The sequence below is a fragment of the Sorangium sp. So ce124 genome, assembly GCF_051525235.1.
Taxonomy (GTDB): domain Bacteria; phylum Myxococcota_A; class Polyangia; order Polyangiales; family Polyangiaceae; genus Sorangium; species Sorangium atrum.
The window spans coordinates 3,221,117-3,336,459 of sequence record NZ_CP150312.1 but is presented as its reverse complement, the minus strand read 5'-3'; the positions used below and the strand labels follow the sequence as shown (position 1 = coordinate 3,336,459).

General features: G+C 70.1%; 86 protein-coding genes and 1 pseudogene (1 of these 87 cut by a window edge). 36 read left to right on the top strand and 51 right to left on the bottom strand.

Annotated features, from left to right (window positions below):
* Nucleotides 1–8, top strand: the 3' end of a protein-coding gene (locus WMF19_RS12745) for an RNA polymerase sigma factor (RefSeq protein WP_437899334.1). 1,024 nt of this gene lie to the left of the window's left edge; only the last 8 of its 1,032 coding nucleotides appear in the window; its start codon lies beyond the left edge, outside the window; the stop codon is at nucleotides 6–8.
* Nucleotides 9–143: 135 nt separating this feature from the next.
* Here the strand turns inward: WMF19_RS12745 and WMF19_RS12740 are convergent, their stop codons facing one another.
* The 5 genes from WMF19_RS12740 to WMF19_RS12720 form a co-directional block, all read right to left on the bottom strand.
* Nucleotides 144–1,007, bottom strand: a complete 864-nt coding sequence (locus WMF19_RS12740; protein ID WP_437899333.1) for a hypothetical protein — start codon at nucleotides 1,005–1,007, stop codon at nucleotides 144–146.
* A 122-nt stretch (nucleotides 1,008–1,129) separates the two neighbouring features.
* On the bottom strand, nucleotides 1,130–1,702 hold the full coding sequence (locus WMF19_RS12735; protein ID WP_437899332.1) for a hypothetical protein: 573 nt from the start codon (nucleotides 1,700–1,702) through the stop codon (nucleotides 1,130–1,132).
* A gap of 94 nt (nucleotides 1,703–1,796) precedes the next feature.
* Complete coding sequence (locus WMF19_RS12730) at nucleotides 1,797–2,672, bottom strand: hypothetical protein (RefSeq protein ID WP_437899331.1); 876 nt, start codon at nucleotides 2,670–2,672, stop codon at nucleotides 1,797–1,799.
* Nucleotides 2,673–2,693: 21 nt separating this feature from the next.
* Nucleotides 2,694–4,169: a protein kinase domain-containing protein gene (locus WMF19_RS12725; RefSeq protein WP_437899330.1), complete on the bottom strand. Its 1,476-nt coding sequence runs from the start codon at nucleotides 4,167–4,169 to the stop codon at nucleotides 2,694–2,696.
* Nucleotides 4,163–5,263 (bottom strand): hypothetical protein, encoded by a 1,101-nt coding sequence (locus tag WMF19_RS12720; protein WP_437899329.1) that lies wholly within the window; start codon nucleotides 5,261–5,263, stop codon nucleotides 4,163–4,165. Before WMF19_RS12720 ends, WMF19_RS12725 begins: the two co-directional genes overlap by 7 nt.
* A 369-nt stretch (nucleotides 5,264–5,632) precedes the next feature.
* Between WMF19_RS12720 and WMF19_RS12715 the strand changes: the two genes are divergently transcribed.
* Together WMF19_RS12715 and WMF19_RS12710 are read left to right on the top strand one after the other, a co-directional pair.
* Entirely contained in the window at nucleotides 5,633–6,166 is a 534-nt protein-coding gene (locus tag WMF19_RS12715; RefSeq protein ID WP_437899328.1) for a hypothetical protein, read from the top strand.
* 547 nt (nucleotides 6,167–6,713) lie between these two features.
* Nucleotides 6,714–6,992, top strand: coding sequence for a hypothetical protein (locus WMF19_RS12710; RefSeq protein ID WP_437899327.1), 279 nt, complete (start codon nucleotides 6,714–6,716; stop codon nucleotides 6,990–6,992).
* Nucleotides 6,993–7,262: 270 nt separating this feature from the next.
* Here WMF19_RS12710 and WMF19_RS12705 read toward each other — a convergent pair whose 3' ends face one another.
* From WMF19_RS12705 to WMF19_RS12695, 3 genes are all read right to left on the bottom strand, one after another.
* A complete protein-coding gene (locus WMF19_RS12705) occupies nucleotides 7,263–8,399 on the bottom strand; it encodes a hypothetical protein (protein ID WP_437899326.1) in 1,137 nt (378 codons plus the stop codon).
* The gene (locus WMF19_RS12700) at nucleotides 8,399–9,070 is read right to left on the bottom strand and encodes a hypothetical protein (protein ID WP_437899325.1); all 672 of its coding nucleotides are present in this window, start codon (nucleotides 9,068–9,070) and stop codon (nucleotides 8,399–8,401) included. The genes WMF19_RS12705 and WMF19_RS12700 overlap by 1 nt, the downstream gene beginning before the upstream one ends.
* Before the next feature lie 427 nt (nucleotides 9,071–9,497).
* Entirely contained in the window at nucleotides 9,498–10,331 is an 834-nt protein-coding gene (locus WMF19_RS12695) for a thioredoxin family protein (protein WP_437899324.1), read from the bottom strand.
* A 362-nt stretch (nucleotides 10,332–10,693) separates the two neighbouring features.
* Between WMF19_RS12695 and WMF19_RS12690 the strand changes: the two genes are divergently transcribed.
* From WMF19_RS12690 to WMF19_RS12680, 3 genes are all read left to right on the top strand, one after another.
* Nucleotides 10,694–11,314 carry a glutathione S-transferase family protein gene (locus tag WMF19_RS12690; protein ID WP_437899323.1) on the top strand — a complete coding sequence of 207 codons (621 nt, stop codon included), beginning with the start codon at nucleotides 10,694–10,696 and terminating at the stop codon, nucleotides 11,312–11,314.
* A gap of 65 nt (nucleotides 11,315–11,379) precedes the next feature.
* On the top strand, nucleotides 11,380–14,634 hold the full coding sequence (locus tag WMF19_RS12685; protein ID WP_437899322.1) for a DNA methyltransferase: 3,255 nt from the start codon (nucleotides 11,380–11,382) through the stop codon (nucleotides 14,632–14,634).
* A gap of 649 nt (nucleotides 14,635–15,283) precedes the next feature.
* Entirely contained in the window at nucleotides 15,284–16,417 is a 1,134-nt protein-coding gene (locus WMF19_RS12680; RefSeq protein ID WP_437328898.1) for a hypothetical protein, read from the top strand.
* Between the two features lie 74 nt (nucleotides 16,418–16,491).
* On the opposite strand, the gene WMF19_RS12675 is transcribed toward WMF19_RS12680, so the two are convergent.
* Nucleotides 16,492–17,880 carry a cytochrome P450 gene (locus WMF19_RS12675; RefSeq protein WP_437899320.1) on the bottom strand — a complete coding sequence of 463 codons (1,389 nt, stop codon included), beginning with the start codon at nucleotides 17,878–17,880 and terminating at the stop codon, nucleotides 16,492–16,494.
* A 296-nt stretch (nucleotides 17,881–18,176) separates the two neighbouring features.
* Nucleotides 18,177–18,875 carry an alpha/beta hydrolase family protein gene (locus WMF19_RS12670; RefSeq protein WP_437899319.1) on the bottom strand — a complete coding sequence of 233 codons (699 nt, stop codon included), beginning with the start codon at nucleotides 18,873–18,875 and terminating at the stop codon, nucleotides 18,177–18,179.
* A gap of 403 nt (nucleotides 18,876–19,278) precedes the next feature.
* On the opposite strand from WMF19_RS12670, the gene WMF19_RS12665 reads away from it, so the two are divergent.
* Nucleotides 19,279–20,265 (top strand): L-type lectin-domain containing protein, encoded by a 987-nt coding sequence (locus WMF19_RS12665; RefSeq protein ID WP_437899318.1) that lies wholly within the window; start codon nucleotides 19,279–19,281, stop codon nucleotides 20,263–20,265.
* 378 nt (nucleotides 20,266–20,643) lie between these two features.
* On the top strand, nucleotides 20,644–21,987 hold the full coding sequence (locus WMF19_RS12660; protein ID WP_437899317.1) for an endo-1,4-beta-xylanase: 1,344 nt from the start codon (nucleotides 20,644–20,646) through the stop codon (nucleotides 21,985–21,987).
* A gap of 572 nt (nucleotides 21,988–22,559) precedes the next feature.
* Here the strand turns inward: WMF19_RS12660 and WMF19_RS12655 are convergent.
* The 3 genes from WMF19_RS12655 to WMF19_RS12645 form a co-directional block, all read right to left on the bottom strand.
* Nucleotides 22,560–23,729: a hypothetical protein gene (locus WMF19_RS12655; protein ID WP_437899316.1), complete on the bottom strand. Its 1,170-nt coding sequence runs from the start codon at nucleotides 23,727–23,729 to the stop codon at nucleotides 22,560–22,562.
* Between the two features lie 158 nt (nucleotides 23,730–23,887).
* A complete protein-coding gene (locus WMF19_RS12650; protein ID WP_437899315.1) occupies nucleotides 23,888–25,126 on the bottom strand; it encodes a FecR domain-containing protein in 1,239 nt (412 codons plus the stop codon).
* Nucleotides 25,123–25,830: an RNA polymerase sigma factor gene (locus WMF19_RS12645; protein ID WP_437899314.1), complete on the bottom strand. Its 708-nt coding sequence runs from the start codon at nucleotides 25,828–25,830 to the stop codon at nucleotides 25,123–25,125. The genes WMF19_RS12650 and WMF19_RS12645 overlap by 4 nt, the downstream gene beginning before the upstream one ends.
* A gap of 1,179 nt (nucleotides 25,831–27,009) precedes the next feature.
* On the opposite strand from WMF19_RS12645, the gene WMF19_RS12640 reads away from it, so the two are divergent.
* On the top strand, nucleotides 27,010–28,293 hold the full coding sequence (locus WMF19_RS12640) for a glucuronyl esterase domain-containing protein (RefSeq protein WP_437899313.1): 1,284 nt from the start codon (nucleotides 27,010–27,012) through the stop codon (nucleotides 28,291–28,293).
* Between the two features lie 19 nt (nucleotides 28,294–28,312).
* Nucleotides 28,313–29,392, top strand: a complete 1,080-nt coding sequence (locus WMF19_RS12635) for a hypothetical protein (protein WP_437899312.1) — start codon at nucleotides 28,313–28,315, stop codon at nucleotides 29,390–29,392.
* A gap of 367 nt (nucleotides 29,393–29,759) precedes the next feature.
* Here the strand turns inward: WMF19_RS12635 and WMF19_RS12630 are convergent, their stop codons facing one another.
* Complete coding sequence (locus WMF19_RS12630; RefSeq protein ID WP_437899311.1) at nucleotides 29,760–30,713, bottom strand: hypothetical protein; 954 nt, start codon at nucleotides 30,711–30,713, stop codon at nucleotides 29,760–29,762.
* A 1,122-nt stretch (nucleotides 30,714–31,835) separates the two neighbouring features.
* Here WMF19_RS12630 and WMF19_RS12625 point away from each other — a divergent pair.
* From WMF19_RS12625 to WMF19_RS12610, 4 genes and pseudogenes are all read left to right on the top strand, one after another.
* Nucleotides 31,836–32,798, top strand: a pseudogene (locus WMF19_RS12625) (arabinofuranosidase catalytic domain-containing protein); the annotation flags it as partial.
* A gap of 250 nt (nucleotides 32,799–33,048) precedes the next feature.
* Nucleotides 33,049–33,543, top strand: a complete 495-nt coding sequence (locus WMF19_RS12620; protein WP_437899310.1) for a DUF6194 family protein — start codon at nucleotides 33,049–33,051, stop codon at nucleotides 33,541–33,543.
* Between the two features lie 592 nt (nucleotides 33,544–34,135).
* Nucleotides 34,136–35,362, top strand: coding sequence for an IS701 family transposase (locus tag WMF19_RS12615; RefSeq protein ID WP_437901621.1), 1,227 nt, complete (start codon nucleotides 34,136–34,138; stop codon nucleotides 35,360–35,362).
* Complete coding sequence (locus WMF19_RS12610) at nucleotides 35,359–35,775, top strand: Uma2 family endonuclease (RefSeq protein WP_437899309.1); 417 nt, start codon at nucleotides 35,359–35,361, stop codon at nucleotides 35,773–35,775. The genes WMF19_RS12615 and WMF19_RS12610 overlap by 4 nt, the downstream gene beginning before the upstream one ends.
* 133 nt (nucleotides 35,776–35,908) lie before the next feature.
* Here the strand turns inward: WMF19_RS12610 and WMF19_RS12605 are convergent, their stop codons facing one another.
* The 10 genes from WMF19_RS12605 to WMF19_RS12560 form a co-directional block, all read right to left on the bottom strand.
* The gene (locus WMF19_RS12605) at nucleotides 35,909–37,756 is read right to left on the bottom strand and encodes a cytochrome c/ABC transporter substrate-binding protein (RefSeq protein WP_437899308.1); all 1,848 of its coding nucleotides are present in this window, start codon (nucleotides 37,754–37,756) and stop codon (nucleotides 35,909–35,911) included.
* Nucleotides 37,749–38,465, bottom strand: coding sequence for an SCO family protein (locus WMF19_RS12600; RefSeq protein WP_437899307.1), 717 nt, complete (start codon nucleotides 38,463–38,465; stop codon nucleotides 37,749–37,751). The genes WMF19_RS12605 and WMF19_RS12600 overlap by 8 nt, the downstream gene beginning before the upstream one ends.
* A gap of 7 nt (nucleotides 38,466–38,472) precedes the next feature.
* Complete coding sequence (locus tag WMF19_RS12595) at nucleotides 38,473–39,090, bottom strand: SCO family protein (protein WP_437899306.1); 618 nt, start codon at nucleotides 39,088–39,090, stop codon at nucleotides 38,473–38,475.
* A complete protein-coding gene (locus tag WMF19_RS12590) occupies nucleotides 39,087–41,348 on the bottom strand; it encodes a YncE family protein (RefSeq protein WP_437899305.1) in 2,262 nt (753 codons plus the stop codon). Before WMF19_RS12590 ends, WMF19_RS12595 begins: the two co-directional genes overlap by 4 nt.
* Before the next feature lie 20 nt (nucleotides 41,349–41,368).
* A complete protein-coding gene (locus tag WMF19_RS12585; RefSeq protein ID WP_437899304.1) occupies nucleotides 41,369–46,015 on the bottom strand; it encodes a copper oxidase in 4,647 nt (1,548 codons plus the stop codon).
* 399 nt (nucleotides 46,016–46,414) lie between these two features.
* Complete coding sequence (locus tag WMF19_RS12580) at nucleotides 46,415–46,870, bottom strand: DUF3574 domain-containing protein (protein WP_437328841.1); 456 nt, start codon at nucleotides 46,868–46,870, stop codon at nucleotides 46,415–46,417.
* Between the two features lie 133 nt (nucleotides 46,871–47,003).
* Complete coding sequence (locus tag WMF19_RS12575) at nucleotides 47,004–47,375, bottom strand: DMT family transporter (protein WP_272102931.1); 372 nt, start codon at nucleotides 47,373–47,375, stop codon at nucleotides 47,004–47,006.
* Nucleotides 47,376–47,543: 168 nt separating this feature from the next.
* Nucleotides 47,544–47,978, bottom strand: coding sequence for a nuclear transport factor 2 family protein (locus WMF19_RS12570; RefSeq protein WP_272102930.1), 435 nt, complete (start codon nucleotides 47,976–47,978; stop codon nucleotides 47,544–47,546).
* Entirely contained in the window at nucleotides 47,975–48,937 is a 963-nt protein-coding gene (locus WMF19_RS12565) for an aldo/keto reductase (protein ID WP_437899303.1), read from the bottom strand. Before WMF19_RS12565 ends, WMF19_RS12570 begins: the two co-directional genes overlap by 4 nt.
* 56 nt (nucleotides 48,938–48,993) lie before the next feature.
* Nucleotides 48,994–50,085: a type III polyketide synthase gene (locus WMF19_RS12560; protein WP_437899302.1), complete on the bottom strand. Its 1,092-nt coding sequence runs from the start codon at nucleotides 50,083–50,085 to the stop codon at nucleotides 48,994–48,996.
* A 971-nt stretch (nucleotides 50,086–51,056) separates the two neighbouring features.
* Between WMF19_RS12560 and WMF19_RS12555 the strand changes: the two genes are divergently transcribed.
* Both WMF19_RS12555 and WMF19_RS12550 read left to right on the top strand, forming a co-directional pair.
* Nucleotides 51,057–51,467 carry a hypothetical protein gene (locus WMF19_RS12555; RefSeq protein ID WP_437899301.1) on the top strand — a complete coding sequence of 137 codons (411 nt, stop codon included), beginning with the start codon at nucleotides 51,057–51,059 and terminating at the stop codon, nucleotides 51,465–51,467.
* Nucleotides 51,468–51,819: 352 nt separating this feature from the next.
* Nucleotides 51,820–52,833 carry an OmpA/MotB family protein gene (locus WMF19_RS12550; protein ID WP_437899300.1) on the top strand — a complete coding sequence of 338 codons (1,014 nt, stop codon included), beginning with the start codon at nucleotides 51,820–51,822 and terminating at the stop codon, nucleotides 52,831–52,833.
* A 45-nt stretch (nucleotides 52,834–52,878) separates the two neighbouring features.
* Here the strand turns inward: WMF19_RS12550 and WMF19_RS12545 are convergent, their stop codons facing one another.
* The 4 genes from WMF19_RS12545 to WMF19_RS12530 form a co-directional block, all read right to left on the bottom strand.
* The gene (locus WMF19_RS12545) at nucleotides 52,879–55,545 is read right to left on the bottom strand and encodes a VIT domain-containing protein (protein ID WP_437899299.1); all 2,667 of its coding nucleotides are present in this window, start codon (nucleotides 55,543–55,545) and stop codon (nucleotides 52,879–52,881) included.
* On the bottom strand, nucleotides 55,542–56,009 hold the full coding sequence (locus WMF19_RS12540; RefSeq protein ID WP_437901620.1) for a helix-turn-helix domain-containing protein: 468 nt from the start codon (nucleotides 56,007–56,009) through the stop codon (nucleotides 55,542–55,544). The genes WMF19_RS12545 and WMF19_RS12540 overlap by 4 nt, the downstream gene beginning before the upstream one ends.
* Before the next feature lie 180 nt (nucleotides 56,010–56,189).
* Complete coding sequence (locus WMF19_RS12535) at nucleotides 56,190–58,172, bottom strand: hypothetical protein (RefSeq protein WP_437899298.1); 1,983 nt, start codon at nucleotides 58,170–58,172, stop codon at nucleotides 56,190–56,192.
* 120 nt (nucleotides 58,173–58,292) lie between these two features.
* On the bottom strand, nucleotides 58,293–59,126 hold the full coding sequence (locus WMF19_RS12530; protein ID WP_437899297.1) for a class I SAM-dependent methyltransferase: 834 nt from the start codon (nucleotides 59,124–59,126) through the stop codon (nucleotides 58,293–58,295).
* A gap of 200 nt (nucleotides 59,127–59,326) precedes the next feature.
* Here WMF19_RS12530 and WMF19_RS12525 point away from each other — a divergent pair, with 200 nt between their 5' ends.
* Nucleotides 59,327–63,292: a serine/threonine-protein kinase gene (locus WMF19_RS12525; RefSeq protein WP_437899296.1), complete on the top strand. Its 3,966-nt coding sequence runs from the start codon at nucleotides 59,327–59,329 to the stop codon at nucleotides 63,290–63,292.
* A gap of 11 nt (nucleotides 63,293–63,303) precedes the next feature.
* Here the strand turns inward: WMF19_RS12525 and WMF19_RS12520 are convergent, their stop codons facing one another.
* From WMF19_RS12520 to WMF19_RS12485, 8 genes are all read right to left on the bottom strand, one after another.
* On the bottom strand, nucleotides 63,304–67,185 hold the full coding sequence (locus tag WMF19_RS12520) for an FAD-dependent oxidoreductase (RefSeq protein WP_437899295.1): 3,882 nt from the start codon (nucleotides 67,183–67,185) through the stop codon (nucleotides 63,304–63,306).
* Between the two features lie 22 nt (nucleotides 67,186–67,207).
* Nucleotides 67,208–70,723: a hypothetical protein gene (locus WMF19_RS12515; protein WP_437899294.1), complete on the bottom strand. Its 3,516-nt coding sequence runs from the start codon at nucleotides 70,721–70,723 to the stop codon at nucleotides 67,208–67,210.
* Between the two features lie 24 nt (nucleotides 70,724–70,747).
* On the bottom strand, nucleotides 70,748–71,167 hold the full coding sequence (locus WMF19_RS12510) for a sterol-binding-like protein (protein ID WP_437899293.1): 420 nt from the start codon (nucleotides 71,165–71,167) through the stop codon (nucleotides 70,748–70,750).
* Between the two features lie 7 nt (nucleotides 71,168–71,174).
* The gene (locus WMF19_RS12505; protein ID WP_437899292.1) at nucleotides 71,175–72,245 is read right to left on the bottom strand and encodes a hypothetical protein; all 1,071 of its coding nucleotides are present in this window, start codon (nucleotides 72,243–72,245) and stop codon (nucleotides 71,175–71,177) included.
* Nucleotides 72,242–72,751 (bottom strand): hypothetical protein, encoded by a 510-nt coding sequence (locus WMF19_RS12500; protein WP_437899291.1) that lies wholly within the window; start codon nucleotides 72,749–72,751, stop codon nucleotides 72,242–72,244. Before WMF19_RS12500 ends, WMF19_RS12505 begins: the two co-directional genes overlap by 4 nt.
* On the bottom strand, nucleotides 72,735–73,349 hold the full coding sequence (locus WMF19_RS12495; protein ID WP_437899290.1) for a hypothetical protein: 615 nt from the start codon (nucleotides 73,347–73,349) through the stop codon (nucleotides 72,735–72,737). Before WMF19_RS12495 ends, WMF19_RS12500 begins: the two co-directional genes overlap by 17 nt.
* Nucleotides 73,350–73,631: 282 nt before the next feature.
* Nucleotides 73,632–74,804, bottom strand: coding sequence for a polyprenyl synthetase family protein (locus WMF19_RS12490; RefSeq protein ID WP_437899289.1), 1,173 nt, complete (start codon nucleotides 74,802–74,804; stop codon nucleotides 73,632–73,634).
* Nucleotides 74,805–74,952: 148 nt separating this feature from the next.
* On the bottom strand, nucleotides 74,953–76,827 hold the full coding sequence (locus WMF19_RS12485) for a sigma 54-interacting transcriptional regulator (protein ID WP_437899288.1): 1,875 nt from the start codon (nucleotides 76,825–76,827) through the stop codon (nucleotides 74,953–74,955).
* Nucleotides 76,828–77,383: 556 nt separating this feature from the next.
* Here WMF19_RS12485 and WMF19_RS12480 point away from each other — a divergent pair.
* The 7 genes from WMF19_RS12480 (at nucleotide 77,384) to WMF19_RS12450 (ending at nucleotide 83,862) form a co-directional block, all read left to right on the top strand.
* The gene (locus WMF19_RS12480; RefSeq protein WP_437899287.1) at nucleotides 77,384–78,271 is read left to right on the top strand and encodes a hypothetical protein; all 888 of its coding nucleotides are present in this window, start codon (nucleotides 77,384–77,386) and stop codon (nucleotides 78,269–78,271) included.
* A gap of 17 nt (nucleotides 78,272–78,288) precedes the next feature.
* Nucleotides 78,289–78,861, top strand: a complete 573-nt coding sequence (locus tag WMF19_RS12475) for a hypothetical protein (protein ID WP_437899286.1) — start codon at nucleotides 78,289–78,291, stop codon at nucleotides 78,859–78,861.
* 142 nt (nucleotides 78,862–79,003) lie between these two features.
* Nucleotides 79,004–79,663, top strand: coding sequence for an RNA polymerase sigma factor (locus WMF19_RS12470; protein WP_437899285.1), 660 nt, complete (start codon nucleotides 79,004–79,006; stop codon nucleotides 79,661–79,663).
* 331 nt (nucleotides 79,664–79,994) lie between these two features.
* Nucleotides 79,995–80,762 carry a peptidase c1a, papain gene (locus WMF19_RS12465; RefSeq protein ID WP_437899284.1) on the top strand — a complete coding sequence of 256 codons (768 nt, stop codon included), beginning with the start codon at nucleotides 79,995–79,997 and terminating at the stop codon, nucleotides 80,760–80,762.
* 27 nt (nucleotides 80,763–80,789) lie between these two features.
* Nucleotides 80,790–82,316 carry a DUF4831 family protein gene (locus tag WMF19_RS12460; RefSeq protein ID WP_437899283.1) on the top strand — a complete coding sequence of 509 codons (1,527 nt, stop codon included), beginning with the start codon at nucleotides 80,790–80,792 and terminating at the stop codon, nucleotides 82,314–82,316.
* Between the two features lie 197 nt (nucleotides 82,317–82,513).
* A complete protein-coding gene (locus WMF19_RS12455) occupies nucleotides 82,514–83,389 on the top strand; it encodes a hypothetical protein (RefSeq protein ID WP_437899282.1) in 876 nt (291 codons plus the stop codon).
* An 11-nt stretch (nucleotides 83,390–83,400) separates the two neighbouring features.
* Nucleotides 83,401–83,862 carry a hypothetical protein gene (locus WMF19_RS12450; RefSeq protein WP_437899281.1) on the top strand — a complete coding sequence of 154 codons (462 nt, stop codon included), beginning with the start codon at nucleotides 83,401–83,403 and terminating at the stop codon, nucleotides 83,860–83,862.
* 90 nt (nucleotides 83,863–83,952) lie between these two features.
* Here WMF19_RS12450 and WMF19_RS12445 read toward each other — a convergent pair whose 3' ends face one another.
* Nucleotides 83,953–84,837, bottom strand: coding sequence for a LysR family transcriptional regulator (locus WMF19_RS12445; protein ID WP_437801001.1), 885 nt, complete (start codon nucleotides 84,835–84,837; stop codon nucleotides 83,953–83,955).
* 98 nt (nucleotides 84,838–84,935) lie between these two features.
* Between WMF19_RS12445 and WMF19_RS12440 the strand changes: the two genes are divergently transcribed.
* From WMF19_RS12440 to WMF19_RS12420, 5 genes are all read left to right on the top strand, one after another.
* Nucleotides 84,936–86,900, top strand: a complete 1,965-nt coding sequence (locus WMF19_RS12440; protein WP_437899280.1) for a multicopper oxidase family protein — start codon at nucleotides 84,936–84,938, stop codon at nucleotides 86,898–86,900.
* 78 nt (nucleotides 86,901–86,978) lie between these two features.
* Nucleotides 86,979–88,016: an SDR family oxidoreductase gene (locus WMF19_RS12435; protein WP_437331103.1), complete on the top strand. Its 1,038-nt coding sequence runs from the start codon at nucleotides 86,979–86,981 to the stop codon at nucleotides 88,014–88,016.
* Nucleotides 88,017–88,189: 173 nt separating this feature from the next.
* Nucleotides 88,190–89,977 (top strand): thiamine pyrophosphate-requiring protein, encoded by a 1,788-nt coding sequence (locus WMF19_RS12430; protein WP_437899279.1) that lies wholly within the window; start codon nucleotides 88,190–88,192, stop codon nucleotides 89,975–89,977.
* 2 nt (nucleotides 89,978–89,979) lie between these two features.
* On the top strand, nucleotides 89,980–91,086 hold the full coding sequence (locus WMF19_RS12425) for an enolase C-terminal domain-like protein (protein WP_437899278.1): 1,107 nt from the start codon (nucleotides 89,980–89,982) through the stop codon (nucleotides 91,084–91,086).
* Nucleotides 91,087–91,095: 9 nt separating this feature from the next.
* Nucleotides 91,096–94,413, top strand: a complete 3,318-nt coding sequence (locus WMF19_RS12420; RefSeq protein ID WP_437899277.1) for an FAD-binding and (Fe-S)-binding domain-containing protein — start codon at nucleotides 91,096–91,098, stop codon at nucleotides 94,411–94,413.
* Between the two features lie 92 nt (nucleotides 94,414–94,505).
* On the opposite strand, the gene WMF19_RS12415 is transcribed toward WMF19_RS12420, so the two are convergent.
* On the bottom strand, nucleotides 94,506–95,072 hold the full coding sequence (locus WMF19_RS12415) for a vitamin K epoxide reductase family protein (RefSeq protein ID WP_437899276.1): 567 nt from the start codon (nucleotides 95,070–95,072) through the stop codon (nucleotides 94,506–94,508).
* A gap of 277 nt (nucleotides 95,073–95,349) precedes the next feature.
* Here WMF19_RS12415 and WMF19_RS12410 point away from each other — a divergent pair, with 277 nt between their 5' ends.
* A complete protein-coding gene (locus tag WMF19_RS12410) occupies nucleotides 95,350–97,536 on the top strand; it encodes an amylo-alpha-1,6-glucosidase (protein ID WP_437899275.1) in 2,187 nt (728 codons plus the stop codon).
* 207 nt (nucleotides 97,537–97,743) lie between these two features.
* Here the strand turns inward: WMF19_RS12410 and WMF19_RS12405 are convergent, their stop codons facing one another.
* From WMF19_RS12405 to WMF19_RS12390, 4 genes are all read right to left on the bottom strand, one after another.
* Entirely contained in the window at nucleotides 97,744–100,272 is a 2,529-nt protein-coding gene (locus WMF19_RS12405) for a catalase (RefSeq protein ID WP_437899274.1), read from the bottom strand.
* A 1,044-nt stretch (nucleotides 100,273–101,316) separates the two neighbouring features.
* On the bottom strand, nucleotides 101,317–102,441 hold the full coding sequence (locus WMF19_RS12400; protein ID WP_437894791.1) for an IS3 family transposase: 1,125 nt from the start codon (nucleotides 102,439–102,441) through the stop codon (nucleotides 101,317–101,319).
* On the bottom strand, nucleotides 102,441–102,800 hold the full coding sequence (locus tag WMF19_RS12395; protein WP_437894792.1) for a transposase: 360 nt from the start codon (nucleotides 102,798–102,800) through the stop codon (nucleotides 102,441–102,443). Before WMF19_RS12395 ends, WMF19_RS12400 begins: the two co-directional genes overlap by 1 nt.
* A 149-nt stretch (nucleotides 102,801–102,949) precedes the next feature.
* Nucleotides 102,950–103,096 (bottom strand): hypothetical protein, encoded by a 147-nt coding sequence (locus WMF19_RS12390; RefSeq protein WP_437899273.1) that lies wholly within the window; start codon nucleotides 103,094–103,096, stop codon nucleotides 102,950–102,952.
* Between the two features lie 790 nt (nucleotides 103,097–103,886).
* Here WMF19_RS12390 and WMF19_RS12385 point away from each other — a divergent pair.
* A complete protein-coding gene (locus tag WMF19_RS12385; RefSeq protein ID WP_437899272.1) occupies nucleotides 103,887–104,297 on the top strand; it encodes a DUF6968 family protein in 411 nt (136 codons plus the stop codon).
* Between the two features lie 493 nt (nucleotides 104,298–104,790).
* Here WMF19_RS12385 and WMF19_RS12380 read toward each other — a convergent pair whose 3' ends face one another.
* From WMF19_RS12380 to WMF19_RS12360, 5 genes are all read right to left on the bottom strand, one after another.
* A complete protein-coding gene (locus WMF19_RS12380) occupies nucleotides 104,791–105,051 on the bottom strand; it encodes a hypothetical protein (RefSeq protein WP_437899271.1) in 261 nt (86 codons plus the stop codon).
* A gap of 325 nt (nucleotides 105,052–105,376) precedes the next feature.
* Nucleotides 105,377–106,966, bottom strand: a complete 1,590-nt coding sequence (locus WMF19_RS12375; protein ID WP_437894432.1) for an IS1182 family transposase — start codon at nucleotides 106,964–106,966, stop codon at nucleotides 105,377–105,379.
* A gap of 100 nt (nucleotides 106,967–107,066) precedes the next feature.
* A complete protein-coding gene (locus WMF19_RS12370) occupies nucleotides 107,067–107,690 on the bottom strand; it encodes a transposase (RefSeq protein ID WP_437899270.1) in 624 nt (207 codons plus the stop codon).
* Nucleotides 107,691–107,885: 195 nt separating this feature from the next.
* Nucleotides 107,886–108,221 carry a hypothetical protein gene (locus WMF19_RS12365; protein ID WP_437899269.1) on the bottom strand — a complete coding sequence of 112 codons (336 nt, stop codon included), beginning with the start codon at nucleotides 108,219–108,221 and terminating at the stop codon, nucleotides 107,886–107,888.
* Nucleotides 108,222–108,316: 95 nt separating this feature from the next.
* On the bottom strand, nucleotides 108,317–108,514 hold the full coding sequence (locus WMF19_RS12360; protein ID WP_437899268.1) for a hypothetical protein: 198 nt from the start codon (nucleotides 108,512–108,514) through the stop codon (nucleotides 108,317–108,319).
* A gap of 133 nt (nucleotides 108,515–108,647) precedes the next feature.
* Here WMF19_RS12360 and WMF19_RS12355 point away from each other — a divergent pair, with 133 nt between their 5' ends.
* The 5 genes from WMF19_RS12355 (at nucleotide 108,648) to WMF19_RS12335 (ending at nucleotide 113,217) form a co-directional block, all read left to right on the top strand.
* The gene (locus WMF19_RS12355; RefSeq protein WP_437899267.1) at nucleotides 108,648–108,800 is read left to right on the top strand and encodes a hypothetical protein; all 153 of its coding nucleotides are present in this window, start codon (nucleotides 108,648–108,650) and stop codon (nucleotides 108,798–108,800) included.
* 665 nt (nucleotides 108,801–109,465) lie between these two features.
* Nucleotides 109,466–112,132 (top strand): hypothetical protein, encoded by a 2,667-nt coding sequence (locus tag WMF19_RS12350; RefSeq protein WP_437899266.1) that lies wholly within the window; start codon nucleotides 109,466–109,468, stop codon nucleotides 112,130–112,132.
* Nucleotides 112,133–112,510: 378 nt separating this feature from the next.
* Entirely contained in the window at nucleotides 112,511–112,657 is a 147-nt protein-coding gene (locus tag WMF19_RS12345; protein ID WP_437899265.1) for a hypothetical protein, read from the top strand.
* Nucleotides 112,658–112,663: 6 nt separating this feature from the next.
* Entirely contained in the window at nucleotides 112,664–112,999 is a 336-nt protein-coding gene (locus WMF19_RS12340) for a GH25 family lysozyme (protein WP_437899264.1), read from the top strand.
* Nucleotides 112,996–113,217, top strand: a complete 222-nt coding sequence (locus tag WMF19_RS12335) for a hypothetical protein (RefSeq protein ID WP_437899263.1) — start codon at nucleotides 112,996–112,998, stop codon at nucleotides 113,215–113,217. Before WMF19_RS12340 ends, WMF19_RS12335 begins: the two co-directional genes overlap by 4 nt.
* 78 nt (nucleotides 113,218–113,295) lie before the next feature.
* On the opposite strand, the gene WMF19_RS12330 is transcribed toward WMF19_RS12335, so the two are convergent.
* Genes WMF19_RS12330 through WMF19_RS12315 form a run of 4 tightly spaced genes read right to left on the bottom strand, consistent with a single transcriptional unit; the run spans nucleotide 113,296 to nucleotide 115,220 of the window.
* On the bottom strand, nucleotides 113,296–113,823 hold the full coding sequence (locus WMF19_RS12330; RefSeq protein WP_437899262.1) for an MOSC domain-containing protein: 528 nt from the start codon (nucleotides 113,821–113,823) through the stop codon (nucleotides 113,296–113,298).
* Nucleotides 113,824–113,873: 50 nt separating this feature from the next.
* Nucleotides 113,874–114,389, bottom strand: coding sequence for a hypothetical protein (locus WMF19_RS12325; protein WP_437899261.1), 516 nt, complete (start codon nucleotides 114,387–114,389; stop codon nucleotides 113,874–113,876).
* A gap of 30 nt (nucleotides 114,390–114,419) precedes the next feature.
* Nucleotides 114,420–114,800: a VOC family protein gene (locus WMF19_RS12320; RefSeq protein ID WP_437899260.1), complete on the bottom strand. Its 381-nt coding sequence runs from the start codon at nucleotides 114,798–114,800 to the stop codon at nucleotides 114,420–114,422.
* Nucleotides 114,801–114,809: 9 nt separating this feature from the next.
* Nucleotides 114,810–115,220 (bottom strand): hypothetical protein, encoded by a 411-nt coding sequence (locus tag WMF19_RS12315; RefSeq protein ID WP_437899259.1) that lies wholly within the window; start codon nucleotides 115,218–115,220, stop codon nucleotides 114,810–114,812.
* Nucleotides 115,221–115,343 lie beyond the last annotated feature (123 nt).

Below are 115,343 nucleotides of genomic sequence, written 5' to 3'. Positions count from 1 at the left end.
ATCAATAAACTTCGCTATCATTCGTTATCGATGCGACAGAACGACCTCCACAAGATAAAGAGAGCCACGTGAGCCAGGAGGAGAGGGGTTCGCTCCTCGGCGCTCCGGCAGCCTGGTGTAGCGCGCCGGAGCTGGGTAGGGCCTTATTGCTCGCAGCAGAGGAACTTTGGGGGGCTCCGTACGATCTGGTCGACGACGACGGAGCGGCGCTGCACGGGGGCGCAGGCGCCTGCGATGGGGGCCGCGGGCTCGGCTTGCAGCGCCGTGAAGTTCGGTCGGGACGGCGACGGGAAGTCATGGCACACGGGATCGTCCGTGAACGAGAGCGTTGCGCTGTCGAACGCTTGCTCGCAGGCCCTGTCCGCATAGGCCGTGATGTGCACGGTGCATTCCAGCTCGCTCGGCGGGGCGCACTCGCACGGCGAGCACGTGCGGTAGTCGATGCGGTGCTTGGTGAACACGCGTCGAAGGGGGAGCTCGGCGGGGCAGACGGCATCCACCGTCGAGGTCATGCAGGACACGAAGCCCGAGGGCGGCGCCAGCGCCGCGTCCGCCCGGCAAGCCCTCCCGATCTCGGCGGTGAGCGCCGGCGGCTCGGGGGTGGGCGAGGGCTCGCACGGCACCACGACCGGAGGACGGTAGAGGATCGACGCGTAGGACAGCGTCGGGACGGGGAACGGCGGGGCGAAACACCCACCGTCCCAGCCCTCGGGCAGGTCGACGTGGTTCGTGGGCACCGTCTCCTCGCCGCACGCTGCGCCGAAGGTCTCGTACGCCGTCGAGGGCTTGCACGTGGCCGGGGCGCAGGAGCACTCGCCACAGTCCGGCGACGGGTCCTCGTATTGCCATCCATCCCAGGCCGGCTCGGCGCCATCCGGGCACGGCGGCGCCTCCGTCGGGTCGCCGGTCCAGAGCCACATGGGCTTTGGCTCCTCGATGTAAGGGGTCTCGAGGGCGCACGCTGCGGCGGTGACGCCAGCGAGCGCGAACGGCAGGACGGATCGCATCGTGGTGCTCCTGATCTGTCGGTGGGCCGCTCTCCGGGCGGAGCGGCCGGTGTTCTACTCTCGGTGAGGGGGCGTCCGGTGAGCGCGCAAGCCCGAATCTCCCCGACGCCCGTCGGCGCACTTCACTCGGACGGCTCCGTGTTGCAGTTCTTGACATGAAACTCGGCAAATTCGAGACGGCCCTCGTCCCCGAACTTCGTCGCCACAGCGCAGGCATCTGCCGAGAAGGTGCCTGCGGCGGGGTCGTTGTCCGCCGCCTCGAACGTGACCGGGCACGTGCCCATCACGTAGTAATAATCGTCGAGCATCGCGGCGACGCTACGCTCCGATGACGACTCCGGCCATACCCTGAGAAACATGATGGTGATGGCGTCGGGCTCACGCTGGGCAACCTCCGCATGGTCCTTGCGGGCCACGTACATCGACGGAGAATCAGGAATGCTCACATCGCAGCTCATGTACCATGTGTCGTCGCTCTGGATCGGCTGGGTTCCACCCCTGCCCGTGTCCAGCGTGAACCGATACTCCCCCGCGAACTCGTTGAAGAGGAGGACATGGGATATGCCGGTGACCTCGGGGCCCGGCTCTTCGCTGCATCCGAGCGCGAGCACCGCGAGGCCGAGACATAGCAGCCGGCCGGGGTGCGCTCTCCAGCATCCCGAGACCTTCGATGGGAAAGCGGCTTTGCTGCTCATGGGCTCACTTTCCTGCTGTCGCGCCTCTCGAACGAGGCGCGTGACGATGCGCTGTCATGGTCCTGTTCCGATCGTGTGCCGCCCGGCGCAAGGGTCAGTCGCGGCAGCACGCGACATGGTGCTCGCCTTTCTCGATGGTGCCGGAGGCCATCGACGTGGCGCGCTTCGGAGTGCACGCGCCCTCCTCCCGCCGGATCACGTCGACCCGAAAGGCGGTCAGCTCCGCCGGCGCCGTGAGGTCATGGCACAGCGGGACGTCGGTGTCGGACAGCTCCGCGCTGTCGAGCGGGCGGGAGCAGCGCGTGTCGCCGTACAGCGTGACCGTCATGCGGCAGCTGCCCCCGCTCGGCGGGCCGCACTCGCACGGAGAACAGGTGCGATCATCCGGCCCCAGCGTGCTGAATTCCCGCCGGATCGGGAACTCGATCCGGCAGGTTCCGTCGTCCTCGGGCGGACGGCAGAGCGACCAGCCCGGCGGAGGCGTCTCGTTCGCTTGGCCCGCCCGACACGCCCTCGCGAAGATTCCGTCGATGGGCGGCGGCTCGGGCGTGGGCGACGGCGTACACGGGGCGAGGGTGGGCGGACGGTAGGTTACCGAGGCCAAGGAGCTCGCCGGGATGGAAAGCGCGGGAACGGTACACGCTGCGTCGAGCACATCGTCCGCCTCCAGCGAGCTCGGCAGCCCCTCGCCGGGGCACGCCGCCGCGTGGCTCGTCACGCCCGTGGGCGGGGCACAGCGGGCTGGGCTGCACGCACACGGGCCGCACTCCGGTGGAAAAACCTCGTCCACCCATCCCTCCCACCAGATCTTGCGATCCCCTGGACACGGGGCGGCGTCCTCGTGGTCGCCGGACCAGAGCCACATGGGCTCCTGTTCTTTTTTCGGGGGATAGATATAGAAGTTGTCCAGGTCGAGGCACGCTGTGAGCGTGAACGCGATCAGTGCAGACGGTAGCCCGCATCGCATCATGGGTCCTCTCCGCTCCGTCTCTCAGTAAGCTGTGTTCCCTGCAGACAGATAGAACCGAGCGTGGTCGAGCGGCTCCCGCCTCGATGTCGACGACCCGTGGACCGGTCGTGGCACAGAGACGGTGCGGCGGCGCTCGTCGGACCACTCCGATGGCACTTTCTTGGGCAGCTCGGGCGTCGAGAGCGCCTCGGCGGTGCCGGAGGGAACGGGCGCGGGCGGAGCGGCGGAGGACTGCGCAGTTGCGACGTGGACGACCCGTGGCCGTGGGTCCACGGGCCGAGGCGCGCGCTGCCACAGGACGAAGAACCAAGCGGCTGCCAGCAGGGATGCCAGCGCGAGCGCGTAGCCGAGCAGGGGCCTGCGAAGGCGTCTTCGCTCGCCCGAGCGCGCACCGAGAGACACGACGGGCGGTGGCGGGGGCAAGGCATCGAGCTCCGGCACCTCGACGGCGACGGGCAACCGCGGCGTGGCAGGAGGCGCGTGCGGCGTGCCGACGTCGTTCTGCGGCATCGTCCCGGTCTTGAGCGTGTCCGGTGGCACCGACGGGAGCGACGGCGGCGGCGCACCGATCCCTCCCGCCCGTTCGCCGGAGGCGAGCGGCGCTTCGTCGTCGGTCCCGAGGTCCATCGCCGTCTCGCGCGGCTGGCGCCGGGAGGCGGACACGTCCAGGAAGGGGTTGTCATGGGGAAGCTCGGGCGGTCCCTCCAGCTCTTCCCATTCGCGGGCGAAGGGCATCAAGACCGCGAGGATGTTCTCGAGGCTCGGTTGCCGCCGCTTGGGGTTCTCCGCGAGGGCTCGGCGTATCGTCCACTGGAGCACGGTCGGGATCGCCGCGGCGCCACGGGTCGCCGTGGTTTCCGGCGCGAGAGGGAGAATCTCCTCTTCGACCGAGAACTCGCGCTGACACACGAGCTCGTAGAGGAGGGTGCCAAATCCGTAAATGTCGGTGCGGGGGCTTATGCGACCCCCGGAGAGCAACTCTGGCGCCGCGTAGTTCGCCTCGCGGAGCACGTCGTCGGCGCCGAGATCAAAGAGGCGGACGAAGCCGAAATGGGTGATGGCGTAGCGACCCTCGCCCACGACGAATACACGATCCGGACCCAGCAGGCCATGGATCGCGGAGAGCGCGTGGGCGCGCGCGAGGCAGCTTCCGAGGTCGATGAGCGTCTTGAAGACCGCCGGCCCGAGGTTCACCCCTCGCATCGCGTCGACGAGCCGGACGGCGCCTCCTTGGACGGGCGACACCGCCCAGGCGACGGAGCCGGCGGTTCCCCCGTAGCAGGCGGGGACGATCTCGGGGATCTCGGCTGCCACGCGCTGCAGGCGCTCGAGCTCGGCGGCGAACAGGTCGGGTTGGATCCGCGCGCCCTCCCGGATGTGCAAGCGGACGAGGCCGGTGGTGTCTCCGAGCGGCCGCGCGAGGAACGTGTCCACTGCGCCCCGCTCGATCTCGCTCAGGACCTCGTAGCCTTCCCAGGTGTCGCCGACGGCTACCATACGAAGCGCACCTCCGCGCCGCTGGCGTGGGCCCGGATCTCGGCGTTGCGCGGAAGGACGACGTACACCAGCGCCGCGCCGCTGACCACTGCCCCGGCGATGAGCACGGCGGCGCCCCACGTGTGGAGCCGGTTGGCGCGTTCATAGGCGCCGATCGCCTGCTCGTAGGTGTTGTCGGCGCCGTCGGGTGACGACGGGTCGCGGTCGGGTGGCGATGGGTCGCGCCCACTCGTGTCGATTTCTTGTTTCGGCCGGGTCGCCTCCTGGCTCGCGTCGATCGCGGCCACGTGGAGCCCGATCCCGGTGCCGACCAGGCTCGCGGCGACGAAGGCACCGGTCCCGACGATCCACGGGTTCGCGCCCGCCTGGCGCGCGCTCGGAGGGGGTGGTCCGGGCGCAGGGGGTGGTTTACCGAGCACAGGACCCTTGACGGCTGGGGCGTCGTGCGGTCCGGGCGCAGGGGGGGCTTTCGGCGCCGGTGCTGGTTCCGGGGCCGGCGCCGGGGGTGCTACCTCATAGGTGAGGGGCAGCTTCAGCGCCTCTCCCGCCTCGATCTTCACGCGCGCCCGAGCGAACAATCGTTGGGGGCCCATCGCGGTGATCTCGTGCTCGCCCGGTGCCACGTAGACCTTGTGTCTCACGTCCACGTCCTTCCCTGCGACGAGGACGCGCTCCGCGCCAGGCGGCGGACTCAGCTCGAGTTCGCCGACGTGCTGGCGCACGGCGGCAAAGTCCGCGTGGCGCGCCTCGAAGAGCCCGCGCTCCCTGGCGTCTTGCGGCGCGGGCATCCGCTCGATGCACTTGGAGAGCTCCCCGGCGGCCGTCTCCCAGCGCTCGAGGCGTCGATCGAGCTGTCCGAGCTGGCACAGGGCCGGGTTGGAGGGCTCGAGCAAGTGGATCCGGCCCCAGATCGCGCGAGCGCCGCCCACATCGAGCTGAGCGATCGCCTCGTCGGCCTCGCGGAATAGCGCCAGGAGCTCCGGCGAGCGAGGCGGCGGGCCTTCCGCGTGCACCTGGGACGAGAGGGAGCACAGCGCCAGCGAGATAAGCGTCGCCGCCGGCAGGGAGCGAGCGGCCAGTCCAGAAGCACCCATGGAACTCCTCGGCCCACACGAGGGGACCCGACGCACCGCCGACCCGGGGCAGCGGGGCGTCCCCTTTATACCATCCTGGGGCGGCAGGATACCGACGGGATGGGCGGACTCACGGCCGAGAGCATTGCGGCGGCTCGTGCGGATTTGTCACGGAAAGTGAGGGTAGGGCGTCCGATGCGGCGCGGCGCCGGGACGCCGCCCACGCGCTCCTGGCGCCGGCGAGAGGGGGCCGGTGGTGCCCTGCCGGGGGTGAAGCCCAGCCGCTTTGGACGAACTCCCGCAGGAGTAAGGTTCTTCCAACCGGGGGCAGTTCGCGAAGCTGAAACTTGACGCCTCCGAAGCATTTCGGTTCCCTTCGCCTCCTCCACCATGTCGATGCGCTTCCAGGGCGCGGTCCGCCTACTCTGCGCGTGTGCCCTCGTCGTCGCTCCCGCGCCCGCGCTGGCACTCGAGCTCAGCGGCGGCGTGAGCGTGGGCGGGATCCAGGTCGGGACCGAGCCCAAGCTCGCCGTAAGCCCCTTCGTCGGGTGGCTGTGGCGCAGGACGAGCGATTTCCGGTTCGAAGTCCACAATGCGCTCAGCATCGTTCCAGGGGCAGGCGTCGGGGTCTACGATCGGACGGCGGTTACCTTTGGGTACACCACGAAGACCGGCAATGTGAGCCTCGGGCCGTCTCTGTCGATCTACCTGATGCGGGTGTGCGGCGCGGTGATCTGCGATCGCGTGATGGGGATTGCTCCGGGCGGCCGCGCCCAGTCCGACTGGTACTTCGCCGGGCGTCTGGGGGTGTCCACGAGCGTCAACGTGGACTGGGCCGGCGGGAGTAGCCGTGTCCTTCCCGGCAGCATGGTCCTGATGGTCACGGCCGGGCCCATCTGGCGGTTCGGGGGAGAGTCGAAATGAAGAGGTTGATCGTCTTTCTATTTCTCGGTATTACGGCGTGTAACTTCGACTTGGGAGAGTGCTACGTCCGGGGCGACGGAACGGAAGGCGCCGGCGGGAGCATCATCACCCCCACGGGTGGGGTCGGCGGCTTCGGGTATGTCCCGCTAGAGCCGCAAAACCATACCGGCTACGACGAGGACCCATGCGGCGGCTCACAGGTCGCCGAATGTACGGTCACGTGGAAGTCCGGTTCGGCTCAGTGCAAGAGACAGGGGGAGGCAGGTACCTGCACGACGCTCTACCAGGGCCAACATTCGAGCCTGGACGAAGCCAAGGAACGATGTGAATATGCCAACGGGGTACACCTCGACTCGGGAGTGCAATCGTGCGGCCCGTGCCGGTGGGTGACCGGTGCGCAGAATGACTGCTTGGAGCACTGCAAGGATCTGTGTTACCAGATATGGGTGAATTGTCGCAACAATTGTCCCAGGGGAGATAAGAATTGCCTGTCTGAATGCACGAACGAACTCGCTGTTTGCAACCGCGACTGCGATAGAAAGTGCCGATGATCACGATCGAGTTAAAGTACAAATTCGGTGGAGACGCCCATCAGAACGTCGTCGTGCGATTGTTCGATGTCAAGCAGGTGCGCGGTGCCGACGATCCCGCACCTTGGGATATCAGTGTAACGATCGTGTGGGGAGACGAGGTCGCGTTCGATCGCCAGCTAGCTGGTGCGGATCCACTCCACGCTGTGGAGCTGGCCGCTCAGTTTGCGTCCAAGTACATCCGCGGCCGAGCGGAAGATGAGGGCGGCACCCTTGAACCGCCAATCGTGCCCTGAGGACAGTGGTGAAACCACTGATTGTTTGAGAGATTACGACAGGTAGTCATCATCCACCGTGTCGATGCGCTTCCCGGGCGAAGTCGGCCAGCTCTTCGCTTGTGACCTCGTCGTCACGCCGACGCCGGCGTCGGCATTCGAGTTCAGCGGCGGCATGCCTGGGCCGGACAGCGATCCTACGGCGGAAAATTCACAGAGAATGTCCCATTCGTCGCACCGCCGCCTCGGTCGTGCCGAGCTCGCTCTCGCCTTCGGGCGCGTCATCGACCTTCACCGGAGCCAACGTCGCTCCGGCAGCTCATAGCCGGCCAGCGCCTTGGCGCGGGCCGCGCGGGCCGCCGCGAGCCAGTGCGCCCGGTCCGGGTCGCTGTCCCACGGCGGGGCATTCCGATAGAGGGTATCCCAGTATTCGCGAGCCGCCGCCTCGGCCGTTTCGAGCTCGCTCTCGCCTTCGGGTGCGTCATCGACGCGCTCCGCGAAAGCGCGCCAGGGCTCTAATTCCCGACTGGTGTGATTCGGCCACGTTCGTCCGGGCGCCCCGTTGAACACCCCACCGCTGCTCTGGAGGTAGCTCTCATAGGCACTCCGAGCGATTGCCTCCAGGCGGCGGCGGTTGACGTGCCCGGTGCAGCAATCGCGGTACGCCTGGGCCCACTCGCGGTCCTCGTCCGGGACGTCCTCCCGCCATGCGCTGGCGTAGATGTCGAGCAGCTCCTGTTTGCGTAAGGCCCACTCGTTCCGATCGTTTGCGTCAGGCAGGGCGCGGATCGCTCGCTCTCGGGCGGCGGTCGGTCCGGGGTACTCCGGCAGCCCAGCCCCCCAGTACCACGGCGGCTCCAGCATCGGGGGGATCGGCCTCTGCATCGAACCCGGCTTACCGCCGCGCCCTAGCGCAAACCCCCTCTGGAAGGCGCGGAGCGCCATGCGCCCGTGCTTCTCGGCCGTGTCGCCGGACGAGAGGGCCTGCCACAGATAGGTCCGGTGAAGGCGCGACATCGCCTCGGCCGCAGCATCTTCGCTCTCGCCGGCAGGCGCCGCCTCGAAGCCATCGAGGAACGAGAGGAACGCGCCCTCGACGGCGTCGAGCAACATCGGCCACGGTGGAGTGAACCGTCCGGGGACGGCGCTGTGGTCGCTCTGGAGGGCGCTCGCGGTCGCCTGCGGGCCGATGCCGTTCGGCCCCGGTCCCTCGACCCACTTCCTGAATCGCTCGCGCCGCGCAGCCGCCCATGCACGGTCCTCCTCCGGCAGGTCGTCGCGCCATGCTTCGGCGCACAGCTTGCCGAGGTCCTCGAAATATGGCTTCCATTCTTCGGGATCCCGGGTCGAGAAGAGCCCATATCCAATGGCCACCTCGCGCAGGAAGCGGCGTACGATGGGCGGCGTCGCCCCCGCCGAAGGGTTCATCAATAGTCTCCGGGTTCTCCGCCAGTCGGGTTCGCAGGCTCTTCGCCGTCCGTGTCGGTCGGCCTGGGAGGGCACCCCCAGCCCGGTCCGGCGCCGAGCGGGCAGAGGAGCGGGGCGAGCTGAGGCGCGGCCCATCCAGGAGGCGGCGCGGGCAAGGCGATCATGGCATCGATGATATCATCCGCCGAGATCTCGTTGGGGTCGATCAGCTCAGGAGGCACCTTCTCCGGTTCGTAGCGGAAATCCCACACGTAACGGCAATCGATGCTCGTGCCACCCGGCACCGGCAGACTGTTCATGAGGTCGGTTTTCCTGAGCTGACGCTCCAGCGATTCCCATTCGTCCTTGCACATGATGTAGGTCACGGCAAAAGGTCTTCGAATGAGACACTCGAGCATGTCGGCGACGGTGTGGGTCGGCTCCTGGTCGGTCCATTTGCTCCACTGACCGCCGGCCTGGTAGCGGCACTGGAGCTTGCCCACCTGATCGCCTTCATACTTTCCGTTCAGCCAGTTTATCGCCTTGACGTTCATGATCGTCCTCTTCATGAGCGACATCTCGGCCGGAGGCAGCGCCGCGATCCGGCGTCTCAGCTCGTCGCGGTCGTCGGGATCGAGGATCGAGCAGCTGCAGGTGAGCAAAGCGAGCAAGAGGCCCAGCAGATATCTCATCGGCTTTCTCGCCGAGTCGAGTGGTCCACACACGTTCATACTGTGGCCGAACGTACCAACACCAACCTCTGCCCGTCAAGCAGCGAAGAGGCCACCTGGAGAACCGCCGTTCTGAGGCAGGTTGCTCGACCATTCGGAGCGGACCAAGGCGGTCTCCGACCGCGTGGTGCGGGGATGGCAGGCTCCCACGACCGGTGAACAGGCAGGACCGCAAGGGAGCTGACTGGCTGAACGCCATTGAGGGCGCGGCTGGCTTCATTCGGGCACTGGCCGGGGCAAGGTGAAGGACGACGGGGCACAATCACCCAGCTCCTTCTTCCGCCCTGACGTCTACCGCCATGCTCGAATTAGGAGCGCTTCTCAAAACCTCCCATCGCCAGGCGGCCGAGGGCGGGAGCATCACGTCGCTGCTCCTCGCAGCCCTACTTTACTCGGTGTCGCGATCAGGAGCTTGGCCATCGGGAACCGACTTCGCGCTCATGGGCGAGATCTCCCCAGGTAGCGCGCTCTGCACCCATGACAGCAGCCGTGGATAGTCGCGAACATCATCCAGACGCGCCACCTCCTTTCCATCCTTGAGAAGAAGCAGGGTAGGAAAGGTGGCGATATCGAACCTCTCGTTCAGCTCCGGGTGCCGGTCGACGGTCAACCTCCCGACGCGGAGCTCTCCTCGATGATGACGCGCGAGCTTCTCCAACTCAGGCGCCATGATTTTACAAGGGCCGCACCCGTGGGTCATGAAATCGACCAGGACGATGCCACGGCTGGTTTCGGCTTCGAAATTTGATTGCGTCAGCAGCGAGACGTAACTCTCCTCTCGCGCCTTTCGTGGGCCTGTGCCAGTCAAGCGAAGAACACACTCCAGCAGACCCTCGAAGTAATATCTCCGCAGCTGAATCGCAGGCAAGAGCGCCCCCGGCTTCCCCGTCTGCAGCAGGGTATAGTACTTGATATCTGCGGCCTTCTTCTGCTGCTTTCCCATCAGGAGCTTGAACGCCAGCATCCTGGACATCACCTCGCGATCGTGGTCCGCGCAGCGCTCGATCGGGTTGCCGGGGGCCTCGGAAGGGGAATGCGCGTAGACCTCGGCCTCGAGTAGGTCCAGCTGATGCAACAATTCCTCGAGCTGGAGCTCTCCAACCACCTCGGCGCTGGCTGCGAGATCGGGCTGACCGTGCTGAGCTCGCGCTCCGGCAGAGCCGCAGCCTACCATCGACAGGAGCAAGAGCGCCAATTCCGCCTCTTTCATCACAGTCAGCATACTCCCGGCCGTGGAGGCCGGGGCGAGCTACCGATCGACGCAGCACGTGGCAGTCGCGGCGACCTGCGGCGTCCGCTTCATCCAGACGCTCGCATGGTCTGGCGTCAGCGTGGAGCCGGCAGTGGCGGGTCGGTTCTCCTGGTAGGAGCAGCCCGCCTCTACCGCCTAGGGTCGCGCGCGCTGTGACGGCGTTCGCCATGTGGCCCCCGGGCGATGCCCGGCGCTCCCGCTCGACCGCGGTCGACCAGTTCCGACGCTCCGCCCGGTTCAGCCCTCGCTTGACCTCCGCGGGTCACCCGAGGACCATCCCCGCGGCTACCGGGACGGGTGCCGGGGGCACCGCCGATGGGAGGGAGCACCAGATGATCGACCTGTACACGTGGACCACGCCGAACGGCTACAAGCCCGTCATCCTCCTCGAGGAGCTCGGGCTCGCCTACCAGATCAAGCCCATCGACATCGGATCCGGCGCGCAGAAAACGCCGGAGTACCTGCGCATCAACCCCAACGGGAAGATCCCCGCGCTCCGGGATCACGACCCTCCGAGCGGGCCAGTCACCGTCTTCGAGTCGGGCGCGATCCTCATCTACCTCGCCGAGAAGACGGGCAAGCTCTTGCCCGCGAGCGAGCCGGCCCGGTCGCGCGTCATCGAGTGGCTGATGTTCCAGATGGGCGCGGTGGGGCCGATGCTCGGCCAGCTCGGCCATTTTCGCAGCGCCGCGCCCGAGAAGATCCCCTACGCGATCGAGCGCTATCAGAACGAGCAGGACCGCATCTACAAGGTGCTCGACGGCCGTCTCGCCGAGTCCGAGTACCTCGCCGACGAGTACTCGATCGCGGACATCGCCACGTTTCCGTGGATCTCCGGGGCCGCGCGCATGGGGGTAGCGCTCGAGCCGTACCCGAACCTCGCGCGCTGGGAGCAGGCGGTCAAGGCGAGGCCGGCGGTCACACGGGCGTTCGCGGCCAAGATCAAGCCCTGAAGGCCCCGCGCAGCTAGAACCTGCAGCAGAGCACGCCGCGCTCGCGTACACTCCGGGCGCTCGGCATGGATCAGCCCGTCCCCGGGGACAGCAGGGCGCAGCAGGCAGACGTCGCGGGCGCGCTCGCGGATCGGGCCTTCGACGCGCTCGGCGTCCTGCTCCGCGGCTTCGAGGACGCGGCCGAGCGCGACGGGACGGGCGCGCTCGAGGACGCGCTCGCCCGCGGCCCGGAGCACCTCCACGGCGGCCTGCTCACCGCGATCCTCCGGCTCGTCTTCCTGCTGCACGCGGAGGACCGCGGGCTCCTGCCGGCCTCTGACCCGTACTACGCTGCGCACCTCGGCGTGCGCCCGCTGTTCCAGCAGCTCGCGGCGGAGCGCGGCGCGCGCCCGGGCGCGCTGCGGCGGCGCTTCGGGGCGTGGCCGCGGCTCGTCGCGCTGTTCCGCGCCATGTTCCACGGGCTCCGCCGCCCCGAGCTGACCCTGCCGGCGCGGGGAGGGCCGCTCTTCGACCCCGAACGATACCCGTTCCTGGAACACGCGGGGCCGGCGGAGCGCGCGCAGCTGGCAGACCGCGCAGGGCCGCCAGCGGACCGCGCGAGGCCGACGAAACACGCGGCGCCGGACGCCCCCGCGGCGCCGCGCGCGCCGTCGGTGGACGACGGCACGGTGCACGCGGTTCTCGAGCGGCTCCTCGTGCTCGACGGGCGCCCGCTGTCGTACCGGGCGATCGACGTCGAGCAGCTCGGCGGCCTCTACGAGGCGCTCATGGGCTACCGGGTCGAGCGCGCCGCCGGGCCGACGGTGTGCCTCCGGCCCGACAGGGTCTGGGTGGGCGCGGCCGAGGCCCTCGCGCAGCCGACGGCGCGACGGACCGCATGGCTCGCGGAGCGGGCAGGCATCTCGCGGCGGGAGGCGGGGAGGCTCGGGGAGGCGCTCGTCACAGCGGAGACGACGGCCGGCGTCCTCGAGGCGCTCGGACCGCTCCGCGCGAGAGACACCGACATGCTCGGGGCGGGGCGGCTGTTCCTCCAGCCGATCGCCGAGCGGCGGCGGACGAGCTCGCATTACACCCCGAGGAGCCTGTCCGCGCCGATCGTCGCGAGGACGCTGGAGCCGCTGCTCCGGCAGCTGGGCGAGGAGCCCGCGTCCGAGGCGCTCCTCCGGCTCGCGATCTGCGATCCGGCGATGGGCTCCGGCGCGTTCCTCATGGAGGCGTGCCGGTACCTGGCCGACCAGGTGATGGCCGCCTGGGCGCGGGAGGCCGCGCGCGGCGACGCTGCTGCGGCGGCGCGGCTCGCCCTGCCGGGCGAGGGCGCCTTGAGCCACGCGCGGCGGCTCGTCGCGCGGCGCTGCCTTTACGGCGCCGACAAGAACCCCTTCGCGGTGAGCCTGGCGAGGCTGTCGCTCTGGCTCGTGACGCGCGCGCAGGACGAGCCGTTCACGTTCGTCGATCACGCCCTCCGGCACGGCGACTCGCTCGTCGGGCTCGACCTTGCCCAGCTGCGCGGCTTCCACTGGAAGCCCGCCGCGCCGGCATCACCGTTTTGCGAGGCGATAGACGCCGCGGTAGCGCGGGCGCTCGAGCTCCGGCGGCGGCTCGCCGAGGAGGCGGACGAGGCGCTCGCCCGGGCGCGGCTTCTCGGCGACCTCGTGGTGGGGGCGTTCTTCGCGCACGAGAAGGACCGTGACCGGCTGAAAGAGCGCGACCGGCGGGCCGCGCTTGCGCTCGCGTGGCTCCGAAGCGGCGGCCCGCCTTCGGAAGAGCTCCTGTCGATGCAGCGGGCGCTCCGCGAGGGGACGCCCGGGGGGCCGCCGCCGCTGCCTGCGTTCCACTGGCCGCTGGAGCTGCCGGAGGTGTTCCAGGAGCCGCGCCCGGACGCGCCAGGCGGAGCCCTCGAGCCGCAGCCGGCGCGGCTCTGCGCGTTCGTCGGGAACCCGCCGTTCCTGGGTGGGAAGAGGATCTCGACGGATCACGGCGAGCTCTACGCCGCGTGGCTCGAGCAGCTGCACGGCGCCACGAAGAACACCGATCTGGCCGCCCACTTCTTCCGCCGCGCGGCCGCGCTGCTCGGGCGCCGCGGGACGGTGGGGCTCATCGCCACGAACACGATAGCTCAGGGCGACACCCGGCGGTCGGGCCTCAGGCCGCTCGTGGAGGCGGGGGGCGCGCTCATCTACCACGCCGTGCGCAGCGTCCCGTGGCCAGGAGACGCCGCGGTCCACGTCGCCGTCGTCCACCTCGCGCTGGGCATGTCGCCGGGCGACGGCGTGCCTCCGCCGCGGCTCGACGGCGTGCCTGTGGGCCACATCAACTCGCACCTGCGCGCGATGCCCGAGCGCCCCGACCCGCGCCCGCTCGAGGCCAGCCGGGATCTGTGCTTCATCGGCTGCTTCCTCCGGGGCGACGGCTTCGTCCTGACCGACGGCGAGGCGCGCGCGCTCCTCGCGGGCGATCCTGCGGCCGGCGAGGTGCTCCGCCCGTTCCTCGGCGGCGAGGAGGTCAACTCGTCCCCTTCGCACAGCCCGCACCGCCACGTGATCGACTTCGGCGAGCGCGGGCTCGAGGAGGCCGGCCGGTGGCCCGCGCTGCTCTCGATCGTGCGGAACAGGGTGAAGCCCGCGCGGGATCGCCTGAAGGGCACCGGGATCGACGCGGGCCACCGGGCGCGGTGGTGGCAGTTCGCCAACACGCGGCCGGAGCTCCGGCGCAAAATCGCGCCGCTCGAGCGGTGCCTCGTCGCAGCGCGGGTGACGAAGCACCTCTGCTTCGCCTTCCAGCCCGCGGGCCGGACGTTCTCGGACCAGCTGTGCGTCTTCGCGATCGACGATTATGCGCGCTTCGCGGTGCTCCAGTCGCGCGCGCACGAGTCCTGGGCGCGGCTGCTCTCCTCGACGATGGGAGAGGGCCTCCGGTACGCGCCGTCCGACTGCGTGGAGACGTTCCCCTTCCCTCGCCCGGACCACCTCGCCGAGGGAGGCCGCCTCGAGGCCGCCGGCGAGCGCCTCTACGCGGCCCGCGCGCGGTGGATGCTGGCGTCACGGCTGGGGCTGACGGAGACGTACAACCTCATCAAGGACCCGAGGTGCAAGGAGCCGAGCATCGTCGAGCTGCGCGGCCTCCACGAGGAGATGGACCGGGCCGTCCTGGCGGCCTACAGGTTCGACGGCGTGGAGGTCCCCCCGTACGCGGAGCCAGCGACGCCGGAGGAGCGGCAGGCGCGGAGCGCGTTCGAGGACGCGCTGATCGACCGGCTGTTCGCGCTGAACGAGGCGCGCGCCGCGGAGGAGAAGCAGGCAGGAGCAGAGGGCGAGCGCTAGCCTGAGGAGCCTCGGCAGACGGCGCAGAACATAGTCACAGCCGAATTATCTAGCGCGGTGGATACCCGCAGGTTCCAGGTTGAACTGCAACTCTCCCCGGCAGGTGTCGCCCCCTCCAGATTGAATTTCAATGGTCCCCGGAGGGCGTCGACAGGTAGTGGTTGCGTTTGCCTGAAACGCGATCACTACCTGTCGACACCCTCCAGATTGAATTTCAACACTCCAGCAAGGTGTCGACACCCGTCGTATAGAGTTTCAATTCTCCCGGCAACCCCGGCGCGTCGACGTCTGACGCTGTGTGCCAAACGCAAGCCCTGCGAGAGCTCACGAAACCGCGTAGCACGCTTCCGGCACCCGCACTCCCGAACGTTCCTCCAGCACCGCTTTCTTTCGCCCACACCACACGTACCCGCAGCCACACGTGCGCATAGCGGCGCCCAGACACCGCGCTGGCCGATCGCCACGCTCCTATCATTGCTTGCGCTTGCCCGGCCGGTAGAGCATGGGGCGACGCTCAGGCCGGAGCTGTCGCGCGGGGCCCTCGCGTGGCTGGAGCTGGAAATCAAGCAGCCTGTAGCGCTTCGGATTGAGCGCCTCCGCATGATTTTGGATCTCCGGCAAGGCGCGGGAAGTGATAGTCTCAGGGATCATGACAAGACTTCATTTCGCGACGCGTTGCTGCGCTGTGCTCGCCGCCCTCTGGCTGCCCGTCATCGCCTGTTCATCGGGCGGCAACGGCAACACCACGGGGAACGCCGAGGTCGGCCAGGGCGCCGGCGGCTCCGGCGGCGCCAGCAGCGTCAGCAGCGTCAGCACCACCAGCACCGGCGAGGATCCCGGGGGCGACATCGGGCTGAACAGCACGGGTCCGGGCGGCGACCCGCCGCCCGACGCCGGTCACGAGACGACCTGCGATGACGCGGGCAACTGCACCTGCATCAACATCGCTTCGATCGGCCGCGAAGGAGTCTGGGGCCCGTGCAGCAGCGACAGCACCACGGCGCTCCAGGATTGGCTCAACACGCAGAGCACAGCGCAGGTCGACAACTACAACAGGGAGAAGCCGACGCTCACGGCGGAGTTTCTCGCCAAGTACGACGTGATCCTCCTCCAGTGGATGGTGACGAAGGGCGCGCAGAACGACGACGGGGCGCCGTGGGAGTTCACGCCGGACGAGGTGAACGCGCTCAAGGACTGGGTCAACAACGGCGGCGGACTCATCGCGCTGAGCGGTTATCAGTGCAATGGGCAGGGATGCACCATCCACGACATCACGGCGACCAACCAGCTCCTCTCGTTCACGGACATCCAGTTCAACTCCGATGGCCTGATTGACCCTGCGCGGAACGGCTGCGCGAACTGCAACTGCTGGGGCGGCTCGCTGCCGCTCGGCGGCGACCTCCCCGTGGCCGTGGGCACCTGGAACCAGGACACGCCGATCGGCAGGAACATCCAGAGCGTGGGCGCCTACATCGCGCGCTCGATCAAGTCGACGACCGCGACCGTCGATAGCACCGACGGCAGGAACAATTTCGCGGTGCACGAGGAGATCGGCAAGGGCCATGTCGTCGCCTTCGGCGACGAGTGGGTGACCTACTCGGGTCAGTGGCGCGGGACGGCCGCGTGCCTCAATCCGCAGATGTACACGGACCCGAACAGCCCCTGCTACGAGAGATCCGCGGCGCAGGTCTTCCAGATCTCGCAGTTCTGGTACAACGCGATCAAGTACGCGGCGTCGTCCGTCGAGTGCTTCACGATCGAGGACCCGGCCATCATCAATTGATGCCCCGCGGCGAGCGCGACGACGGCGGCGGCGCATCGGCTCATCGAGCCCGCCGCTCGTCGCGCTCGGCCCGATCACACGGCGTGGAGCGTCATCTTGAGCCCATGGCGCGGCCGGAGGGTGGTCAGCGCCTGCGGCGACACCGGGTGACCGGGCACGAGGCGCATGCGGAGCCGCCTGAGCAGGGCGGCGATCAGGATCTGCGCCTCCATGATCGAGAACAGGTTGCCGATGCACTGACGCGGGCCGCCGCCGAACGGCATGTACGCGTAGCGCGGGCGGGAGGCGGAGCGCTCCGGCGTGAAGCGCTCGGGGTCGAACTCCGCGGGGGCCTCCCAGAACGCCGGGTCGTGGTGCATGACGTACTGGCTGACGATGAGGGTCGCGCCGGCGCGCACGGGATAGCCGCAGATCTGGTCGTCCTCCTTCACCGTGCGCGGCAGGAGCCAGGAAGGCGGATACATGCGCATCGCCTCCTGGATCACCATCTTCGTGTACTCCATCCTCGACAGGTCGGCGGCCGTCGGCCGCCGGTCGCCGACGACCTCCTCGATCTCCGCGCGCAGCTTGCGCTCGACGACGGGGTTCCTGTCGAGCAGGTAGAAGAGCCAGGTCATCGTGATCGCCGTCGTCTCGTTGCCGGCGATGAACATGGTGACGAGCTCGTCCCGGAGCTGGCGGTCGTCCATGCCGGAGCCGGACTCGTCCCGCGCGCGCAGGAGCAGCGAGAGGAGGTCGTCCCGCTCCTCCTTGCTCCTGCGGCGCTCCCGGACGAGGCGCAGGATCGCCTCGTCGATCCTGACGATCGCGTCCCTGAGCGCGCGCTCGCCCGGGAGCAGGCGATCGGGCATGAAGTAAAGGAACATCCTCGCGTTCAGCGCCTGGAACGCGACGAGGATCGCCTCGCCGAGGCTGTCGGCCTCACGGGGGCCGACGCTGACGCCGAACATCGTCGCCAGGATGACGCGCTGGGTGAGCTGCATCATCTCCCTGTCCATGTCGACGACGGCGCCGGCGCGAGCCCGCTCCTCGAGCCGCGGCAGGTCGCTCTCGACGACATCGAACATGAGATCGACCAGGCCCGCGAGCTGCCGCGACGAGAAGAGCGGCTGCATGCGCCGGCGGTTCCGGAGCCACTCGTCGCCCCCGGCCGTCACGAGGCCGTTGCCAAGGAGCCGCCCGATCGGCTTCCACATCCCGCCTTCCTTGGTGAAGTTGCGCCAGTTGTCGTTGAGAACGTACTGGGCCTGCTCGGGGTGCGTCACCAGGTAGGCCCGGGTGAGCCCGAGGTCGAGCTCGATGAGCTCACCCGGGTGCCGCCGCGCGAGCTGACGGAGGAGGCTCGGCGCGTCGCGCGCCAGCGCCGGGAGGAGCCCCACCACCGGATAGCCGCGGGCGCGCGGCGATGGCTTGCGCGCCGAGGGTGGGGCAGCTCGGGACAGAGGGTCGAGTTGTTCGAGCATGGTCGCGCTCTCCTGGCCCGCAGCGGGAGGTCTGCGTTCGGCCGGAGAGCATCGTACGATGGCGCGCGCCGAGCGCTCCAGGCCCGAATCCGATGAGACGATGTCGCAGGATCGGCGGAGATATCGCCATATCACCGTCCGGCCCCTTCGGGCCGGACGCCCCTGGAGCGACAACCTGGTTGACACCAGAGAAGCGCAGAATCTGGGGCCGCCAAGGCGCCGAGGACGCCAAGAGAAGATTCTGTGCCTGGCGCCTTGGCGCCTCCATCATTCCGGCAGGCCGGGGGCGCTCGCCGTCACGGCGCCTTCGGGCGCGGGGCGAGGACCCGCGCCTTCAGCCAACCGTCGATCGCGAGGTCGATCTCCTCGAGAACGCTCTCCCTGGTCCGCCCCGCGGACTTGAGGAGATCGAGCGAGTGGTCGCCGCCCTCGATCACATGCAGGCTGGCCCGCTCCCCGAGGCGCTTCAGGACGGGCCGGAGGAGCGTGAGATCACACAGCGGGTCGCGCGTGCCCTGGAGGAACAGGAGCGGCGCGGGGATCGCGGGCAGGTGCGCGTCCCGGAGCGGCGAGCGCTTGCCCGCGGGGTGGAGCGGATAGCCGAGGAACAGCAGCCCGTCCGCGCGGACGCCGCGGGCCGCGAGGAGCGACGCGATCCGCCCGCCCATCGATTTGCCGCCGATCACGAGGCGCTCCGGCCGGTCCTCGAGCACCCTCCCGATCGCCGCCTCGAACGCCTTCTCGAGGAGCGGCTGCCGATCGGGCGCCTTCCGGCCGAGCTCCTTGTAGACGAAATTGAAGCGGAGAACGGTGTGCCCTCGCGCCGCCAGTCGCCCGGCGACGTCGACGACGAGGGGCGCGTTCATGTCGTTGCCGGCGCCATGGCCGAGGACGACGGCCAGGCCGGAGCGCTTCGCTCGCGTCCTCGGGGCGTGGATCACGCCCGAGACAGGGCTGCTGCCGACGATCGGGATCGAGAGGGAGCGCTCGGCCATGAGGCCCATCCATGCCATGGACCGGCGCCGCTCGTCGAGACGCACGCCGGTCGAACGCCCCGAGAGGGCGCGGCCGCGCCGAGCTCGGCAGGATCCCGACCTTCACCCGCCGGATTCCTGGAGGTGCGCTCGCCTCGATCTGGTACGCTGCGGTGCAGGCGTGCTGGCGCGAGGGTGTTCTGTGTCCTCCGCGCGATCCGTGGTCGCGCCGAGGATCGAGTCCATGCAATCTTCACAGCCACTCCGCTCTTCACACGCGGCGTCAGGCGCAGGCCGCCGAGCGCGCGCAAAGGCCCTCTTCCTGCTCCCGGCGCTCGCCGCCGCCGTATCCGTGTGCGGCGGTCGGAGCGAACTCCTCCTGGAGCCAGGCACCGACGGAGCAGGCCCGGAGGAGCCAGGCCCCGTGGAGCCAGGCCCCGACGAGCCAGGCCCCGACGAGCCAGGCCCCGACGAGCCAGGCCCCGGGTGTGTCCCGGCGCCGGAGGTGTGCGACGGCCTCGACAACGACTGTGATCGGATCGTCGATGAAGGCTGCGTCTGCGCGGAGGGGGAAAAACGGAGCTGTTACTCGGGCCCTCCGGGCACCCAGGGCGTCGGGGCGTGCAAGGCTGGCGTTCAGGTCTGCTCCGGCAATGCCTGGGGTCCGTGCACCGGCGAGGGCGTGCCGGCGCACGAGGACGGGTGCGACCTCGTCGACAACGATTGCGATGGGCAGACCGACGAGGACACATGCCCCGCTGGAACCGCCTGCGGCGTGAGCCTCGCCGCGGACATGGCCTCACCGCCAAAGGGGTGGTCCTTCAATGGAGACGCCTTCTGGGATGCCGACAGGCTGGCTGGCGTGCTCACCGAGGCCAGACACGGGCAGGCTGGCACCATCATCTACCGGAATCCCATCGCCGCCGATGTTTTCACGGCAACGTTCGAGTTCCGCCTCGGCGGCGGCGACGGGATGGGCTTCATGCTCCAGACGACAGGAGAGACGGCCGTGGGCGACGGCGGCGGCGGCCTCGGTATGGCCGGGCTCGCCGGCTTCGGCGTCGAGATCGACACCTACCACAACCTCGGTTGCACAGACTCCAACAAGAACCACGTGGGCGTGGACGATCTCACAAAGCCTTGCGACGGGGGCGTCCTCGGCTCGCTGGGCCAGGGGACAAGCGGCGTCGCGCTCGGCGACGGCGCGTTCCATAAAGCGCAGATCGAGCTCGACAAGGGCAAGGTGAACCTGAACATCGACGGCAAGCTCCAGTTCCAGGGGTTCGCCATCCCCGGCTTCCCCGTCGGGTCGAAGTTCTTTTATGGCTTCGCCGCCGGCACGGGAGACGCCACCGCGCGCCAGGAGATCCGGAATGTGAAGATCACTTTCCCCTCTCCCCGCTGCCTCTGAACGCCGGCGCCAAAGGACGTTTCGTCGCGCGATCGTCGAGGTCTGCGGCGACCTCCTGCTCGTTCCGGGGACCAGGTGCGCCCCAGCAGCAGGTGCACCCCAGGAGCACGGCGAGCCGCGTGTGGGGCGCCCCACCGACTCGGTCTCGGGCGCACATTATCCCCATGTCAAAATTCTCGAACTGCCCTGGAATTCCCTTCCGGAGCCCCTTATCCTTCGGGTCCGCCTCGTGAAGCTGTATGCTTGGGAGACAGCGGCCGATATACTGCCGGTTCGGCACCACCTCGGGTGCCGCCCGCGCGCGACGTGGCCCCGCGGATGATCAAGGCACCAGGTCGCGTGAGTTAGTAAATACATTTTACTTTGGAGCATGCGAGCATGAGATCAGCACCCTTTACACTTCTCCTCTCGGCATTCCTGGTTGCAGCCGGCTGCTCGGACAGCGGTGACGGCAATGGAGACGAGACGACCGGCAGCGGCGGCGCGACGGGCGGCACCGGCGGAGGCACGACAAGCGCCAGCAGCGGCGCGACGAGCGGCAGCGGCGGCGCGACGAGCGCCAGCAGCGGCGCGACGAGCGGCAGCGGCGGCGACGCGACGAGCGCCAGCAGCGGCGCGACGAGCGGCAGCGGCGGCGCGACGAGCGCCAGCAGCGGCGCCGGCGGCGAAGGCGCGGGCGGCAGCGATGGCGCGGGCGGCGGCGCCAGCGCCAGAGTCCCTGCGGCGAGCGCCAGCACGCTGCGGGAGGCCGGTGAGAAGGCGAACCCCCCGATCTTGATCGGAGCGGCCATCTCCGGTGGTGGTCTCGGCAACAACGACTACAAGCGCGTCGCCGCCGCTGAGCACAGCTACGTGACGGCGGAGAACGAGATGAAGTGGGACTCGCTCGAGCCCAGCGCGGGGAACTTCAGCTGGGGCTCCGCGGACAACATCGTGAACTGGGCGCGCCAGAACAACATGAAGGTCAAGGGCCACACCCTGGTGTGGCACAACCAGCTGCCTGGCTGGATGAGCTCCATGACCGGCAAGGACAATGTAACGGCGGCCATGCGAAGGCACATCACCCAGGTCATGGGGCACTTCAAGGACCGGGTCGACACCTGGGACGTCGTCAACGAGGCCGTCCAGACCGACAGCGACACCGGGGTCGGCAATCCCCGCATGAGGCCCTCGGTGTTCCTCAACCAGATCGGGGAGAACTACATCGACCTCGCCTTCCAGATCGCGAGAGAGCAGGATCCGAAGGCCAAGCTCTATTACAACGACTACAGCATCGACGCGCGCAACGCGAAGGTCGACTTCGTCTACAACATGGTCAAGGGGATGGTCGATCGGGGGGTCCCGATCGACGGCGTCGGGTTCCAGATGCACATCGGGCCGCCGAACAACGAGGCCACTGGAGCGGACGTGGCGGCGAACATGAAGCGCTTCACCGACCTGGGCCTGGAGGTGCTGATCTCCGAGATGGACATCAACCGCTGCGGCGGCGTGGTCACGGCGGAGGAGCAGCTCGCGTACTACCACGACATCGTCGAGGCCTGCTTCAAGCTGCCCAAGTGCACGGGCATCACCTTCTGGGGCATCAACGACGGCAGGTCGTGGCTCAACAGCTGGAGCGGGGCGCTGTGCAACGGGCAAAGCTCGCAGTCGCTGCTCTTCAACGACCAGTACGGGAAGAAGGAGACCTACAACCGGGTGATGAACGCCCTGCTGGGCAAGTAGCGCCTTCCGCGATCCGCGGGCGGCGACCCTTTCATCCCCGTCTCCGCCCGGATCCTCGCCTGTCTCTCCGCCCCCCGCCACCGGCGGGCGGGTCCTCGTCCTCCCGCACCAGCCGGTGCGAAGCCCGCCCCCCTCCACCCCCATCGGTCACCTACGTTTACGTTTACGTTTACGTGGTCGTTAAACGTTTAACGTTTAACGTTTACGTGGTCGTGGTCGTGGTCGTTCACGGCCTATCGTTGACGACCACGACCACGACCACGACCACGATTTACGTTTACGTTTACGTTTACGTTCACGTGGTCGTTCACGGCCTATCGTTGACGACCACGACCACGACCACGACCACGATTACGTAAACGTGAACGTTCGGCGGTAGGAGAATGCGGCGCGAGGGGAAGAGATCCGGAATCTGGCCACGGCCGTCGTCGCGACGAAGCCCGACGAGCTGGCCTGCGACGACGCGCCGCGGTACGCCGAGCTCGTCGCGGAGGGGGCGCCAATGCCGGAGGCGCTGCGCGAGGCCGCGCAGCACCTCGAACCGTGCCCCGAGTGCGCCTAGGAGCCGCAGCTCACTGCGGGATCACTATCTGCTGGCACACCCCGCTCAGGCACACGTCGCCGTCCGAGCAGCAGTCCGAGTTCGCCGCGCACTCCCCACCGGACTCCTTGCATTCCACGTCTCCGCCCGGATCCTCGCCTGCATCGCTGCCCCCGCCGCCGGCAGGCGGGTCGTCGCCCTCACACGTCGTCGGGGTGGGGCACGGCCCCGGCGTCACCGTGACCGTGTCCGACGGGTACTTGCTCGGAGAGGCGTGCACGTAGCTGATGGTCGCGTCGCCGAAGCCCGCCGCGCCGAACGCCGAGGCGCTCACCCACACGTCGTACACGACGCGGTAATCCCAGTTCGGCGTCTCCGCATTGGGGGTGTAGCTCTCGTCCGTCTCCGGGGAGTCTTCGAGGTACGCGCCATACCCGCACGCGTTGAGATCGCGGTCGAGCGAGGTGGTCGCCGCGACGACGGCGCCGGCGTCTCCGAGGAGCATCTTGCCCTCTCCGCCGAGCACGCCGAGCGACGCATACCCCGAGGGGCTCGCCTCGTCGACCGAGAGGTAGTCGACGTAGAAGTCGAGCACGAGCTCTCCCTTCCCGTCCGTCAGCTGGAACTGGGCCTTGTCGCTGCCCACGAGATCCTTGAAGGTGTGGCCCCCGTGCCCTTTCGGCTTCGGCCCATCGCCGGGCTTCGGGCCGCCGGGCTGCGGGCCTCCGGGCTGCGGGCCGGCAGGCTCCTCGTCGCCGCCCCACCCGATGGCCGTCTCGCCATACGTGTTGTCGACGAACGCGGGGTTGAGCGTCAGCCGCACGTGCACGAGCTCCTCGCTCTCGGCGATCTCGACGACCCGCTCGACGAAGGCCATCGGGGTCGTCGGGTTGTTGTTCGTGTAATAACAGTCGACCTGGGCGGTGTCGTCCACGGGGACGCCCAGCGCGCTCGCGCCGCACGACAGCGGATCGAGGTCCGCGGTGATGGGCTCGCCGGCGCCCGACGTGCCGGACCCAGGGAAGCTCGGCGCCGGCGCATTCCCCTCATCGCCCGACGGGACGCAGTCTTCGCCGGAGCCTCCCCCGGAGATGATATTGCCATTGGCACTTCCTGTGCCCGATCCGGTGCAGGCCGTGGCGACGGCCGCGAGCGACAACAGCCCACCACAGAACCACCCTGTCAACGCGAATGAACGCATCGGGATCCTCCCAATTCGAAAGCAAGCACGACCTGGAGCGCAGCCGGCGAACCCGATCGCCGGCGCGATGATCTCCTCGATGAAGTGAAAGTCGCCGGAGGCGCCGGGAGCAGGCAGGGTTCGTCAAAAAAAATCGAGACGGCCCCGCGCGCTGGCGCTCAGGGGCGAGCGCCGCCGGGGCGGGAGGCGGACGTGGCCTCCTCGCGCCCGAAGCCCTGCGGGTAGTCCTTGAGGTACCGGCGCGCCTCCGCCGCCGTCCGTTCCTTGTCGCCGAGCATCTCGATGGCGCGCAGGCGCTCCACGCGGGCGATCTCGGCGAGCGGCGAGTCCGGGTAGCGGGCGAGGAGGAGATCGAGCCGCTCGATCGCCCGCCTCGGCTGCCCGCGCCGCCGCGCCGCCATCGCGCCCTGGAGCAGCTCGTTCTCGGCCGTGAGCGAGGTGCGCGCCGGGGCCTCGCGCGCGTCGCGCGGCGCACGCGGCTCCCCGGCGCCGCCCTCGCCGGCCTTGTCGCCCCTGCCGCCCTCGCCGGCGGCGCTGTCCTGCCCATCGGGAGGCGGCGCCGGCGCGTCGCCCGGCTGTCCCTCGGCGGGCCGGTCCGACCGGCGCTCCTCGTCGCGGGACGACCACGTCTCGCCCGGGCTCAGGAAGCGCTCGACCTCGCCGCGGCGCACGGCGACCCGCCCTTCCACGACCGACACGCGCGTCTCGGCCGGCTCTCCCGCCGCGTCGGGCCGCCGCTCGACGGAGAAGCGCGTCCCGTGCACGGTGACCACCGCGTCCGACGTGTGCACCGACAGGCTCATGCCCGCCGGCAGCGGCGGCACCTCGACGGCGATCCTGCCCTGCTCGAGGGCGACGACGTCGCCTGCGCGGTCGCGCCCGGCGCCCACCGGCGCGAACCTCACGCGGGTCGAGGGCCCGACCTCGACGGTGGCGCCCGTCGCGAGCGACGCCTTCGCCCGCGCGCCCTCGCCGGTCCGCAGCTCCTCGTCGCTCGCGAGCGGCACGAGGGAGAGCGACGGCGGCGAGCGGGTGGCGCCCTCGGCCGCGATCTCGACCGAGCCCTCGAGCGCCGTCACCTGCGCCGCGGCGGGCGGGGCCTCGCGCGTCCGGACCACGATGAAGACGCCGGCGGCCGCCGCGGTCAGGGCGGCCGCCAGCGCCGCCGCGGCGAGGGCGGCCCGCTTCTGCCGGGCGCCGCGGGCGCGCCGCTCCGCCGCCTCGGCGGCGAGCTGATCGATGCGGCCGGCGATCCGCTGCTGGAGGTACCGCGCCTGGACCCTGGGCAGCGGCGGCACCGGCTGCTCGACAAGCGCCCGCAGCGAGGCCTCCACGCCGTCCACGCCGGCCGCCGCGGCGCGCTCGTTCGGGGTGGCGTCAACGTCGTCCTGCTTCATCGTGGCTCCTCGGGTCGAGCGGGGTCGCGTCGCGCCGCCGCCTCGGGTTCAAAGCGCGCCTGGAGCTCCCGCCGCCCCCGCGACAGCCGCGACTGGGCCGCGGCCACGGAAACACCTGTCAAATCAGCGATTTCCTTGAGGGAATAGCCCATGGCGTGGAGCAGCAGCGCGGCCGCGCGGTCGCCGTCCATCGCCGCGAGGTGCCGGCGCAGGGCCTCGAGATCGCGCTGCGCGCTCACCTCTCGCTCGGGGTCGGCGCCCTGCGAGGGCGGCTCGGGGTCGGCGCCGGGCTCCGGCGACCCCGGCGTGCGATCGATGACCTTGCGTTCGCGCCGGCGGGCGCGCAGCGCGCTCAGGCCGACATGGCAGGCGATGACCGACGCCCAGCCCGCCAGGCTGCACTCGCCCGCGAACCGGCGTTTGGTAAGTGTGCTCACGATCTGCTCGAACGCGCCCTGCACGAGGTCGGCGTGGTCCTGCTCGCGGCAACCCAGGATGCGGTAGAGGGTCCGGTCGACGACCGGCAGCAGGTGCTCGTAGAGGCGCAGGCCGATCCCTCGTTCGCCCCGCTGGAAGGCGAGCAGGATCTCCTCGTCGCTGGCGGTCGCGGGCGAGGGCTGGCCCCCGGCGCCCTGCCCCCCGGCGCCCTGGGAGGAGACGAGCCTGAGCCGGCGGCTTGGGGGGTGGGGCTCGGCGGTTCCCATGCTCCTTCAGTAGCCGATCCGCCGGAAAGCAGGCTGGCCGGCGAAGGATCGCCCTGGATGCCCGCCGCGGCGCCCCCTCTCCACCCCGATCCCGCCGCACCGCCCCTCTGGTTCCGCCCGGCAGGAGTCCGGCAAGGCTCCGGAGAGAGATGTCGACGCCTCCGTTGCCTCTGCTGGACCGGGTGCGGAGACGGAGCCGCTGCCGTTCGTCGACGTCTTCATGGTGACCGCCACGACGGCGCCGGAGGACCCGCGCCGTGCCGGCAATAGCCACAATGTCTTGTGCACGTAGACGCCGGCGGCCAACCGGCGCATCGAGGCGCTCACGCTCGCGAGCGATCACGAGACCATGCTGTCGTGTGGTTACCGGGAGCCCGGGTGAGCTGGCTCAGATCACGTGCAACGCCGCGCGCCCCCCTCCCTCCTTCGAGAGTCCGCAGCGAGCGTGTCGCGTCGACGAGAATCCGGTCCCTGTTTCCAGCCCTCCCGGAGCAGGGGCCCGTGGCTCAAGGAAGTGTCACCGCAGCTCCCGGTCACGTGTTCGGCCACGGCCCGCTCGGGAGCGAGATGTACCTCAGGGCGCGGAGTTGCCGCTTCGGCGCCCTGGGCGAGCCTCGCCCCCCTGCGAGGTCATTCACACCCCCCTTCTTCCTCCGCGGATCTCGTAAGCGCCCATTCGCCGAACGTCTGCGAGAACTCGTTCGTGCATCTTAATACCTTCGCGTAGAAGTCAAAGTATTCTTTCATCGTGCCCGAGAACAGTCCACCTGAGCGGCACGTGCAGCGCGCGATTGTTACGAAAAGTAGCACAAAATCAGCTTGAAGATGACCGGCAAAGTGGGGAATAACTTCGGCGGCACTCGCGGGTCGGGCCCTCGTCCGCCATCCCATCGCCCGACCCCGGCGGGAGCCTGCTTCACGACCCCCTCACGAGGAGCGCTCAACATGCGTCTACGCACTGCACGTCCCACGATCTCCTTGGCCTTGTTCGCAGCGCTGCCTTGGATGCTTGCCGCCTGCGCCACCGGAGGCGAATCGGATCCTATCGGTCCAGGAGGAAGCTCTGCAGTCGGCACGGGGGGCGGCACCGGCACCGGCACCGGCACCGGAGGGACGCCGACGGGCACTGGTGGACCGTCCTCTTCTTCGGGCGGTACCCCGACCGGGACGGGCGGCGACGTGACGACGGGCGAAGCCAGCACCGGTGGCGGGGGCCCGGCCGGAACGGGCGGAGCGCCGGGAACCGGTGGTGCCGGGGGCAGTGGCGACGGCGGCAACGCCGTGAGCGCCGAGTGGGGCGAGGTGGAAAACCCTGGAGCCGGGTGCACCGTCGGACCGATGCCGAGCGTCGCTTCGCTCACGGCGAACTCGAAGCTGCCGGACCCCTTCAAGAAGATGGACGGCAACCGCATCGCCAGCAAGAGCGAGTGGGCCTGCCGGCGCGAAGAGATCCTCCAGCAAGCCTACAAGTTCATCTACGGCGACAAGCCCGTCCCGGCAAAGGGATCCGTGTCCGGGACCGTGAGCAACAGCAGGATCACGGTCGAGGTCAAGGATGGCAGCGGCAGCGCCTCGTTCAACCTCACCGTGAACATGAACGGGGCGACCGCGCCCGCCCCGGCGATCATCGGCTACGGCGGCCTGAGCGGCATGCCAGTTCCGAGCGGCGTCGCGACGATCACCTTCACCGCGGTCGAGTCGCAAGGCACCAGCGGCGCGAAGAACGGGCCGTTCTACAGCGTGTACGGTTCGGACCATCCCGCGGGTTACCTCACGGCACAGGCCTGGCAGATCAGTCGCGTCCTCGACGTCCTGGAGCAGAACCCCGGCGTCATCGATCCGCGCCGGGTGGGTGTGACGGGTTGCTCACGCTGGGGCAAGGGTGCCTTCGTCGCCGGCGTGCTCGACAACCGCATCGCCTTGACCATCCCGGTGGAGTCGGGTCTCGGGGGCACGATAGGCCTGCGCCTCGTCGAGGTGCTCGATAGCTACAGCGGCTCCGAATGGCCCTATCATGGCATCAGCTACGTCCGCTGGCTCTCGGAGGTGGCGCTCGGTCAGTTCACCACGGGCAACAACGCTGGGGCCGACAACACGAACAAGCTGCCCGTCGACATGCACGAGATGATGGGCCTCGTCGCTCCACGCGGCCTCTACATCGTGGACAATCCGAGCACCATGTACAACGGGCTCGATCGGAACTCGGCGTGGGTCACCGCCAACGTCGGCAAGATGATCTTCGAGGCGCTCGGCGTCGGAGACCACATCGCGTACACGGGCGCAGGTGGGAGCCACTGCAGCTGGCGCTCGCAGTACACTGCATCCCTCAACGCCATGATCGACAAGTTCCTGAAGGGCAACAACGCTGCGGCGACGGGCAATTTCGCCACGGACCTCCCCAACAAGCCCAACCACCTGGACCACATCGACTGGACAGCGCCGACGCTCAGCGGCGAGCTTTGATCCAGCGCAGAGGTATCGCATGAACCCTAGCTCGTTCCTCTCTCTCGGGGTCGCCCTGGCCCTGACGCTGGCCGCTTGCGGCCCTGGCGAAAACGGTGACGCCACGGGCGGCACCGGAGGTGGTGGAGCCTCAGGCGGCACGGTGGGCTCGGGCAGCCAGAGCTCCGCGGGAGGCGCCGGCGGCACGCCGCAAGAGGCCAGCAGCGCCTCATCGAGCGGCGCCAGCGGCGGCGCGACGTCGGCCGGCGGCGCGGGGCCGAGCGGCGGCACCTCCAGCGGCGGTGGCTCCGGAGCAGCCACCGGCGGAGCGACGGGGGCGGGCGGCGCTCCGGGTGGCGCCTGCACGCGCGAGCTCTTGGATGGCCTCCTGGACGACTACTTCGCCGCCCTCGCCGCCGGAGATCCTTCCAGCCTACCCCTGGCAGAAGGCGTGAAGTTCACCGAGAACGGCAAGCAGGCCGAGATCGGCACGACGGACTTCTGGAGGGACGCTGGCGAGGTGAAGTATTCGCAGCGCGCCCTGGACACCGAGGCGTGCAGCGCCGGCGCTCAGGCGGTGATCCCGGAAGGCAGCAGGGATCTTCCCGTCGCCCTCCGCATCAAGGTGGAAGGCTCGGAGCTGACGGAGATCGAGACGATCGTCGTCCGCCCGGGCGACTACACGGCATCGTTCGCGGTCGCCTCGAATCCCGCCGCGATCATCGCCATCTCGGACGAGATCGGTTGGCACGACGAGGTCCCGGAGGCCGAGCGGGCCACCCGGGAGGAGCTGACGAGCTGGATCGACAAGTACTTCCGCGCGTTCCCCTCCGGCGTCTGCGACGTCACGGGAGCCTGCAAGCGCTTGGAGAACGGGGGCGGCAACTTCTCTTGCCGCACCGGAGCATCCTGCAGCGCCGGCGATCCTGGGTCCGGCGGCACCTTCATCCCGCGCGTCATCCTGGCCGACGAGGTGCGCGGCATCGCCATCGGTCTCACCATCTTCGACTTCATGACGGACGGGCATCTGGACATGCATATGATCAAGATGTCCGGCGGTCAGGTGCGCGCCGTCCACGCCATCCTGCGCGACACGAACGGCGTGTCCGGCTGGGAGTGACGGCGACCTCCCTCGCGGCTCGCGTCGAACCGCCGCGCGGTGAACGCTCAGCAGGGTACAGCTCTACGTCAGGACGCCTTCCACTTGGTGCTACGTCGCGGAAATCGAAGGCGTTTCAGGCGTGGAAGGCCTGCCTGGTCGCATGAGGTGTTCTATGTCAACCAGCGCGTGCGGCGTGGCTGTAGGGTGGGACCGGTGATGCCGCGGGCCCTTCACCGCGGGCGACGCGGCGGCTGAGGGCGCCCCGCTCGGCCACACCGGAGCCGTCCTCGGCGGCGAAACAGGCGGAAGCTACGAAAATCGCTGCTGTTCCCGGCCGCCGCTCCTCATCGACCGGTGTTTCTGGCGGTGTTTCTGACACGCGGAGTCAGCGCAGGCGCAGCTGCACCCCCAGCATCCCCGTGACGCCGCCCTTCGGCAGCACGGCCTCGGGCTTCGGGGGGAGGTGGAGGTCGGTCTGGTGGATCCGCACGAACGCCTCGGCGCTCCCGAGGAGGGCCACGCTGCCCTCGGCCGGCCATACGAGGTCGATCGCCGTGCGCGTCCCGAAGGCCCACCCGTGCCCTGTCTCTTCCGGCTTCTTCGGGTCGCGCGGGGAGGCCAACACCCAGTCGGCGGCGGCCTCGATCCTCGCCCGGACGAGCGCGTCGAGCGGCGCGATGGGCGCGGCGATGCCGCCGCCGCCCCCGAGCGTGAGCCACTGGACGGACACACCCGGGGCCGGCTCGCGCAGGGCCGCGGCATAGGAGACCGAGAGGGTCCCGAAGAAGCCCGAGCGCCGGTCGAGCGCCGTGGCCATGACCCAGCCGCCGGCGCGGGCGGGGCCGGCGGCGCGCGCGGGGCCGACATCGAGGCCGTTGCCGACGAGCCCGCCGGCGGCGAGGAACCAGCCAAGCGGGCGCGGCGGCGGTACGTGCGCGGCCGGCTCGGCGGCGGTCGGCTCGGCGGCGGTCGGCTCGGCGGCGGTCGGCTCGGGCGGCGCCGCGGCGCCGGCGCGCTCCGACGCCAGGGCCGCGACGAGGAGCCCCGCGGTGCGGTAGCGGTCGGGCAGCGGATCCTCCTCGCGGAACTCGAGCTCGCGCGACGACAGCGTGCCCTCGGGCGCGCCGAGGGAGGCGACGTCGACCCGCAGGCGGCGGTAGTCCGGGCCGTCCAGCCAGACGACGGCGAGCGCCCGGAGCGGGGTCCCGCCGCGCTTCGGATCGCCGAGCGCGCACCCGCCGCCGCCGGCGGCGCGGGAGCACGCCTCGACGAGGAGCGCCGGGAGCTCGCCTTGTACGGCAGGGCCCGACACGATATCGACGACGATCGGGGCCGGCAAGAGGTCTACCCGGGACCGACGCTACCGAGCGGGAGCGGCGAAGGCAAGCAGGAGACGGCCGCCGGGCGCTCGCGGCGGTGCCTCGTATCCGTCGGCCATGAGCAGATGGTGACCGACCCCATGAGGCCATCGGGGCTGTCGACGTTCCAGTCGACCGCTGGTCGCCCCATGCACGCAGCAGGAGGAACGTTGAGCGCGACGTCCGGACCAAGACCGGAACGGCGTTGTTCGCCTTCATCCTGGAGGACATCGAGCGATTGAATATTTGCAGGACGTGAAGCACGATGGGTATGTCGGAATCTCGACATGGGAAGGTGCGGCCTTCCCGCTTGCCGGGCGGGACCCTGGCCGGGCCAGCACGATGCGCAAGGCAGGCGACACATGGTCGGTCAGCCAGACGCCGTTGGAGGCCTGGTAGACCAGCGGGCCGGCGAAGATCGCGATCCTGTGCCGATCCCTCCTGACGCCGCGCTCCGGACGATCCCTCGCTCGACGCGGTGCTCCGAAGGAGACCCGCCAGCCTCGTCCTCCCCCGGGCTCGACGACAGCGGCAGGCCGGTCGATTGGAATTGACATCCGGAATGTGAACGTTCACATTGACCTGTAGGGGCATCCTTCTGCTTCGGCGATCTCAGTTCCCATCCGGCTCGACCAGCGACCCGAATCGAGGAGAGATGCCACTGGGACTACTGTCTTCGTTCGCTCGAGGCAAACTGGCGTCGCTACGGGCGCCACGGGCCCGTGGCACAGTGGCCAAGTCAGGTGGCCACTTGGCTTTGCGAGCCGCATTCACTCGGCAATAGCGCCCGATCAGGAGAAAAGATGAAAAAGACGCTGATGCTCACGTTCGTATTGGCCGCACAAGGCTTGAGCTGCACCGCTGACAACCCCGGAGCCGAGAAGCCCACGGCGACCGGAGACGCTGGCGGAGCAACTGCTGGAGGAGGCGCTGGTGGTAACGGCGGCGGCGCAGCAACCGGGGGAGCGGGGGATGGCGGCGGCGCAACAAGCGGGGGAGCGGGAGACGGCGGCGGCGCAACAAGCGGGGGAGCGGGTGGTGGGGGCGGCGCGGCAAGCGGGGGAGCTGGTGGCGGGGGCGGTTCCGGTGACGCGAACGCATCGACCGGGCCGTGCGATCTTTACGAGAGCGGCGGCACGCCGTGTGTTGCCGCCCATAGCACGGTGCGCGCCCTGTTCGGCGCCTACGCCGGGAAGCTCTACCAGGTCCGGCGTGCCTCGGACAACACGACCAGGGACATCTCCGTGCTCAAAGCCGGGGGCCCCGCCGATTCCGCACCACAGGACGCGTTCTGCGCCGGGACCTCGTGCGTGATCACGGTGCTCTACGACCAATCCGGACACGGGAACGACCTCTGGTACCAGGGCTCGGACGTGGTGCCCGGCTCACCGAGGAGCAGCCCAGCGAAGGCCACCACGGAGTCGCTGCAGGTGAGCGGGAGCAAGGTCTACTCGCTTTACATCAACCCCGGCAACAGCTACTGGCGCGACGGCCACACCACCGGCGTTCCGACGGGAAGCGCGCCGGAAGGCCTGTACATGGTGACGAGCGGCATCCACGTCAACGGCGGGTGCTGCTTCGACTACGGCAACAGCGAGACCACCCGCAAGGCCGACAGAGCTGGCGCCATGGACGCCATCAACTTCAGCAAGCAGTGTTGGTTCGGAGGCTGCTCCGGCACCGGTCCGTGGGTGCAGGCCGATCTGGAGTGGGGTCTGTTTCCGGGCGGCAGCAGCAGCTGGAACCCGAATCAAAAGGCGCTTCCGCACAAGTACGTCACCGCGATCCTGAAGAACGACGGGACCACGCGCTTCGCGCTGAAGGGCGGCAACGCCCAGTCGGGCGCTCTGACCAAGCTTTACGAGGGCTCGCTGCCGCCCAACTATAGCCCGATGAAGAAGCAAGGCGCCATCGTGCTCGGCAGTGGTGGTGATTGCTGCAAGCCCGACGGCGGCGCGAACGACAGCGCGGGTACGTTCTACGAGGGCGCGATCGCCGCCGGCTACCCGAACGATGCCACGGAGGACGCGCTCCAAAACAATATCATTGCGGCTGGCTATGAGTGAGCGGGCGCGGATGGCGTGTCCAGCGCTGCTGCGGGAGGTTCATGGCGGAGAGAGAGGAACCGCCAAGAACGCCGAGTTCACAGGGAGTGAGCTACGCGCCTGACGCCGGTACGGAGGACGGCCACGTTGAAGTTGAATCAAGGGGTCAAGTCCGCTAGACGAATCCACGACGGGCTTCGCCCGACGCGCGGCGCCTGGCGCGCGGCCTCGACCCACACACCTGCTGGCAGACACTCCCGTGGAGACTCCGATGAACGAAGCCTCGATCACCCGGTACATCACCGACACATTGGATGGCGTCGATGTGGTCGTCGCCTCCCGCGAGGCCGGGTCTCCCGAGCTCGCCTGGGGCGACACCTTCTTCAGCTACGACCCCGGACGCCAGCTCCCGCCTGCTCGCCGGTTCCCGTTCGCGACGATCGTCACCAAAGACTATGGCGATTTCGACTGCGCCTCCCAGCTCAATCGCGCGGGAGTCTTCCGGCTGAACATCGGCGTCAGCAAGGAGACGTACCGCTCCTTGTTTGGCCCCCAACCGTCTCCTCCTCCTGTCGGCAGAGCCGTGGAGACCGGCCACGACTTCGCCGCCCTGGATCGACTGCTGCCGCACCCCGTGTATGCACCGCAGTCCTGGGTCTGCGTGCTCAACCCCAGCGAGGCAACCTTCGAGGCGGTGCGGCCGCTGCTGGCCGAGGCCCATCAGCTGGCTGTCAGCAGGTACGCGAAACGCGAGACCCGCGAATGAGGCTGAACAAGGCGATGCGCTCGATCGGACCGCACGCGAGCTTCCCCGGGCGAGCGCATCGAGGCCGTGCTCCCTCTCCTTCTGGTCGGTCGCGGTGATGGGTCAGCGACGCCGGTGGTGCCCTCGACAGCCGCCGGCGCTATCCTGCGCGCATGTCCGGAGCCGCTTCCGCCCGCCGCCTCGCCACCGCGGACGATCTCCTGGCCATCCCCGAGCGCGAGCGCTTCCACGAGGTCATCGGTGGCGAGCTCGTTCGCAAGGCCATGCCGAGCGGCCCGCACGGGCGCGCCCAGCTACGGATCGGGAGCCGGATCAGCGGACCGTATGATCGACGGCCCGGCGGACGCTGGCCCGGTGGCTGGTGGTTCGCGACCGAGGTCGAGGTCGAGCTGGAAACCCACGAGGTCTACCGTCCCGATGTGACAGGGTGGCTGCGCGAGCGCTTGCCGGAGCTGCCTAGTACTACAGTTGCACTTCGGCGAGGCAGCCGGCCCCGTCCTGGCGCCGCAGGCCTTCGGGTCGGCGGGTCTTGTGCATGGTCACCGCCGCACCACGGACACCTCGACGCCCGGCTCGGTCGGACGGCGCTCTCCTGCACGAACCAGCAGCGCTCAGTGCAGTCTGGGCAGGCGCCTGGACGGGGTTCGTCGAGCGCGTGGGTAACCACTTCGCACGCGCCGAGGTTCGTTCCCACGTCGCTGCCTACCTCAAGGGGCTGCTCAGCCCGATCGAACGGAAGAACAGCTGGCAGCTCGCCGAGGCAGTCGGCGACCCGACCCCGTACGCGCTGCAGCATTTGCTCGGTCGTGCGCGCTGGGATCCGGATGCCGTGCGCGATGATCTCCGCGCCTACGTCGTCGAGCATCTCGGCCATCCAACGGGCGTGCTGGCGATCGACGAGACGGGATTTTTGAAAAAGGGCACGCAGTCCGCCGGAGTGCAGCGGCAGTACAGCGGCACGGCCGGTCGGATCGAGAACTCTCAGGTGGGGGTCTTTCTCTCCTACGCTACGCCACGCGGACGTACCTTCCTCGATCGGGCCCTGTACCTGCCGGCGTCCTGGACCGAGGACCGTGCGCGCTGTAAGCGCGCAGGTGTGCCCGAGGACGTGACGTTTGCGACCAAGCCGCAGCTGGCGTTGCACATGCTGCAGCGGGCCTTGGAAGCAGGCGTGCCTGCCGCCTGGGTTGTGGGCGACGAGGTCTATGGTGATGACAGCAAGGTGCGGCGCTGGCTAGAGGAACGAGAACAGCCGTACGTGCTTGCCGTCTCGAGCCAGCATCGGATCTGGAACGAATGGCGCCAGATCCCCGTGAGCGAGCTTCTGCAGCAGGTGCCTGCGGATGCCTGGCACCGCCTCAGCGCGGGCGACGGGGCCAAGGGACCACGGACCTATGACTGGGCTTTCGCCCGCTTTCCCGAAGCGAAGTCGCGTCGCTGGCAACGCGGCATCCTGTTCCGCCGCAGCCTTGCTGACCCGACTGACGTCGCGTACTACGCGGTCTTCGCCGCGAAAACTACCCCATCAGCTGAAGTGGTCCGTGCCGCGGGAAGCCGCTGGTCGATCGAAGAGTGCTTCGAGAGCGCGAAGGGCGAGGTCGGCCTCGATCACTACGAGGTCCGCAGCTTCACGGGCTGGTACCGTCACATCACCCTCGCGCTCTTTGCGCACGCATTCCTGACGGTCCAGCGGGCTGCTTCCGAGGCGCCCGCGGGGAAAAAAATCGGCCGCGCGGGGCCAGTCTGCCGCGCTCATCCCGCTGACCGTCCCCGAGGTGCGCCGTCTGCTCTGGGCGCTGCAGTGGACCGCGCCGGTTGACCCCGACGCGGTCCTGCGCTGGTCCTGGTGGCGGCGGCATCATCAGGCGCTGGCGCGCCGCTGTCACTACCGGCGCCGTGGCGCTCGGCCGCCGTAAGTACAACTGTAGTACTAGGGAGGTGCCCATCCGGGTGCGGCCGGACTGGGTGTGTGAGGTGCTATCGCCGTCGAACAGCCGCAACGATCTGTTCAAGAAGCTCCGGACCTACCAGCGCTGCAAGGTGCCCCACTACTGGATCGTCGACCCCGAGACGGAGACGCTCATGGTCTACCGGTGGACGACCGAGGGATATCTGCTGGTGCTGGCGGCCGAGCGGGAGGATCGGGTCAGGCCCGAGCCCTTCGATGCGATCGTCCTGAAGGTAGGCGCGCTGTTCGACGACGACGAGGACGAGGAGGAGCGGCAGCGGTGACGGACCGCGGCCCCGCGACCTGGCGACGAGGGCGCCGCGAGGCAGATGGCAGCAGCGGTGGAACCGGTGGATCGCGACGGTTCTCCCCCGGCAATTCGTCCTCGTGGAACACCCAGGTCGAGCTCGATCCGTTCTACGGAACCACCTCGATCCACACCGACGCGCGCACAGGAGCAGGAGCGTCGGACGCCGGATCCATCCGGAAGACGCTCGCTCCGAGCACCCCGGTCCGGCGGTTCCGGGCGAAGGTCACGGGCGGGGCCGGGCCTGCGTCGAAGTCGCGCAGCTGCTCGAGCGCCGCGATCAGCCCCTCCCGCGTCGCATGGGCGCCGGCGCGCTTCAGCGCCTCGATCGCGATCTGCGCCGCGACGTACGCGCTCGCCTGGACCCAGAGCGGCCCCGGCGCGACGCCCGCCCGGCGCAGGAACGCATGCAGCGCGTCCTCCGATGCCCGCTCCCGCTCACCCAGGGAGCCTGGGTACAGGAACAGCACGCGGCCGGCGAGCCCGCGGGACGGCGCCCCGGCGCTCCCTGCGAGTGATCCGAGCGAGGCGTAGATCGGCGCGGCCGATCCGACGTCGTCCAGCGCCGCCCGGGCGCTCGCGAGGTCCGCGCCGGGGCCCCAGAAGAGAACGGCCCGCGCCCCGTGCGCCCGCACCGCGCCGGCCACGTCGCGCGGCGAGAGGCGGCCTGGCTCGAAGGAGAGCGCCGGCGGCGCAGGAAGATCGCGGTGAGCCGCCTCCGCGCGCGCGCCCGACGCCCAGGCCTCGCCGGCGCGGTCGCGCGTGTGCACGACGAGCGCGAGCGACGCCGCGTTCGCAGGAGCGCCGGCGAGGTGCTTGACCGCCACGCGGGCCAGCACGTCGGGCCCCGGCAGCACCTGGAACACGAGGTCGTCGGCCCCGGCCGCGCCCCCTCCGGCGACATCCCGCGCGCGGCGAGGGGCGTCGCCGGCCAACCCGGGTGCGGCCGCCGCCGGGGCGCCGCTGGCCAACCCGGGTGCGGCCGCCGCCGGGGCGCCGTCGGCCAACCCGGGTGCGGCCGCGCCGCCGGGCAACCCGGGTGCGCCCGCCAGCGCCAAGGGCCCCACGAGCGCCGCCCGCTCCTCCGAGAGGCGCGCCCGCAGCGCCGGATCCCCGTCGAAGGCGCTACCCACCAGCGCCAGCACGCCCCGGTCCAGCAGGCGCGCCGTCGCCCCGGCCTCGCCTGACGGCCCGGCGCTGTCCTCCACGCGCAGCTCGATCCGCCGCCGGTAGATGCCGCCCTGCGCGTTCACGTCGGCGAACGCCGCCATCAGCACGTCGCGCGCAGCCGCGCCGACCGGCGCATCCGGCCCGGTCAGCGGCAGCGCGGCGCCCAGCGCCACCGAGCCCGCCGTGACGCCAGGATCCAGATCGCGGCCGACGCAGCCCAGATATTCAACAAGATCCGATAGATCCGCCTCTTCCAGGCGGTACCGCGGCATCACCGGGCTCAGCCACTGCCCCGCGGGCCCTCGCCCCTCCCGGATGGCCGTCACCAGCGCGGCGGCGCTCATCGCGCCCTCGTCTGGCCGCCTCCCCTGCCCAGCTCCCCCACCCCGCTCGCCGCTCGACGCAAGGCGCCGCTCGGCCGCGAGCGGCGGCGCCGTGACGCCGCCCTCGGTCGTCCCCTGCCCGCTGGGGCCGTGGCAGCCCGCGCAGGCGGCCTCGCGGCCGGAGAGCGCCGCGGCGCCGCCGACGATCGCGCCCTCGATGGGCCGGCCGTCCTCGGTCGCGCCGCGCTGGTAGATTTGCTTGCCGCGCCGGGCGGCCGGCGAGAGCTCCTCGCACGACCCCATCTCGCCCGCCGCAGCCGCATGCGCCCGGGGCGCGCCGTCATCCCGGCCGAGCGCCCACGCCGCGACCGCGCAGAGCCCCAGCGCCGGCACCGCTGCCAGGAGGCCGAGCCGCGCCCTGCCAGGACGACGGGCCCTCGGCCGACGGGCCCTCGGCCTATCCACCGCCCGCGCTCCGCGCCACAGGCCCTCGCGGCGACAGGAAGGCCCGGACCTCGTCCGCGAGGCGCCCCGGCGGCGCGATGCCCTCGACCCGCGTCCAGCGGCCCTCCGCCTCGCGCCCGATGAGCGTGATCGGCGCGTGCCGCTCCTTGATCGGCGCCCGCCCCCCGAGCGCGTCCAGCACGCGGTTCACGCGCTCGCGCCGCCCCGTCAGGAAGGACCAACCCTTCCGCCGGCCGAACTTCTCGGCGTAGGCGTTCAGCCGCTCCGGCGTGTCCGTGGCGGGGTCCAGCGAGATCGAGACGAGCCGCACGTCCCGGTCCAGCGCGTCGCCGAGCTGGGCCTGGAGCCGGCCGAAGATGGCCGTCATCGGCGAGCAGATCGTCGTGCAGGTCGTGAAGATGAAATTGACGACGAGCACCCGGTCCTTCGCGAGCTCGCGGAGACGGACGGGCCGGCCGTCCTGATCCACGAGCTCCTCGTCCAGGACCTCGACGCCCGTCGCCGGCGAGGCGCGCACCTCCGACGCGCCGTCCGGGGAGAGCCCAGGCGGCCCCGCGGCCGCAGCGACGTCCGGAGGGAGCCCAGGCGGCCCCGCGGGAGCGGGGGCGGCGTGCTCGCCAGGAGGCGCGCTCCCGCGGCCGCACGAGGCCGCGGCGAGCGCGCCGGCCAGGACCAGCGCTTTCAATGCACCGAGAGACAGGAAACGCATGTTGGCCTCACCGTGGGTCGTTGAGGTGCTGGAGGGCGCGCGCGAGCGCCTCGGGCTCCTCGGTGGCAAACGCCTTCAGCCACATGCCGGTCGACGTGTCGCCGACGAGCAGCGTCATCGTGTGCTCGTCGGGCCGCCGCACCTGGCCGCCGAGGCGCTTCAGCACCGTGGCGACGTTCTCGGGCGTGCCGGTCAGGAAGTACCAGCCCTCGCCCGCCTTGAACTTCGCGGCGTACTCCTTCAGCGCGGCCGGCGTGTCGTTCTCCGGGTCGACCGAGATCGTCAGAATCGTCACCGCCTGCCCGCGCGCCCGCAGCAGCGCCTGCACGCGCGCGAGGTTCGCCGTCATCGTGGGGCAGGCGCCCTTGCACGAGGTGAAGGCGAAGTTGATGAGCACCTTCCGGCCCCGCAGCAGCCCGGCATAGAAGCGGTGCGCGCGGCCGTGCTGGTCGACGAGCTCGGTGTTGGTGAAGTACCGCTCCGCGGCGGCGTCGTCCTCCCTGGAGACGCCGCCGATCTTCATGCGCTCCACGCGCGGCGCCTTGTCCTCCGCGGGCGTGAAGCGCGCGGACGAGGAGATCGCGAGCGCGAGGGCCACCGCGGCGAGGGCCGCCCCGGGCCTCATCGCGCACCTCCGACGTGCGCGCCGGCGCCGCGCGGGGAGACCCGCAGCGGGACGGACGGGAGCGCGCCGACAGGCGCCCCGCGCCCCGGAACGGCGGCGAGGAAGCGGTACTGGCCCGGCGCGGGCGGCGTGAACGCGACGGAGAACGTGCCGTCCCCCTCGGCCTGCGGCGCGCCGCGGAAGCGGTACCCGGTCGGGAACCGGACGACCATCACCTCGATGTCTTCCGCGTCGAGCGGAGGGCCCCCCTCGCCGGCGGTCGCGCGGAAGCGGAGCGTCGCGGGCTCGCCCGCCGCGAGCCGCAGGTCGGGCTCGAAGAGCGGCGCGATCGCGATGTCCTTCACGGGATCGCCCCCGCAGCCGGACCCGTCGGCCTCGCCGTCGCCCGGGGCGCAGCGCGCGGGCGCCACGGTGGCCTCGAGGCACACCCCCGTCCGCGGGCGGTCGAGGAGGAGCTCGACGTCGTAGCGCCCCCCCTCGCCGAGGCGCACCGTGGTCGCGTACACGCCCGGACGCACCTCCTTGAGCGACCTGTCCTCGACGAGGAGCGATCGCGGCTCGCGGCCGTAGCTCGGCAAGGTGCCGATCGGGGCCATCATGCCCTCCACGTAGACGTAGAGCGCCTTGTCGGCCGGGCTCGCGACGAGGGCGCCGTTGCCCTCGGGCAGAGGGGCGATGGGCGTGGCGAGCGCGGCGGGCCCTGGCCGCGCCGGGGCGGCCAGAGGCGGGCCCTGGCCGACCGCGATGTTGACGAGGGGCGGGGCCGCCGCGCCGCCGAGGGCCGCCCGGTCGACGAGCGAGACCCGCGCGGCGCCCCGGTTGCGGATGTAGGCGAAGGCCCCTGTGAAGGTGACCGCGTCCGGCGCGGCCAGCCCGGTGAGCGTGTGCGCCACCGCGCCCGTCGCGCCGTCGAGGACGGCGACCTCGTTCGCTGTCGGGTTCAGCGCGAACGAGAACCGCCCGCGCGGATCGAACTGGAGCGCGCCGAGCCCGGGCTTCAGGGCGACGCGCCCGGCCACGACGCGCCGCGCGGCGTCGAGGACGACGACCTCGCCGCGCGCGGCGTTCGCCGCGTGGACAACGCCCGCTTCATCGCTCGCCGCGATGGAGACGACGCCCTCGCCCACCGCGATCTCGCCGAGCGGCTCGAGCGTCTCGCCGTCCACCACCGCCACCGAATCGCCCTGCTGGCTCGTGATCCACGCGGCGCGGCCGCCGCCGGTGAAGGCGATCTCGTGGTGGCCCGGGCCCACCGGGAGCGTCTTCAGGACGTCCGTCGAGCGGGCGTCGATCACGCTCACCGTCCCGTCGCCGTCGTTGCCCACCCAGACCGTGCGCCCGTCGGGCGCGATCACGACGCGCGACGGATCCTGGCCGACGGGGACGTTCGTCCGGACGAGCCCCCGCCGCGTGTCCACCACGGCGAGGCCCCGCCCGCCCCGGAGCGTGACGTAGAGGCTCTCCCGGTCGGGGTGCAGGACGAACGAGACGCCGGGGCCCGCGAGGCTGACCACGCTCCGGAGCTGCGTCCTGGCCAGGGCGACCTGCGGGTTGATGGCCGAGAGGGTGTTGTCCTGGTTCAGCGTCCAGAGGAGGTAGGCGTTCATGTCGACCTCGGGGCGCACGGACAGGAGGCCCGCCATGAAGCTCCTGATCTTCCCCCGGCACGCCGCCTCGTCCGGCGCGGCGTCGACCGCGCCGCTGGCGAGGCTCGCCGCGGACACGCCGCTGGCGAGGCTCGCCTCGGGCGCGCCGCTGGCGAGGCTCGCCGCTGGCGCGCCGCTGGCGAGGCTCGCCTCGGGCGCCCCGCCGGAGAAGCTCGCCGCGGCGGCGCCGTCCGCCCCGGCGCGGCGCGACATCCAGCCGAGCGGCGTGAGGCCACGGACCGGCGCGCCGGTGGACGCGTCGGTGATGGTGAACTCGGCCACGACGTCGGAGCCCGCCACCGCCGCGGCCGGCGCCGCGCCGAGGCCGCTCTCCCCGCCCTGCTGGTCGCGGTCCAGCGGCCGCAGGGCGAACGCGATGGAGAGCCCATCGCGCTCGACCCGGCTCTCCTGCAGGGGAGCCGCCGGCTCCTCGGGCTGCGCCGGCTGCGCGAGCTGCGCCGGCTGCGCCGGCGGCTCGGCCCCCGGGTCCTGCGAGGCGGGGAGCGCCTCTCTCCTGCCGCAGCCGAGCGCCGTCGAGGCGCCGAGCCAGGCCAGCGAGAGCCAGAGTCCGCGCGAGCCCATCGAGGTCCCGCCCATCGAGATCCTTCGCATCACAGCGCCCCTCCTCCCGCTCACGGCGTGACCCGCCAGATGCCCCAGAGCCCGCCGGTGAGCATGGCGTTCGACTGGTCCAGGTAGAGGCGATCGCCGGGGACCTCGAACATGCCGCCCGACCTGAAGTAGGGAGTCACGTTCCACGCGGTCATGGGGCCGATGCCGCCATGCGCGCTCACGGCGAAGCTCTTGCTGTTCCGGCCCTGGTACCGGGATCCCGAGCCTTGCGCCCACGGGTTGTACGCCCACTCCGTGTTCGAGAGCCCGAACGAGTGCTGGCGCCGGTGCCCCGAGGCCTGCAGCACGCGGAAGCGCACGCGGTCATAGCGCCCCGCCGTGAAGATCGGCGTCGCGGGATCGCCGCGCCCCGCCGAGCTGAAGACGCCGCTGACGTCGAGGCCCGGCATGGTGCCGAGATGCGCGTCGGGCCCCACGCCGAGCCGCGCCCAGATGGGCTCGGCGCGGTAGTTGAACGCCTTGTGGCCAGTGAAGTCGGGATCGGGCGGGCCCAGGACGTTCGCGAGGACATCGCCGCAGGCCAGGGCCGGGTTGAGGCAGCGGAACGCCGCCTGATCCGACTGCAAGGGCACCTCGTCCTGGTAGAGGAGCACGAACTCGCGGAACCAGATCTCGGAGCCGTTCTCGTCCCGGTACTTCACCTGGGCCGCCGCGCGCGAGTCCCGGCTCGGGTACCAGACGGCGCCCTCCGGCTCGACGATCAGCGCGCCGATCCCGCCGTGCATCGGGTGGTTCACCACGTCCGCCATGTCCTTGAGGTTCACGGCGCCGAGCTCGACGGGCTGCCAGCGGACGTCGCCCCGGGTCGTCACGGAGATGTCGCCGGCGTACCAGGTGTACGTCCGCTGCTTCCCGCGCTCGACCGTCTGATCGGGGTTTTCGCCCACGTTCGCGCCGTCGCTCGCCGTGACGTCATACCCCACGAGCTGCGCGTGCAGCGAGACGCGGTTCGACGGCCTCACCTGGTTGACGTTGAACCCGTCGACGATGGGAGCGTTGTAGTTCCACTGAGGCGACTTCGGCAGATCCTCGGGCAGGTCGTTGACGAGCGTGACCTCGACGCACTCGCCGGCCGCCGCGCGCAGGACGAGCGGCTCGGGCGGGCGCGCGCCCGAGCGCAGGGCGGCCAGATCCTCCTCGAGGACGAACAGGATGGCGTCGGGATCGTTGAGCCCGTACGTCGCGTTGTACGTGAGGCGATCGCCCGGCAGGTTGCCCCTCGCGGTGATCGCGTGGACTGTATACGCCCTCTTCTGGGCCTCTGGCGGGCACACCTCGACCTCCCGGCGCCTGCCGCTCGGCAGCGACGCGCCCGAGAGCGGCAAGAGATCCGCCTGCCGCTCGCCGTGGACGCGCAGGATGCCCCACCGCCCCTCCCAGAGATCGTCCGTCGGCGCGCCCGCATAGAGGTAGTCCGCGCCGCCCGCCGCGTTCTTCCGGAAGAGGGGCGCCCCGTCGAGCGCGAGATCCGCCTGCTCCGAGACGCCGATGGGCTGCCCGTTGGCGTAGCCGCTGTCGGGATCGGTCGCCTCGTTCAGCCACTTCTTCCCGTGCACGGTGAACACGTGCTGCTCCGCCTGCGCGCCCTGGGTGAGGCGGATCAGGGTGCGATCGCCCTCGTACGCGCGGAGCAGCGGTGTCGCCGGATCGCCGTGGACACGCGAGCTGAAGACGTTGTGCATGTCGCCGGCGTCGCCGCTCTTCTGGACGACCGCGCGCGTGCTGCAGTTGCGCTCGGCGATCCGGAGCGGGATCGGCTCGTTCCGGTAGTTGATGAGCCCGACGCCCGAGTCACGCCACGAGATCGCGTCGGGGGTGGAGGGCCCATGGGTGATGGCCAGCGGCAGCGGCGCCGGCGCCTGCGACGACGGGTTCACCGGCCGGCCGCACTCGTCGTAGATGGGGCCGTAATCGGCGATGCTCAGGTTGAACTCGCGGAACGGGCTGCGGTGGTCGCCCGGGGGAAACAGGATGTCGGCGCGGTAGCTCGTCGGCCCGCCGTCGCTGCGATCGCCGAAGACCGCTCCGGTCTCCGGATCGCGCCAGATCGAGCCGGCCGGCTCGACGACGAGGCCGCCGTAGAGCCCGTGCTGCTGGTGCGACGAGGCGGCGAAGTGATCGTGCGTGAAGGCCGTGTTCAGCGCGCGGTCCTGGCCGGCCTCGCTCAGGATCGAATCGGCCCACCAGCGCTGTATCGTTGTCTGCGCCCCGAACGACGGGGTGGTCATGCGCGGGTGGAGCGTCGGGTCATCGAGCCGGACGCGCGCCCCGGACTCGCGACCCCTGACGTCGGCGGCGAGGGCCCCGCCGAGCGCGTTGGCCGCCTGGATGCGCGCCGCCACCTCCTCCATCGCCAGGGACCCGTCCTCGTAGTTGAAGCCGTTCGCACCGCCGTCCGAGGCGGTGACGTCGAACTTCACGAGGTGGATGTGCTGGCCGATGACGTCGGTGGGCGTGAAGACCTGGAAGTCGTCCGCCGCGAGCGCCGCCGGGATGAGGTTCGTCGCGTGGAACACGACGCACTCGCCGGATTGCGCGCGGATGAACAGCGGCTCCGGCGCCTTCGTGCCGTCGAGGGTCGCCTCGACGTCCTTCTCGAGGACGATCATGCGCGCCTGCGCGTCGTGCCAGCCGGCCCGGTTCACCGGGGCGTTGGTCTGGACGTAGGCCGCGCGGTAGGTGCGCACCGGCGCGCCTGGCGGGCACGGGTCCGCGAAGGGGGCGCCTGCGGCCGGCGGCTGGCCGTTCACGAGGAAGAGCGCCGGCTCGCCCTCCGCCGTGAAGGCCGGGTAGCCCTTGACGGGGAAGCCGTAGCGCTCCGGCGCGCGCACGGCGCCCGGGAACGCGCCCGCGTGGAAGTTGGCGGCCGCCACCTCCGACGGGGTGCCGTCCTTCGGCAAGAGCTGCACGTCGGCCTTGGAGAGCTGCACGTCGAAGAGGCCGCGGCCGCCGACCGCCGCGCCCCCCGGCGGGACGTTCGCGATGTAGTGGCGCGGGAGCCCGCCGTCGTTCTCCATGTCGCGGGGCGGCTGCGACGGCCGGTGCCCGGCGACCGCGGCGACGTAGAACGGATAACCCGGCATGGGGTCGCGCTCCTCGGTCTTCCCGTCGGCCATCCTGACCGACGTCCGCGCGTAGGTCGGCATCGGCGCCAGCGCGACGCCGGGGATCGGCACGACCGCGGGCGTGGGCGTCCCCGCCGCGAGCTCGCCGTCCGGGAGCGAGCGGTCCGGCGTGCCCGCCTCGAAGACGTCGTGTGTGCGCCAGAGCCCCCACATGCCCTGCGCGAAATGGGCATACAGGTGGCAGTGGTAGATGGCGTCTCCCACGGAGAGGTTGCGGTTGCCGCCTCCGCCATAGGTGATGTCATACGTGTAGGCGGCCCGCGGGCCGATGGTCTGCGAGTCGATGTACGCGCTCTTGTCGTTGCCCGGCGACCGCAGCCACTGGTGGCCGTGGACGTGGAAGACGTGCGTCTCGCTGGGGCCGGCGTGCAGGTTCCGGATGCGGACGGGATCCCCGAGGTAACCGTGCGACACGTTGGAGGGGTCGTCCGGATAGAGGGCCTCTGTCGCGTTGCCGGCGTCGTCCCGATCGATGTTCAGCGCCGGATCCCCGTTGACCCACGAGCTCAGGAAGAACTCCTCGAACTTGCACTCCTCGCAGCGCTTGCTCGGGCCGATCCTCTGCTTGTTGGCGAAGACCGCGCTGCCCAGGCTGGCGGCGCCGTAGTTGATGCCGAAGCCGGTGCGCACGCCGTTGTAGCGCGGGTCCGCCTGGTACTCCGCGATGGGCTGGACGACGCTCAGGATGTCGTGGAAGAGCACCGTGAACTCGCGGAAATAGCCCATGTTCTCGGAGGCCGGGGAGCCGACCTCCGTCTCGTCGAAGCCCGCGATGATGGCGTTGACGTCGCCGTGCACGATCTCGCCGGCGTCGTCGATCATCTTCAGGATCGGCTGACCGGACGCGTCGACCGCGTCGTAGTCGATGCGCGGGGTGCCGTCCGGGTTCGACGGGCGCAGGGAGGCGGCCGAGAGCTCGGCGGCCGTCACCTGCGAGCGGTACGCGATCGCGCCCGGCGGCTCGACCGTGACAGCGCCGTACAGCGTCTGCGAGATCCGCCGCCCCGGCCCGGGCTCCGAGCCGACCGTGGCGCCCCCGCTGTGCATGAGGAACGTGCCCTCGCGGCCGGCGAAGAGCTCGTACGTGCGCGTCTCGCCCGGCGCGGCCAGCGAGCTCTCGTTCTTCCCGACGTCGGCGGCGAGCGCGTCGATGCTCCGGATCTGGAGCCCGACCACCTGGATCGAGGCGTCGCGGGTCGACGTCGAGGTGCTCGGCAGCGCGCCTGTCGCGGGCGTGAGCCAGTTGGTGAACTTGATGGAGAGCCTGTCTCCGGCGTTGACCCGCAGGACGAGGGGCCTCGGGCGCTTGCCGGGCCGCAGCGTCGCGTTGCCCGGCCCGATGGCCTTCGACGGGTCGGCGGCCACCACGTCCCGGCGGAGCGCGTACACCATGCCTCCAGGGTTGAACGCGCCGAGGCGGTCGTAGACGAACATCTGATCGATGGCCACGACGTCCGCGAACACCGTCCTTCCAGACGCGGGTGCATGGAAGTCGGAGCGCACCTCATCTTGGCTCTCCACTACGTTCTCCTCCTCCTGAGGAGGCGCTTCGGAGCCCGAGCACCCAACGACAGCCACCATCGTCATGGCCCATCCGGGCCGCCAGGGAAGCCTCATCAGCACGGGGATCTCCTTGCTCCCGTTGGAGCCGAGCAGGAGCGCTCACGTCGAACGCTTGTCGTTATGAACGCCAGGCACGAGCACGCCGACGGATGCGCGCAACGCAATGCGCGGCCATGCGCCGACCGAAGCCTGGCAGTTGTAATAAAACTTTGTCTCCCAGCCCCCCGCGGGTCAAGAATCTTCGCGATCAGGGGCCCGCCGAGGAGGGAGAACAGGCGCTGTTCCGAACAGACACGCGCGGGACATGCGCAGTCCCCGCGGCGGGCGGAGCTCCACCTTCAGCGGCGGTTACAGGCGTCAGAAGCCGACGCAGACGGGCTCGTCGATACGCAGCACGGACTCCTGGTTGAAGCGAACCTTGTATTCCTTGCGGATCGCGTCGATGGCGTCCGAGGCGACCTGGCCGCCGTCGTGGAGGAGCATGATCAGCCGGCTGTCCTCGCGGATCAGCTTCCCCGTCTTCGCGAGGTACTGGCCGTCGACATCGAACTGGGTCAGCCCGTCCTTGAAGCGCGGGGTGACCGCCGTGTCGACGAACTGCTGCCACTCCGCCTGCGTCACGGGGGGCAGCTCGAACCGATCCAGGCCGAAGAAGAGCTCGGTCCGCGTCATCGGATCGCCGCGCCCGCAGGCGGCGCCGGCCCGGCCGGGCGAGGGGTGCGCGGCGTCCTGGCGGGCGCCGTGGCACGCAGTCGCGAGGGGCGCCGCGAGGAGCACGGCGAGCAAGGCACGCGGGAGCGTTCGGCTGCGCATGGCGGCGGTCTCCGGGATGAGGGCGTTCGGGCGCGAGGCGCGCGCCACCGTACCACGGCCCCACGCCGAGGGAGGGCGGAGAGGCAGGCCGGTCCGGCGGTCCGGCGTCGCGCCGCGGAGGCCGGCCGGAGGCCTAGGCGATGTTGTACGCGAGCAGCGCGATCCCCGCCGCGATCAGGACGATGCCGCCGATCTGCAGCGCCGTCAGCGTCTCGCGCAGGAAGTACACCGAGAAGACCGAGATGAGCAGGAAGCCGCCCGACGACATGATCGGATAGGCGATCGACAGGTTGATGCGCTTGAGCGCCAGGACGTAGAACAGGATGTTCGACGCGAAGAGCACGAGCCCCAGCACGAGGTGGTAGTTCGTGACGAGCGCGAGGGCCTTCTCGACGAGGGACAGCCCCTCCATCGAGGGGACGCGCCGCGACGCCAGCTTCATCAGGATGTTCGCTGTCGCGTTGAAGACGAGGGCGATGATCAGGAAGAGGTAACCTTGAGCCATGGCTGACGTGCGGCGAGCGCGCTCTCGGGGGAGCTCGCCGGTCCCGGGAGGGCACCGGCGCGGCGGGCAGCAGTAGCAGATCCGGGAGGACGGCGGGAGCGACAAAGGAGGGGGCAAGGCCCTCGCGGCGCGGCCCCTCGGCGCCTCAGGCGGGCGGGGCGCCGCGCCTCAGGCGGGCGGGGCGCCGCTCTCGTCGCCGAGGAACGCCATCACGGAGGCCACGTCGTACGCGTTCTCCCAGTGCTCCGTGATCAGGCCCCCGCGGAAGCGCCAGACCCCGCAGAACGGCATCGCGAGGCTCGCGCCGCCGAGGTGAGCCCGCAGCAAGCCGAAGGCGGCGCCGAAGTGATCGTTGGCGAAGATGTGCTGCACATCCATCTGCAGGGTGCCGCCGGTCATGCGGATCAGCTCGCGCTCGTGGGTGGCGGCGGCCGCCCTGCCGACGACGCGGCCGGCGGCCCTGTCGCGGCAGAGCTCCCGGTGCGCGGTGTGCAGGACCATGTCGTCGGCGACGAACTCCCCGATGCGCGACAGATCGGCGTAGAGGGTGCGCAGCTTCTGGACGTTCGGATGGGCGGCGCTCGTTTGCTGCTGGGTGCTCATGGCGTCTCCTCCGTGTGGGCGGACCCCGATTCCGACGTCGATGGACGCCACGTCTTCGCGGCGGCGGCGGCGTCCTCGATGGCGGCCAGCTCGCTCTCGTCGAGCTTCATGTCCGCGGCGCGACAGTTCTCTTCCAGGTGCTTGATGGACGAGGTGCCGGGGATGGCGAGGATGGACGGCGACCTGTGCAGCAGCCAGGCGAGGGCCAGCTGGGCGGGCGTCGCGCCGCGCTCCTTGGCGAGCCCGGAGAGGACGCTGCCGGGCTTGGCGAGGTCGCCGTGCCCCATGGGGAACCACGGGATGAACGCCATGCCGTGCTGCTCGGCGTACCGAAGGGCCTTCTCCCCGGAGCGGTCCGCGACGTTGTACAGGTTCTCCACGGCGGCGATCTCGGTGATCTCGCGCGCCTTGGCGAGCTGCTCCACGGTGACCTCGGGCTGCCCGGAGAGCCCGATATGGTGGATCTTGCCCTGCTCCCGGAGCCGCGCGAGCTCGCCGAGCTGATCGGCCAGCGGTACGGCCGGGTCGATGCGGTGGAGCTGATAGAGCTCGATGCGCTCGAGCCCGAGGTTGCGCAAGCTCATCTCCACCTGCTGGCGGAGGTACGCCGGACGCCCGCACGGGACGATGTACGGGCGCCCCTGCACCGTCCAGTCCTCCGGTCCGGAGCGCAGCAGCCCGCCCTTGGTGGTGATCACGAGCCCCGCCGGGTACGGATGGAGGGCGCGGCGGATGATCTGCTCGTTGGTGTCCGGGCCGTAGGCGTCGGCGGTGTCGATGAAGTTGACCCCGAGGTCGACGGCGCGCCGCAGGAGCCGGACGGCCGCGTCCGGGTCGGCCGGCGGCCCCCAGTAGCCCGGCCCGGTCAGGTACATGGCGCCATAGCCCATGCGGCAGACGGGACGGTCGCCTCCGAGCGTGAACCTCAGCGACGGAGTCTTCAGCGATGCGTTGGTCATCAGCCTTCCCTTCCTCTTCTCACACGATTTACACGGCAGGAGCGACAGGGCCGCTGTCACGCGGCGACGGACGAACGCCCTCCGCCCCTGCTCTGGCCGTGATCGTTCACCCAGGAACCGACGGCCATCTCCGCCGTGATCCCCGGGCCGAACCCCGCGATCACGCCGCGCGCGCCGTCGGGCATCGGCCTGTCCGCGAACAGGCGTCCTAGAGAGTCGAGCACCACCGCGCTCGCGATGTTGCCGTACTCCGTCAGCGTGGCCCTGCTGTACCGGAACGCCTCCTGGGGCACCTCCAGGTACTTGCACAGATCGTTGAGGATGCGCGGACCGCCCGCGTGGACGATGTAGAAGTCGAGGTTGCCCACGTCCCAGCCGTGGCTCGCGACGAGCCGGCGCATCACGGGGGCGAGGGGCTTCATAGTCCCGGGCACCCGCTTGTCGAGCCGGAAGTGAAACCCGGTGTCCTTGACGGCGTACGAGATCCACTCCTCGGTGTCCGGGATGAGATAAGCCTCGTTCCGCTCCAGCCGGATGCCGGTGCCTCCGCTGCCCCGGACGACGACCGCGCCCACCGCGTCCCCGAAGAGGCCGTCGGACAGGAGCGATCCGACGTCATCGTCCGTCGGCTGGTAACAGAGGGAGCAGAACTCGCAGGCCACGATGAGCGCGTTGGCCTGCGGGTGAGCCGCGCAGAAGTCGTGCGCGCGGCTGATGGCCGCCGCCCCGGCCGCGCAGCCGAGCTGCGCCATCGGGATCTGCCGCGTGTCGTGCCGGAAGCCCATGGCGTTGATCAGATGGGCCGTCATAGACGGCATCATGAAGCCGGTGCACGAGACGAAGATGATGGCGTCGATGTCCCGCGCCGTGAGCTCGGCGTTCTCCAGCGCCTGCCGTATCACCGGCGGCACCCGGCGCTTGGCCTCCCGTTCGTAAATTCTATTTCGGATCTCGAAGCCAGGGTGAGCGAGCGCCTGCTCCAGAGGCTGCACGATGTGCCGCTTCTGCACCCCGGTGCCGTTGATGAGCCGCAGCACGAGCTTCAGCTGCGGGTTTCTCGCGTGCAGCCGCTCCGCCAGCTTCAGCGTATCTTCCCGCGTGATGATGAACTCCGGAACCGCGACCTCCGGCCTGCACAGTGTGGCCATACTTCCCCCCTACACATGATGAACTCGGAACGTCCGGCGTCGGCCGAGCCGCAGCGAACGGCGCCATGGAGCGGCACACGGAAGCAAGGACGTCGCGTCGATCTACCGCGCTACCGCGCCGTCGGCTCTACAAAGCCCGGAATTCCATCCGGACGCCCATGGCGCCGCAGCGTCATGCCGCCAACGATTCCATCGAGTACCGCAGGAAACACACATCGTCAATGGAAGGCGCGCGATTCCTAACAAGCTGTGTCCAACCAGCGAACACCAGACTCGCCATCCGTGCCCAACGTCGATTGTTCCTCATCCGTGGACGCGTGCGTCCGCGCTCCCCGTCGGAGCGCAGCGCGGGCGGCGGCGCGCCGCGCCCCGCGCTGCGAGCGCGCCAGACGCACCCGGGTCTGCCCCGGGCAAGCCATCTCTCGCGCTCGCAGCGCAGCGCGGACGGCGCCCCCAGCGGGCGAGCATTGGCGCGCACGTTCAGAGTCGCAGTCTCGCGCGATCGCCCCCTCGGCGTCGAACCGCGTTTTCCATATCAGGCGCTGAACGCGCGGTCATCGTGCGCCAGCCCCGGTGTGTCGAGCGGCCCAGATCGCTCGCGGCGGCACGAGGCTTCGCCAGACCACATGAGGATTCCTGAGCAGCGTGGGCGGCGGGAGGCGCCGCGCGTCGCCGGCGGCGCTCGCGAACATGGGTGTTCCCGCGCGAACAACCGATGGATCGATGCCTTTCATCGGAGCCCTGCTATCGTGGGGTCAGGGGCCAATGTGGTCCGCCTCCACACGGTCCCCGCAGGTGCCATTCCTGCTTTTACCGTCAACTTCGTCTCGCGACGTAACTCCACCGATGCCTGCCGCTGCGACGAGCGGCGTGAGCTCGCCATGAATAGCGCCTCTCACGCGCGGAAACGAAGGACGAAGGCGAGAAAACCGGTTCAACGACGACGGGGATCCACCGTGAGCGCGCACAACATGACATCGCTGCATACGGACTGCACGACGAGCACGACGACGCCCGCATCGGCCGAAAACCACGAAAGCAACGCGATCGATCGGCCATCGCTCCGGAGCGCGGCGCCTCCGGAGCTCGAGCCGACGCTGCGCCGAACGCCCGAGGACGGCCAGGGGCGAGGCGCCGATACCCAGATGACCGCGAGCCTCTTCTCGACGTCGACATCGAAGACGCCGGGAGAGATCGACTCGGCCATGAAGATCCTGGCCAAGTCGGTCGCGCGGGAGCTGAGCAAGCATGGATATGGTCCCCGGGAGGCGATCGTCCTCTCGACGGAGCTCGTGCGGCTCATCTCTGCCGAGCTCGAGCAACGCAGGAAAGTGCACCAGGCCTCGCTGCCGAACGGCGCCGGCCACGAGCGCCTGTCGTAGGCAGGCTCACCCGCACGGCCAGCGAGCGCGGGACCGCGCGCAGGCGGATCGATCCCGGACCGGATCGGTCCCTCGGCCCGGTCCGCTGCCGAGGTCTCCGGGGCCGGGGCGCGCGCCCCGGCCCGGCCGCGACGTGGGGCCGCGCGCGTCGACAGATGGCGCGCGACGCGCGCATCCCGCGCTCGGGGGCGCCCCGAACCTGGCCCAGACGCGGCCCGAGCCTGGCCCGAACGTGGATTGAGCGCCGCCCGCGCCTTGTGGGATCACGGCCGCTCGGATAGGCTCCCGCCCGCTCAGCGCACTGGCGCGAGGAGGATGGATCCGGATGATCCGGCGAGAAGGAGCCTGCCAAGTGCAATTGCCTGTTTCGGGTGTCGCAGAGGTGAGCGCGAAGGGGCGCGCCGAGGTCTCCCCTCCCCGCGCTGTCCGGGCCGCTCTCGCCGGGCGCGGCCTGGCCGCGCTGCTCGCGTCAGCGCTCCTCGCCGGGTGCGGCTACACCGAGTTCGAATGGCAAGCTCAGCTCGACCGGTCCGAGCGCCTCCAGCGCGAGCTCGTGGCCAGCCAGGCGCGGGTCCGCCAGCTGGAGGAGCAGGGCCCGCGCGGCGAAGCGGCGGCCGAGCCGCGCTGGGCGAACGATCCGATCTCGGGCCTCGACGTCGGCCTGGGCGCGACGCCGTCGCGCGGCGAGCCGGCCGGGGCCCGCCCGGCGTCGGAGCGCGACAGCGACGTCCTGAGGGCGTTCCTGCCGGTCGCCGCGGGAGAGGTCACGGTCGCGCCGCGCGACGGCCGCGTGGTCATCTCGATCCCGAGCCGGGTCCTGTTCAAGGGGAACCGCGACGCGCTCTCCCCGGCGGGGGAGAAGGTGCTGCGGGACATCGCCGCGATCATCCGCGCCAACGAGCCGCTCAAGGGCCTCGGCTACCAGGTCGTCGGCCACACGGCGAGCGGCGCGCCGGGCGTGGCCTGGCGCAACGGCTGGGACGTGACGGTCGCCCAGGCGCGCGCCGTGCTGCTCTTCCTGGCGCAGCCCAAGGAGGCCGGCGTGCCCCTGGCGCGGCTCAGCCTGGCGAGCTTCGCCGATCTGCCGCCTGCCGACGCGGGCGGAGGCGCCCCGGCGCAACCGCCGGAGCCGCGCGTGGAGATCGTGATCGAGGGGACAGCGCAGCTCCCGGAGGGCCCCGTTCGCCCTGCTGGCGCGGCACCGACGGGTGCGGCACCGGCTGGCGCAGCGCCGGCTGGCGCAGCACCGGCTGGCGCAGCACCGGCTGGCGCAGCGCCGGCTGGCGCAGCACCGGCTGGCGCAGCACCGGCGGGCGCAGCCCGCCCGGGAGCTGGCACGAAGGGTGGGGACGACACGTATCCGTGAGAGCGACGCGAGGGCTGCCGCGGCCATCCGGCCGCGGTGAGCCCGTCATGCGCCGCGCAGCGCGCCGACCCTCTTCCTGAGCGCCGCAGCGTCCCCGAGCTCGCCCAGCAGCGCGCGCACCGCCTCCGGCGCGGCGGCCGCCACGGCGTCGCGGACCTGCGCGCGCAGCCGCCGACCGCTCGCGGCGAGGTAGGCCGCCGCCAGCGCTGCGGCTGCCTCCCCGTCGGCGCCGCCGCGCTGGAGGAGCGCCCCGGCCAGCGCGCAGAGCGACTCGATCGCCTTGGCGACCTGGGCGCCGTAGATGGGGTGGGCCGAGTCGACGCCCTCGTCATGGCACGCCGCGAGGCACAGGGCCGTGCTGGAGAGCCGGCCGAGATCGGTCGAGTCGCCGCGCTCCCAGAGCCCTGACGCGAGCTGCTCCTCGAAGAGGCGCCCCAGGCCGTCGCCCTGGGACGGGACCCCACCAGGAACGGCGCTCGGCGCCGGCGCGACGGCCGGGGCCGGCGGGGGCACGTGGTGCGACGTCGGCGCGGCGGCCGGGGCCGGCGGGGGCACGTGGTGCGGGGGGCCGCCCGGCGCGGCGGCGGCCGGGGGCGCGGCCCAGCTCGCCGCCCGGTCCGCCGAGCCGCGCGCGGCCGCGGCCCCCTCGGTCGGCTGGAAGAGCTGCTTGGCGCGCGCCAGCAGGCCGCGCGCGGCCGGCGCCGACCTGGGCGGGGCGGCGGGCGCCGCGGGAGGGGGCGCCCCGGGAGCGGCCGCGGAGGCCCTGGCCCTCATGACGACCGGACCGCCGATCATCGGGCCACCCCCGCCCAGCGGCATCGCGGCGTACACGGCGGCCGGCGCCGCCGGGCCGCGGTGGCTCGACATCCCCCACCCCGCCGGCGCGCTCACCGGCACGGGCCGCGCCTCGGGCTGCCCGTGAGCCCGCCGGTCGCCCGTCCGCCGCTCGATCACGACGAACGACGCGTGCTTCGACGCCACACGGTGCCGGACCGCGAGGTCCACGATGCGCTTCCGCATCGCCTCGGCGCGCTTGCCGGACAGCGCGCGCTCCGACTCCTCGAGCTCGCGCACCCGCGCGCCCGCCCACAGCGCCTCGAGGCCGGGCCGCGACGCCTCCGCCGCGAGCTCGACCGGCACGTCGAGGTGGAAGCGCTCCCCGCGCAGGGTCCCGCGCAGCGAGAGGCGCCCCATCTCCGGCTGCCCGTAGCGGCCGTAGAGCACCCACGGCTCCCCGTCGACGAGCGCGGGGCGCTCGGCCGGCGCGAGCTCGCCGACGTCGATCCCCTCGAAGCGCGCCTCGAGCCCGGTGACCCGGACCGCCGTCGCCCGCGCGAACTGGGCCGTGACCTTCTCGTCGATGCGCTCGCCCGGGTGGATGAACTCCGCGGCGCCCTCCGTCCGGCGCGCGAGATCGTTCACCAGCACGTCGCTCACGTTCGTGCCGATGCCGAACGTGTAGATCCGCACCCCCTTGCCCCGCTCGACGACGCGCTCGACGATCTGCGCCTCGTTGCCCACCTGGCCGTCCGTGAGCAGCACGACCACGCGATCTCGCTCCGCCTCCCCGAGCATGCCCATGGCCGCGAGCAGCGGCTCCAGCATCTCCGTCCCGCCGTCCGCGCGGAGGCCCTCGACGAACGCGTCCGCGGCCTTGAGCGTCGCCTGTGTGAACGGGGCGAGCGACGGCTCGAGCGCCCGGAAACCGCTGGAAAACGCGATCACCCCGAACCGATCCCCCTCGGCGAGGTGGCGGAGGCAAAGCCGGAGCGCGCGCTTCGCCTGGTCGATCGACTCGCCCTGCATGGATCCCGACACGTCGACGACGAACACGACGTCGCGCCGGGAGGACGCCCGCTTCGCGTGTGCATGCGTGTCGAAGAGGTCCGGCACCACGGTGAGGGCAAAGGTCCCCTCCTGGCCAGGGGTCCTGTCGCACACCACACCTGCCTGCACGCCCGGCGCGCCCGCCGCGAGCAGCACGATGTCCCGATCGAGCGCGGCCTTGTCGTTCCGGAGCGAGACCCGCTGGCGATACCCCTCTTCGCGGCGCACCGAGAGCGCGTGCGAGGGGCTCTCGATCGCGACGTCGCGCCCGAGGTCGAAGACGATATCCACGGTGATCCCGTAGTCGACGCGCGCGATCTCGGGGGAGATGCGGTCGGCGTCGGGCACGTCGCCCGTGGGCGCGTGGACGCCGTGCGCGGTCCGGTCGCCCCCGGTCGCGCCCGGCATGTAGCGGGGCGCGACGAGGGTCGGGATCATGAGCCGCAGCGCCCCCTCGTCGGCCGTGAGCGCCTGCACGAACGCGACCTCGACGACCGTCTCCTCCCCGGGAAGGAGGTTGCCGACGCTCGCCGTGAACACGTTGCGCCGCTCCTCGTCGAGCAGCGCCGCGCCGTGGCCTGTGGCGATCGCCTCGTCGTAGGCCTTGAACGCCTCTTCGCGCTCCTTGACCTCCCCCTCGAGCCTGCGGCCGGCGCACTCCATGGCGAAGCCCGCGATGCTCGCCTCGCCCGGGAGCGGGAAGGTGTAGATCGCCTCGATCGGCCGGCGCTCCTCGTTCCGGTAGCGCTGCCGCACGACGAGCCGCGCCGCGCCGCCGAGGACCTCGCCCGAGAGGGAGACGCCGAGCAGCGGGACCGGGTGGCCCTCGGAGGAGCGAAGGCACGACATCGGCGACGGGTGCGAAGGATCGTGGGAGGGGTTCATCGCGAGCCTTTCGGGGCAAGGGTTGTGTAGCGAGACTCGATATCGAGGGCGATGCGCCGCGAGCGCTCCGGGGCGTCGGTCCGCACGTGGAGCTCCACCCCGTCGGCGATCTCGACCCGCTCCCAGCGCTCGCCGCGCGGCGCGCCGGAGCCGACGGGCGGAGCCGCGGCGACCTCCTCCGGGGCGGCGCAGCGCACCTCCGGATCGCGCGGCGGCGCCCCCGCGGCGATGCGCTCGATCTCGTCGAGGCCCGCGCCCGCGAGGCGCGCCTGGATCTCCTCGAGCGGCAGGTGCGCCTGCTGGAGGACCTTGATGGCGCGGAGCCGCGCGAGGTGCTCTCGCCCGTAGGAAGTGTCCTTCCCGCGGAACTCCGGCGCCGGAAGGAGCCCGCGCTGCACGTAATACCGCACCGTGCGCGGCGCCACCCCCGCCTCGCCCGCGAGCTCGTCGAGCTTGTACGTCATCACGAGGAGCACCCTGAATCGAGACACTACAACTGTCAAGTATACAGTTTCAGTCCCTCCGCGCCCCGGCATCTTCGGCGCAAGATGGAGCAGGGAGCCGGGGAGATGGGGAGATCTGGGATTTTTCTCCTCGCCTCCCTGCCTCCCTGTGGATTTTGCCGAAAAATCCGAGGGGACGTTTCAGAGCAGGTACTTGACCCCGAAGCCGAACTCGATGAACCCGAGCCCAGCCGGGTCCGAGACGACATCGGCCTTCCTGTTCCAGAGGAACTTGTAGCGATAGCAGGTGCCGTCGCACCCCTCCTGATCCTTCTTCTTGAAGGGCGCCGCCAGGCGCAGGGAAGCGCCGCCGGAGACGACGAGGTGCTTCGAGAGGGCGGGCACGCCGACCATCACCTCGATCCGAGGGGTCACGGCGTTCAGGAGGACGCGGCCCGAATCCTCGTACTCGACCGCCTCCGAGCGCCTGAGCGCGAGCTCGCTCAGCGGGGCGAGGAGGTCGATGAAGGAGGGTTGGAGGGCGAGATAATAGGCGTCCGTATAACGTACGACGCCGCGCAGGTTGATGGTGTTCGCGGACGGCACGATCCTCGGCGATCCACCCTCGCCGTCGATGTAGCTCGGGCTCCACGACACGCGCAGCCCCATGTCCGGCCTGTAGAAGGCGTGACCCCACGGGCGATCCATGCCGCCCCCCGTGCCCAGCTCCCGGAGCACCTCGACGGACGCCTCCCGGAACGCGGCCCGGTCGGCGTCCGAAGGTACCTTGTCGTTGGCCGTCGCGAGCACGTAGACGAGGACCGCCTCGGCGAAGCGCCGGTAGATCTCGACCTGATCCCCCTCGCCTCCGGGCCGCGAGGAGAAGAACGTCCTGATCGCGCGGCTCGCTGCCTCCCCGTACTCGCCCTGGCTGGCGAGCCGGATCGCCGGCCAGAGGTCCGCCTGGAGGTCGCCGATCTTCGTCAGCGCCGAGGACTGTCGCTCGATCTGAGCGCAGACCTGGCCGATCAGGTCCCTGTCACAGAGATCGCGGAGCGCGCCGCCGGCGCCGCCGATGACGTTCACGAAGCTCACGAGCTCCAGGTTGCTCGCGCCGCCCCGGGTGCCGATGTTCCACTGGACCCGGAGGCGATCGAGGTTGCTCAACCTGGAGCGCAGCTCCCGGGCCCGAGCGGCGGCGTCTGCCTCCCCGGCGGCAGGCGCGGCGGACGCGGCGGGCACGGCAGACAAGAGGACAGGGATGATCTCGTCGAGCGTCTTGCCGCCGCGCAGGACGTCTCGCGTGACCAGGACCGCCTCGTCCAGGAGTGCTCTCCTCGCGGCGTCGTCCGTCACCTCGAGGGCCTTCGCCGCGGTCGCCCCGACCACGACCGCGGCTGCCCTGATGAAGTGCTCCTCCGCCAGGGCGTCTTTCCTCTGGAGAATGGCGCGGACGGCGAACGCGAGCTCGCACGCGTAGCTGGTCCCTGACGCGGCGCTCGCGCCGCAGTCCTTCTCGAGCGGCGATGGCGCGCCGGCGTCGGTAACGCCCGACGCGAGCTCCTCCTTGAGCACGGAGACACAGGTGTTCAACGACCGCGGGTCGAGCCTCGTCCACGTCAGCTTGCTGGCCGCCGCGCGCTCGGCACGGGCGTCGTCGGCGCTCGCGAACTTGTGGAGGAGCTCGATGCTCTGCGTCCCCTGCGGCTTCTTTATCTGGCCCTCGTTCGACGTCAGCCCGACATAGACCATGTGCCCCGCGAAGCCCGCGACCTCGTCCGTGACGCTCGTCCGGATCGCGCTGAACTGCCGCCGGAAAACCCGCTGGAGCGTGAGAGGGAAATAGGTGAGGATCGGGAACCCGCTCCGCAGGATGGGCTTCAGCGCGTCGCGCCGCTTCTCGAGCGCGTCCTTCTCGGGGCCCGCCGCCGCGTCTTCGAGCTTGTCGAGGATCCCTGCGTATTCTTCGAGGCGCTGATCCACGCTCGCCAGGCGCGCCGTCTGGCACACCAGGTTCGGGGCGACCGCCTCGGCGACCTCCCGCTGGATCAGATCCTCGATGATGTCCCTCACGTCCTCGTAGACCGCGTCGGCGATCTGCGCGCGCGCCGTTCCCGCGAAGCTGATCACCGCCATCGCAGCGGCCGCGCACGAGATCGCGATCTTCCGGTGGTGTCTCGCCATGGCACTCTCTCGGCTGTCGCTCGATGGACGGCCAGCTCGATCCCATCGCAGCACGACCCGCGGCGGGAGACCATCGCGCCTTCGACGGTCCCTCCGGCGCGTCACCGACGCGTCAGCCCGTCAGACCGACGCGATCGTCACCCCGATCCCTGGCAGCGCCTCGACCCAGTACACCGACGAGAACCCCGCTTCGGTGAACATCCGCTGGAACTCCTCCCCCGTCCGGTGCTGGACGAACCCCGGGTCCGCGAGCACCGAGATCGTCCGCGCCAGCTCGATGAACCACGCGGGCCCGGGATCGGCGATGAACGCCTTCCCGTGCGGCGCCAGCACCGTCCGGAACGCCCGCGCGGCGGCCGCGCCGTCCGGGTAATGGTGAAACGACAGGCAGCAGAAGATCGCGTCGAAATAGCCCTCGAACGCGGCCGGCGGCCGCGCCACGTCGGCCTGGAAGAAGGCCATGTTCCGGCACCCCGCCGCCCGCGCGTTGCGGTGGGCCGTCTCCACCATGCCTCGCGAGAGATCGGCGGCGATCACCTCCCCCTCCGGGACCAGCCGCGAGAGCTGGATTGCCGCGCTCCCCGGCCCGGCGGACGGGTCCAGGATCCTCGCGTTCCGCGCCAGGTGCGGCCGGAGGAGCTCGATCACCTCGGCGACGATCGGATCCGAAAAGGGACGGACCAGAGCGTCATAGTCCGCCGAGTGCGCGTCGAACTCCCGCACGCCCTCGTAGTCGTCCGGCTCGGCTGGGAGCAGCTCGGGCTCGGCGTGATCGAGCGTGAGCCGCTGCCCGCCCCCCGTCGGCACGCCGGGCGAAGGCGGCGCGCCGAGCGTCGCCGGCACGTAGAGGCCGAGCTTCTTCCGGTAGATCGCCGGCTGAAACACGACCGCGTTCCACCAGTGCAGGGAGAGCGCCAGCTGGTGCATGAGGTAGAGTCGAATCTCGTTGTTCACGGCGGATCTCCTCCCTGACTCGCGCCCATCACCCGAACCGGCGGCGCCTCGCGGCGGCGCGCCGCTCCGGCGCAGGGTAGGCGTTGACCGCCGAGCGTCCTACCCGATATAGTGACTTCGAAACAGGGCTCGCGGCCCGGTCGCATCGCCCCTGGCCCGCACTGGACTGCGGCGCCCATCGCGCCTGACGAGGAGACCCAATGAGCCTGTCCCCATCGTTCGCAGGGACAGCGAGGTTCGACGTGCGCGCCGAGCTCGGCCACGGCGCGATGGGCACGGTGTACCGCGTGTACGACCGCGAGCTCGACACCGAGGTCGCGCTCAAGACCATGCGCCGCCTCGGCCCCAGGGAGCTCCTCCAGCTGAAAGCGGAGTTCCGGTCCCGGGCCGGCGTCACGCACCCGAACCTCGTCGAGCTCCACGAGCTCTTCGTCGGTGAGGACCTCTGCTTCTTCACGATGGAGCTCGTCGACGGGCAGGATCTGTCGAGCTGGCTCCGGCGGGATCTCGCCCTCTCCGGCGGCGCCGCCGCGGCCGACTCCGCCCTCCTCGGCAGCACGCTCGGCGAGGTCGTCGAGAGCGGCACGGCGCCCGTGGGCTGGGCCCGCCATGCGATGGCCGAGCAGGCGCTCGCCGCCGGCGCCCCGCCGCTTCACCGCGTTCAACCGGCGCTGCGCGCGCTCGCCGCCGCGGCGCCGGCCGCCACGACAGCCGCGTCGTGGTCGCGGCTGCGGCGCGCCCTGGCCGGGCTGGTGGAGGCGCTGCACGCGCTGCACGAGTCGGGCCGCGTCCACCGTGACGTGAAGCCGGCCAACGTGCTCGTGACGCCGGGCGATCGCGTGGTCCTCTTCGACTTCGGCCTTGTCACGGAGCTGCGCGCGGCGGAGGCGGACGGCGGCGCGCAGAGGATCGCCGGGACTCCAGCGTACATGGCGCCCGAGCAGGCGCTCAGGGAGACCGTCACGCGCGCCGCGGATCTCTACGCGGTGGGGGTCATCCTCTACGAGGCGCTCACCGGCGCGCTCCCGTTCTCCGGCGAGGTGGCGACGCTCCTCCACAACAAGGTCCACCTGACCCCGCGGCCCGCGCGCGCGATCGCGCCGGACGCGCCGGGAGACCTCGCGGAGCTCGCGATGGATCTCCTCTCGCGCTCGCCCGAGCGGCGTCCCACCGCCGAGCAGTGCATCGCCCGGCTGACGCGAGGGGGCGACGCCACCGCGGCCACGAGCGCGCTCGTCGGCGCACCGGCCGCAGGGCGGCGCCGCCCGTTCGTCGGCCGCGCGGACGAGATCGCGGCGCTCCAGGACACCGTCGACGAGGTCGCCGAGCTGCGGCGGCAGGTCACTGTGCACATCCACGGGCCTTCGGGGATGGGGAAATCCACGCTCGCGCGGGAGTTCCTCGCGAGCCAGCGCCTCGCCGGCGCCCCGCTGATCCTCGAGGGGCGCTGCCATCCGCAGGAGAGCGTGCCGTACAAGGCGCTCGACGCGGCGATCGACGCGATCGCCCGCTTCCTCGACACCCTGCCCCCGGCCGAGGTCGAGGAGCTGCTCCCGCCGAACGCCCACGCGCTCCTCCGCCTCTTCCCCGTGCTGGCGAAGTTCCCCGCGTTCCGCGGCGCGGCGGTCCCCGCGGCGCTGCCCGAGGCCATCGAGCTCCGGGCGCAGGGCGCCACGGCGCTGCGCGAGCTCGTCGCCCGCGTCGCGGAGCGCCGCGATCTCATCCTGTGGCTCGACGACGTGCAGTGGGGCGACGTCGACTCTGCGCCGCTCCTCGACGAGCTCTTGCGCGCCCCGGCGCCGCCGTTCCTCCTCCTCCTTACGTACCGGACCGACGAGCGCGAGACGAGCCCCCTCCTGCGGCACCTCTCGAGCGTCGCGCGCGACGCCGGGCCGTCTCGGGTCGTCACGATCGCGCTCGGCGCGCTCGGGGCCGAGGAGGTCGCCGAGCTCGCGCGCGGCTTCCTCGGCGACCAGGGGCCCGCGATGCAGCGGCAGCTCCAGGCCATCGTCGCCCACGCGGAGGGCAACCCGTTCATCGCCGGCGAGATGGCCCGCTACCTCGACGCGCGCGCTGCCGGACGTGCGCGCGGCGGCGCCGAGGCGCTGCCGGAGCACCTCGACGCCGCGCAGGTCGTGCTGGCGCGGATCCGGTCGCTCCCGCCCGAGCAGCGGGCCCTGCTGGAGGTCGCGGCGGTCGCCGGCGGCCCCGTGGAGCGCAGCGTCGCGCTCGACGCCGCGGGGCTCGGCGAGCGGGCGCGGCCGCTCGTGGTCCAGCTCCGCGACGCGAACCTGCTGCGCGAGGTCGCTGCTGGCGGCGCGATCGCCATCGCCGCGTACCACGACCGGATCCGCGAGGTCCTCGTCGGCGCGATGGCGGACGGCGAGCGCCGGGCGAGGCACCGCGGCATCGCGGAGGCGCTCACGGCGCGCGCCTCCACCGACTTCGACGCGTTGCTGCTCCACTGGGAAGGCGCGGGCGATCGCGCTCGCGCCGGGCAGCACGCGATCCGCGCCGCGGATCGCGCCGCCGCCGCGCTCGCCTTCGACAACGCCGCCGCCCTGTACGAGAAGAGCCTCGCCCTCCTCGGCGACAGCGCCGAGCGCCCGGGGCTGCTCGAGCGGCTGGGCGAGGTCCTCGCGAACCGCGGCCGCGCGCCCGAGGCCGCGGAGCGCTACCTCGAGGCCGCGGCCGCGCTCACCGGCGCCGGCGCGAGCCGCCGCGTCAGCGATCTGAAGCGGCGCGCGGCCGAGCAGTACATCAAGAGCGGCCGCTTCGAGCAGGGGTGGGGCGAGATGCGCGCGGTGCTCGAGGAGCTCGGCATCCCCGTGCCGGGCTCGGCGCTCGGCACCGTCGGAACGGCGATGCTCCGGCGGATCGCGTTCCTGGCGCGCCCCGTGGAGGTCGAGCGCAAGGTGTTCACTCCGGCGCCGCCCGACGAGCAGCACCGGATGGACGTGCTCTGGAGCGCCACGACGAGCTGGGCGATCGTGAACTACACGCTCTCGGATCTGTTCCGGCTGATGCACCTGCGCCGGGCGGTCGCGTCGGGCAACGCCTCGGAGCTCTGCAGGGCGCTCGCCTACGAGGCGTCCATGGAGGCGCACGTCGGCGGGCGCTTCTTCGACGCCAACGTCCGGAAGCTGCTCGCGAAGGTCGAGCACCTGGCGCAGCGCACGGGCGATCCGTACGACCGGGCGTGGCAGCACCTCGCGCTCGCGAACGTCGGCTACACGAGCGGGCGGTGGCGCGAGACGGCCGAGGCGTGCGCGCGGGCGGACGAGGTGTTCCGCGAGCGGTGCCCGGGTTCGGCGTGGGAGCGCGTCACCGTGGCGGTGTTCTTCCACCAGACGCTCGCCATGCTCGGCGATCTCACGAGGCTGCGCGGGCGGCTCGCGGAGCTCCAGAAGGACGCGGCGCTGCGGGGGGACATCCACGCGAGCTGCGAGGCGTACATCAACGAGCCGGCGCTCGTCTGGCTCGCCGACGACAGGATCGGAGAGGCGCGCGAGCGGGCCTCGCAGGCGCTCGCGGCGCAGTCGACGCGGGCCCCGCGGTGGCCCGTGAACGCGTACCGGCGGCAGCAGTACGCGGACCTCGTCGCCGCCGTCTACGCGGGGGCTTACCAGGGCGATCCCTGGCCGGCGTGGGCGGCGGTGGAGGCGCAGTGGCCGGCGATCAAGGCGGCGTTCCTCCTGCCGTTGCGGATCACCGGGCTCTTCATCCGGCACGCGCGCGCCCGGGCCGCCCTGGCCGCGGCCGCTGCCCTGCCCAACGACCGCTGCGCGCCGCCGGCAGGCGTCGGCCGGGGCTGGACGAGGAGGGCGCTCCTCGAGGACGCGCGGGGGCAGGCGGAGGCCATCGCCCGGGATCCGGCCGGGTGCGCGGCGCCGCTGGCCAGCCTGGTGCGCGCGGGGCTCGCGCGCCTCGGCGGCGAGGGGTTCGCGGCGCAGCGGGAGCTCGCGCGGGCGATCGAGGGGTTCGATCGGCACGAGATGGCGCTCTACCGGGAGGCGGCGCGCTACGCCCTCGGCGAGCTCCGCGGCGGCGCGGAGGGGGCGGGGCTGGTGCGCCGGGCCGAGGCGTGGATGGCGGAGCAGGGCGTCAAGAAGCCGCGATCGCTCGTCGCGGCGATGACGCCCGGGCTGGTGCTCACGCGCGGGTAGCGGCGCGCAGATCACGGGAGCGGCTCGCCGCGCGCGGCCTGGGCCGCGTTGCGCATCTGCTCATCGATCTCGCGGCGGTACCTGCGGAGGACGTCGAGCATCGAGTCCCACCCGCCCTCGGGGTAGATGGAGCGCAGCAGGGTCTCGAACGCCGCCTCGAACGAGTCCGGGAGGGAGGCGCCGAGCTTGTTCGGCGCGGCGCCGGAGATCTTGGCGTTGATCGTGTGGGAGAGGAGCGACGGGATCGTCTCCAGGCCACAGATGTCCCATGGGTGCGGCAGGCCCAGGTCGAAGTTCCGCTCGTCGGCCTGCTTGGCCAGCATGAAATCGGGCATCTCCCAGCGCTCCGGGTTCCAGATCTTGCAGTAGTCGCCGCCCGGCGTCGCCGTGTAGAAGACGCTCGAGCGCATGTGGCGCGCCTCCTCGATGCGCTCCTCCTCGTCTTCGTCCGCGCGCGCCCTCACGGCCTCCCGGTGCCGCGGCGACCACCTGCCAGGGCGCGTGGCGAGCCAGTGATCGAGGATCGCGTTCGCGGCGTGCCGGCCGGACTCGTTCGCGGCCTCCATGGTCGTCATGCGCGTGAAGGTCTTGAGGTAGACGCCGGCGAAGACGAGCTTGTCCCAGTGAACGAGGTAGCCGCCGTGCCTCGCCTGCCACTCGCCCTCGCGCCGCTTCTCCTCGGGGTAATCGGGCGGGAGGTTGAAGGCGACCGGGCTCGGGTCCCACGGCTGGGCGCCCGGCCGGTTGCGCCAATCGGCCTTGATGGGAACCAGGTACGGTGTGCGGTTGCGGACCGGGCGCTCGAAGTCGGGCGGCTCCTTCCCGAACTCGATGTTCCGGTCGATGTGGAACCAGGTGGGGCGCGGCGGGACGCCCGCGAACGGGCTCCCTGTGTGGCTGGGCGGGGCTGCGAGCCGGATCTCCTTCGTGATCTGGCGCCAGACCTCTTCGGCGATCTCGTTCGCCGTGCACTCCCACATCGACTTGCCGACCACGCGGCCGCCATCGGCCTTCGCATCCCAGTCGCAGAGGTCGACGCTGATGAGCGAAGTGAAGCCGTCGCGCTTCTCCGTCGGGCGTCGGGTCCAGAACTGCGCGCTGTTGATCGAGGTCAGGGCCCATGCGGCCTTGTTGAAGAAGACATAGCCGTCGTTGAGCTTGAAGTCTTCCTTCTTGAAGAAGAACTGGATGCCGGACATGGTCTGGAACCTGTCCCAGAGCTGGAGACCGAATTTTCCGGACGGGCTCCGTGCCTTCCCGGGCCCCTCCTCGGGCGGCTCCGGGCGCACCCGCGTCGTGAACCCATCCAGCCCGAGCGGGACGCCGATGCGGCCGCGGCCCTCGGACGCGTTATAGAGATCCCGCGTCACCTCCTCCGCCGTCTGGGGATCGGTCGCGATGACGTAGTAGTCGGACGGATCGGGTTCGGGCCCCGGGCCGCGCTCGTCGTGGGCCTTATCAGGCAGCCACACGTGAGGGAGGATCGTCTCCTGCCCGTTCTCCTCCTTCAGCTCGACACGGACCAGCGTCCCCTGCACGAACTTCACGCCGAGCCGCGTCGTGAGGTAGTGCCTCCACGGGTCCAGCCACGCCTCGCTCGTGGGGCCGTTGAGCGTGCCGTCGACCTTCGCGGCCGGCTGCAGCCAGTTGTAGAAGAGCTGGACCCAGGTGTTGCCGCACGTCCTCGCGTCCCCCCACACCGCGTCGAACGAGGCGAGGGTCCGCGACTGCGTCGTGATGTCCCGCGTGAACCGCTCGCTGTACCTGTACCGATACGTGTTTGTCCTGGGATCGTACCCCTGTAGGTACTCCCACCAGGAGACCATCTCCAGCTCGGCGGCGCGCCGCTTCGAGCTGGTGCTCATATATCTAAGCGTCCTCAGCATGAACTGCAGGATGTCCAGCGGCGTGTAGCCCAGGTCGCGCAGCACCGAGAGGCGTTCTTTCCGCTCGTAGGCGGACTCCGGGGGCGAGCGAGGGAGGATGAGCGGGCTGAGCCCGGTCTGGGCGACGCCCTGGTTGGGCGTCGGTATCACGTTGTCGTACACCGTACGGCCGGTCTCCTCTCCATCCGCATCGAGGATCGGGATCCGGCGCATCGTGTCAAACACGTGATTGTAATAAGAGGGGAAGAACCGGAAGCCGTGCTCTCCGGGAAGCATGACGCGGCGCACGTCGACCACGGCAACGCGGTTGTGCTCGATGAGCCCATCGAGCACGGAGGCCGCGAGCTCGCCCGGACGTCCAGTGCGCAGCTCGAACTGGAACTGGTTTCGGTATCCACTGCGGGATCCGTTGAAGGCGGCCGTCAACCATTCCTTGACGAGCTGCCCGACGACGGACGCACGGGCTACAGCGAGCTCCGTTGCCTCGGATCTGTCGGCCGGGCGTACATCACCGGCAGCGTCCTCGCGCGACGCCGGACGCCGCTCGGCATCGACGTAGCCTGTAATGATGATCCGGTGGATCTCCTTGTCGTCCGTGTGGGCGAGGAACCCATCGAGCGCCTTCTTCAAGGCATCGACCTGATCGGGCGGGAGCACTTCGGTCCCGACCTCGAACTGCACGGCCACCGGGCGCCATGCGCTCGCATGCACACGCAGGACCTTTTCCTTATTCCCTTCGACATTGGCCTGGAATTGATGCATCGCCAGCGACGCTCTCAACTGGATCTTGCGCGTGTTCGCCTCTTTCGCCAGCGACCGTTGCGCCGCCTTGATGTCCTCGGGGGAGGACCCCGGTTTCAACGCACGCTCGGCATTCGGCCCGAACGAGACGCGCATCCGTGCCCCCACGCTCTGAGGGCGCCGACGCTGGGCTTCTCGGTTACTCCTGTCCGTCACCGACGCGGCTCGGCGTGGATCACGTAGCGTGACGCTCACCGCCGCGCTCCCTGGCACCAGCCTGACCTCGCCCATGACACGGAGAATCAGATCCGGGGACTCGCCGAAGCGGGATTTGACGAGCTTCCAAAGGCCTGCCTTGGCGGCACGCAGGTGGCGCTCGGCGAGCGCTCGCGCGTGCGTATGCCCTGGTCCATCACGATCTGCTGTGGCCACGAGCTCGAGCGGGTGGTCCGCCCGCCGAGCCTCGACGATCGGCTTCAACCACTCAACGATCTGCTCTTCGTTTTTTATGCCATTCCCATCGGGGAGCAGCACCACGACGATCTCCTCTTCGCCTGCTCTCTCACCTAATTTGTCGTGACACGTTGTACCCTGCACAGAGTTGCATGTTTCGTCCACGCTCGTCGGTCTGCTCGGCGGGACGATATCGATCTCCAGACTGATGAGGCGCGCCATGGCCGGGTGAAATCGAACGACCTCCCGAACGATGTCCCGGACGGCCTCTGCCCTGCTTTGCGCGAGCTCCGTCGATCCACCCCGGCTATCGGAATCATCATAGCCCTCTATCTCTACCTTCCGCGCCTCCTGAAGGGTAGAGAGGCACCAGTCTAGCTGTCGCATCAGCTTGCCTCGCTCCATCTCGGAGAGCCAGGGGTCGCCTTTGGCGAACCGGATCTCGAGCGTCACGAGGTGGTTGCGGGACGGATCGAGGCGCGCATCCGCTGGCCGGAGGTCGCTCTGGCACCAGATCGGCTGCCGCTCACTGGCATCGTCGCACCGCGCGGCCGCATAATGGGTGCGCGCGACCCCCCCGACGGCCATGTGCAGCTGGCCACGCCTGTCGTAGGCCTTCTCGCACTCCACCACGCGGACCGAGAAGCCACGCTCGGCGAGCTCGTGCGCGACGGTGAGCCCGGCGATCCCAGCTCCGTAGATGGTCACGTGCCGGCCGCCGCGATCCCCTCGCCCAGCCCCCTCTCTCTCTTTGTCTCCCTCCTTCTCTTCGTTCTCTTTCTCTTCAGTGAGGGAATTCGCCATATTCGTCATGGAAGCCTCTTCGCCGCGGAGGTCAAGCGCTCGGGCCCGCGGGGGGCACCGCCTCGTTTTTCAAGCGCGCTTCGATGACTTCGCGGATGCTCATGATCAGCCGGATGATCGCGTCCCCGGCCCACGGCGCCGCCTGCTCGGCGGGCGCGCTCCGCCCGCCGTCGGGTCTCGCCCAGCCGCCCGGCTGCGCGAGCCCCGACATCCACGACATGAGCATGGGCAGGGCCTCGACGCCGACGAGATCCCAGGGGGTCGCGAGCCTGCGCTCGAAGCACCATGCGTCGTAGCGCTTCAGCTGCGCCAGCTCCGGGATCTCATGATCTTCAGGATCCCAGGTCTTGCACAGGGATTCGGCTTCGAGCGCGTCGCTTCGTGGCAAACGCTTCTCGACATGCCAGCTCCCCCCGGAGATCGCCCACATCTCGTCGAACACCGTGTCTTTCCCGCACGCGGGCTGCAGCGGCGCGGCTCGTGAACCGGCAAGGTGGTCTCGCAAGATCGCGTTCACGGCGCGCCGCGCCGACTCGTTGGCTGCCTCCGGCGTCGCGGTCCGGGTGGCCGTCTGCATGTAGGCGCCAGCGAACACGAGCTTGCGCCGCAGCGGGGCGTCGTGGCCGGCGCGGCCCGGCGACAGCGCGCCCGGGCGTTTCTTCCAATCGCCCTTCTGCGGCATGGCGTACAGGGCATCGCAGTCCTCGATAGGTTCGCTGGGCTCCGACCCCGCGCTGCGCCGAGCCTTCGTCTTGCCAGCGGGCCTCGGCTCGTCGCCATGGTAAATGAGGCTATCGTCGATATGGTACCAGCGGGGCCGGTGCGCAGGGGCCCCCTCCGGGAGCCTGGCACGGATGTGAGGCGCGATGCGGCGCCAGACCTCCTCCGCCAGCTCGCGGCGCGTGCAGTGCCAGGCGGTGCGGTCGGCGAGCCGGCCGCTGCCCGCTGGCGTGTCCCAAGCGAGGATATCGACGCTCACCATGCCGGTGAACCCCTCGCGCGCCACGCGCGGCGGTGTGTCCCATAGCTTGTCGCTGGTCACGGCGGTGAGGCACCAGCCGAAGCCACGGACACAGAAGTACACGGGCTCGATCTTCGCGCGCTCATCGGTGACGAAGAAATACTGGATGCCCGCGAGCGGCTTGAGGCGCCCACCTGGCAGCGCGGTATCGGCGTCTGCGTCGAGCCACGTCGAGAGCTGCTCGGGGACCCCGCCGTCGAGCTTCCAGGTGAGCTGGCGCGCCGTCCGAACGCCGGTCGCGAGGACATAATAATCGGCTTCGCAACGCACGTGCCCTCCGGTGCTCACGCCGTCGGGCTCGATGTCCTCGTAGTACGCGATCACCTCGTCTCCTTCTGGTTCGAGGCGCACGAGCCTCCCCTGGGTGAATCTGACGCCCATCCGCCGCAGATAACGTCCCCATGGCTCGAGCCAGGCCTCGGTCGTCGGTGCGTTGAACGCCCGGTACGGCTCCGGCGTCGGGCGGATGGATGTCGTGAGGACCTGCAGGAAGATGTTCGCGCACGTGCGGGCATCTCCGTCATCGGCGCTCATCCCGGTCACGATCCGACAGAGCAAGGAGAGGTCTTCTCGAAACGCGTCCGAGTAACGGTATCGCGGGATACGGAGCCGATTGTCCCGCCCCTCGAGGTACTCCCAGAACGACAGGGACGAGAGCTCCTCCTCCCGGCGCGCCGGGCAGGTCGTCGCATACCGCAGCAGCCTGAGGACGAGCTGCGCGAAGCCGCCGGAGTCGTCGCGCAGGCGTGCGAAGAAGGCGGCGGGCGTCCGGAGGTCGATCGTCTGGACGTCCCGTCGCGCGGCGCTCCCGCCCCAGTCCGACGCGCCACGGCCGAGGAGCGGATTCAGGTTGTCGAAGACCACCCCGGCGTCGGACGTGCCCGGCGCCTTCGAAGACGCGAGGCCAATTCTACGGAGCGTGTCGGCGATGTGCCGGTCGTATGGAGCGACCACGAAGGGGCGGTGCTCGCCAGGCAAGAGCGTTGGTAGGAGGTGCAACGAGCACGTCTCCCTGTCAGATACGGTACCCGGCTCGCCACCGGTCGAGCCCCCCCCTGTTGGCGTCGACGAAACCTTTGACGGCGTTGGCAGGCCCTCGCCCTTCTCCGTCCGGCTCCATCGAAGCCACTCCTGAAAAGCAGCGAGCAAGGTGACATTCGTCTTGTCGGACGGATCGATGGACCACCTGAACCAGCGCGGCCATCTGTGATTTGCCGTCATGATCCGGTAAGCAGCGGTCAGCGCATCGATCTTTTCCACGCCGTCCGATGTCAGCGTTCGGCGTTTAGAGTGAAACTGAATGTCCATGGGCAACGTGGATTCAACGTCGACGGAGACGGTGAAGTCCATGTCCGATGTGCCTAGGGGACGCGCCGCCGCACCGCCGCCAGGTGGCGTCGTGGACTCCGGTCGTTCCGCGCTGTTCCCAAGCGGCGTGGTGGATTCCGGTTGTTCCGCGCTGTCCCGTTCGGTGCTGCGCAGGATGAGCAGCTCCCGATGGGGCTCGGTGCTCACCCTACGGGCCCTCGCGCGAAGACGGTCCTCGATGAGGCGCGCGCCCAGCTCGGCCTTCCTCATCGTATTGACCTCGACCTTGGCCACGGAGGCCTTGATGCGGATGATGACCCACGGGGACCGCGTATAATTGACGGTGACGCGATCGAGGATGCGCCCGACCACCTCGATGCTCCGCTCGCCGTCCTCGGTCAACCGCAGCATCCCGTCCTTGATGCGCGAGTCGAAGCCGATCGGCAGGGGAAAGGCTCTCTCGAATTTCAGGCGCACCGCCGGTTTTCCGCTCGCCCCCACCTCGATGCACCGGAGCACGTTGATACCGGTCGCAGGATGGACCCACTCGGCCCCGCGCTCCTCATCCGTGGCATCTTCGGCGCAGAGCGCCGTATTCGGGGCATCCTCGGCCTTCGACTTGCGCCCGATGGCCAGCGTCAGGTCAGCCTCGATCTGACTCATCATCCGCGCCACGCGTATTCGCAGCTCCGCGGCTCCCTCATCGTCGCCAGGCGCCGGAGATTCATGGCACCCGGTGACGCACAGGCGGTACCAGGCCCGGTTTGCCCTGGTCTCGGCGTCGTTCTTCCTGGAAGGGCAGCTCGACCGAATGGCATCCGCGAGCATCTCCACATCCTTCTGCTGCTCGGGGGTGAGCCGCAAGCCCTCACCCGCCTTACCCTCCATCTTCGCGTCGTAGACGATCGTGATCTCGTAGGACAGCCGAGCGTCGCCTTTCGCCGGCCAGCCCAGGGCGGAGGGCGGCACGGTCGCGGTCGAGGTGCGGATCGACGGCTCCCAGGAGTCCGGATCAGAGAACAGGTCGGCCATCACATACTGCGTCCGCACCCCGCCACCGAGCTCCGGCCCACGCTCCTTGCCTTCCCGGTCGAGCGCCCTCGCCATCTCGATCACCTCGACATCGAACCCGCGGACGATGAGCTCGTGCGCAGCGGTGAGCCCGGCGATGCTGGCCCCGAAGATGGCCACCTTGGGTTTTCGTCCCTCTCTTGCCACGTCACCCTCCTCTCTCCCCGAACCTCACGCCTCTTCGTCGCCCGCGAGCAGCGCCTGAAACCGCTCCAGTAGCCGCGGGAACGACGGACACCGCACAGCGCCGTGCACGTACGTCGACAGCCCGGAGAGGACCTCCACCAGGCTGTCGATCGGCGCCACCGCCTCCACCTCGTCGGCGAGCACCGCGTCCGCGAGCGACCGCCGCGCCTCGAGCACGTCCCGGATGGCCCGCCGGCTCGCCGTGATCGACGCGTCCGCGCCCGCGTCGTCCTCGGCGCCCAGCCGCCGCACGCGCGCCGCCGCGCCCTCGAAGACCGCCGCGAAGATCTCCCCGTCCACCTCGATCCGCACCGTCCTCCCGGCGAGCCGCGCGCACATCCGGGCGTGCGCCTCTGGCAGTTCCCTGGCGAGCGTCGCGAGCGACTCGTCGAGCAGCGCCGCCACGGAGCCCCTAGTCGCGGATGAACTCGAAGACACCGGGGCCCTCCATCTCGACGCGCGCGCCGCGGACGCGGCCCTCCACGGTGACCCGCCCGCTCACCTCGTTGAGCGTGATCACCCCTTCCAGGTCGTGCTCGCTCGGCATCACCACCTGAGCGACGTCCTCCGACTCGAAGCGCACCCGCAGGTCGTCGCCATCGCCGCGCGCGCGCACCTCCATCCGCCGCGGCACGTCGCTCGCCGTGCCGGGCGACAGCATCGCCATGACGCGCGGGATCTTGAGCGGCCTCGTGAGATCGAAGCAGCCGTCGTGCGTCACGCTCATCTCGTCGTCGCGGAAGATCCTGAACGGGTGCGCGCCCCGCCAGAGGAACAGCCCCTGATAACGCGCCACCGAGCGGCCGCGGTCCGCCATCCGCACGTGGACGAGGCTCCACTCGTTGCCAGCGTCCCACGGCAGCGCCGAGCCCCACTCCCACGAGAAATCGTCGCCCCAGAGGAAATGGCCCCAGTTGTGATCGTGGTACGCGGGCGCGGACTCGATACGCTCGGCGCGGCCGCCGACCGAGAGGGTGCCGCGCGCCACGAGGCGGGGCACGAACGCCCATGAGAGGTATCGATCCCGCGAGAGCGGCTGATTCGACGAGAGCGCGGGGAAGGTCGTCGGCACGAGCTCGAGCTCGGCCGCGATCGGGCGGCCGCGCAGCGCTATCGAGAGCAGGTACCGCCCGCGCTCGAAGCCCATCGCGTTGCGGCCGAAGCGCGCGCTCATGCCGCCAGGGATCACGTCGACCTCGGCCCCCTCGAAGCGGTCCATGTCGCCGTCCCAGCCGGCCCCGACGCGCGCGAGCACGATGAGCCGCGCTGTTTCGGCGCGCCTCGCGTCGCGGGCCCAGCGATCGTCGATGAGGTTGAAGTTCACGAGCAGGTGAGCCGCCTCGGTGTGGACAAGGAAGTGCTGCCACTCCTTGTGATCCGCTCTGCCGGTGAGCCGCGATGGCGAGCGCCGGAAGTAGTCGATCCCGGGCAGCGCGGCCGTGATCTCGGGCGACGGCGCGGGGAAGGGCGGCGCGGAGATCACCGGAGCAGATCCCGGAGCTTCGCCGCCTGGACCGCGGGCTCCTGCGCTCCCGCGGCGTCGCGCCGCGCGGCCTCGGCGTGCGCGGCGCGCAGCGGCTCGATCTCGGCCATCAGCGCGCGGCGGAGGGAGATCGCGCCGAGCACCAGGTAGAGGAGCTGATCGCCAGCGCCGCGGCGGTCGCGCGCCGACGTGACACGCTGGGCGCCGTCCGACGGCGGCAGGCCGCGCGCCTCGGGCGCGTCCGTGGGCGGCTCGGGCGCGTCCGTGGGCGCCTCACGCGCGTCCATGGGCGGCTCGGGTGAATCCGCGGGCGCCTCACGCGCGTCCGCGGGCGGCTCGGGTGAATCCGCGGGCGCCTCACGCGCGTCCGCGGGCGGCTCGGGCGGCGGCGGCGTCCCGGGAAGGAACGCGTCGAGCCTGCGGCCCACCGAGATGGCGCCCAGCACGAGGTGCAGGAGCACATTGCGGTTCGCGAACTCGTCGCGGACGCTATCGAGCAGGGGCACGGCCGCCCTCCCCGGGTGCGTCCCGCAGCGCGCTCAGCAGGCCGTCGAGATCGGCCGACTTCGCGGCGCGGAGCAGCGCCTCCAGGTACGCCGAGGGGACGATGGTCTCTGGATCTTCTTCCAGCAGGTTGAGCGACACCGCGTCCCACACGCGCCGGCCGTGGCGGAGCAGATCCGAGGACGCGAGCGCCGCCGTCCACGCGGCGCCCTCGGGGGTCGCCGCGAACCGCCTCCCCTCGGCGATGAGGGCAGAAAAGGCGGCCTGCGCCGCGACCGGGTGCCGGAGCAGGAGGAGCTGCGCCCGGCGCAAGACATCGACGATCTCGCCCTCGCGCGGATCGGCCGTGGCCCCCTCGGGCGGCGCGGCCCCGCCGGCGCTGTCCGGCCCTCGCGCGGAGGCGCGCATGGCCGGCGCGACGAGGCGCTCGATAAGGAGATCCTGGATGCGCCGCATCTCTTCATAGATGAGCGCCTGGATGCGGATCCAATCGAACATCGAGGGCAAAGGTGGCAATCCCGGCGCGGGCGCGACCCACCATGGACTGCCGGCGGCGCCCGGCGACGGCGCGCCGGCGTCCTGCGCCACCTCGGGGCCCACGGCAGACTCACCGCCCGACGACCCCGGCGGCGTGGCGCCGCGGGGAGCTCCCGGAATCGGTCCTCCCGGAAATAGCGCTCCAGGAAGCGGCCCTCCCGCAAACGGTACTCCCGGCAGCGGCCCTCCCGCAAACGGTACTCCCGGCAGCGGCCCTCCCGCAGACGGCGCTCCTGGAAGCGGCCCTCCCGAGAGCGGTGCTCCCGCAAACGGCGATCCCAGGAACGGCTGCGCCACGCTGGCGCGATAGGCCTCCGCGAACATCCGAAAGATCTCTTCCATCACTCACCTGACGCGATCGAGCACATACGAGACCAGAGCCTCCAGGAGATCGCGGTGCGCAGACGGCAGCAGCCATCCTTTGCAGTCGTCGAGCGCGCGCTGGGCCTCTTCCACCCAGGCGCGCGCCACCGCCCGCGCGTGCTCGATGCTGTCGTATCGAGCGATCAGCTCCTGCAGAAAGCGTACCTGCTCGGTGGTCTTCACGGTATCGCCCCCGCGGTGCGCCTCTTCCAGCGCGGCGCGCACCTGATCGCGCCCGGTCGGGGTCAGCTCTCCTCGATCGACCAGCCGCGCGAGGGTCGCGTCGATCGCCGGAGGCACCGCCGGCTCCCCCTCCACGCCGCGCGGGCGGGCCAGCGACAGGATCCGCGCCGCCTCGGCGCGCTCCTCCGGCGTCGCGTGGCGCATCATGTGGAGCAGCATCAGCGTCCGCTTGCCTTCCCAGAGGTCGCCGCCGATCTCCTTGCCGTACTCGCCCACGTCGCCGGCCAGGTTCAGGACGTCGTCCTGGATCTGGAACGCGACGCCCAGCCTGCGCGCGAACTCGGCGATCCGCTCGGTGCGCTCGGGATCGAGGCGCGCCGCGATCGCGCCGAGCACGACGGGCGTGATAAAGCTGTACCAGCAGGTCTTCTGCTCCACCATGTGGATGTAATCGTCGTCCGAGAGGTCCCAGACCTCGCGGCGCACCCAGTCGAGCTCGAGGGCCTGCCCCTCCACCGACTCGCGCGTCATCCTCGCCACCGCCTGGAGGATGCGCAGCGAGGGGCCCAGCCCGATGACGCCGACGTTGTCGAGGAGCGGCTGGAGCGAGAGCGCCAGCATGGCGTCGCCCACGTTCACCGCGACGGGCACGCCGTGGGCGCGGTGAAGCGTCATGCCCCCGCGGCGCATCAGCGACTCGTCCTCGATGTCGTCGTGGATGAGGAAGGCGTTGTGGTAGAGCTCGAGCACGGCGGCCGAGCGCACGACCGCCTCCAGCTTGCCGCCGAGCGCGCGGCACGTCGCGATGCAGAGCGCCGGCCTGAGCCCTTTGGCTTCCCGGAGGGGGTAGTCGAGCATCAGCTCGTACAGCGCCCCGCCGGAGCGCCGGTCCGCCGGGATGATGCGCCGGATCTCCGCGGCTGCGAGCGCGCGGCACTCCTCCAGATAGTGAATCAGCTCTGCCGGTGTCATCGCCGGGATGGGTCGCTCTGCGAGAGGCGCGGGCCCGATTCCTGGAGGTGGGGTCGAACGGCCACGACGGGCATGATGGTCACAAATTTCACTCGTGATCGGAATCGCGAAGGGAGACTCCGGCGAGGATCCTTGCGCCGTGGCGCCGTTATTTCGATTTCCTTGGGTCGTCGCCGGGACCACGGGCGGGGTGCTCTTCCAGTCCGAGCTCGCGCAGGCGCCTCCGCAGGCCTCTCTCGGAGACCTCGAGCCATTCCACCATCCGGTCCACGTCGCCGGAGCACGTCGCGTGGGCGCGGGAGATGTCCTCGGCCGACAGGGACCCGGCCGTGCGGAAGCGCGCGTTGCCCTGGATGACGGCGTACAGCGACGCGCGCGAGATGCGGAGCAGGCTGGCTGCAGCGGCGAGGTCCCAGCGGCTCGCGCGCAGGGCCTCCGAGACCTCGTCCTCGCTCAGCTCGGCCGGCTTGCGGCGCCCTTCGGGGTGCGCTGCGTCGAGCGGCGACGAGGCGTCGCGCGGCGCGGGCGCCGGGGGCGCGCTGCTTCCCGCGGCGAGCCTCGGCTGGGCCGGAGCAGCAGGATCGCCCTCCGGGGGGCTGGAGACCGGCGCGGCTACCCCGGCCGGCGGGCTCGTTCCGGACGCGGCTACCCCGGCCGGCGGGCTCGTTCCAGACGCGGCTCCGACGGCCGGGCTCGCGTGCATACCGTGCAGGAGCCTCGCCACGCTGGGAACGAACTCGACCCGGCTCCGGCCGCGATTGCCGATGACGAGCTGCCGCGCGACATTGCGGAGCTGCCGGACGTTCCCCGGCCAATCGTAGTTGACCAGGCGGGCGACCAGCGAGGCGGGGAGCCAGAGCTCCCCCTGCTCCGGAGCCGAGCGGAGGCGGTGCGCCTCGCCGAGGTGTGCGAGCTCCTGCTCGCAGAAGTGCAGCAGGAGAGATCCGATATCGTCACGGCGCTCGCGCAGGGCAGGCACCCAGAGTTCGTAGGCGGCCAGGCGGTGGAGCAGCGGCGCGCGGAAGCTGCCCTCGGTGATCTTGGTGTCGAGATCGGCGTCCGTGGCGGCGAGCAGGCGCGCGTCGATCTTCTGCGGTCGCTGCGCCCCCACCGGCTGGATCTCGCCTGTCTCCAGCGCGCGGAGCAGCGCGACCTGGATCTCCTGAGGCGCCTCACCGACCTCGTCGAGGAACAGCGTCCCGCCGTGCGCCTGAGCGAAGAAGCCGGCGTGACGCCGCACGGCCCCGGTGAACGCGCCGCGGTCGGCGCCGAAGAGCTCCGAGACAGCGAGCGTGCCGGGGATGGCGGCGAGGTTCACGGCGACGAAGGGCCCGGCGCGGCGCAGGCTCGCGCCGTGGATGGCGCGGGCGACGAGCTCCTTCCCGGTCCCGGTCTCCCCGCGGATGAGCACCGGGACGTCGAGATCGGAGACGCGACGGATGTCCTGGCGCAGCCGCTGCATGGCGGCGCTCTCGCCGAGGAGATCGGCGCGCACCGGATCGTCGCCCAGGGTGACGAACATGGTACCGGTCGCGATCGCGGCCCGGGTGAGGTGCAAGAGGAGGACGACCCTGCCAGCGAGCTCCAGCACGACGCCGCGCTGGAGGTCGTGGGCGGAGAGCTCGATCGCGCCGCGCAGCGGCTCGCCCCCGACCGCGACGTGCGTGCGGCAGTCGCCGCGCTCGAGCCGCACGCCGCTCCCGTTCGCCGTCAGGAGGAGCGGGCCGCGGCTCAGGTTCCGGTCAGCGAGCGGCTCGGCGTCCGGCTGGCTCCGCGAGGAGAACGCGGGGCTGACGCGCGAGAGCAGCACCGGCTCGCCCGCGGCGAGCTCGTGCAGCACCGCGTAGGCGCCGATACGCTCGATCAGCGGATGGTAGGCGATCGTCAGCGCCGGGACCAGGACCGGCTGGACGAGCCCTTCGTCGACGGCTTGCGATCCACGCCAGGTGTCGAGCGCAGCCGCGGCGACAGCGACGGTGCGCGCGGGATCGGTCTCGGGATCAGGGGCCGTGCGATGCACCATCGAGCCAACCGCGGAGTGTAGGGCGGTTCGCCGCCCGTCCGCAACAGCGGACGAACGGAACAGGCCGGGTAGAGTGAGCGCACAGCGCAGGGGCGGCGCGCCACGTGACCGAGGGCGGCGGCGCAACGGCGCGTCACCGACGCGTCGGTTGCCGGCCGACGCGTCGGTGACGCGTCGGCGCGCACAGAGGCCAGCAGTCTCGGTGATCTGCCGGCTACCGTACCGCTGACGCGTCAGCTCCGGGCCGACGCGTCACCGACGATCCGCGCAGCGGCTGACCGGTAAGCGCTTCCCGGCGCCTGCTCGACGCGGGGAAGCGATTTCGCCCCGAAGCAACGAGGCACGTCCCTTGCCGCTGCAAGACGACGAGCGCCGGACCGCTGAGCGACAGCGGGCTGCGTCTGATCGCGTTGAGCCCAGGCGAGCTGCAACGCTGCGCGAGGAACGAACCTTGATTCGGATCAGAGCGAGAACACGCCACCGGTTTCCCGCACGGCGCATAACGGCCCCCTCGGCCAATCCACGAGAACTCGACGGCTACAACTCGGAGTGGACCATGTTCAGACATCCTCGATGCGCCATCGCCTTCGTGGCGCTGGCAGCACTTGCTTCAGCTCGGCCATCGCTGGCGCAGCCGGGCACCACCCCGCAGCCGGGCACCACCCCGCCGCCGGGCTCCACCCCGCCGCCGGGCTCCACCCCGCCGCCGGGCTCCACCCCGCCGCCGACCCAGCCGTCCAAAATTGAGCTTCTGTCGCGAGACATACGGAACAAATCTGCACAGGCCATACGTGAAACCGAGGCGGGGCAGCTCAAGGAAGCAAAGGAGACGAAAGCGGAGCTCGACCAGCAATCCAAGGTCCTCGCCGACACACCGGCGACGAACGAAGAGGAATCTCGCGAAAAGGACGCTGCACTCGCGGGAAAGGCGGTAGTAGACAAAACGGTCACCGCGAGCACAGATGCCATGTGCGGAGGCGGCGCCGCGTTTCACCCCTGCCTGTACGCCGGGGTCTTCGTGGCGAGCGGCTCGCTCGCCACGGTGTCGCTCGGGGCGTACCACGAAGGGCAGACCAGCCACGGACTCGTATCGGCCGCGATCCCCGCGGCCGGGATCCGGGTCCCGTTCGACGACCACGCCCGCATTTCGGCCGAGCTCGGGCTCCTCTCGATGCTGGTCTCCAAGGACCTGGACGCGAGCAGACGAAACGGCTGCCGGGCCGAGAACGGCGACTTCGAGAAGAAGCTCCCCTGCGAAGCCAATGCCACGATCTCTCCGGTATTCGGCGCATACCTGGGCGTCACCCTCGGGACCGGCGACATCGGGCTCCTCACCCTGATGGGCATGGGCGGCGCCGCGACCACCTCGCTCGACAACTCGATCCATCCCTACGTCGGATTGGCGGTCGGGCTCGTCAATTTCGACAAGACATTCAACCTGTAGCACCGGAGGAGCACTTCATGACACGCTTCGCACTGCGGCTCGTGGCGGCCCTCGCCACGTCCGCCGGAATCGCCGCCGTGACCTCTGCGTGCGACCAGCCGAGCGGCTGCGACGATGCCAAGAAGGAGACTGAGTTGGTCCTGAAAGACGTCTGCCAGGACCCCGCCTACCAGAACACGCCATTTTGCGCCTGCTGCGTGAAGAACGACTTCTATTCGGTGGACAACGAGTGCGGCTGCCGCGGGCTCAACTTCGACGCGGATGCCTGCTACTTCCGGACAGCGGCCGACGCTCGCCCGGCGGCGCGACAGGCCATCGAGTTCGCGAACAGCATTTGCGAAGAGCGCACACCGACGTTCCTAGACGGGAGCGGCGAGAACCAGCAGTGCGGCGCGAGCCGCGCAGCGTCGTCCTCGTCTCAAGCATCGAGCTCGAGCGCCGAAGGGGCAGGAGGCGCGGGAAGCTCGAGCGCCCAGGGGGCGGGAGGCGCGGGCGGCTCGAGCGCCCAGGGGGCGGGAGGCGCGGGCGGCTCGACCACGGGCGGAGGCGGCGCGGGTGGCCAAGGCGACGGAGGCAAGGACGGCAGTTAGTCGTCGCTCCCCACCCGCCGTCCGCGCCGCGCTCGTCGCCGGATGCTCGACGATCGCGGCACGGACGGCGGGCCGCCGCGCGCGAAATGTCGCCAGCGCGCGGCAGCGGCGCACACCCGTCGGGAGGGAAATGAACGCCAACTTGACCATAGGTGGGGCCGGGCTCCCCCTCTCGTCTGTCGACCGCTGCGCCGTCACCGCGACCGAGCCATCGATCGTTTGCACTACCACGCCGCTCGACGGCATCATGCAGCGTTACGCGGCGGGCGAGGCGAGCGCCTTCGGCGAGCTCTACCGGACCCTCGCCCCACGCCTGCACCGCTTCTGCTTGCGCCTCGCGCGGAGCCGCAGCGACGCGGACGATCTCTTCCAGGACGCGTTCCTCCGGCTCCACCGCGCGCGCGCCTCTTACATTCCCGGCGGGCCGGCTCTCCACTGGGCCCTCGCGATCGCGCGCTCCGCGCACCAGGACCGCGCCCGTCACCGCCAGAGACGTCGAGAGGACTTGCAGGGCCCCGACAGCGGACCCACCACGCTCCGCTCCTTGCCGAGCCGCGACGGCTCGCCGGAGGACGACGCGTGCACGCGCGACATGGCGCTGGTGATCGATCGCGAGATCGCTCGGATGTCCGAGAAGACCCGGAGCGCCTACGTCCTCTTGCGGGAGGAGGGACTCACCGTCGCCGAGGCGGCGAGCGTGCTCGGCACGACGGGTGACGTCGTCAAGCAACGCGCCCATCGCGCCTACGAGCAGATCAGAGCTGCCCTACGCAGCGCCGGGTGGGACGAAGACACGCTGTGACCGAGAAGCACGCGGAGGCTGACGGCGACCCTCGGGGGTGCAGCACAACACAGGGCGCGGCGCCGATGGCGCGTCACCGACGCGTCAGCCGCCGGCCGACGCGTCAGAGTGGAGCGCCCGCGGCGCGGGTCGTCCGTGCTTGCGTTCATCCGTCGACCCACGCTCGGCGCCGTGTGCAGGGACGTACCGCGCCGCGGCATCGGGCGCGCGCAGGCACCGCGCGGCTTCGCGGTTGCAGGTACGGGTCCTGCTTGCTCGGTTCGTTCGCCCCACGTTGACGACCGGCGCGCCCCCCTGGGATGGCTCAGGCCATGGAGATGAGATCTGAACCATGAGCGAATCAGGCTGGAGGCCCTCGACGTTCGATGGTCGTGACATACCGTTCCGCGCGCCGCCGCAGGCAGCGCGTATTCCACCGAGGAGCGAGCTGGCCCACCCGTTCCGCCCTCGTGACCAGGGCGAGATCCCCTGCTGCGTCTCCATTGCGCTGGTGACCGCCATGGAGATCCTCGATCAGCGCCGCCCACCGTCGGCGACGCTCTCACCGCTCTTCCACTATTACGTCGCGCGGGCCGACCCCACGCGCCCCGGCATGCTCGACTTCCGGACCGCCCTTCAAACCGCGGCGACTACGGGCATTTCCAAGGCGCGCTATCACGCCCCCGCGTACGACGAGGCCGGGGCGAAGACACCTCCCACCGACACCGCGTTCAAGGATGCGGAGCGGCAGAGGCTCGTCGGGTGGGATCCCGAGGCGCGACGGATCCAGTACGAGGTGCTCGAAGGCCATGCGGTGGTCGAGCAATGCCGCATCGCGATCGCATCGGGGTTCCCGATCCTCGTCGGGTTATGGATGACCTCCGCTTACAAGGCCCTCTCGAGCAGCAATCCTGTCCATGGTCCGCCCCCACGAGAGCCTTCGAGTGACGGTCACGCGGTCGTAGCCGTCGGTTACGACGATACGAAGCGCGCGCTGCGGGTCAAGGACTCGCGCGGCGCAAGGTTCGCAGACGCGGGCTCCTGGTGGCTGCCATACCCTGCTCTCGACACACGGCTGATCCATGAGCTCTGGATCCTTCGAAAGATCAACTACGACTAGACCTGACCAGCAAAGAGAGAGACCAACATGAATCGAATCGGCGCCATGGCGAGGTACGCCGCCGCGCTCGCGTGCATACACACCATCGCAGGCTGCACCCACGGCTACAGGGTCCACCACGTGACCCCCACTTCAGGGCAGCTCGGCGCGCCCTCGGTCCTGTACGCGCTGCCGCGAACGATCATCACCGTCACGATCCCCGTGACGAGGACGGAGACGGAAGCGTCCCCGAGCTGCGCGAGGAAGGAGCTGGCGAAGGAGCTGCAAGCGCGCTGGGGCCGTAAGCACCCGGAGGCTCAACAGGCGCCGCCCGCCCAACCCGGGAAGAAGCCGGCCGCAGCACCGGCGCCCGAGCCCAAACCATCGCCCGAGGAATTCGACAAGGAGGCCGACGCCATCATTGCATCGGTGACCGGGGCGCCACCTCCGACCGCTGGCAGCAACAACATCCTGATAGAGCTCGGGGCCCCTGCGCTCACCGTCAGGCAGGAGGTCGACCCAGAGCAGATCTATGCCATCGAGCTGAATGAGCACTTCATGACGGCGAGCAAGCGCGGCATCGAGCTGTCCGAGCAGGGCTTCCTTGCGTCGAGCAGCCTGGAATCTACCAACAAAGCCCTGGACGTGTCTCTGAAGGTGATCGGCGGAGCTGTCGACATCGCGTCCAAGGCCGTGCTGTTCGGGGGCAAGGCTGCCGACGACGCAGGCCGGTGCGAGAGAACCGCAGACGACATCAAGCGACTGCGGGAGGCCCGCTTCGCGATCGTGAAAGGCCAGGGCCAGACGAACGGCAGTCCGAAGGACGCGCTGGAGTTCCTGCTCAACGAGCTGCGGGCGCAAGAGAAGCTGCTGCTCGCAGAATTCACCGGGAAGCAAACGGTCAAGCAGTCGACCGTCACATGCGATATGGCGCCCTCGGCGCTCACCGGGACGGAGGTGTCGTTCGGAGAGTCATTCCCGCTGTTCTCGCTCGACTCCACCGCCGGGCTGTGGGACGACAAGGCGGACAAGGCGCGCTGCGTCATGGATGTCGCGCTTCAGCTCACTTCGCCGCCGGCGGCTGGTAAAGAGGTCTCCGTCCATCTGAAGATCAGCGACCTGTCTCTGGCGAACGCCTCGCGGAGGACGGCAGCTTCACGAACCTCCCCTTCCGGCATCGTCTATCGTGTCCCCGCTCAGGCGCTCGCGTGGCTGACCGTGGGCAAGGAAGAGAGGCTTCACTCGACCTTGAACATCGCGCAGTACGGCGCGATCGCGGCGCTGCCAGGCGATCTGGACGGGGAAGCGGGCGAGGTTGCGATGTCGTACTCGGTCAAGCTCGCACCGTCGTCGGGCGCCCTGCTCAGCATGTCATCGTCGAGCTCACCGGTGGACGCGGCTGCAGTGGAGTCGTTCGGCGGGAGCGTGACGAGGGCGATCGACGCCGCGAAGACGCGCAAGGACGCGGTCGACAATGCCGGGATCGACGCGCTGGAGAAGGAAAAGAAGCGCCTCGAGTTGCTCCGCGACATCGGCAACCTGCAAAAGGAGCTGAACGGGCCTTCCATTCAGTGAGCGGCGCGGCCGGCCTGGCGCCCGCCGGTCCGCAGGAATACGACTCCTGGCCCTGACGTGTTCAGCCTGAGGTGATCTACCACATGAGTCCTCACCTGAGACATAAAAGAAGCCCAATTCTGGCCGCGCTCGCGCTGACCTCGCTCAGCACCAGCTGCGGCCTCCCGACGGGTCCGTCCGGGGCCATGTCCCAGGCAATGGACACGTCGTTCAGCGGGCCGCTCGGAATTTCAGGGATCGCCATCTCGGATAGCCAGCGGTCGGCTGGCATCGGGCTGGCAGCGGCGACCGAAGATTGCGCTCCCGCCGGCAGCGGAAGCGGCATGTTCGAGCTGAGCTTGGAGAGCTCAGGAAAAACAGAATTCCACTCAGACATCGATCCACAATTTGACGCCTGCGTAGCCGCTCGAGTTGGAGATTACGCGCTACCACCGGACCGATATCGCGGCTACATCCGGTGGCACCGCGCGAGCGACCTGCCGAGGATGAAATATCCTTTACCCAAGGCATCATCGAGGGCCACCTTGAGGACATCCGATGCCCCGGCTCAGTCGTTGAAGCTGGCCTCGGAGAGGATCGCCGACAGGCTTGCTCGCGCCGGGTACACGCGAACCTACTGGTTCGGCCTTCTGGATGGATTCGCCATCATCACGCCGCCAGAGAAGATCGGAGCGAACAACAAGCCGCTGTACCCGGAGCCGGAGCGACGATTCTCGACCGACTTCGACACCACTCCAGACGCCATCTGGGACATCGTCGTACACCGACTGAGGCGAACGTTCATCAACGACAGCACCCGGTACCGAATATTCATATTCACGTGCACGAGCGGATCCATCAAGGACAGCGACCGAGTCGACACCCTTGAGACGTTCGCTGCGCCGGAAGCGGGAGACACGTCGCCCTCCATTCCTCTCGGCATCCCGGATACGCTGCCATCCCGCCAATACGCCGTTCGCGCGCTTGCATATGTATTCGAGCGCCCAGAGAAGGGCGCGGACGCGACGTTGGTCCAGAGCGGAGTCAGCGCCTCCGAGCACCTCTCAGCAGCACAGATCAGCATCACGCCATAGCGAGGCACAGCATGGACACAAAGCCACTCCTCGACTGCCAGCGCGCCTTGGCGCTACTTTGGATGGGGTTCTTCGCTGCCATATTGATCGTCGTGATAGCGCAGACGAGCTTCGGCAATGTCTTCATGACCGCGAAGGGAGAGGACTTGCAGAAGAGCGTCTGGCAGTGGATGTTGCCAGCGACGACGCCGACGTTGATCCTGGTGATGGGCGTGCTCGTGAACTGCGAGCTCGTCGCCGCTGCCAGACAAGAGGCACAGCGTCGGCGGGTGTCGAAATTCTTCTTCCACCTCACGCTGGGAGCCTCGGCGTTCTATCTGGCGATCGTGCTGCTCCTGCCCATCGGCGCCCCTCACAAGGGAAATGCCGCCGAGGCCGTCGACATGCTTCTTCAATCCAATGTCTACATGACTCCGATTCAAGGTCTGATCAGCGCCGCCCTCGGAGTCTTCTTCTTGTCGCCCAAAGAATGACGCGCGCGGGCGGGCCAGCACCGGCGATCTCGGGCGCATCGCCGTCGTGACGGGGATGCCCGCGGCGGCCGCCTGCGGCTCCACGCCCCGCTACAGCTTCCCGAGCGACGCGCGCACGTGCCCGATGAACACCTTGATCTTCGGTATCTCCGACAGCGCCCCCGGGACGCTGAGCCGCACAGGCCGCTCCTGCCCGACCACGTCGGGCAGCACGGGCACGAGCACGTCCGGCCCCACGTCGGGGTCGGGCACGAGCGCGTCGGGGACGAGGCCGATGCCCAGGCCGGAGATGCAGCAGTGCCGGATGAAGTGGATGTCCGTCGCGATGAGGGCCGGCTGGACGGTGAAGGGCGCGCCCCGCCATGTCCGCCAGGTGCGCGCGTCCTCGCCCGGGGCCTGCCACGCGAACAGCTCATGGTGCTTCAGATCGTCGATCGTCCGTGGCGTGCCGCGCTTCTCCAGGTACGCGCGGCTGGCGATGAGCCACTCGCGGACGCGCAGGACGACGTGCGATATCCAGTGTCCGCTCGGCGCGTCCTCGCCGAAGTGGACAGCGATGTCGATGTCCGTAAGCGCCTCCCCCAGGGGATCGTTGCTGAAGCGGCAGTGGACGTGGAGCCTCGGATACGCGCTGCGAACGGCGGCGAAGAGCGGCGTCATCATGTGCGGCGGCAGCCCCACGGGCAGGATGACCCGCAGGGTGCCCGAGGGCGCGTCGCCCACCTCCCGGATCGAGGCGAGGAGCGCGGCGGCCTCCTGCACCATGCCGCGCCCCTTCCGGGCGAGCACCTGCCCGGCCTCGGTCGGCACGACGCCGTTCCGCACGCTCTCGAGCAGGAGGACGCCGGCGCGCGCCTCCAGCGACGCGACCTGACGCCGGAGCGTCGTGCGCGACGAGCCGAGCGCGCGGGCCGCGCCCAGGAAGGAGCCGGCCTCGACCACGGCGAGGAAGGCGCGAAGCTCTTCGAGGTCCATACACCCTGCCACTGTCCGCATTCTAGCCAGGGGTGACCGTCTTCGGCCATCCACATGCGGCGCCGCTCGATAGTGTCGCGAAAGGAGGAGACAAGTCGATGGCACGAGACGATTCGCACGCGCTCACGCGCACAGGCTCGCTCGCGGCGCTGGCCCTCTCCCTCGCGGCGCTCGCAGGCTGCGGCGGAGGCGAGGAGACGAGCACGACGAGCACGACGCCGCAGACGACGTCCACGTACGAGGACCCGCCCGAGCTCCAGCCGGGCGCGGATGGAGCGTACGAGCTGCGTTTCGGCCCGAGCGAGGTCGAGATCGACGGGCGCCGGTTCTGTCTCCGCGCGTACAACGGAATGACGAGCGGCCCCACGATCCGCATTCCGAAGGGCGAGGATCGCAAGGTCCACGTGACCCTGCATAACGACTTCACGAAGAGCGACTTCCGCGAGATCGCGAGCATGATGGGCCATGGCAGCAGGTCGTGCCACGACTTCAACCTGACGAACTTGCACGGCCACGGCCTGCACGTGCAGCCCAACTTCGCGACGGACGATCCCGCGGACCCGTGCGAGGGGGACGGCTGCGCGCCCGAAGGGAGGTATTTCGGCGACCACGTGCTGCACGAGGTGGGGCCGGGAGAGAGCGCCCGGTACCGCTGGGACCTGGACGAGGACGGGATCCACCACGAGGGCACGGACTGGTACCACCCTCACATCCACGGCTCGACGGCGATCCAGGTCATGGATGGGGCCGCCGGTGCGCTCCTCATCGAGGGCGCGCTCGACGAGCTGCCCGGCATCGCCAAGGCCAGAGAGCGGGTGATGGTCATGACGCAGGTGCCCATCGATCACGAGAACACGGTGCCCCTGAAGGAGGGAGAGGAGTGCACCGAGGACAACCTGTCGGTGACCGACTTCCTCGCTGTCGAGTCGCTCCGGGCCACGCTGATCAACGGCAAGCTCAGGCCGCGGCTCACGACGCCCCCCGGGCAGGTGGAGCGCTGGCGCATGGTCTACGCGGGCAGCCCGGACGAGATGGGGATGAAGCTCCACGTCGCGAAGGACGCTTCGTGCTCCGATTTCGACCCCCTTCCCAGGACCCCCATCGAGACGACGCAGATCGCGCGCGACGGGCTGACGCTCCCGCAGTTCTACAGGAGCGACACGGTGTGGGTCTCCCCCGGGTACCGCGCCGACGTGATGGTGAAGATGCCTGAAGGCAAGCAGACGCTCTGCCTCGTCGGGCGCCGGCCGAACGACCTCCTGGGGAGCGTGATCGCGATCGTCGACGTGGACCCGGGCGCGGGCGAGCCCACCGAGGTGAACCTGCCCGCGGAGGCGGACGTGGCCGCGCTCGCGCCGCCCACCTCGTGGACCGGCACGGTCGACGGCGAGCAGATGGAGGTGAGCTGCGATTCGGTCGAGACCGTGCACCAGAAGGTGGTGCTCCTCGTGCCCACGCCGGGGAGCAAGCCGCCCGATCTCAGCAGCGATGTGGCGCTCATGTCATGTGACCCGGGAGAGCACCCGCACGAGGTCGATCCGGACGCCCCTGTGTGCATCTGCCCGGATCCGAACATCAGCTGCCGCAAGTTCGACGAGCGGCGCGCCCGCGGCTACCGGAGCGATCGCGTCATGACCGCCGGGAGCTCGGAGCGGTGGGAGATCCGCGCGTTCGACGGGCACCCGTTCCATATCCACATCAACCCGTTCCTCGTGTGCCCCAACAAATCGAACAAGGAGCCCAACTTCGCCCACTGGCGGGACACGATGTGGGTCCAGGCCGAAGACGGGCCGCGCGACGTGATCATGAACCCCCGGAGGTTCACGGGACAGTTCGTGCTGCACTGCCACAAGCTGAACCACGAGGACGAAGGGATGATGGAGCTCGTCGAGATCTGCGACCCGGGAGATGAGGAGTGCCTGTGCCAGGGGACGGACGAGAGCGGCGCGTGCATCTCCCAGGCGGGGTGCCAGCCGGACGATCTCGCGTGCCAGTTCGCAAAGACGGCGACGGACGCGTACCCGGCGCCGCCGCCGCCGAACCCGGAGCTCTGCGGGCCGTGAGCTCCCCTCGCGGTCGCTGACTCGCCGGGTGGCATTCACGTTGCCTGACGCCGCGGGCGAGGTGAGAGCACGATGGGAATGGACGGAGGCAGGCGGCCAGAGGTCGTGGTGATCACGGGGGCGTCGGCGGGCGTCGGGCGCGCCACGGTGAGGCGGTTCGCGCGCGAAGGCGCGCGCATCGGCCTCGTCGCGCGCGGGCTCGACGGGCTCGAGGGGGCGCGGCGCGAGGCAGAGGACGCCGGGGCGAGCGCGCTCGTCCTGCCGACCGACGTCGCCGATTTCGCGCAGGTCGAGGCCGCGGCCGCGGCCGTCGAGGAGCGCTTCGGCCCGATCGACGCCTGGATCAACGTCGCGATGACGTCGGTCTTCTCGCCGGTGAAGGAGACGCGACCGGAGGAGTACGAGCGCGTCATGAAGGTCAACTACCTCGGCTATGTGCACGGGACGCTCGCGGCGCTCTCGCGGATGCTCCCCCGCGATCACGGGGCGATCGTCCAGGCGAGCTCCGCGCTCGCTCACCGGAGCATCCCGCTCCAGTCGGCCTACTGCGCGTCCAAGCACGCGATCGTGGGCTTCACCGAGTCGCTGCGCAGCGAGCTGTTCCACGACAAGAGCCGCGTGCGCGTGAGCATGGTGCACCTGCCGGCGATGAACACGCCGCAGTTCCTCTGGTCGAAGTCGCGCCTCCCCTACAAGCCACAGCCCGTCCCACCGATCTTTCAGCCCGAGGTGGCCGCCGACGCGCTCTACTGGGCCGCGCACCACGACCGCCGCGACGTCATGGTCGGCCTCCCGACGGTCAAGGCGATCTGGGGAAACCGCGTGATCCCCGGGCTGCTCGATCGATGGCTCGCCCGGGTCGGGTACACGCGGCAGCTGACCGACGAGCCCGCCGATCCCGATCGCCCCGACGACCTGTGGGCCCCCGTGCAGGGCGATTTCGGCGCCCACGGCCCGTTCGACCGGCGCTCGAAGCCCTCGAGCCCGGAGCTCTGGCTCGACCTGCATCGCGGGTCGCTCGGCGCCTTCGCGCTGTGCGCGGCGGCCGTGGTCGGGTTCGGCGCGCGCAGGGCCGCCGCGCGGCGCGCGAGCCCATGGCGGCGCCTCCTCACGTAAGTCCTCACGTAAGCAAAGCGCCGCCCTGCCTGCCCGCGCCCTGCCCGCGCCCGCGCGCATAGCGCACGCTCGCACGCGCAGCCGCGGCACGCAGCGTGCGGCGCGGCGAGGCGGCACGTTTGTCGCACACCGCGCTGGGTCGAGCTCACGTACGAGCTCGCAGTGAGGGAATCATGGCCCAGACCGTCGGCGAGTTCCTGCTGAGACGCCTCGTCGCGTGGGGCGTCCGGCGCGTCTATGCCTATCCGGGCGACGGCATCAACGGGATCGTCGGGGCGTTCCACCGCGTTCCGGACCTCCGGTTCATCCAGGTGCGGCACGAGGAGATGGCCGCGTTCATGGCGTGCGCCCACGCGAAGTTCGCGGGCGAGGTCGGCGTGTGCCTGGCGACCTCGGGGCCCGGCGCGATCCACCTCCTGAACGGGCTCTACGACGCGAAGCTCGACCATCAGCCGGTCGTGGCCATCGTCGGCCAGCAGGACCGCGCCGCGCTCGGCGGGCACTACCAGCAGGAGGTCGACCTCGTGACGCTCTTCAAGGACGTCGCGCACGAGTACGTGCAGATGGCGTCCTCTCCCGCGCAGATCCGCCACCTCATCGACCGCGCGATGCGCATCGCCAGGGCGGAGCGCACCGTCACCTGCGTCATCGTCCCGAAGGACGTCCAGGAGCTCGACGCCGTCGAGCAGCCTCCGCACGCGCACGGGACGGTGCACTCCGGCATCGGCTACGCCTCGCCGCGCGTCGTGCCGCAGGAGGAGGACCTGCGGCGCGCGGCCGACGTGCTCAACGCCGGCAAGCGGGTCGCGATGCTGATCGGCCAGGGCGCGCTCCGGGCCGCGCCGGAGGTCATGCGCGCCGCCGAAATCCTCGGGTGCGGCGTCGCGAAGGCGCTGCTCGGCAAGGCGGCGCTCCCCGACGACCTGCCCTGGGTCACCGGCGCGATCGGCCTGCTCGGCACCAAGCCGAGCTGGGAGATGATGGCCAACTGCGACGCGCTCTTCATGGTCGGCTCGAACTTCCCGTACCCGGAGTTCCTGCCGGAGGAGGGGAAGGCGCGCGGCGTCCAGATCGACATCGACGGCCGGATGCTCGGCCTGCGCTACCCGATGGAGGTCAACCTGATCGGCGACTGCGCCGAGACGCTGCGGGCGCTCATCCCCTACCTCAAGCTCAAGACCGACCGCTCGTGGCGGCGCAAGCTCGAGGAGAGCGTCGCCGACTGGTGGAAGGTGCTCGAGGCGCGGGCGATGAACGACGCCAATCCGCTGAACCCGCAGCGCGTCTACTGGGAGCTGTCGCCGCGGCTGCCCGACGACTGCATCCTGACCGCCGACTCCGGCTCCTCGGCGAACTGGTACGCGCGCGACATCAAGGTCCGGGCGGGGATGATGGCCTCGCTCTCGGGCACGCTGGCGACGATGGGACCCGCGATGCCGTACGCGGTCGCGGCGAAGTTCGCCTTCCCCGACCGCCCGGTCGTCGCGATGGTCGGCGACGGCGCGATGCAGATGAACGGCATCAACACGCTCATCACCGTCGCGAAGTACTGGCGCGAGTGGAAGGACCCGCGCCTCGTCGTGCTGGTGCTCAACAACCGCGACCTGAACCAGGTCACCTGGGAGCTGCGCGCCATGAGCGGCGACCCCAAGCTGGAGGCGTCCCAGACGCTGCCGGACTTCCCGTACGCGGCCTACGCCGAGGCGCTCGGGCTCCGCGGCGTGCGGATCGACCGCCCGGACCAGGTCGCGCGCACCTGGGACGAGGCCTTCCGGGTCGACCGGCCGGTGGTCGTGGAGGCGATCACCGACCCGGAGGTCCCGCCGCTGCCGCCGCACATCACCGTGAAGCAGGCCGCGATGCTCACGTCGGCGCTGCTCCGGGGCGACCCGGGCGGCCGCGGGATCGTCCGCCAGGCGTACCGCGACATGATCGAGAGCTGGATCCCGCACCGGGGCTGACGATGGCCGACGAGGAGCAGCGCGCGTCGGTGCCGATCGAGCAGATCGAGGTGGCCGCGTACACCGTCCCGACCGACCGTCCGGAGTCGGACGGCACGCTCGCGTGGCGCGAGACGACGCTGGTCGTCGTGCACGCGTCGGCCGGGGGAGAGCGAGGGCTCGGCTACACGTACGCCGACGTCGCGACGGCGCGGCTCGTGGCCGACCGGCTGGCCGGCGTCGTGCGCGGGCGCGACGCGATGGCGGTCCCCGGCGCGTGGGCCGCGATGGTGAGCAGCGTCCGCAACCTCGGCCGGCCGGGGATCGCGCAGATGGCCATCGCCGCCGTCGACGCGGCGCTGTGGGACCTGAAGGCCCGCCTGCTCGCGCTCCCGCTCGCGGCGCTGCTCGGCATGGTGCGCGACCGCGCGCCCATCTACGGCAGCGGCGGGTTCACCTCGTACACGGAGGCCGAGCTCGCTGAGCAGCTCGGCGGCTGGGTCTCCGCGGGGATCCCGCGCGTGAAGATGAAGGTGGGGCGCGCTCCCGACGCGGATCTCGCGCGCGTTCGCGCCGCGCGCCGCGCCATCGGCCAGGACGCCGCGCTGTTCGTCGACGCCAACGGCGCCTACTCCCGCAAGCAGGCGCTCGCGTTCGCCGAGCGGTTCGCTGGCGAGGGCGTGCGCTGGTTCGAGGAGCCCGTGACCTCGGACGATCTCGACGGGCTGCGGCTCCTTCGCGACCGGGCGCCCGCCGGCATGGACATCGCGGCGGGCGAGTACGGCTACGACCTCGTCTATTTCCGCCGCATGCTGGACGCCGGCGCCGTCGACGTCCTGCAGGCGGACGCGAGCCGCTGCGGGATCACCGGCTTCCTCGCCGCCGCGGCGCTGTGCGAGGCGCGATCGCTCGACCTGTCGTGCCACTGCGCGCCCTCGCTGCACCTGCACCCCGCGTGCGCGGTGCAGCGGCTCGCGCACATCGAGTTCTTTCACGATCACGTCCGCATCGAGCGGATGCTCTTCGAGGGCGCGGCGGCGCCCGCGGGCGGCGCGCTCGCCCCGGACCTCGATCGCCCCGGCATGGGGATCTCGCTCCGGCGCGCCGACGCCGAGCGCTTCGCGGTGTGAGGAGAGATCATGCAGCACGTCGAACAGCAGCAGGAGCAGGAGCGAGAGAAGGCGCCGGCGGAGGGCAGGCCGGCCGAGGCCGTCCAGCGCGAGATCGATCGCGGCGTGATCCGCTTCCCCGGCGAGCGGCGCGTGCGGCTCGCGCCCGCGGCCGGCCCCGAGGTGGAGGCGCTCGCGGACGAGCTCTCACGTACGGTCGAGGGGGAGGTGCGCTTCACCGCGGGAGACCGGGCGCTCTACGCGACCGACGGGTCGAACTACCGGCAGCTGCCCATCGGCGTCGTCGTGCCGCGCCACAAGGACGACGTGATCGCCGCCGTCGCCGCGTGCCGCCGGCACAGCGCGCCCATCCTCGCGCGCGGGGGCGGCACGAGCCTCGCCGGGCAGACGTGCAACGTCGCGGTCGTGCTCGACTTCTCGAAGTACATGCGCGCAGTCCTCGAGCTCGACCCCATGCACAAGCGCGCCAGGGTGCTGCCGGGCACGGTGCTCGACACCCTGCGCAACGCCGCGAACGAGTTCGACCTGACCTTCGCGCCGGATCCGTCGACCCACGAGTACTGCACGCTCGGCGGGATGATCGGCAACAACTCGTGCGGCGTGCACTCGGTGCTCGGCGGGCGCACCGCCGACAACGTGCACGAGCTCGAGGTGCTGACGTACGACGGCCTGCGGCTGCGGGTGGGGCCGACGAGCGAGGAAGAGATCGAGGCCATCGTCCGCGCGGGCGGGCGGCGCGGGAGCATCTATGCCGAGCTGCGCGCCATCCGCGACCGGTACGCCGATCTCATCCGCGCCCGCTACCCGCGGATCCCGCGCCGCGTGTCGGGCTACAACCTCGACGAGCTCTTGCCGGAGAACGGCTTCCACGTGGCGCGCGCCCTGGTCGGCACGGAGGGGACGTGCGTCACGGTGCTCGAGGCCACCCTGCGCCTCGTGGGCTGGCCCAGGTTCCGGTCGCTCCTCGTGATCGGCTACCCGGACGTGTTCTCCAGCGGCGACCATGTCCCCGAGGTGATGCGCTGCGGGCCGATCGCCCTCGAGGGGATCGACCACCGGCTCATCGAGGACATGCGCAAGAAGGGGCTGCACGAGCGCTACCTGCGCTACCTCCCGGAGGGCCGCGGCTTCCTGCTGGCCGAGTTCGGGGGCGACACCCGGGACGAGGCCGACGCGCGGGCGCGCGACGCCATGCAGGCCCTCGGGCGCGGGGCGAACCCGCCGTCGATGAAGCTGTACGACGACCCCGACCAGGAGCAGGCGCTCTGGGAGGTGCGCAAATCCGGCCTCGGCGCGACGGCGCGCGTCCCGGGCGAGCCCGACACGTGGCCCGGCTGGGAGGACTCGGCCGTGCACCCGGACAACCTGGGCGGGTACCTCCGCGACCTGCGCGCGCTGTTCGATCGCCACGGCTACCAGCCCGCGCTCTACGGCCACTTCGGGCAGGCCTGCGTGCACTGCCGCGTCGACTTCGACGTGACGACGCCCGAGGGCATCCGCAACTGGACCCGCTTCCTCGACGAGGCGACCGATCTCGTGGTCCGCTACGGCGGCTCGTTCTCCGGGGAGCACGGCGACGGCCAGGCGCGCGCGCAGTTCCTGCCGAAGATGTACGGCGAGGAGCTCATCGAGGCGTTCCGCCGCTTCAAGGCGGCGTGGGACCCTTCATTCCGCATGAACCCCGGCAAGGTCGTCGACCCCTACCGCGTCGACGAGAACCTCCGCCTCGGCGCCGACTTCCGCCCCGCCGCCGTGGAGACGCACTTCCGTTTCCCGGACGACGACGGCGACTTCACGCGCGCGACCCTGCGCTGCGTGGGCGTGGGCAAGTGCCGGCGCCACGACGGCGGCACGATGTGCCCGAGCTACATGGTGACGCACGAGGAGGAGCACACGACGCGCGGGCGGGCGCGCCTGCTCTTCGAGATGCTGGAGGGGAGCGAGCTCCAGGGCTTCCGCGATCACGAGGTGCGCGAGTCGCTCGACCTGTGCCTCGCCTGCAAGGGGTGCAAGGGCGAGTGCCCGGTCCACGTCGACATGGCCACCTACAAGGCGGAGTTCCTGTCCCATTACTACGCGCGGCGGCTGCGGCCGCGCGCCGCCTACACGATGGGGCTCATCCACTGGTGGGCCCGCCTCGGGCAGCTCGTGCCGGGGCTCGCGAACCTCGTGACGCAGACGCCCGCGCTCGCGGCGGTGGCGAAGAAGATCGCGGGCATCGCGCCCGAGCGGAGCATCCCGCCGTTCGCGCGGACGTCGTTCAGACAATGGTTCCAGGGGCGGCCGCGGCGCAACGCCGGCGGACCGCAGGTCGTGCTCTGGCCGGACACGTTCAACGACCACTTCTTCCCGGAGACGGCGATCGCCGCGACCGAGGTGCTCGAGTGGGCGGGCTACGAGGTGATCGTCCCGGAGCAGAAGCTCTGCTGCGGTCGGCCCCTCTACGACTTCGGCTTCCTGACGACGGCCAAGCGCCTGCTGCGGGACGTGATGAGCGCGCTGCGCGACCCGATCGAGCGGGGCGTGCCGGTGGTCGGCCTCGAGCCGAGCTGCGTCTCGGTCTTCCGCGACGAGCTCCACGGGCTCTTCCCCGACAACCCGCTGGCGACGAAGCTCCGGCAGCAGACGCACATGTTCGGCGACTTCCTGAAGGGGGCGGCGGGGGGCGATCCAGGCCGTCCGTCGCCCGGCGGGCGCGGGCTTCCGCGCCTCGATCGGCGCGCGGTGGTGCACGGCCACTGCCATCACAAGGCGATCCTGGAGATGGACGCCGAGCGCGACGTGCTCCACGGCATGGGCCTCGACGTCGAGCTCCTGGACTCCGGCTGTTGCGGCATGGCAGGCGCGTTCGGCTTCGAGGAGGGCGCCAAGTACGACGTCTCGATCCGGTGCGGCGAGCGCGTGCTCCTGCCCGCGGTCCGGTCGGCGCCGACGGACGCGCTGATCGTGGCCGACGGCTTCAGCTGCCGCGAGCAGATCAAGCAGACGACCGACAGGCAGGCGCTGCACGTCGCCCAGGTCGTGCGCATGGCGGCGCTGCACGGCCCCGAGGGGCCGGCGGGCGACTACCCCGAGCGCGCCTACCTGCCCGGGCCCGCGGACGTCTACGTGACGCCGCGGACGACGGTGGCGGCGCTCGCCGCGGCGCCGGCGGGCGCGGCGCTCCTCTGGGCCGGCGGCCGCCGGCTCGCGGCCGAGCGGCGGCGGGCGCGGCGCCGCGAGCGGTGGCTCCCGGCCGCGGGCGTCGCGGCCGCGGCGCTCGCGGCGGTGGGGCTGCTCGGGCGGCTCGCGCGGCGCCGTGGCGCGCGAGCGCCGGCGCCGCGATGATGGCGGGGCCTCGGGCGCGCGCGGGTCCGCGCGCGGGTCGAAGAACGCCTGCGCGCCGGGCGCCGGCGGCCGGGCCGGCCTGCGCGGCCCTGTCACGACCGCGCTCGGGCGTTCCTCAGCGCCCTCCACCCCTCCGGGAGCGAGAGCGCGAAGACGACCATGTTGGCCGTCAGGGCGACGAGGCAGTACGCGCACCAGGCCCTCTCCCGTCTCCGCATCTGGACGAAGAGCCACCCGGACACGGCCGCTTCGACGGCCGCCTTGGCCGCCACGGCGACGGGGATCCCGGGCGTGTCCCTGGCGCGCTCTGCGCCTCCCCAGCCGGCCAGCGCCAGGTTGGAGGCGAAGCTGGTGAGCGAGAGCGGCGCGTCCGGCAGCGTGAGCCCGAACGCGATATCGGAGCTCGTCACCTTGTCCGAGTCGAACCCTGGGAGCGGGGGATCGGGCAGGTGCTCGATGATCCCGAGCTGAAACAGCGAGACCACCGCCATGCTGGCGCCGCCCGCGAGGGACGCGACGGCGATGAGACGGCGCCGGGCGAGATCGCTCGATCGGCCGCGCCGGAGCGCGGCGCGAAGCGCGCCGGCCCCGGGCAGGCGCGGCGCCCGCCGCCGCCTCGCCCGCCGAGCACTGCCCGATTCGCCCTGGTCTTTCCTCATGATGTCACCCCCTCTCGAGCGCGCGCCTGCATGCGCCCGACCCCGAGCGCCTGCGCCGAAGGGCCGCACCACAGGCCCAGCGCCAAGACGACTCGATTCGACGATTTACGACAATCGCAAGCAATTGCAACGGAATTGCAAGCCATCGCAAAAGGGGGCTGGGATGGGAGCTCATGAGTCGACTCGCCGTGCTGAACCGGGGAGCGAACGCCGGCCGCGGTCGGACGCCGGGACGGGCGCGCGTTCGCCGAGCGAACGGCAGGAGCGCAGGAAGAAGGTGCTCACCCAGGGCACCTCCTCGATGGCGCAGAGCATCGCGGATGCGATCGTCCTGAAGCAGGGCGGCGTCTTCCTGGTCACCGAGCAGGGCGGCTCGATCCCCCTGCAGGGCGAGCACGGCTTTGGCCTCTACTACCATGATTGCCGGTTCCTGAACGGCTATACAGTCGAGCTCGACGACGCCCGGCCGGAGGTGCTCGCCTCGACCGCGGAGGCAGACCATGCAGGCGTCTTCCGGCTCGCGAACCCCCGGCTCCTGATGCGCGAAGGGCACATCATGTCCGAGCACGACGTCGGCCTCCGGTGGGAGCGGGTCATCGACGGCGACGCGACCGAGGTCTACGAGAACATCACGGTTCACAACTATGCTCGCTCGGCGGTCGACATCGAGGTGAAGCTGACCTTCCGCGCCGAGTTCGAGGACGTTTACGCGGTCCGCGGCCTCATGCCCGAGGCGCTGGGGAAGCACCACGCCCCCACGGCGAACGACGAGGAGCTGCGCTTCTCGTACGACGGCGCCGACGGCCTGCAGCGCGCCGTGACCATCCGCTGGGGCTGCCGGCCGGACGCGATCGACGGCACCTCCGCGCTCTTCCGCGTCCGGCTGCCGCCCGGGCACAGCCAGCCGATCTCCCTCGTGATCTCGCTCTCGGAGTCCTCCGGCGCGGCGCGGGCCCATCAGCACGCGCCCGCGCCCTCGTGCTCGGGGGCGGACGTCGCCGCGGCGAAGCAGCGGGGAGAGGAGCATCTCGCCGCGCAGGCGCAGGAGAGGGCCCATGTCGAGACCGACAGCCTGCTCGTCAATCGCGTCCTCGCGCGGTCGTTCTCCGACCTGCTCCTCCTGCGGACCTCGCTCGATCACGACACGTTCTTCGCCGCCGGCGTGCCGTGGTACACGGCCCTCTTCGGCCGCGACAGCCTGATCACGGCGCTCGAGGTGCTGCCTTACCAGCGGACCGTCGCCGTCGATACGCTGCGGCTGCTCGCGCGGTTCCAGGCGCGCGAGCGGGATCCGTGGCGCGACGAGCAGCCGGGCAAGATCCTGCACGAGCTCCGGGTAGGCGAGCTCGCGCGGGTCGGCGAGATCCCCGAGACACCGTATTACGGGAGCGTCGACACGACCGCCCTGTTCCTGATCCTCGTGGCGCGGCACGCGGCGTGGACAGGTCGACTCGACGTCTTCCACGAGCTCAGGGAGAACGTCGACGCGGCGCTCGGGTGGCTGTCGAGCCCCGAGGCTCACCCGGAGATCAACGGCTACCTGGCTTATGACTCGACCTCCAAATCGGGCCTCGTCAACCAGGGATGGAAGGACTCCGGCGACGCGATCGTCAATGAAGAGGGGCAGATCGCGGAGCCGCCGATCGCGCTCGTCGAGGTGCAGGCGTACGTGTACCTCGCCAAGTCGGGGCTTGCCGATCTGTTCGAGCGCGCGGGCGAGGCGGAGACGGCCGCGCGGCTCCGGCGCGAGGCCGCGGACCTGAAGGAGCGCTTTGAACGGGATTTCTGGCTCCCGGAGCGAGGGGTGTACGCGCTGGCGCTCGTGGACGGCGGCCGCTGCGCGGCTGTGTGCTCGTCCAACGCCGGACACGCGCTGTGGGCGGGCATCGCCGACCCGTCCAGGGCGCGGACATGCGCGGAGCGTCTGCTGTCGGAGAGCATGTATTCGGGCTGGGGCATCCGCACGCTCGCGGCGGACGAGAAGGCCTACAATCCGATGTCGTATCACCGCGGGACCGTGTGGCCCCACGACAACGCGCTGATCGTCGCCGGGCTGCGCCGCTACGGCCTCGACAGCGAGGCGCGCACCGTGTTCGGCGGCATCGTGAGGGCCGCCATGCATTATCGAATGTACCGGCTGCCGGAGCTCTTCTGCGGCTTCCCGCGCGGCGAGCACGGCGCTCCGGTCCGCTACCCCGTCGCCTGCCACCCGCAGGCGTGGGCCGCCGGGGCCGTGCCGTACATGCTCGCCTCGCTCCTCGGGCTCGAGCCCGAGGGCTTCGAGCGGCGCCTGCGCGTCGTTCGTCCGGTCCTGCCCCGGCTCGTTCGCCGCGCCACGGTGCGCGGGCTGGCCGTGGCGGACGGCCGCGTCGATCTGGAGTTCCGGAGAAAGCGGGGCGACGCGGTAGAGGTCGACGTGCTGCGGGTCGAGGGCGACGTCGACGTCGTGGTCGAGGAGCGCTGAGCCCGGAGCTCGTTGGCCCCTGCCGGTTGAATTGAATCCCTCCCCGATGCCCGTCGCGCGCTGAGGCGCGCCGCCCCGCGGGCGGGGAATGGTCAACTTTGCCCGAGAAAGATCACAGGGAGACGGGGAGATTTACTAAGTTTTTCTCCCCGCCTCCCCGGCTCCCTGTTCAAATTTGACCGGTACCCGCTGGCGGGGCAGGTCGGGTCAGACCGCCGGCGGCTCGGTCTGGCGTTGCCACGCGCGGTGCATGGCGATCGCCTTGATGAACGCCGGCGCCGCCGTGGCCACCGCGTCGTCCGGCAGGACGAGGAGGCCCGGATCGGCGTCCGCGCCGGCCGCCGCGGCCCTCACACCCGCGGCCTCGGCGAGCGGCGCGGCCGACGCCGGCACGAGCAGGGGCTTGCAGTGGCGGTACTGGAGCTGGACGAACTCGACAGCGAGCCCGTCGCGCGCCAGCGCCGCGGCGCCCCCGCCGGGCGGCAGCGCCGCGGCGTCGAAGAGGACGCTCGGGGCCGCCTCGATCGTGACCTCGACCGGCAGCTCGTCGCCCTCGGCGGTGCGCACCACCCCGAGGCGCGCGCCGACGTAGCGGGGCACCGCGCCCGCCAGCAACAGCGCGTCGTAGAGCGCGCTCGCCGCCGCCCCGCTCACGCCGTCGGCGACGAGGAGCGCGACGCGGCGGCCGAGGATGCGGCCATCGCCGGGCCGGGCGAACAGCGACAGGGCCGGCGACGCCGCGACCTCGGGGTTCTTGACGGGCGGCGCCACCATCGAGAGCGGCTCGGGGAGCGGCATGCCGAGGTCGGCCGCGACGCGCGCGGCCAGCCCCTCGTCCACGTTCCGCAGCATCCGGACCATGCGCTCGCGGATGGCCTGCGTCTGCACGCGCGTCAGCTCGAAGCGGAAAGCGCGCGCGATGTGCGCGCGCTCGACGGGCGTCTGGCTCGCCCAGAAGAGGCGCGCCTGCGTGTAATGGTCCGCGAACTTCTCGGGCTTCGCGCGCAGCTTGCTCGGCTCGGTGGCGGCCTGCTGCGCCAGGAGCCGCTCGGCGACCGTGGCGAAGCCGCGCGCGCCGGCCTGGAAGGGGCAGCCGCCGGCGAGCGAGTTGGGCTCATAGTTCACGCGACCGCGGTTGATCGCCTGGCGGTGGAACCCGTCGCGCTGGTTGTTGTGCACCTCGGCGACCGGCGCGTTGATCGGGATCTCGTGGAAGTTCGGCCCGCCGAGGCGCGTGAGCTGCGTGTCGAGGTACGAGAAGTTGCGCCCCTGGAGCAGCGGGTCGTTCGTGAAGTCGATGCCGGGCACGATGTGCTGCGTGCAGAACGCGACCTGCTCCGTCTCGGCGAAGAAGTTGTCGGGGTTGCGGTTCAGGACGAGCCGGCCGACGGTGCGCAGGGGCGCGAGCTCCTCCGGCACGATCTTGGTCGCGTCGAGCACGTCGAAGCTCCACCGCTCGGCCTCCGCCTCCGTGAACGTCTGGATCTGCAGGAGGTACTCGGGGAACGCGCCGCCCTCGATGGCCTCCCAGAGATCGCGACGGTGGAAGTCGGGATCGGCGCCCGCGATCTTCACCGCCTCGTCCCAGTCGAGCGAGTGCGTGCCGAGCAAGGGTGTCCAGTGGAACTTCACGAGCGTCGCCTCGCCGGCCGCGTTGACGAGCCGGAAGGTGTGCACGCCGAAGCCCTGCATCGTCCGGAAGCTGCGCGGGATCGCCCTGTCGCTCATCTGCCACAGGACCATGTGCATCGACTCGGGCATGAGCGAGATGAAGTCCCAGAAGGTGTCGTGCGCGCTCGACGCCTGCGGCATCTGGTGGTGCGGCTCGGGTTTGACGGCGTGCACAACGTCCGGGAACTTCATCGCGTCCTGGATGAAGAAGACGGGGATGTTGTTGCCGACGAGATCCCAGTTGCCCTCTTCTGTGTAGAACTTCACGGCGAAGCCGCGCACGTCGCGCACCGTGTCGGCGCTCCCGCGCTCGCCCGCCACGGTCGAGAAGCGCACGAAGACCGGCGTCCGCTTGCCGACCTTGGCGAACGGCGCGGCCTTGGTGAGCGAGGTGATGTCCTCGGTGCACTCGAAGTAGCCGTGCGCGCCCGAGCCGCGCGCGTGCACGACGCGCTCGGGGATGCGCTCGTGATCGAAGTGAGTGATCTTCTCGCGCAGGATGAAGTCCTCGAGCAGCGTCGGGCCGCGCAGCCCTGCGCGCAGCGAGTTCTGGTTGTCGCCGACGGGCACGCCTTGGTTCGTCGTCAGCGCCCGACCGAGCGAGTCGACCCGATGCTTCTGCAGAGGTCCCTGGTTCGGGTTTTCGCCCGGCGTCGCCTTGGCGCCGTTCTTCTCGGACTCGTTGCTCTCGGTGATCGTGCTCGCGGTCGCGTCGAGGTTCTCGGGCTTCGCCGTGGCACCCTGCGGCGGCTGTGGCATTTTGCCGCGTAGCGCGTACTCGGCGCTCTTGTTCACGTTCTCGGGGATCGCAGCGACGAGCGCTTCCGTGGCGTCGACCTTCGCGTCGAGGCGGTCGGCTGCTGCGGCGTTGCGGACAGCTGCGTCATCGCTGCTCGTCCCGCTGCCGAGCGCGGTCGCCGCGCGCTCGAGAAGGCTGCGTTTCGTCCGTGCCGCCCGCGGCTTCGCCGACGGGCCGCCCATCGATTGTTTCGCGCTGCCCGCGCCCTTTTCGGTCGGCGCCGGATCACTGGACGACGGCTTCGCGGGGTCTTTGCGATCGGTCATGACATGTCCTCCGGGAGAGCCAGCTTTCAGCAAAGAGCGCACCAGCACGCGAGCTTCAGGCAAGCGCGGGCGACCGACGCACGGCCGAGCCCGTTGCGGTGCCTCGGTCGGCCCGCCGCGGCCTGGTGGGGTGTCGCCGTGCCGCCGGCCGCGGGCGCAGACGGGGCGCGCGTGTGCCCGAGTTCCTCCGACCGCAAGGCGCGCCGGACAAGGCCCATCGCGTCGCAGCGCATCATCCCAGACCCGCGCGGGCCGCGAGCTGACTCCAGGATGCGTCCTGCCTCATCGTCAGCCCCGGCGAGAGCGGCAAGCGATCGCGCCCACGGCGATCGTCGGTCGGTTACGGCTCCGCCATCAGCATCGTCATCATCGACCCCGGCGGGAGCCGTGCCATGACGATGGGTGGGCGGTTACGAGCGCCGCGCGATCGACGCGGCGGATGCCCGGCTTCCGGTCAGATAGCTCAAAGGCACCGTTCGATCGACCATTGTTCGCCGTGCTGCTGTGCGAACGCGATCCATCAGGAAATGAGTCTCTCCCTGGCTCCGGTATACCTCGAGGGGGTCTGCAATCGGTCGTGCGACGGAGCTTCCAAGCATGGCTCAGTAGGCCGCCGTCAGAGCGATGGTGATCGTTCCGGGAATTGCCGTCACGCCGTGCTCGGCCGCGATCATCCGGAGCGTGGTCCAGTCGCCGCGTACGAGGACCGTCAGCTCGCGGCTGACGGGATGCGGTCGGCTGCTGGACCGTGACTCGAAGGGACCGGTCAGCCGCGAGGGCAGGCATCGCCTGCTGCCGGCCCGCGCCGTCGGCCAGGGAGCTCGTGCCCCTGGGGTAATGCATAAAGGACATAGGCCAAGGACCTCAATGAACCGCGGGGCGGCGTTCTCTGAAGGAAGTGGAGTCGGCTCGGCGTCGGTCTGGGACGCCAACCCCTGAAGATTGTCGAGCTTGTCGAGGATCGACGCGGTCAGGGCCGAGATGTCAGGACCGTTTTGGGTTGCGGAGAATGCCAACGGGTTTGAGACAGGCCGGACGAGAATCCTATGAGGGGATCGCGACGAGGGGCGCGTTCCGGCTCTGGGCCCCAACCGGTCGAGATCGGGGCGGCCGCGGCACGGCGGTGGGCGCGTCGCTGGTCGTGCCCGTGTGCGGCGGCGCCGCGGCCGCGCAGGCGTCGTCGTCGATGGACAGCGGGTTGATGGCTACCGAAGCGGGCGGCCTGCGCACGACGGGCGGGCCGTTCGGGAAGCGTTCAGGATGCGCGGCGTAGGCCGTGTCGAGGGCGACCTGGCGCCGAGCCGCGATATCATCGACGCGGCCGTAGAATACATCAGCAGGTGTGAAGAGCGCAAGGCCAGAATGCTGATGAAGGTCGTTATACCAGCTGAAGAACTCCTGGCACCACGCTCGTGCATGAGCCAGCGAGGCAAAGCGGTCCGGATAGTCGGGCTGGTATTTAAGCGTCTTGAACTGCGACTCGGAGAAGGCGTTGTCATCGCTGACGTGAGGCCGGCTGAAGCTACGAACGACGCCGAGCGAGCCGAGGAGCTGAGCGAGCCCCTCCGACCTCATCGCGGAGCCGCGGTCGGCGTGCACGGTGAGCGAGCCGGGCTCGACGCCGTGGCGGGCGACAGTCTCTGCGAAGAGGTGCTCGGCGAGCTCCGCGCTCTCGCGCTCAGCGAGCAGCCAGCCGACGGTCATGCGACTGAACAGGTCGAGGACGACGTACAGGCAGTAGAAGACCCCGGGCAGCGGCCCGCGCAGCTTGGTTATATCCCACGTCCAGATCTGGTTGGGGGCCGTGGCGGTGAGGGTCGGCTTGACATGCTTCATCGGCCCACGCTGCGCGCGTCGCTCGCCGCTCTCGCGGGACGCCGCGAGCAGGCGGTACATCGTGCGGATGGAGGCGAGGTAGACGCCGCGCGACAGCAGCGTCGCGTAGACCTCCGGCGGGGGCTGGTCGACGAACTCGTCGCTGTGCAGCACGTCGAGCACGGCTTGCCGCTCGGGGTCGCTGAGCCGGCGTGGGCTCGGAGCGGGCCCGGTCAGCGCGGGCAGCTTCGCGGGCTGGGTCTGCCGGTAGAGCGTGGCGCGGCTGACGCCGAGTGCCGCACACGCCTGGGCGATGGAGACGTGCGGGTCATCGAGCTCTTCGATGATGTCCATCAGCGCTCTTCGTCGTTCGTGAGGTTGATGCCCAGAATGGAAGAGACTTTTTTTTGAAGATCGATGAGCTTCTCAGCGAGCGCGAGCTTCTCCTCGAGCCGCGCCGAGCGCTTCTCGAGCTCGGCGATGCGCCGGTCCTTCGCGTCCTGCTTCGGCTTGCGGCCGGGCTTGCGCCCCGAGAGGGCCTCGCTGCCGTGGAGGGCGAGTTGCTTGCGCCACGCCGTCAGGAGGGAGCTGTAGATGCCCTCACGGCGCAGGAGCGCCTCGATGTCCCCGCGCTGGGTGCACGCGGCCGCCTCGCGCACGATGCGCAGCTTCTCCGCCGCCGAGAACTTCCGCCTCTTGCCCGCCTTCGGCATGGTCTCGACGGCGACGCCACTCGGGCGGGGAGCAGCGCCCTGCGCCGCTGGGGCGGGGGTAGGATCGACGGATCGGAGATGGGAAGGCTTCGGCACGAGTCAGGTCCATTCTCCGCCCTCTCACCACAGATTTCTAGGGGGAGCCTGTCTCAACCGACGTTGGCACAGAGGGTTGCGGGTTGCTCGACCTTCTCGATCGAATCGATGTCGAGGATCAGCGCCTTGGCCTGCTTCAGGGCCTCAAGATGGCTGAATTCCGGCCCTGTGTTGAACAACCCCACGGTGAGATCCACCACGGTTTCGAGGCGCTCCTTGGCCGATTTGCCGGAGAGATCGATCTGCTTGGTGGTGAGGGGGCCCGCTTCGAAGCTCGCGTGACCGGAGCATCGCCCGCCTCACCCTCGTACTGCGAGATCGAACGACCTTGGCCGTGGACATGCAATACTTCTTGTGGTTCCACACGAGCCTGTGGTCGGAAATGCCGTACTTCCGAGCAGTGCGCCGGGAGGAGAGCTCGTTTGTTCGGAGGATTCGCTCGATCTCCGCACGAGCCTCATGTCTGCAAACTGCACAAGCCATCGCACGTCTGGAAGTATGACGCACGAAATAGAACAAACAAGCAATTACGGATTTCCTACGTCAGGATTTTACGCTGAAGAGACGCGAAGAAGGGCGTCGAACAGCCTGGCAGGCTCGTCATTGACGTGGCCAGGGGCCGGGCTCCACGTGCTCCTCGGGGGAAGCACATGAGACGGCTGCTGTGGGTGCTGGGTCTGCTGGGAGTTGCGGGGATGGCGGCGACGATGGGATGTGGAGCATCGCCAGAGGTGGACGGATCTGAAGCGGCCAGCAGCGAGGTCGAACTGCCTGACTCCTATAGTGAGTGCGTTGCCGCCTGTAGGAACGGTCAGCTCGCGATGGAGCAGTTTTGCCGGGGGGCTACCTGATCCACGCATGAGAGCGACCTGCTGGTTGGCTGCAAAGGGTGGCATGATCGCCTGCATCAACTGGTGCAACTGGCATTTCGGGGAATAGTAGACGGCTACCACTTGACCGATCCCGGGAACGAGCGGCAGGCTACGTCCCATGGTTCCCATAGACAACCCCATCGCCGAACGTCGCCTCACCGTCGTTGACGACCCCGGTCGTTCGGTGATGGTAGCGATCGGCCAACCTCTGGAGGTTCAGCCGGGTCAATGGGCGTGCCCGTTCACCATCGACGGCATCCCCGAGCGTCGGTCGGATCGAGGTCTCGGGATCGATGGCATTTCAGCCTTGCTCAACGCCCTCCATGCCATCCGGTATGCGCTCGAAGCTTCCGGGGTTCGCGTCTCTTGGGAGGGAGGGGAGCCGGGGGATACCGGCTTCCCGAAGCTGATGCACTACGCTTTCGGGTTCACGTTCTCCCAGAGGATGGAGGAGCTCATCGACGAAGGGATCCAGAAGCTCGTCGATGAGAAGAAGAAGGCGAGCGGGGGGCAGGGAGCTGCGGGCTGACGCCCTGATCGAGCACGGGCCCGGACTCCCCTGATTGCTCACGCCTGCTTGCGGCTTAACGTGAGCAACGGGAGCGACGCTCTCCACGATCACCAGGAGAAATCTATGAGGCTGACGTCCATCGTTGCGCTGAGCCTTGGTACCATTCTCGCATTCGCAGCATGTATTGGTGCGCCTGTGGATGACACCAACGAGAGCGACGACCTAGAGATTTTCAAAGAGACGGCACAAGCCCTATGCGACCATGGATCCGGGTACTATTGTGTCGGCAACGTTCTGACCTGGCAGCAGAAAACGACCAGCGGCTGTAAGGTCATTTCCGAGAAAGTCTGTCTGCTGGGGTGTGTCGACGCAGGGCCCGGTCGCCATGACTATTGCACCGAGTACGCTGGCGATTGAGCACATTGACGGTTCCCATGGGCGCGCCGCCAGGGTTCGGTGCGGTCGGCGTGACCACGGGTGTCGATCGCCGCTTACAGTCTGACGACGGGGGCTACACCGGCACAGGGAAGAGCCTGCGGGTCAGCAACGACTCGGCCTCCTCAAACGCCTCCTCCTCCGTAGCAAAGCTCCTGCGCTGCCTGCGAGGCGAGATGATCTCGGGATCGCCGTCCCCGAGTTCGGAGTCGAACTCCAGGCGGGCGAGCCATCCCGTGGAATCGTTATCGGTTTCCACGCCGTCCTTGTTGACTCTGTAGGTCTCGATGGTGGCGGTGATCGAGCAGGTGTACGTCTTCGGCGTTTCATTGGGCATGTGCTTTCTTCTTTTGGGTGCCGTCGAGTGCATAGCCCTTGATTCCAATCCCATCCAGTCCATTTCGGATACCCCCCCTGTCGATTTATCCGATCCCAAAGTCTGCAAACCCGGCGAGCATCATATTTTCGCGGGGCTCTGGGGGGTCTGCCGCGCGACTTCTCGACGCAGACTTTGGTACCCGGACAGGCAAAGTATCCATCTCGATGAAGACTTTGGGGAGTTGGGCTGGTATACAGAGACTTTGCCCCACCGCCATGACGGACCGCTCCGAGCCGTCGAGCTAGAGCGGCGAACACATTGAAAACGATTAAATTACGGCAGGTTACGCTGCCTGCTGCATCAGGCGTTGGGCCGCCTCGAGATTCTGGATCGCTGCTGCGCGCCGGAGGTCGAACAGATTTCTCCTGGCGCCGATGTAGCGTGCAGTGTGGCCCTTCCGTGCCGCGATGTGGGCGAGCGCATGCTCCACAGCCACCCGCTGGCGGAGCACGGCGCGACCTGCCCCCGTCTGCTGCAGCTTCCGGAATTTGCGCTGCAGAGCCTCGTCCTCCGCGATGGACACGGTCCGCCCCCGTCCCGAGGCGGCTTGGGTGCACCTAGCTCGGAGGGGGCACGCGCCGCACTCCTCAGGATCAAACTCGACCGTGTCGCCCGGCTCGAATACCTCGACCTGTCCCGCCGGACAGGTGATCGTCTTGGTGCGCAGGTCGATCTTGAAGTCGCGCTTGCTGAACAGGTTGGGTCTGCGAGCACGCTGTCCCCAAGGCTTCGAGAACACCTGGCCACCGTCGCGGATCACGTCGTCAACGACGGGACTGTTCACATAGGCGCGATCGATATGGAGCTCGCCGAGGCGCAGCCGCTGACGTTGGATGTCCTTGGCGATCGGTGCGGCCCCCTCTTCTTCGGGGCGATTCGCTGGCGTGACCGCACAGGCGACGATGACGGGAAGGTCCAGGTCGCGTGCGATATGTTCCTTGTAGCCATCGAACCTCTTCGAGCGGCTCTTTCTTCCGTGGCGCATCTCGGCGTCCTCAATGGAGACACGGCGGTCAGCTGCAACACCTTGACGGATGCGAACGGTCCCATCCTCAGCCGTTTCCAGGTCTTGGTCCCGAACCTGTGTGACCGCATCCAGATAGAAGCGGAGCGGCTGCTCGACAACGTCGTCCAGATGGCGGTCCACCCACTGCTGCAGGGACGAGACCTGCCGCTCCAGGATCTGAATCGCCGCCGCCTTCTGTCTCGGGTCGCTCCAATCGAGATCGAGCCCGGCCTTGATGCTGGGAGCCAGAAGCAGCGGGATGCCCGCCTTGCGACAGATCTCCTCGGGCGGGCGCTCCGTGATCTTCGACACGACGCGGACGATGCTGCGTGCTGCATGGCCGAGCAGGTTGATCGTGTCCTCAACCCGCCCGGCTCCCGCTAAAGGGCGGCTATCGATGGCCACGCGCAGCGCTTTGGACACCGCCCGCTTCTCGCTCGCCGTCATCGCGCCCGACCGAACGAGCGCCACGGTCCGCTCCAGCAGCACCCGGTCCATCTCATGCTCGACCATCCGCTCTCGGAACGCCTGCAGCGCGCCCTGCGCGAACGCGGGCGTGGCCGCCCCCAGGCAGCCGAGCACCATCTGCCAGCGAAGGTCGACGATCGACAGCTCCACCGCCTCGGCATCCGATGCGCCGACGTAGCCTTGGAGCAGCGTGACCATGCACATCAGCGCCGGCGGATGCGGCGGCTCACCTGCTCCCGTGGTCCGGTACATGCTCTCCAACTGCTCCTGGAACGTCTCGTCGAATAGCTCGTGCCGGTGCAGCCTGAGAAAGCCGAACAGGGCTCGCACCCGGGTCAACCGTTTCATGAGCGCCTGTTCCTGCCGCGACAGCTCCACCGGCGGCAACCATCGTTCCATCCGTGCACCTCCAGGCGCGGACGAGATCATGGCCCGCCGAAACCGTCGAGCCTTCCATCGAAGCGCTCGGGATTACCACAAAATCAAACTGATCGGTCCTCTAGTGCTCTGACACGATTCTGTTGAACCGGTCGGACCCGAAGACTCGCTCGGCCTCGCGGACGGTGAACTTCCAGTTGATCTTGCGGCGAGCTCGGTCCGCAGCTGCGTTCCACCTCCGCACGCGAGCCCGGAGCGCCGCGAGCGTTGGGATGCGGTTGCGGCCGAGGCACTCCCCGGACACGAGGCTGGCCTCGATCTCCGCAGCGTTCAGCCAGCTCGCGTGCTTCGGCGTATGGTGGAATTCGAAACGGGAGGCAAGCGCGTGGCCCGGCTCGGCCCCGAAGGCCTTGATGAGCGATGCAGGGGTGTGAGTGTTGAGGTTGTCCAGGACCAGATGAATCCGACACGCCCGCGGGTAGGCACGGGCAATACGCTCGGCAGCGAGGGCGAAGGACGGACGCGTCCGGTCCTCCGTCGCGTGGGTGAGATGGCGCCCGGTCTTCGGCTCCACGATGCAGAAGATGTTGGCCGTTCCCCGACGCACGTACTCGTAGTCGATCCGCCGTGCGACGAGCATGCCCAGGGGGCCTTCCCGCTCGCGTTGGCGCAATGCCCGCTGCTCCTCCTGGCGGAGCTGGAGCCCCTTGAACCTGGGCCTCGGCTGCTTTCGTTCGTCGCTCACGCCCGCCTAGACGCACGAGCCGGGCGAAACGGATCGTCAAAACTGAGGGGCGGCACTAGCGGGCATCGGCCTCGGGCCGACCGAGCTCGCCAGCCGCCTCGGCGTCCCGGTCCCGACCGCGGCATCTCGGCTTTGACGAGGGCGGCAGCTCCTCGGCCAGATGCTGGCAAGGGGAAGGCGATGAACAAGGGGCGGCTAACCCGATACCGTGCACCCTCGCAGCAACCTGTATCTCTCCTGGTGCGCCTTGATCCTGAGGGTGATCTGCTCCCAGGGAAGGGGCTGAGCTTCACCTGAGAGGGTTCGTCGCAGCTCATGATGCAGGTCGAATACGACGATCTGCTGGAGCGCATCTCCCGGCGCGACCGGGAATAGCTGATTGCGCATTCCCGTGGTCGCATAGACGCCGGTTTCTGGAGTGATCTTCATCCATGCCAAGGCGTGACAGTTGTCCTTGTCGTCGGCTCCAATGATGAATGATGGGGCGCTTTGGATGCACTTCCCCGCCTCCCTGAGCGCTTGGATCTCCATTTGGACTTCAGTTGTCAACCACAAGGGGAACCGCCGCTTGTGGTCGGACCAGGACACGAAGAGGAAAGGGTCGAAGGGTTCATCCCACGGGACGACTACCGGAAGTGCTCGGAGGGCAGGCCGCTGCCCTCGATGGGCAGGACCTCTTTCAGTCCGACCTTGGGGCACACGCGGGCGCCGAACCCGCTGCACGTCTCCTGAAGCCTGGCGTCGGTAACCCTCTCGTAATCGTCGACCAGGAGGGACTTGAACGTCGGGGACTTCGACGAGTCCTTGGGCGAGGGCTCGGACATCCTGGCGATCCTAACACGCGCTCAGCCGGGCAGCCTGGACACTGGTCGCGTGTGCAGTAGACTTTTGTATGGACCTGGACGATTTGATTCGAAAGTTGAATCACATGGCTACTCCACAGGGCCAGCGGAGCTCGTGAAGAAGGACTACGCGCACATCCGGTGCCCCGAGCATGGCGGCTCGACGATGGCCGAGCCGGACCCCGCGGAGGAGGGGCGTTTCTTCTACTCGCACTGCTGCGAGAAGCTCCAGCAGCTCGTCCACGCCGAGAGGGCTCGCTCGGGCTAGCCGTGGCCGTGCCCCGATCCCGTTGCCTCACCGTTGCCACGCCGGGTGGGTCGTAGCGTCCCGTTCTGTCGCGTCCCGTCCGGTAGCCGATGGGGGCTAACCCTGCGGAATGACCTAGATTTACCTAGCACCCCCGGCAAGAATTGAACTTGCGACCTTCGGTTTAGGAAACCGCTGCCGGGCGATCGGCGCCGCTGCGGGATCGAGCCGTTTTCTTAGCTATTTCGCGGCCTTGAAGGTGGACAGGACGGGACTGCAGGGGACGGGTGTGGACGCGAGATTTGGCAAAGATTTGGCACGGGCTGGCAGCTCGGCACCTACCATCGACGTGAGCCAGATCGCATTTCTGCACCTGCTGACGGGCTCGGTAGTGGGTGCCTACGCGGGTTCGAATCCCGAGCGGGGTACGCCCGGTGGTGCACGCGCCGGATCGCGCGGCCAGCCTGCAAGGTGTACGGCTTCCGGTGGCCCTGGGGGTGGTCGCGTGAGACGCCTCGATCGCCTCGTCGTCGCTGGGCCAGCGACGTCCGTCCTCGCACCGGGGGCTGGGAACCAACCCACCAGGCGAGCCCAGCTCAACCCACAAGGGAGTACGTCCTGCGGCCGCCTCGGGCGCCTGACGTCGACCATACGGGACGGTGCGGAGGCCTCGTACCCCGGACGCAGTGAAGGGCGCGATCGCGGCGGGCGCGATCGCGGCCGGATCACCCGGTGGCGTCGGGTCGGGGTGGTGCGGCGCGAGCGATGCGTCGCGTCAGATGCAGGGGTGCTGCGTCCGTGTTGGTGCGGCGGGCCTACAAGAACGGCCCCGGCGGCACTTGCCGCTCCTGATGGATCGGCTTCCACTTCCACGTGCGCCCAACGAGCCTTCCGCTCAGGAGCAACAGCACGGATACCAGCGGCGCCGCCACCAGGCGCAACAAAAGCACCAGCAGCGCCCGGAGCAGGAAGCGGGCGCGACCCATCCTTGGGGCGTAAAGAATGGCGCACGGCGCAGCGGCCGAGACCCTTCCGGCGACCCGCGCCTCGTAGCGGCCGGACCACGGCAGCAGAAGGAACCCTCGATGAAGAAGTCGGCTCGAAGACGTCACCCCACGGAGAAGCGGGTTGCTCGCGGCACGCGGCGCCGCCAGGGCGCGGACTTCATCATCGACAAGGAGATCGCCGCACTGATCCCGAGCCTCTCGCCGGAGGAGCTCGCTCAGCTCGAGCGCAGCATCCTGGCCGAGGGCTGCCGCGAGCCGCTCACCGTATGGGATGACGGGAGCAGGAAGGTCCTGCTCGATGGGCACAACCGCTGCCGCATCTGCCGCCGCCACGGCGTGCCGTACACGATCAAGTTCATCAAGCTCGCGGACCGCCATGCAGCGATCCTGTGGGTCGCGGAGCACCAGCTCGGGCGGCGAAACCTCACGCCGGCGGCGTACGCCTTTCTGCGGGGGAAGCTGTACAACGACATGAAGCATCAGGGTTCCCGCAGCGACCTGACTTCTGGCCAGAGTGCCCAGAAGTCGACGACCGCGCAGCAGCTCGCGGCGCAGTACAAGGTCGACGAGAAGACGATCCGCAGGGACGGTCGCTTCGCCGCGCAGCTCGACGCGCTCGCCGACGCCGTCGGCGCGGACATCAAGGAGGAGGTGCTCACGCGCGGGGCGCGCGTCTCGCGCGCCGACGTTGCCCGCCTTCTCCAGCTCGACGAGCAGACCCGTCGTCGAGTCGTCGCACAAGTGAGGCAAGGAGCTCGCGCCTCCGCGCTGCTACGCGAGGCGAAGCGAGGCGTCGACGAGGACGTGCACGAAGAGCCGGAGCAGACGCGGCAAGGCGTCGATCGCGCTCGATGGAACGTCGCCGTCGAAGACACCCTGGAGCAGATCGCGCTCGTTGAGCGCGCCCTGCGCAACACGCCGCCCGGCAGCCTCTCTCAGGAGCTGATCGTCCGTACCAGCGCGTTGCTGAAGGCTCTCGAGGCAGCCCTCGCGACGCATCGCCGGGCGGCGGTACCGGAGCAGCATCGACCGCATGCGGACATCACGGGCGCCGTCGAGGCCGTGATCGGGCTTCAGAAGATCCTGATCGCCGACGATGCACTGAAGATCCCCGGGCTGGGGCTCGAGGAGCTTCGCGAGGGCGAGGCGCTCGTCGAGCCTCTCGCGGACATGGCGAGGGCGATGGCCCGGCTCTCTCGTCCGCATCACGGGCAGCGCCGGGGCACTCCTCGACGGCCGGTGACCTTCCCGAACTTCGTGAAGGAGTTACAACCCATTTTGCCCCCGAACAGTGCGCTCGCCCGAGAGCACGGGGACGTGCTGCGCGCCTTCGAGGTGTTCGATCTCGCAGGTAGGTACCTGTGCAAGATCGAGCCAGCTCTCGAGCACGTGTACAACGAGTGCGCGACGAAGCGTTCCAACAACCCATCGAGCGCTGCCATCTGCGACGCGATCGATCGGTTCGTCGAGCACCGCGGCTACGCCATCACCGCCGGCCAGTACACGTTTCTTCACCATCTCGAGGCGCGAGGTGTGCCCTCGGCGTTCTTCCGCGACGCAGAGGCCGCGTTCGTGCGAGAGGTCATGGAAGGAATACAGCGTACAAACCTCGCCTTTTTCGACGAGATCTTGAAGCGTTCGCCGAGCCTGACCCAGTATGCGCCGGCCGCGAGCAGCTCCATCAAGTTGCCCCTCACCGAGCCGCTCGACGAACCAGGATTCAAGGAGCTGTGCGAGCATTTGAGGGACTGCGTCGCGTGCATGGAGAACGGCTGCGAGCTTCTCGCCGAGATATACCGCGGGAAGCCCGTGCCGCCCAGCATTCAGGATATCTCGCAAACGACCAGCGAGATGGCGCTGCGGTGCCGGCCGATGATTGACGGCACGTTCACCCATGCCGACCACTTGCGCGCCTGGGGCGTCGATCCGTCGACGCATGCTGCCAACCGGGCGACGCCGGTGAGCAACAAGGGCCGGGCTGCGCAGAGCACCGAGCCGCCCCTGCGACCTCCCGCGCGACAGCAGGCGGCGCAGCAGCGGCCAGAGGCACCACGCTCCAGTGAAGACACGCACACCGGACCGCTGAACCTCCTCCCCGCCGCCGCGCAGAAAGAGTTCGGCGTGATACTCGGTCGCTACGTGGTGCATCGTCTGCGGGAGCGGGTTGAACAAGAGATCCGGAAGACGGACTGGTCGGAGGACGTGCAGGAAGCCGCGCTCCAACTGTTCTGGGCCATGGCAGGCAAGCCTGCGCCGTCAGCGCCGTCTTCACCCGACCGCGTCGAATTGCCCGATCCGTGCTCGCCGCGCGGGCCACGAGGTCCCCACGTGGGCGTGTCACCGTAGGTCGCCTCCCGCGCCCACGAAGCGCTCCCGCCGGGCGGCCTGCTCCTGATCTGCGAAGAGCTCCGAACCCCCAGGTGCCTCGCCGCGCAGTTTTTCTGGTCCTACTTCCTGATCGGCATCGACGGCTGCGTGAGCCGCCTGCGCGAGGCCTCGTTCTACCTCGACGCGCTCGTGGAGATCGGCTTCGAGCCCCCCGAGATCCTGCCCGGCCCCTTCGAGCTCATTGTCGTGCGCAAGCGCTGAACCCCCGCGTCAGCGGCGCGCCCGCGGCACGCCGGCGCCCATCCTGAGATCGCGGACCTGCGCGAGCGCCGCTCACGCGTAGCGGCGCCCGAAGTCCACCTCGACTTTGGGCAGGTAGCACGAGAGCATCGAGGGATGAGCCGTCGCCTCCGGACCGCGCTCGTCCTCGCCGCGCTGGTCGCCGCCCCCTTCTTCTGGTGGCGCTTCGACCTGCTGTGGTGGGTGCGCCGCGATCACCCCGTGAGCGTCGACGTCTCGCACCATCAAGGCCCCATCGACTAGCCCCGCGTGCGCGCCGCGGGCGCCGCCTTCGCCTTCCTCAAGGCTACCGAGGGCGGCGATTTCGTCGACCCTCGCTTCGCGGAGAACTGGCGCGGGACGGGGCGCGCCGGCCTGCTGCGGGGCGCCTATCACTTCTTCACCTTCTGCCGCCCGGGCCGCGATCAGGCCGCGAACTTCGTCGCCTACGTCCCCCGGGATCCCTCCGCGCTGCCGCCCGTGATCGACCTCGAGATGGGCGGCAACTGCGCTGCGCGCCCGGCGCCGGATCGGCTGAAGGCCGAGCTCGACGACTTCCTCCGTGTCGTCGAGCCCCACTGCGGAAAGCCGCGATCCTCTACATGACCGAGGAGTTCCACGCGCGGTATGGCGCCCTCGCCGAGGGCCGCGCCCTCTTCCTCCGCGAGCTCTTCTTCACGCCGCGCTGGCCCGAAGGGCGCGCGTGGCTCTTCTGGCAGTTCCACGACGGCGGTCACGTCGACGGCATCGACGGCCCGGTCGATCTCGACGCCTTCGCGGGCCCGGCCGATGATCTGCACGCGCTCGCGCGTCCGGTGGAATAAGCACAACGCGGACGCCCGGGCGAGAAGCGCCCGGGCGTCGGTGGCCAGCGGCGGATCGCCGCATGGGCAGGGCGCCGATCAGGCCACCTCGTCCTCCGCGACCACCTGCACCGCATCCCCCACCCGCGCTCGCCCCCCGCGCAGCACGCGCGCCGTGATCCCGCCGTGCCCGCGCATCGCCTGGAACCCGCCCTCGCCGAGCGCCTCATCCATCTTCGAGCACGGCTCGCACGGCCCGGTTCCCTCGAGGACCACCTCATCGCCAATCGCGAAGCGGAGCCCCTTCAACGCAAAGAGGTTGATCCCCGCGAGCACGAGGTTCCGCCGGACGAGCTCGGGCGTGACCGCGTCGCGCCTGACGAGCGACGCGACGACTGGCAGGTGCTCGTGCTGGACCAGCGTGACCTGCCGCTTGCCGCCCACCCCGCCCGAGCTGGCCGCGCGATCGCCCGCGACGCCGCGCCCTTCGATGAGCTCGACTTCGGGGAGCACGATCATCGGCGCGCCGTGCGCGGGGCGGACGCCGATCCAGACCAGGCGGCCCGTCTGCGGCACGTGAGCGAGCCGCTCGCGCAGGGTCATCGACGACGTGTCCTTCCGCGCCATGGGCGGGAGCATGGCACACGCGGTCCGAGCGGGCGGCTTGGGCCGGCTCGCTAGCCCGACATCTGACGCCTGAGCTTGCGCAGCGCATGCAGGCACTTCCGGCATTCGTCGCCAGGGCGAGGAGCCCACGCGATCGTCACGTCGCAGATGCCCCCGCATGCAGCCTGCGCGAGAAGTCGCTGGCCGTCCCGCGACGGGAACAAGGTGGCGTCGCTCGCCTCGAACCAGTGGGTCGCGCCGACCGAGAACCAGCCCTGCCCGAAGCTCATGCGAGGCGGCAGGGGGGCCCGCGCTTCCGGGAGCTGACAGCGATCTCCGTAGAGACGAAGGCACTCGGGGCAAATGGCGTCGCCGTGCCGTTCGTATGCCGGGCAGGCCCAGGACGGGCGGCGACTCATCGAGACGGCTTCCGGCCGCAGACCACGATGTGCACGACGCCAATCGTGGTGGTTCGCCTGAGCCAGGTCAACAAAGAGGCGATCTTCCCACAATGCCGATCCCAACGGGTTCGCGATCTGCGCCGGCTTGGCGGCCGACGTCGTGACGACGTGCCCGCTCGAGCGCATCGCTGCAGGCGTCAGGCGGTGAGGGCGCGACTACGGCACCTCGCGGAGCTCGATCGCGCGCCCGTCCGGATCCTCGACCAAGACGCGGCGGCCCCAGATGTCCCTCGTCGGACCGGAGAGCACCGGCGTCGACCATCGAGCCAGAGCCGACAAGACATGATCGATCGATGCCACGCGGAAGCCGAGCAGGGTGGCGCCCACCTGCATGCGCTCCGGCGCCGAGCCAGGTTGACCCGGGTAGATCTCCAGGATCATCCCACCCAGGTTGCAGGAGAAGTGCGTCGGTCCGCTGCCGTGCTTCTCCTCGACGAAGTCGAGACCCAGGGCGCAGTAGGATGAGAGCGTCCGCGCGACATCGGAGGTACGGATCACAAGGAGCCCCAGGGAGACGCCTGCAGCCGGCATGTTCATGGCGGGCCTTCAAAGTAAGACGGCGCCGGCCATCGCACCAGGACGGCGGGGACGATGTCGAATCGGTCGGCGAAGCGCTCCGGATAGATCGCCGTCGCTGCGATCTCGGTGCTGTCCACGAGCCGAGGCCTGGCCGGTTAAAGAAGGCGTTGCCATCGGCGACGTCAACCCGACCGCGCGCACGTCGGCGAAGGAAACCGCGCAGACCTCGCACAAGTTCTGCGTGATGATGAGATCCGGCCGGAGCTCGCGCAGGCGCTCCTCGTCGACGTGGTAGACGCTGAGCCCGTCCGCGACCAGGGCGCGCACCCGCCGATCGATCTCGGCGGACGTCGCCTGCGGGTTGACCCTCGGGCTCGTGAGCACCGGCCGGCCCGACACCTCGGGCGGGAAGTCCCACTCGTGGCTGACGCCGACCACGCGGTCACCGAGGCCGAGGGCGAAGCAGATCTCCGTCGAGCTGGGGAGTAAGGAGACAATACGCTGGGGCGGGAACATCACGGGCCGACCGTGAGAATATGTCTCCCGCGCACCCAGGGAAGC

Coding starts and splice junctions, on each gene's coding strand:
- WMF19_RS12740 (WP_437899333.1), bottom strand. CDS start 1,007: ATGCGATCCGTCCTGCCGTTCGCGCTCGCTGGCGTCACCGCCGCAGCG.
- WMF19_RS12735 (WP_437899332.1), bottom strand. CDS start 1,702: ATGAGCAGCAAAGCCGCTTTCCCATCGAAGGTCTCGGGATGCTGGAGA.
- WMF19_RS12730 (WP_437899331.1), bottom strand. CDS start 2,672: ATGATGCGATGCGGGCTACCGTCTGCACTGATCGCGTTCACGCTCACA.
- WMF19_RS12725 (WP_437899330.1), bottom strand. CDS start 4,169: ATGGTAGCCGTCGGCGACACCTGGGAAGGCTACGAGGTCCTGAGCGAG.
- WMF19_RS12720 (WP_437899329.1), bottom strand. CDS start 5,263: ATGGGTGCTTCTGGACTGGCCGCTCGCTCCCTGCCGGCGGCGACGCTT.
- WMF19_RS12715 (WP_437899328.1), top strand. CDS start 5,633: ATGTCGATGCGCTTCCAGGGCGCGGTCCGCCTACTCTGCGCGTGTGCC.
- WMF19_RS12710 (WP_437899327.1), top strand. CDS start 6,714: ATGATCACGATCGAGTTAAAGTACAAATTCGGTGGAGACGCCCATCAG.
- WMF19_RS12705 (WP_437899326.1), bottom strand. CDS start 8,399: ATGAACCCTTCGGCGGGGGCGACGCCGCCCATCGTACGCCGCTTCCTG.
- WMF19_RS12700 (WP_437899325.1), bottom strand. CDS start 9,070: ATGAGATATCTGCTGGGCCTCTTGCTCGCTTTGCTCACCTGCAGCTGC.
- WMF19_RS12695 (WP_437899324.1), bottom strand. CDS start 10,331: ATGCTGACTGTGATGAAAGAGGCGGAATTGGCGCTCTTGCTCCTGTCG.
- WMF19_RS12690 (WP_437899323.1), top strand. CDS start 10,694: ATGATCGACCTGTACACGTGGACCACGCCGAACGGCTACAAGCCCGTC.
- WMF19_RS12685 (WP_437899322.1), top strand. CDS start 11,380: ATGGATCAGCCCGTCCCCGGGGACAGCAGGGCGCAGCAGGCAGACGTC.
- WMF19_RS12680 (WP_437328898.1), top strand. CDS start 15,284: ATGACAAGACTTCATTTCGCGACGCGTTGCTGCGCTGTGCTCGCCGCC.
- WMF19_RS12675 (WP_437899320.1), bottom strand. CDS start 17,880: ATGCTCGAACAACTCGACCCTCTGTCCCGAGCTGCCCCACCCTCGGCG.
- WMF19_RS12670 (WP_437899319.1), bottom strand. CDS start 18,875: ATGGCCGAGCGCTCCCTCTCGATCCCGATCGTCGGCAGCAGCCCTGTC.
- WMF19_RS12660 (WP_437899317.1), top strand. CDS start 20,644: ATGAGATCAGCACCCTTTACACTTCTCCTCTCGGCATTCCTGGTTGCA.
- WMF19_RS12655 (WP_437899316.1), bottom strand. CDS start 23,729: ATGCGTTCATTCGCGTTGACAGGGTGGTTCTGTGGTGGGCTGTTGTCG.
- WMF19_RS12650 (WP_437899315.1), bottom strand. CDS start 25,126: ATGAAGCAGGACGACGTTGACGCCACCCCGAACGAGCGCGCCGCGGCG.
- WMF19_RS12645 (WP_437899314.1), bottom strand. CDS start 25,830: ATGGGAACCGCCGAGCCCCACCCCCCAAGCCGCCGGCTCAGGCTCGTC.
- WMF19_RS12635 (WP_437899312.1), top strand. CDS start 28,313: ATGAACCCTAGCTCGTTCCTCTCTCTCGGGGTCGCCCTGGCCCTGACG.
- WMF19_RS12620 (WP_437899310.1), top strand. CDS start 33,049: ATGAACGAAGCCTCGATCACCCGGTACATCACCGACACATTGGATGGC.
- WMF19_RS12600 (WP_437899307.1), bottom strand. CDS start 38,465: ATGCGTTTCCTGTCTCTCGGTGCATTGAAAGCGCTGGTCCTGGCCGGC.
- WMF19_RS12595 (WP_437899306.1), bottom strand. CDS start 39,090: ATGAGGCCCGGGGCGGCCCTCGCCGCGGTGGCCCTCGCGCTCGCGATC.
- WMF19_RS12590 (WP_437899305.1), bottom strand. CDS start 41,348: ATGCGAAGGATCTCGATGGGCGGGACCTCGATGGGCTCGCGCGGACTC.
- WMF19_RS12580 (WP_437328841.1), bottom strand. CDS start 46,870: ATGCGCAGCCGAACGCTCCCGCGTGCCTTGCTCGCCGTGCTCCTCGCG.
- WMF19_RS12575 (WP_272102931.1), bottom strand. CDS start 47,375: ATGGCTCAAGGTTACCTCTTCCTGATCATCGCCCTCGTCTTCAACGCG.
- WMF19_RS12570 (WP_272102930.1), bottom strand. CDS start 47,978: ATGAGCACCCAGCAGCAAACGAGCGCCGCCCATCCGAACGTCCAGAAG.
- WMF19_RS12565 (WP_437899303.1), bottom strand. CDS start 48,937: ATGACCAACGCATCGCTGAAGACTCCGTCGCTGAGGTTCACGCTCGGA.
- WMF19_RS12560 (WP_437899302.1), bottom strand. CDS start 50,085: ATGGCCACACTGTGCAGGCCGGAGGTCGCGGTTCCGGAGTTCATCATC.
- WMF19_RS12555 (WP_437899301.1), top strand. CDS start 51,057: ATGACATCGCTGCATACGGACTGCACGACGAGCACGACGACGCCCGCA.
- WMF19_RS12545 (WP_437899299.1), bottom strand. CDS start 55,545: ATGAACCCCTCCCACGATCCTTCGCACCCGTCGCCGATGTCGTGCCTT.
- WMF19_RS12540 (WP_437901620.1), bottom strand. CDS start 56,009: ATGACGTACAAGCTCGACGAGCTCGCGGGCGAGGCGGGGGTGGCGCCG.
- WMF19_RS12535 (WP_437899298.1), bottom strand. CDS start 58,172: ATGGCGAGACACCACCGGAAGATCGCGATCTCGTGCGCGGCCGCTGCG.
- WMF19_RS12525 (WP_437899296.1), top strand. CDS start 59,327: ATGAGCCTGTCCCCATCGTTCGCAGGGACAGCGAGGTTCGACGTGCGC.
- WMF19_RS12520 (WP_437899295.1), bottom strand. CDS start 67,185: ATGACGAATATGGCGAATTCCCTCACTGAAGAGAAAGAGAACGAAGAG.
- WMF19_RS12490 (WP_437899289.1), bottom strand. CDS start 74,804: ATGACACCGGCAGAGCTGATTCACTATCTGGAGGAGTGCCGCGCGCTC.
- WMF19_RS12485 (WP_437899288.1), bottom strand. CDS start 76,827: ATGGTGCATCGCACGGCCCCTGATCCCGAGACCGATCCCGCGCGCACC.
- WMF19_RS12480 (WP_437899287.1), top strand. CDS start 77,384: ATGTTCAGACATCCTCGATGCGCCATCGCCTTCGTGGCGCTGGCAGCA.
- WMF19_RS12475 (WP_437899286.1), top strand. CDS start 78,289: ATGACACGCTTCGCACTGCGGCTCGTGGCGGCCCTCGCCACGTCCGCC.
- WMF19_RS12465 (WP_437899284.1), top strand. CDS start 79,995: ATGAGCGAATCAGGCTGGAGGCCCTCGACGTTCGATGGTCGTGACATA.
- WMF19_RS12460 (WP_437899283.1), top strand. CDS start 80,790: ATGAATCGAATCGGCGCCATGGCGAGGTACGCCGCCGCGCTCGCGTGC.
- WMF19_RS12455 (WP_437899282.1), top strand. CDS start 82,514: ATGGACACGTCGTTCAGCGGGCCGCTCGGAATTTCAGGGATCGCCATC.
- WMF19_RS12450 (WP_437899281.1), top strand. CDS start 83,401: ATGGACACAAAGCCACTCCTCGACTGCCAGCGCGCCTTGGCGCTACTT.
- WMF19_RS12445 (WP_437801001.1), bottom strand. CDS start 84,837: ATGGACCTCGAAGAGCTTCGCGCCTTCCTCGCCGTGGTCGAGGCCGGC.
- WMF19_RS12440 (WP_437899280.1), top strand. CDS start 84,936: ATGGCACGAGACGATTCGCACGCGCTCACGCGCACAGGCTCGCTCGCG.
- WMF19_RS12435 (WP_437331103.1), top strand. CDS start 86,979: ATGGACGGAGGCAGGCGGCCAGAGGTCGTGGTGATCACGGGGGCGTCG.
- WMF19_RS12430 (WP_437899279.1), top strand. CDS start 88,190: ATGGCCCAGACCGTCGGCGAGTTCCTGCTGAGACGCCTCGTCGCGTGG.
- WMF19_RS12425 (WP_437899278.1), top strand. CDS start 89,980: ATGGCCGACGAGGAGCAGCGCGCGTCGGTGCCGATCGAGCAGATCGAG.
- WMF19_RS12420 (WP_437899277.1), top strand. CDS start 91,096: ATGCAGCACGTCGAACAGCAGCAGGAGCAGGAGCGAGAGAAGGCGCCG.
- WMF19_RS12415 (WP_437899276.1), bottom strand. CDS start 95,072: ATGAGGAAAGACCAGGGCGAATCGGGCAGTGCTCGGCGGGCGAGGCGG.
- WMF19_RS12405 (WP_437899274.1), bottom strand. CDS start 100,272: ATGACCGATCGCAAAGACCCCGCGAAGCCGTCGTCCAGTGATCCGGCG.
- WMF19_RS12400 (WP_437894791.1), bottom strand. CDS start 102,441: ATGGACATCATCGAAGAGCTCGATGACCCGCACGTCTCCATCGCCCAG.
- WMF19_RS12395 (WP_437894792.1), bottom strand. CDS start 102,800: ATGCCGAAGGCGGGCAAGAGGCGGAAGTTCTCGGCGGCGGAGAAGCTG.
- WMF19_RS12385 (WP_437899272.1), top strand. CDS start 103,887: ATGGTTCCCATAGACAACCCCATCGCCGAACGTCGCCTCACCGTCGTT.
- WMF19_RS12380 (WP_437899271.1), bottom strand. CDS start 105,051: ATGCCCAATGAAACGCCGAAGACGTACACCTGCTCGATCACCGCCACC.
- WMF19_RS12375 (WP_437894432.1), bottom strand. CDS start 106,966: ATGGAACGATGGTTGCCGCCGGTGGAGCTGTCGCGGCAGGAACAGGCG.
- WMF19_RS12365 (WP_437899269.1), bottom strand. CDS start 108,221: ATGGAGATCCAAGCGCTCAGGGAGGCGGGGAAGTGCATCCAAAGCGCC.
- WMF19_RS12360 (WP_437899268.1), bottom strand. CDS start 108,514: ATGTCCGAGCCCTCGCCCAAGGACTCGTCGAAGTCCCCGACGTTCAAG.
- WMF19_RS12345 (WP_437899265.1), top strand. CDS start 112,511: ATGAGCCGTCGCCTCCGGACCGCGCTCGTCCTCGCCGCGCTGGTCGCC.
- WMF19_RS12335 (WP_437899263.1), top strand. CDS start 112,996: ATGACCGAGGAGTTCCACGCGCGGTATGGCGCCCTCGCCGAGGGCCGC.
- WMF19_RS12330 (WP_437899262.1), bottom strand. CDS start 113,823: ATGGCGCGGAAGGACACGTCGTCGATGACCCTGCGCGAGCGGCTCGCT.
- WMF19_RS12325 (WP_437899261.1), bottom strand. CDS start 114,389: ATGCGCTCGAGCGGGCACGTCGTCACGACGTCGGCCGCCAAGCCGGCG.
- WMF19_RS12320 (WP_437899260.1), bottom strand. CDS start 114,800: ATGAACATGCCGGCTGCAGGCGTCTCCCTGGGGCTCCTTGTGATCCGT.